The sequence below is a fragment of the Georgenia soli genome, from assembly GCF_002563695.1.
GTDB lineage: Bacteria > Actinomycetota > Actinomycetes > Actinomycetales > Actinomycetaceae > Georgenia > Georgenia soli.
This window is the reverse complement of record NZ_PDJI01000004.1, coordinates 1714568-1825204: the sequence shown is the minus strand read 5'-3', so window position 1 is coordinate 1825204 and position 110637 is coordinate 1714568. Positions and strand designations below refer to the sequence as shown.

109 protein-coding genes and 3 tRNA genes (2 of these 112 only partly in view) are annotated in these 110637 nt (G+C 72.9%); 66 read left to right on the top strand and 46 right to left on the bottom strand.

What is annotated here, in order from left to right; all coding sequences use genetic code 11:
- Nucleotides 1-1001 carry the 3' portion of a gamma-glutamyltransferase gene (ggt, locus tag ATJ97_RS09550; RefSeq protein ID WP_211287135.1) on the top strand. It extends 838 nt beyond the left edge of the window, so the window shows 1001 of its 1839 coding nt (coding positions 839-1839); the start codon falls outside the window, past its left edge; the stop codon is at nt 999-1001.
- Nucleotides 1002-1313: 312 nt separating this feature from the next.
- Here ggt and ATJ97_RS09545 read toward each other — a convergent pair whose 3' ends face one another.
- The gene (locus ATJ97_RS09545) at nt 1314-1931 is read right to left on the bottom strand and encodes a response regulator transcription factor (RefSeq protein ID WP_098483556.1); all 618 of its coding nucleotides are present in this window, start codon (nt 1929-1931) and stop codon (nt 1314-1316) included.
- Nucleotides 1932-2103: 172 nt separating this feature from the next.
- On the opposite strand from ATJ97_RS09545, the gene ATJ97_RS09540 reads away from it, so the two are divergent.
- On the top strand, nt 2104-2934 hold the full coding sequence (locus ATJ97_RS09540) for a VOC family protein (protein ID WP_098483555.1): 831 nt from the start codon (nt 2104-2106) through the stop codon (nt 2932-2934).
- 6 nt (nt 2935-2940) lie between these two features.
- Here ATJ97_RS09540 and ATJ97_RS09535 read toward each other — a convergent pair whose 3' ends face one another.
- The 9 genes from ATJ97_RS09535 to ATJ97_RS09495 form a co-directional block, all read right to left on the bottom strand.
- Nucleotides 2941-3747: a VIT1/CCC1 transporter family protein gene (locus ATJ97_RS09535; protein ID WP_098483554.1), complete on the bottom strand. Its 807-nt coding sequence runs from the start codon at nt 3745-3747 to the stop codon at nt 2941-2943.
- 75 nt (nt 3748-3822) lie between these two features.
- The gene (locus tag ATJ97_RS09530) at nt 3823-4278 is read right to left on the bottom strand and encodes an iron chaperone (protein ID WP_098483553.1); all 456 of its coding nucleotides are present in this window, start codon (nt 4276-4278) and stop codon (nt 3823-3825) included.
- 110 nt (nt 4279-4388) lie between these two features.
- Nucleotides 4389-5549, bottom strand: coding sequence for a glycerophosphodiester phosphodiesterase (locus ATJ97_RS09525; protein ID WP_211287133.1), 1161 nt, complete (start codon nt 5547-5549; stop codon nt 4389-4391).
- Between the two features lie 83 nt (nt 5550-5632).
- On the bottom strand, nt 5633-7153 hold the full coding sequence (locus ATJ97_RS09520; RefSeq protein ID WP_098483552.1) for a P-loop NTPase family protein: 1521 nt from the start codon (nt 7151-7153) through the stop codon (nt 5633-5635).
- On the bottom strand, nt 7150-8580 hold the full coding sequence (locus tag ATJ97_RS09515; RefSeq protein ID WP_098485350.1) for an SCO6880 family protein: 1431 nt from the start codon (nt 8578-8580) through the stop codon (nt 7150-7152). Before ATJ97_RS09515 ends, ATJ97_RS09520 begins: the two co-directional genes overlap by 4 nt.
- Before the next feature lie 58 nt (nt 8581-8638).
- Entirely contained in the window at nt 8639-10300 is a 1662-nt protein-coding gene (locus ATJ97_RS09510) for a TrbL/VirB6 family protein (RefSeq protein WP_098483551.1), read from the bottom strand.
- Entirely contained in the window at nt 10301-11068 is a 768-nt protein-coding gene (locus ATJ97_RS09505) for a DUF8175 domain-containg protein (RefSeq protein ID WP_098483550.1), read from the bottom strand.
- 9 nt (nt 11069-11077) lie between these two features.
- Nucleotides 11078-11371 (bottom strand): hypothetical protein, encoded by a 294-nt coding sequence (locus ATJ97_RS09500; protein WP_211287132.1) that lies wholly within the window; start codon nt 11369-11371, stop codon nt 11078-11080.
- 1 nt (nt 11372) lies between these two features.
- Entirely contained in the window at nt 11373-11939 is a 567-nt protein-coding gene (locus ATJ97_RS09495) for a DUF6668 family protein (protein WP_098483549.1), read from the bottom strand.
- Nucleotides 11940-12095: 156 nt separating this feature from the next.
- Between ATJ97_RS09495 and ATJ97_RS09490 the strand changes: the two genes are divergently transcribed.
- On the top strand, nt 12096-12659 hold the full coding sequence (locus ATJ97_RS09490; protein WP_143426969.1) for a hypothetical protein: 564 nt from the start codon (nt 12096-12098) through the stop codon (nt 12657-12659).
- A gap of 1 nt (nt 12660) precedes the next feature.
- The gene (locus tag ATJ97_RS09485) at nt 12661-13731 is read left to right on the top strand and encodes a M23 family metallopeptidase (protein ID WP_098483547.1); all 1071 of its coding nucleotides are present in this window, start codon (nt 12661-12663) and stop codon (nt 13729-13731) included.
- 185 nt (nt 13732-13916) lie between these two features.
- On the opposite strand, the gene ATJ97_RS09480 is transcribed toward ATJ97_RS09485, so the two are convergent.
- Together ATJ97_RS09480 and ATJ97_RS09475 are read right to left on the bottom strand one after the other, a co-directional pair.
- Entirely contained in the window at nt 13917-15017 is a 1101-nt protein-coding gene (locus ATJ97_RS09480; RefSeq protein WP_098483546.1) for an App1 family protein phosphatidate phosphatase, read from the bottom strand.
- 146 nt (nt 15018-15163) lie between these two features.
- On the bottom strand, nt 15164-15394 hold the full coding sequence (locus tag ATJ97_RS09475) for a DUF6458 family protein (protein WP_098483545.1): 231 nt from the start codon (nt 15392-15394) through the stop codon (nt 15164-15166).
- Nucleotides 15395-15583: 189 nt separating this feature from the next.
- On the opposite strand from ATJ97_RS09475, the gene ATJ97_RS09470 reads away from it, so the two are divergent.
- Nucleotides 15584-15904 carry a DMT family transporter gene (locus ATJ97_RS09470; RefSeq protein WP_098483544.1) on the top strand — a complete coding sequence of 107 codons (321 nt, stop codon included), beginning with the start codon at nt 15584-15586 and terminating at the stop codon, nt 15902-15904.
- Nucleotides 15901-17379, top strand: a complete 1479-nt coding sequence (locus ATJ97_RS09465) for a sugar porter family MFS transporter (RefSeq protein WP_245862319.1) — start codon at nt 15901-15903, stop codon at nt 17377-17379. The genes ATJ97_RS09470 and ATJ97_RS09465 overlap by 4 nt, the downstream gene beginning before the upstream one ends.
- A 315-nt stretch (nt 17380-17694) precedes the next feature.
- Here ATJ97_RS09465 and ATJ97_RS09460 read toward each other — a convergent pair whose 3' ends face one another.
- From ATJ97_RS09460 to ATJ97_RS09420, 9 genes are all read right to left on the bottom strand, one after another.
- Nucleotides 17695-18459: an amino acid ABC transporter ATP-binding protein gene (locus ATJ97_RS09460; protein ID WP_098483543.1), complete on the bottom strand. Its 765-nt coding sequence runs from the start codon at nt 18457-18459 to the stop codon at nt 17695-17697.
- Nucleotides 18456-19241, bottom strand: coding sequence for an amino acid ABC transporter permease (locus ATJ97_RS09455; protein ID WP_098483542.1), 786 nt, complete (start codon nt 19239-19241; stop codon nt 18456-18458). Before ATJ97_RS09455 ends, ATJ97_RS09460 begins: the two co-directional genes overlap by 4 nt.
- A 5-nt stretch (nt 19242-19246) precedes the next feature.
- The gene (locus tag ATJ97_RS09450; RefSeq protein WP_098483541.1) at nt 19247-20083 is read right to left on the bottom strand and encodes a transporter substrate-binding domain-containing protein; all 837 of its coding nucleotides are present in this window, start codon (nt 20081-20083) and stop codon (nt 19247-19249) included.
- Nucleotides 20084-20209: 126 nt separating this feature from the next.
- Nucleotides 20210-21157 carry a sugar kinase gene (locus ATJ97_RS09445; protein ID WP_098483540.1) on the bottom strand — a complete coding sequence of 316 codons (948 nt, stop codon included), beginning with the start codon at nt 21155-21157 and terminating at the stop codon, nt 20210-20212.
- Complete coding sequence (locus ATJ97_RS09440) at nt 21154-21852, bottom strand: bifunctional 4-hydroxy-2-oxoglutarate aldolase/2-dehydro-3-deoxy-phosphogluconate aldolase (protein ID WP_098483539.1); 699 nt, start codon at nt 21850-21852, stop codon at nt 21154-21156. The genes ATJ97_RS09445 and ATJ97_RS09440 overlap by 4 nt, the downstream gene beginning before the upstream one ends.
- Nucleotides 21849-22820, bottom strand: coding sequence for a C-terminal binding protein (locus ATJ97_RS09435; protein ID WP_098483538.1), 972 nt, complete (start codon nt 22818-22820; stop codon nt 21849-21851). The genes ATJ97_RS09440 and ATJ97_RS09435 overlap by 4 nt, the downstream gene beginning before the upstream one ends.
- Entirely contained in the window at nt 22817-23833 is a 1017-nt protein-coding gene (locus tag ATJ97_RS09430) for an L-idonate 5-dehydrogenase (RefSeq protein ID WP_098483537.1), read from the bottom strand. The genes ATJ97_RS09435 and ATJ97_RS09430 overlap by 4 nt, the downstream gene beginning before the upstream one ends.
- Before the next feature lie 57 nt (nt 23834-23890).
- Nucleotides 23891-24661, bottom strand: coding sequence for a glucose 1-dehydrogenase (locus ATJ97_RS09425; RefSeq protein ID WP_098483536.1), 771 nt, complete (start codon nt 24659-24661; stop codon nt 23891-23893).
- A gap of 622 nt (nt 24662-25283) precedes the next feature.
- Nucleotides 25284-26660, bottom strand: coding sequence for a GntP family permease (locus ATJ97_RS09420; protein ID WP_098483535.1), 1377 nt, complete (start codon nt 26658-26660; stop codon nt 25284-25286).
- A gap of 112 nt (nt 26661-26772) precedes the next feature.
- On the opposite strand from ATJ97_RS09420, the gene ATJ97_RS09415 reads away from it, so the two are divergent.
- Nucleotides 26773-27576, top strand: a complete 804-nt coding sequence (locus ATJ97_RS09415; protein ID WP_098483534.1) for a FadR/GntR family transcriptional regulator — start codon at nt 26773-26775, stop codon at nt 27574-27576.
- A gap of 21 nt (nt 27577-27597) precedes the next feature.
- On the opposite strand, the gene ATJ97_RS09410 is transcribed toward ATJ97_RS09415, so the two are convergent.
- The 5 genes from ATJ97_RS09410 to ATJ97_RS09390 form a co-directional block, all read right to left on the bottom strand.
- Nucleotides 27598-28974 (bottom strand): GntP family permease, encoded by a 1377-nt coding sequence (locus tag ATJ97_RS09410; protein ID WP_098485347.1) that lies wholly within the window; start codon nt 28972-28974, stop codon nt 27598-27600.
- 248 nt (nt 28975-29222) lie between these two features.
- Complete coding sequence (locus ATJ97_RS09405) at nt 29223-29708, bottom strand: gluconokinase (RefSeq protein ID WP_098483533.1); 486 nt, start codon at nt 29706-29708, stop codon at nt 29223-29225.
- Between the two features lie 225 nt (nt 29709-29933).
- Nucleotides 29934-32216 (bottom strand): LLM class flavin-dependent oxidoreductase, encoded by a 2283-nt coding sequence (locus ATJ97_RS09400; protein WP_098483532.1) that lies wholly within the window; start codon nt 32214-32216, stop codon nt 29934-29936.
- A complete protein-coding gene (locus ATJ97_RS09395; protein ID WP_098483531.1) occupies nt 32213-33163 on the bottom strand; it encodes an LLM class flavin-dependent oxidoreductase in 951 nt (316 codons plus the stop codon). The genes ATJ97_RS09400 and ATJ97_RS09395 overlap by 4 nt, the downstream gene beginning before the upstream one ends.
- A gap of 167 nt (nt 33164-33330) precedes the next feature.
- The gene (locus tag ATJ97_RS09390; protein WP_098483530.1) at nt 33331-35073 is read right to left on the bottom strand and encodes a pyruvate dehydrogenase; all 1743 of its coding nucleotides are present in this window, start codon (nt 35071-35073) and stop codon (nt 33331-33333) included.
- 181 nt (nt 35074-35254) lie between these two features.
- On the opposite strand from ATJ97_RS09390, the gene ATJ97_RS09385 reads away from it, so the two are divergent.
- From ATJ97_RS09385 to ATJ97_RS09340, 10 genes are read left to right on the top strand one after another with little or no spacing between them, the layout of a single operon-like run.
- A complete protein-coding gene (locus ATJ97_RS09385; protein ID WP_098483529.1) occupies nt 35255-36319 on the top strand; it encodes an Ldh family oxidoreductase in 1065 nt (354 codons plus the stop codon).
- Nucleotides 36320-36360: 41 nt separating this feature from the next.
- A complete protein-coding gene (locus ATJ97_RS09380; protein WP_098483528.1) occupies nt 36361-37401 on the top strand; it encodes a DctP family TRAP transporter solute-binding subunit in 1041 nt (346 codons plus the stop codon).
- Entirely contained in the window at nt 37398-37994 is a 597-nt protein-coding gene (locus ATJ97_RS09375) for a TRAP transporter small permease (RefSeq protein WP_098483527.1), read from the top strand. Before ATJ97_RS09380 ends, ATJ97_RS09375 begins: the two co-directional genes overlap by 4 nt.
- 3 nt (nt 37995-37997) lie before the next feature.
- Nucleotides 37998-39278, top strand: coding sequence for a TRAP transporter large permease (locus ATJ97_RS09370; protein ID WP_098483526.1), 1281 nt, complete (start codon nt 37998-38000; stop codon nt 39276-39278).
- 21 nt (nt 39279-39299) lie between these two features.
- Nucleotides 39300-40637 (top strand): enolase C-terminal domain-like protein, encoded by a 1338-nt coding sequence (locus ATJ97_RS09365; RefSeq protein WP_098483525.1) that lies wholly within the window; start codon nt 39300-39302, stop codon nt 40635-40637.
- Complete coding sequence (locus ATJ97_RS09360) at nt 40634-42133, top strand: aldehyde dehydrogenase (NADP(+)) (RefSeq protein ID WP_211287130.1); 1500 nt, start codon at nt 40634-40636, stop codon at nt 42131-42133. The genes ATJ97_RS09365 and ATJ97_RS09360 overlap by 4 nt, the downstream gene beginning before the upstream one ends.
- The gene (locus ATJ97_RS09355; protein ID WP_098483523.1) at nt 42130-43329 is read left to right on the top strand and encodes a fumarylacetoacetate hydrolase family protein; all 1200 of its coding nucleotides are present in this window, start codon (nt 42130-42132) and stop codon (nt 43327-43329) included. The genes ATJ97_RS09360 and ATJ97_RS09355 overlap by 4 nt, the downstream gene beginning before the upstream one ends.
- Nucleotides 43326-44189 (top strand): fumarylacetoacetate hydrolase family protein, encoded by an 864-nt coding sequence (locus ATJ97_RS09350; protein ID WP_098483522.1) that lies wholly within the window; start codon nt 43326-43328, stop codon nt 44187-44189. The genes ATJ97_RS09355 and ATJ97_RS09350 overlap by 4 nt, the downstream gene beginning before the upstream one ends.
- Before the next feature lie 26 nt (nt 44190-44215).
- On the top strand, nt 44216-44974 hold the full coding sequence (locus ATJ97_RS09345) for an SDR family NAD(P)-dependent oxidoreductase (protein WP_098483521.1): 759 nt from the start codon (nt 44216-44218) through the stop codon (nt 44972-44974).
- Nucleotides 44975-45006: 32 nt separating this feature from the next.
- The gene (locus ATJ97_RS09340; RefSeq protein ID WP_098483520.1) at nt 45007-45717 is read left to right on the top strand and encodes a GntR family transcriptional regulator; all 711 of its coding nucleotides are present in this window, start codon (nt 45007-45009) and stop codon (nt 45715-45717) included.
- Between the two features lie 81 nt (nt 45718-45798).
- On the opposite strand, the gene ATJ97_RS09335 is transcribed toward ATJ97_RS09340, so the two are convergent.
- Nucleotides 45799-47019: an MFS transporter gene (locus tag ATJ97_RS09335; protein WP_098483519.1), complete on the bottom strand. Its 1221-nt coding sequence runs from the start codon at nt 47017-47019 to the stop codon at nt 45799-45801.
- Between the two features lie 90 nt (nt 47020-47109).
- On the opposite strand from ATJ97_RS09335, the gene ATJ97_RS09330 reads away from it, so the two are divergent.
- Entirely contained in the window at nt 47110-47577 is a 468-nt protein-coding gene (locus ATJ97_RS09330; protein WP_098485346.1) for a nucleoside deaminase, read from the top strand.
- Nucleotides 47578-47756: 179 nt separating this feature from the next.
- Nucleotides 47757-48047: a WXG100 family type VII secretion target gene (locus ATJ97_RS09325; RefSeq protein ID WP_098483518.1), complete on the top strand. Its 291-nt coding sequence runs from the start codon at nt 47757-47759 to the stop codon at nt 48045-48047.
- A 135-nt stretch (nt 48048-48182) separates the two neighbouring features.
- On the opposite strand, the gene ATJ97_RS09320 is transcribed toward ATJ97_RS09325, so the two are convergent.
- Both ATJ97_RS09320 and ATJ97_RS09315 read right to left on the bottom strand, forming a co-directional pair.
- The gene (locus ATJ97_RS09320; RefSeq protein ID WP_098483517.1) at nt 48183-48605 is read right to left on the bottom strand and encodes a PPOX class F420-dependent oxidoreductase; all 423 of its coding nucleotides are present in this window, start codon (nt 48603-48605) and stop codon (nt 48183-48185) included.
- 72 nt (nt 48606-48677) lie between these two features.
- Nucleotides 48678-49223, bottom strand: coding sequence for a TetR/AcrR family transcriptional regulator (locus tag ATJ97_RS09315; RefSeq protein WP_098483516.1), 546 nt, complete (start codon nt 49221-49223; stop codon nt 48678-48680).
- 54 nt (nt 49224-49277) lie between these two features.
- Between ATJ97_RS09315 and ATJ97_RS09310 the strand changes: the two genes are divergently transcribed.
- From ATJ97_RS09310 to ATJ97_RS09300, 3 genes are all read left to right on the top strand, one after another.
- Nucleotides 49278-50222, top strand: a complete 945-nt coding sequence (locus ATJ97_RS09310) for an alpha/beta fold hydrolase (protein WP_098483515.1) — start codon at nt 49278-49280, stop codon at nt 50220-50222.
- 67 nt (nt 50223-50289) lie between these two features.
- A complete protein-coding gene (locus tag ATJ97_RS09305; RefSeq protein WP_098483514.1) occupies nt 50290-50862 on the top strand; it encodes a sugar O-acetyltransferase in 573 nt (190 codons plus the stop codon).
- A 110-nt stretch (nt 50863-50972) separates the two neighbouring features.
- Entirely contained in the window at nt 50973-52004 is a 1032-nt protein-coding gene (locus tag ATJ97_RS09300) for an LLM class flavin-dependent oxidoreductase (RefSeq protein WP_098483513.1), read from the top strand.
- A gap of 6 nt (nt 52005-52010) precedes the next feature.
- Here the strand turns inward: ATJ97_RS09300 and ATJ97_RS09295 are convergent, their stop codons facing one another.
- Nucleotides 52011-52343, bottom strand: a complete 333-nt coding sequence (locus ATJ97_RS09295) for a YnfA family protein (RefSeq protein ID WP_098483512.1) — start codon at nt 52341-52343, stop codon at nt 52011-52013.
- Between the two features lie 157 nt (nt 52344-52500).
- Here ATJ97_RS09295 and ATJ97_RS09290 point away from each other — a divergent pair, with 157 nt between their 5' ends.
- From ATJ97_RS09290 to ATJ97_RS09280, 3 genes are all read left to right on the top strand, one after another.
- The gene (locus ATJ97_RS09290; protein ID WP_098483511.1) at nt 52501-52707 is read left to right on the top strand and encodes a PspC domain-containing protein; all 207 of its coding nucleotides are present in this window, start codon (nt 52501-52503) and stop codon (nt 52705-52707) included.
- Nucleotides 52708-52775: 68 nt separating this feature from the next.
- The gene (locus ATJ97_RS09285) at nt 52776-53123 is read left to right on the top strand and encodes an ArsR/SmtB family transcription factor (RefSeq protein ID WP_098483510.1); all 348 of its coding nucleotides are present in this window, start codon (nt 52776-52778) and stop codon (nt 53121-53123) included.
- Between the two features lie 22 nt (nt 53124-53145).
- Nucleotides 53146-54123, top strand: coding sequence for an SRPBCC family protein (locus tag ATJ97_RS09280; protein ID WP_098483509.1), 978 nt, complete (start codon nt 53146-53148; stop codon nt 54121-54123).
- A 67-nt stretch (nt 54124-54190) separates the two neighbouring features.
- On the opposite strand, the gene pgm is transcribed toward ATJ97_RS09280, so the two are convergent.
- Nucleotides 54191-55870 (bottom strand): phosphoglucomutase (alpha-D-glucose-1,6-bisphosphate-dependent), encoded by a 1680-nt coding sequence (pgm, locus tag ATJ97_RS09275; RefSeq protein ID WP_098483508.1) that lies wholly within the window; start codon nt 55868-55870, stop codon nt 54191-54193.
- Nucleotides 55871-56003: 133 nt separating this feature from the next.
- Between pgm and ATJ97_RS09270 the strand changes: the two genes are divergently transcribed.
- From ATJ97_RS09270 to ATJ97_RS09255, 4 genes are all read left to right on the top strand, one after another.
- A complete protein-coding gene (locus tag ATJ97_RS09270; protein WP_098483507.1) occupies nt 56004-56357 on the top strand; it encodes a rhodanese-like domain-containing protein in 354 nt (117 codons plus the stop codon).
- A 308-nt stretch (nt 56358-56665) separates the two neighbouring features.
- A complete protein-coding gene (locus ATJ97_RS09265; protein ID WP_098483506.1) occupies nt 56666-57544 on the top strand; it encodes a DUF5926 family protein in 879 nt (292 codons plus the stop codon).
- A gap of 258 nt (nt 57545-57802) precedes the next feature.
- A complete protein-coding gene (locus tag ATJ97_RS09260; protein WP_211287126.1) occupies nt 57803-58819 on the top strand; it encodes an MIP/aquaporin family protein in 1017 nt (338 codons plus the stop codon).
- A 271-nt stretch (nt 58820-59090) separates the two neighbouring features.
- Nucleotides 59091-59954 (top strand): glycosyltransferase family 2 protein, encoded by an 864-nt coding sequence (locus ATJ97_RS09255; protein ID WP_098483505.1) that lies wholly within the window; start codon nt 59091-59093, stop codon nt 59952-59954.
- Here the strand turns inward: ATJ97_RS09255 and ATJ97_RS09250 are convergent.
- Nucleotides 59861-62407 (bottom strand): hypothetical protein, encoded by a 2547-nt coding sequence (locus ATJ97_RS09250; protein ID WP_143426968.1) that lies wholly within the window; start codon nt 62405-62407, stop codon nt 59861-59863. The two genes, ATJ97_RS09255 and ATJ97_RS09250, sit on opposite strands and share 94 nt — an antisense overlap.
- Before the next feature lie 69 nt (nt 62408-62476).
- Between ATJ97_RS09250 and pheA the strand changes: the two genes are divergently transcribed.
- Nucleotides 62477-63478 (top strand): prephenate dehydratase, encoded by a 1002-nt coding sequence (gene pheA / locus ATJ97_RS09245; RefSeq protein WP_098483503.1) that lies wholly within the window; start codon nt 62477-62479, stop codon nt 63476-63478.
- A gap of 357 nt (nt 63479-63835) precedes the next feature.
- Here pheA and ATJ97_RS09240 read toward each other — a convergent pair whose 3' ends face one another.
- Entirely contained in the window at nt 63836-65107 is a 1272-nt protein-coding gene (locus ATJ97_RS09240; RefSeq protein ID WP_098483502.1) for a diacylglycerol/lipid kinase family protein, read from the bottom strand.
- A gap of 244 nt (nt 65108-65351) precedes the next feature.
- On the opposite strand from ATJ97_RS09240, the gene serS reads away from it, so the two are divergent.
- Nucleotides 65352-66620, top strand: a complete 1269-nt coding sequence (gene serS / locus ATJ97_RS09235; protein ID WP_098483501.1) for a serine--tRNA ligase — start codon at nt 65352-65354, stop codon at nt 66618-66620.
- Nucleotides 66617-67498, top strand: coding sequence for an HAD family hydrolase (locus ATJ97_RS09230; RefSeq protein ID WP_342746883.1), 882 nt, complete (start codon nt 66617-66619; stop codon nt 67496-67498). Before serS ends, ATJ97_RS09230 begins: the two co-directional genes overlap by 4 nt.
- A gap of 112 nt (nt 67499-67610) precedes the next feature.
- On the opposite strand, the gene ATJ97_RS09225 is transcribed toward ATJ97_RS09230, so the two are convergent.
- From ATJ97_RS09225 to ATJ97_RS09205, 5 genes are all read right to left on the bottom strand, one after another.
- Nucleotides 67611-68639 carry a LacI family DNA-binding transcriptional regulator gene (locus ATJ97_RS09225; protein WP_098483500.1) on the bottom strand — a complete coding sequence of 343 codons (1029 nt, stop codon included), beginning with the start codon at nt 68637-68639 and terminating at the stop codon, nt 67611-67613.
- 52 nt (nt 68640-68691) lie between these two features.
- The gene (locus ATJ97_RS09220; RefSeq protein WP_098483499.1) at nt 68692-69657 is read right to left on the bottom strand and encodes a glycoside hydrolase family protein; all 966 of its coding nucleotides are present in this window, start codon (nt 69655-69657) and stop codon (nt 68692-68694) included.
- A 3-nt stretch (nt 69658-69660) separates the two neighbouring features.
- Nucleotides 69661-70491, bottom strand: a complete 831-nt coding sequence (locus ATJ97_RS09215) for a carbohydrate ABC transporter permease (RefSeq protein WP_098483498.1) — start codon at nt 70489-70491, stop codon at nt 69661-69663.
- Nucleotides 70488-71453, bottom strand: a complete 966-nt coding sequence (locus tag ATJ97_RS09210) for a carbohydrate ABC transporter permease (RefSeq protein WP_245862312.1) — start codon at nt 71451-71453, stop codon at nt 70488-70490. The genes ATJ97_RS09215 and ATJ97_RS09210 overlap by 4 nt, the downstream gene beginning before the upstream one ends.
- 68 nt (nt 71454-71521) lie before the next feature.
- The gene (locus ATJ97_RS09205; RefSeq protein ID WP_098483496.1) at nt 71522-72838 is read right to left on the bottom strand and encodes a sugar ABC transporter substrate-binding protein; all 1317 of its coding nucleotides are present in this window, start codon (nt 72836-72838) and stop codon (nt 71522-71524) included.
- A 448-nt stretch (nt 72839-73286) separates the two neighbouring features.
- Between ATJ97_RS09205 and ATJ97_RS09200 the strand changes: the two genes are divergently transcribed.
- From ATJ97_RS09200 to ATJ97_RS09190, 3 genes are all read left to right on the top strand, one after another.
- Nucleotides 73287-74669 carry an ABC transporter substrate-binding protein gene (locus ATJ97_RS09200; protein WP_098485343.1) on the top strand — a complete coding sequence of 461 codons (1383 nt, stop codon included), beginning with the start codon at nt 73287-73289 and terminating at the stop codon, nt 74667-74669.
- Nucleotides 74670-74768: 99 nt separating this feature from the next.
- Nucleotides 74769-75722 carry a carbohydrate ABC transporter permease gene (locus tag ATJ97_RS09195; RefSeq protein ID WP_098485342.1) on the top strand — a complete coding sequence of 318 codons (954 nt, stop codon included), beginning with the start codon at nt 74769-74771 and terminating at the stop codon, nt 75720-75722.
- On the top strand, nt 75719-76681 hold the full coding sequence (locus tag ATJ97_RS09190; protein WP_098483495.1) for a carbohydrate ABC transporter permease: 963 nt from the start codon (nt 75719-75721) through the stop codon (nt 76679-76681). Before ATJ97_RS09195 ends, ATJ97_RS09190 begins: the two co-directional genes overlap by 4 nt.
- 258 nt (nt 76682-76939) lie before the next feature.
- Here the strand turns inward: ATJ97_RS09190 and ATJ97_RS09185 are convergent, their stop codons facing one another.
- On the bottom strand, nt 76940-77908 hold the full coding sequence (locus ATJ97_RS09185; RefSeq protein ID WP_098483494.1) for an NAD(P)H-quinone oxidoreductase: 969 nt from the start codon (nt 77906-77908) through the stop codon (nt 76940-76942).
- Between the two features lie 121 nt (nt 77909-78029).
- On the opposite strand from ATJ97_RS09185, the gene ATJ97_RS09180 reads away from it, so the two are divergent.
- Nucleotides 78030-78114 (top strand) — tRNA-Ser (locus ATJ97_RS09180).
- A 67-nt stretch (nt 78115-78181) separates the two neighbouring features.
- Nucleotides 78182-78270: transfer RNA gene (locus ATJ97_RS09175), tRNA-Ser, on the top strand.
- Between the two features lie 69 nt (nt 78271-78339).
- On the opposite strand, the gene ATJ97_RS09170 is transcribed toward ATJ97_RS09175, so the two are convergent.
- A complete protein-coding gene (locus ATJ97_RS09170) occupies nt 78340-78720 on the bottom strand; it encodes a VOC family protein (RefSeq protein ID WP_098483493.1) in 381 nt (126 codons plus the stop codon).
- Between the two features lie 244 nt (nt 78721-78964).
- Here ATJ97_RS09170 and ATJ97_RS09165 point away from each other — a divergent pair, with 244 nt between their 5' ends.
- The 12 genes from ATJ97_RS09165 to ATJ97_RS09110 all read left to right on the top strand — a co-directional run bounded on the left by ATJ97_RS09165 (nt 78965) and on the right by ATJ97_RS09110 (nt 86857).
- The gene (locus tag ATJ97_RS09165) at nt 78965-80143 is read left to right on the top strand and encodes a hypothetical protein (RefSeq protein ID WP_098483492.1); all 1179 of its coding nucleotides are present in this window, start codon (nt 78965-78967) and stop codon (nt 80141-80143) included.
- A gap of 42 nt (nt 80144-80185) precedes the next feature.
- A complete protein-coding gene (locus ATJ97_RS09160; protein WP_098483491.1) occupies nt 80186-81373 on the top strand; it encodes an SRPBCC family protein in 1188 nt (395 codons plus the stop codon).
- A gap of 8 nt (nt 81374-81381) precedes the next feature.
- On the top strand, nt 81382-81783 hold the full coding sequence (gene gvpJ, locus ATJ97_RS20760; protein ID WP_098483490.1) for a gas vesicle protein GvpJ: 402 nt from the start codon (nt 81382-81384) through the stop codon (nt 81781-81783).
- On the top strand, nt 81780-82538 hold the full coding sequence (locus ATJ97_RS09150) for a GvpL/GvpF family gas vesicle protein (protein ID WP_098483489.1): 759 nt from the start codon (nt 81780-81782) through the stop codon (nt 82536-82538). Before gvpJ ends, ATJ97_RS09150 begins: the two co-directional genes overlap by 4 nt.
- A gap of 2 nt (nt 82539-82540) precedes the next feature.
- The gene (locus ATJ97_RS09145) at nt 82541-82789 is read left to right on the top strand and encodes a gas vesicle protein GvpG (protein ID WP_098483488.1); all 249 of its coding nucleotides are present in this window, start codon (nt 82541-82543) and stop codon (nt 82787-82789) included.
- Nucleotides 82786-83646 (top strand): gas vesicle protein GvpO, encoded by an 861-nt coding sequence (gvpO, locus tag ATJ97_RS09140; RefSeq protein WP_098483487.1) that lies wholly within the window; start codon nt 82786-82788, stop codon nt 83644-83646. The genes ATJ97_RS09145 and gvpO overlap by 4 nt, the downstream gene beginning before the upstream one ends.
- A gap of 40 nt (nt 83647-83686) precedes the next feature.
- Nucleotides 83687-84262 carry a gas vesicle protein gene (locus tag ATJ97_RS20755; RefSeq protein ID WP_098483486.1) on the top strand — a complete coding sequence of 192 codons (576 nt, stop codon included), beginning with the start codon at nt 83687-83689 and terminating at the stop codon, nt 84260-84262.
- Complete coding sequence (locus tag ATJ97_RS09130) at nt 84255-85208, top strand: gas vesicle protein (protein WP_211287125.1); 954 nt, start codon at nt 84255-84257, stop codon at nt 85206-85208. Before ATJ97_RS20755 ends, ATJ97_RS09130 begins: the two co-directional genes overlap by 8 nt.
- Nucleotides 85205-85528 carry a gas vesicle protein K gene (locus ATJ97_RS09125; RefSeq protein WP_098483485.1) on the top strand — a complete coding sequence of 108 codons (324 nt, stop codon included), beginning with the start codon at nt 85205-85207 and terminating at the stop codon, nt 85526-85528. Before ATJ97_RS09130 ends, ATJ97_RS09125 begins: the two co-directional genes overlap by 4 nt.
- Nucleotides 85525-86307, top strand: coding sequence for a GvpL/GvpF family gas vesicle protein (locus ATJ97_RS09120; protein ID WP_170037330.1), 783 nt, complete (start codon nt 85525-85527; stop codon nt 86305-86307). Before ATJ97_RS09125 ends, ATJ97_RS09120 begins: the two co-directional genes overlap by 4 nt.
- Before the next feature lie 95 nt (nt 86308-86402).
- Nucleotides 86403-86475, top strand: a tRNA-Arg gene (locus tag ATJ97_RS09115).
- 154 nt (nt 86476-86629) lie between these two features.
- The gene (locus tag ATJ97_RS09110) at nt 86630-86857 is read left to right on the top strand and encodes a hypothetical protein (protein ID WP_098483483.1); all 228 of its coding nucleotides are present in this window, start codon (nt 86630-86632) and stop codon (nt 86855-86857) included.
- Between the two features lie 54 nt (nt 86858-86911).
- Here the strand turns inward: ATJ97_RS09110 and ATJ97_RS09105 are convergent, their stop codons facing one another.
- Nucleotides 86912-87550 carry a hypothetical protein gene (locus ATJ97_RS09105; RefSeq protein WP_098483482.1) on the bottom strand — a complete coding sequence of 213 codons (639 nt, stop codon included), beginning with the start codon at nt 87548-87550 and terminating at the stop codon, nt 86912-86914.
- Between the two features lie 183 nt (nt 87551-87733).
- The gene (locus ATJ97_RS09100) at nt 87734-88063 is read right to left on the bottom strand and encodes a hypothetical protein (protein ID WP_170037327.1); all 330 of its coding nucleotides are present in this window, start codon (nt 88061-88063) and stop codon (nt 87734-87736) included.
- A gap of 207 nt (nt 88064-88270) precedes the next feature.
- Between ATJ97_RS09100 and ATJ97_RS09095 the strand changes: the two genes are divergently transcribed.
- The 16 genes from ATJ97_RS09095 (at nt 88271) to ATJ97_RS09015 (ending at nt 106415) form a co-directional block, all read left to right on the top strand.
- Nucleotides 88271-89269, top strand: coding sequence for a zinc-dependent alcohol dehydrogenase family protein (locus tag ATJ97_RS09095; RefSeq protein ID WP_098483481.1), 999 nt, complete (start codon nt 88271-88273; stop codon nt 89267-89269).
- Between the two features lie 115 nt (nt 89270-89384).
- Entirely contained in the window at nt 89385-89903 is a 519-nt protein-coding gene (locus ATJ97_RS09090; RefSeq protein WP_098483480.1) for a flavodoxin family protein, read from the top strand.
- Nucleotides 89900-90916 carry a magnesium transporter gene (locus ATJ97_RS09085; protein ID WP_098483479.1) on the top strand — a complete coding sequence of 339 codons (1017 nt, stop codon included), beginning with the start codon at nt 89900-89902 and terminating at the stop codon, nt 90914-90916. Before ATJ97_RS09090 ends, ATJ97_RS09085 begins: the two co-directional genes overlap by 4 nt.
- Nucleotides 90917-91279: 363 nt before the next feature.
- Nucleotides 91280-92053, top strand: coding sequence for a hypothetical protein (locus tag ATJ97_RS09075; protein WP_098483477.1), 774 nt, complete (start codon nt 91280-91282; stop codon nt 92051-92053).
- A gap of 105 nt (nt 92054-92158) precedes the next feature.
- Nucleotides 92159-93244, top strand: a complete 1086-nt coding sequence (locus ATJ97_RS09070) for an alpha/beta hydrolase (protein WP_098483476.1) — start codon at nt 92159-92161, stop codon at nt 93242-93244.
- The gene (locus ATJ97_RS09065; RefSeq protein WP_098483475.1) at nt 93241-94887 is read left to right on the top strand and encodes a bifunctional lysylphosphatidylglycerol flippase/synthetase MprF; all 1647 of its coding nucleotides are present in this window, start codon (nt 93241-93243) and stop codon (nt 94885-94887) included. Before ATJ97_RS09070 ends, ATJ97_RS09065 begins: the two co-directional genes overlap by 4 nt.
- Nucleotides 94888-94896: 9 nt before the next feature.
- Nucleotides 94897-95544 carry a DUF1345 domain-containing protein gene (locus ATJ97_RS09060; RefSeq protein WP_098483474.1) on the top strand — a complete coding sequence of 216 codons (648 nt, stop codon included), beginning with the start codon at nt 94897-94899 and terminating at the stop codon, nt 95542-95544.
- A gap of 100 nt (nt 95545-95644) precedes the next feature.
- A complete protein-coding gene (locus ATJ97_RS20550; RefSeq protein ID WP_170037324.1) occupies nt 95645-97093 on the top strand; it encodes an FAD-binding oxidoreductase in 1449 nt (482 codons plus the stop codon).
- Nucleotides 97087-97902, top strand: coding sequence for a decaprenylphospho-beta-D-erythro-pentofuranosid-2-ulose 2-reductase (gene dprE2, locus ATJ97_RS09050; RefSeq protein ID WP_098483472.1), 816 nt, complete (start codon nt 97087-97089; stop codon nt 97900-97902). The genes ATJ97_RS20550 and dprE2 overlap by 7 nt, the downstream gene beginning before the upstream one ends.
- Nucleotides 97899-99170 (top strand): hypothetical protein, encoded by a 1272-nt coding sequence (locus tag ATJ97_RS09045; RefSeq protein WP_143426966.1) that lies wholly within the window; start codon nt 97899-97901, stop codon nt 99168-99170. Before dprE2 ends, ATJ97_RS09045 begins: the two co-directional genes overlap by 4 nt.
- Complete coding sequence (locus ATJ97_RS09040) at nt 99167-100072, top strand: decaprenyl-phosphate phosphoribosyltransferase (protein ID WP_098483470.1); 906 nt, start codon at nt 99167-99169, stop codon at nt 100070-100072. The genes ATJ97_RS09045 and ATJ97_RS09040 overlap by 4 nt, the downstream gene beginning before the upstream one ends.
- Before the next feature lie 104 nt (nt 100073-100176).
- On the top strand, nt 100177-100854 hold the full coding sequence (locus ATJ97_RS09035) for a GntR family transcriptional regulator (protein WP_098483469.1): 678 nt from the start codon (nt 100177-100179) through the stop codon (nt 100852-100854).
- Nucleotides 100851-102377: an MmgE/PrpD family protein gene (locus ATJ97_RS09030; protein ID WP_098483468.1), complete on the top strand. Its 1527-nt coding sequence runs from the start codon at nt 100851-100853 to the stop codon at nt 102375-102377. Before ATJ97_RS09035 ends, ATJ97_RS09030 begins: the two co-directional genes overlap by 4 nt.
- Complete coding sequence (prpB, locus tag ATJ97_RS09025) at nt 102377-103279, top strand: methylisocitrate lyase (RefSeq protein ID WP_098483467.1); 903 nt, start codon at nt 102377-102379, stop codon at nt 103277-103279. Before ATJ97_RS09030 ends, prpB begins: the two co-directional genes overlap by 1 nt.
- A 44-nt stretch (nt 103280-103323) precedes the next feature.
- Nucleotides 103324-104445 (top strand): bifunctional 2-methylcitrate synthase/citrate synthase, encoded by a 1122-nt coding sequence (locus ATJ97_RS09020; RefSeq protein WP_098483466.1) that lies wholly within the window; start codon nt 103324-103326, stop codon nt 104443-104445.
- A 104-nt stretch (nt 104446-104549) separates the two neighbouring features.
- On the top strand, nt 104550-106415 hold the full coding sequence (locus tag ATJ97_RS09015) for a DUF429 domain-containing protein (RefSeq protein WP_098483465.1): 1866 nt from the start codon (nt 104550-104552) through the stop codon (nt 106413-106415).
- A 3-nt stretch (nt 106416-106418) separates the two neighbouring features.
- Here the strand turns inward: ATJ97_RS09015 and ATJ97_RS19470 are convergent, their stop codons facing one another.
- From ATJ97_RS19470 to ATJ97_RS09005, 3 genes are all read right to left on the bottom strand, one after another.
- Nucleotides 106419-106649, bottom strand: coding sequence for a hypothetical protein (locus ATJ97_RS19470; RefSeq protein WP_143426964.1), 231 nt, complete (start codon nt 106647-106649; stop codon nt 106419-106421).
- A 139-nt stretch (nt 106650-106788) separates the two neighbouring features.
- Nucleotides 106789-108111 (bottom strand): FtsX-like permease family protein, encoded by a 1323-nt coding sequence (locus tag ATJ97_RS09010; protein WP_098483464.1) that lies wholly within the window; start codon nt 108109-108111, stop codon nt 106789-106791.
- Complete coding sequence (locus tag ATJ97_RS09005; protein WP_098483463.1) at nt 108108-108857, bottom strand: ABC transporter ATP-binding protein; 750 nt, start codon at nt 108855-108857, stop codon at nt 108108-108110. The genes ATJ97_RS09010 and ATJ97_RS09005 overlap by 4 nt, the downstream gene beginning before the upstream one ends.
- A gap of 171 nt (nt 108858-109028) precedes the next feature.
- Between ATJ97_RS09005 and ATJ97_RS09000 the strand changes: the two genes are divergently transcribed.
- Nucleotides 109029-110159, top strand: coding sequence for an NYN domain-containing protein (locus ATJ97_RS09000; RefSeq protein ID WP_098483462.1), 1131 nt, complete (start codon nt 109029-109031; stop codon nt 110157-110159).
- Nucleotides 110160-110199: 40 nt separating this feature from the next.
- Here ATJ97_RS09000 and ATJ97_RS08995 read toward each other — a convergent pair whose 3' ends face one another.
- Nucleotides 110200-110637: the 3' portion of an OsmC family protein gene (locus tag ATJ97_RS08995; RefSeq protein WP_098483461.1), read on the bottom strand. 48 nt of this gene lie beyond the right edge of the window; the window shows 438 of its 486 coding nt (coding positions 49-486); its start codon lies off the right edge, out of view; its stop codon occupies nt 110200-110202.

Sequence of the window (110637 nt, the reverse complement as noted above, 5' to 3'; positions counted from 1 at the left end):
ACGTCAGGCCGGGGCTGATGGAGCTCGGCGACCTCGACGACTACGAGGCGAAGTGGCGCGACCCCACGATGGTCGACTACCGCGACCACACCGTGTTCGGGATGGGTCCGCCGTCGTCCGGCGGCACCACCGTGGGGGAGGCGCTGAACATCCTCGAGGGCTACGAGCTCTCCGAGCTGCCGGAGAACGACGTGCTGCACCTGCTCATCGAGGCCGAGGCGCTCGCGTTCGCCGACCGCGGCAAGTACCTCGGCGACCCCGACTTCGTCGACGTGCCCGTCGAGGGCCTGCTCTCCCAGGACTTCGCCGACGAGCGCCGCGAGCTGATCCGCGAGCCGTTCGCCGCCACGAAGAAGCCCCTGCCCGCCGGCACGCCGGACGGCGCCGCGGACGACGGCGTCGTCCTCGCCTCGGCGCCCATGAGCACCGGTTCCACCACCCACCTGACGACGACGGACCGGTGGGGCAACATCGTCGCTCTCACCTTCACCATCGAGCAGATCGGCGGCAGCGGGATCGCCGTCGACGGGTACGGCTTCCTGCTCAACAACGAGCTGACCGACTTCGCCACGGACCCGAACGTGGCCAACTCGCCCGACGGCGGGAAGCGCCCGCGCAGCAGCATCAGCCCGACGATCATGTTCGGCCCTGACGGCGAGCCGTTCGTCGCGTACGGGACCCCGGGCGGGGCCACCATCATCACCACGGTGCTGCAGGTGGCGGTCAACCTCGTCGACCTGGACATGGACCTGCCCGACGCGATCGCGGCGCCACGCCTGGGCAACGGGAACAGCGAGAACACCAACTTCGAGGCGACCCTGCCCGTGGCGACGCAGGAGGCGCTGAAGGCGTACGGGCACAAGCTGCCGACCCCGGCCGCCGAGCCGATCGGCAACGTCAACGGTGTGCAGTTCCTCGGCGACGACGGGCTGCTGGCCGCCGCCGAACCGACCCGCTTCCACGGCGGGAGCGCCGCGGTGCTCGAGCCCTGGCCGCACTGACCCCTGCAGGGGCACCGACCCGGCCGGGCGGTGGTCTCGGCGCGGCCACCGCTCGGCCGCTCCCCGGAACCGCGCACCCACCGTCCGGCCGTGCACGCGGTCCGCCGGCGCCGCCGGTGCCTGCCCGTGCGCGTCCCCGCCCGTGCGCGCCCCTGCCTCGCCCGCCCGCCCGTCCGTGCCGAGAACGCCCTAACTACCCGTCCGTGGGCGTGAACGGGCACTTAGGGCGTTCTCGGCGCGTGGCTGCGTGGCTGCGTGCCTGCGTGCCTGCGTGCCTGCGTGGCCGCGAGACCTGCCAGGCCGCGAGACCGGTCAGGACTCGTCGTGGAAGAGATCGAGCCGCCGCGTGAGGCCGAGCTTGCGCAGCACGGCGCTCACGTGCGTCTTCACGGTGGGCATGCCGAGGTGCAGCTCGGCAGCGATCTCGGCGTTCGTCAGGCGTTGCAGGAGCAGGCCGAGCACCTCGCGCTCACGCGGAGTGAGGTGCTCTGGTGGGTCGGGGTGCGGCACCGGCGGGCCGTGCGCGCCGTTCACGGGCAGGGGGTGGGGAGCCCACACGCGCCGGCCGCCGAGGGTGGCGCGGACGCTGGCCACGATCTCGCCGGTCGTTGAGGTCTGGTCCACGAAGCTGTCGGCCCCCGCGAGGTACATAGCGGTCATCTCCGTGGCCGCAGCCCTGGCCGCGAGCACCAGGACCGCGGGCCCGTCCGGGGCGGTCTTGAGCGTGCGGCACAGCTCCGGCCCGAGCGGCCGGCCCTCGAGGCGGACGTCGAGCACCACCAGGTCCGGACGGTGGTTGCTGACGGCACGGACGGCGCCAGGGGCCGACGTCGCCTCGCCCACGACGGCCAGGTCCGGCTCCCCGGCGAGCACGGTGCGCAGGCCGAGCCGGACCACCGGATGGTCATGGACGAGCACGATCTGCGCCATCGCAGCCTCCGCCCCCCAGGCACGGTGAGGCCCAGCGTGCCGGTGCACGGCGCCCCCGGCAAGGGTGGTGGCGAGTGATCGGCACCTGACGGGGGTGAGGGCGGCCGGTGAGGACGGCGCGTGATCGGCGGATACATAGCGCGCTGACCACGCCCGGACCTACCGTGGGGGCATGGCCTCCGCCTCTTCGGACGTCCCGCGTTATCCCGACGGCGTACCCGCCTGGATCGATCTGCTCACCCCCGACCCCGGGCCCGCGAGCGAGTTCTACGCAGACCTTTTCGGCTGGCAGATCCGCGACGTCGACGAGACGCCCCGGCCGTACCGGGTGGCAAGCCTCGCCGGTGCGGACGTGGCGGGCGTCGGCGCCCTCGACATCGGCAACCCCGGCTGGACCATGTACGTCCGCGTGCCGGACCTGGAGGAGATCGAGCGGCGGGTGCTCGCCGCCGGCGGGCAGGTGCGCGAGCCCGCGCACGAGGTGTTCGGCGGCGGGCGCCGCAGCCGGTTCGAGGACCCGGCCGGCGCGGTCTTCGGCGCGTGGACCGGCGGCGAGCACGAGGGCGCCGAGGTGGTCAACGTGGCCAACTCCTGGAACTTCAACGAGCTGCACACACCAGACATCGCCGCCGCGGCCGAGTTCTACAACGCGGTGTTCGGCTGGGAGACCACCGAGTTCGTCCCCGGCACGTGGATGGTGAGGCGCCCGGGCTACGGGGACCACCTCGAGCAGCGGGATCCCGGGACCCGGGCCCGCCACGAGGAGGCCGGTGCCCCGCCCGGGTTCACCGACGCGGTGGGATGGATGGTCGAGGAGTTCGAGGGGACGCCCCGCTGGACCGTCACGTTCGCCGTCGACGACCCGGACGGCGTCGCCGCCCGGGCCTTCGAGCTCGGTGGGTCGGTGACGACGGAGCCGTTCGACGCGGAGGGCTCACGCGTCGCCGAGCTCGCCGACCCGCAGGGCTTCCAGTTCAGCGTCAGCCGCTACGGGGTCGCCTGACCTGGGTCAGACGATGCCGGTCGTGCCGAGCAGGAACCCGATGAGGTAGGTCGCCGCGAGGGCCAGCCCGCCGCCGACGACCACCCGCGTCGCGGCACGCGACCGTGACCCGCCGCCGATGCCCGCCGCCACCGCGCCGGTGAGGGCGAGGCCGACCAGCGTGCCCACGAACGTGACCGGTACCCGCAGCTCCGGCGGGGGCAGCAGGATCGCCAGGAGCGGGAGGAGCGCGCCGCCGGCGAAGGCGAGGAACGAGGCCAGCGCCGCGTGCCACGGGCTGGCGACGTCGGTGGCGTCGATGTTGTGCCGCGCCCGTAGGTGGGCGTCGAGGGCGTCGCGCGCCGAGAGTTCCTGCGCCACCGTGCGCGACGTCTCCGGCGACAGGCCGCGTTCCTCGTACAGCCGCGCGAGCGACTCCAGGCCCACGGCCGGGTCCGCCTCCAGGGCCCGTCGCTCCTCCTCGATGATGTTCTTCTCGCTGTCCCGCTGGCTGCTGACCGAGACGTACTCGCCGAGCGCCATGGACACCGCGCCGCCGATGGCCGCCGCGACACCGGCCGTGGCGATCGCTCCCGTGGACGTGGTGGCACCCGCGACGCCGACCACGACGGCCGCCGTGGAGACGATCCCGTCGTTGGCCCCGAGCACCCCGGCGCGCAGGGCGTTGAGCCGTTGCTCGAGACCGCCCCGTCGACGTTCCTCTTCGCGTCGCGCGGGCCGGTCGCCCTCCACGCCAACGACCGACCCGGCCGGAACGGCGTCCGGGGTCGCGGCACCGGACGTCTGGTCCTGAAGCGCGTGCAACTCATTCATGATCGTCAATGTAGGGCGGGGCGGTCCGGTCCACAACGAAGGAAAGGCAGGCCTTCCCACGCGGATCGGCGTCCCCTACCGCGCCTGGACGCGCTCGTAGGTCTCCAGGAACCGTTCGACGGACATGCCGGCGACCGTGCGTGCGAGGAGCTCGTGGTCGACGTCGGCGGGCTTCCTGAGCCGGAGGCACGACTTCCCCATGTCGACCCGGCCGGTGCCGGCCCGCCACGCCTCCCGGAACGCCTCGACCTCCTCGGGCACCGAGTACACGCCCATCAGGTACACGGAGACGTGGTTCTTCTGCGCCCCGACGCTGACGTACGCCAGCGGCTTGCCGTTGTAGGTCCGTGGGAACCGGGCGAGCGGGACCACCCAGGTGGGCATGCCCCAGTGCATGCCGAGCTCGTAGCCGTCCGGCATCGCCGCGGCGAGGGTGCCGAGGACGTCCCGGAGCAGCTCGGCCCACGGCTCCGGGGCGGCGTCGAGGTAGGCGGCGACGTCGTCGGGGACCGTCCGTGAGGTAGGCGTCATGGGAGTACCTCACCACGAGACTCGGACACGGACCCGCCGGTCGGCGCCAGGAGGCGTCGACCGGCGGGACGGCAGGCCGTGGGCCGACTGTGCCCGGTCAGGGGCGCGGGTCAGCGACGGCCGGGGTGCTGCTCCTGCTCGAACGCCGACGCGGCGGCGACCGCGATGTCCGGGTGGTCGGAGAACAGCCCGTCCATGCCCAGCTCGAGGAAGCGCTCGATCTCGCCGGCAAGGTCGCCGTGCGCGGCAGGGTCGGCGCTCGAGCGGAAGTCCAGCGGCAGGAACTGGTTCTCCGCCCGGAAGGTCCAGCCGTGGACCTCGAGGCCGGCCTTGTGGGCGTCGTCGACCAGCGTCGTCGGCGCCGCGAGCGAGCCGTCGGCGTTCCGCGGGATCATGCGGTCCTTGCAGGCGCCCAGGATGTCGGCGTACCGGGAGATCTCCTTCAGGCCCGCCGGCGTGACGAGGTCGGCGTAGGTGCGCGGGTCACCCGCGGCGACGAGGTCGTAGGGCGCGCCGGAGCAGTCGACCAGCTGCGCGAGGTCGACCTTGATCATGCGGTCGAGCTCGCGCAGGTTGGAGGTCTCGAAGCTCTGGATGACCACCGGGGCCCGCCGGCCCGCGTAGCCGTACTCCTCGAGGATCGCGACGACACCCTCCTCCATCGACAGCCCGATGGAGTCGAAGTAGCTCGGGTGCTTGATCTCGGGGGCGATCCCCATCGGCCTGCCGTCGCACGTCTTCGACTGCGTGGCGAGCTCGACGACCTCCTCGAAGGTGGGGATCTGGTAGAGCCCGTTGTAGGCGGTGTTCTCCGGCCGGAGGTTCGGGATGCGCTCCTCGGCGCGCAGCGTGCGCAGCTCGGCGAGGGTGAAGTCCTCGGTGAACCAGCCCTCCACCTGGCGGCCGTCGATCGCCTTCGTCGTCCTCCGGTCGGCGAACTCGGGATGGTTCTCGACGTCGGTCGTGCCGCCGATCTCGTTCTCGTGGCGGGCGACGAGCACGCCGTCCTTGGTGGAGACGAGGTCGGGCTCGATGAAGTCGACGCACTGCTCGATGGCGAGCTCGTACGACGCGAGGGTGTGCTCGGGGCGGTAGCCGGACGCCCCGCGGTGGCCGATGACGACGACGTCGTCGACGGGGCGGGTGTGGGTCGGCCCGCCGCGGTCGCGGCGGTCGGGGCTGTCCGCGACGGAGCCGCCCGCGAGGGCGGCGGTGGACATGGTCAGGACGAGGGCCGCGGCCGTTGCGGCGCTTGCGATCACTGTACGCATGGCCCTGAGGCTAGGGGCGCGGCTTCCGTCCGGGAATGCGTAGGACGCCCGAAAAAGCGGCCATGGCGCCTTCTTGCCGCCCGTCACCCTCCGGGTGGTCCCACCTGCTCCGCAGGGCGCTCCACCCGGCCCACGCGGGAGAGCTCGCGCCACCGCTTGTTGGTGTCGTGGATGCCGAGCTCGACGGCGGTCAGCTGCACCTGCACGGGGATGCCGGGCCGGCCGCCGACCTTGACGAGGAACTTCCCGCGCCCGGGCGGCTCGGTCTCCCGGTGGTGCACCGGGTCCCAGGCGGGCGGGTCCTGCCAGCCGATGAGCAGCTCCTGCTCGGCGCGGGAGAGCGGCACCGCCTGGGTGAGCATCGGCATCTCCGCGCCGGGGAGCCCGCCCGCCACCACCATCCCGGAGCGCTCGACGAACCCGCGCGCCTTCATGCGGTCCTCCTCGGCGGGCAGGGCCAGCAGGTCGGACATCGTGTGGGAGACCATCACCGTGCCCACGCCGCGGGTGCGGTTGAGCCGCGTGAGGGCGTCGACCCGGTCGACGATGCCGCGGCCGGCGCGCAGGACCCGCCACAGCTCGTCGAGGACCACGAAGTAGTGGCGGCGCGGCTCCACGCCGGCGTCGGCGAGGGCGTTGGCCACGTTGACCGTGCCGAACCCGGCCGACCAGCACGCCAGCATGACCGCGGCCTGCAGGTCGGTCTGGGCGTCGTCGATGTGGCTGACGTCGTAGACCACCGGCCGGTCCCGGCGCATCGGGTTCGTGGTGGGGCGGGAGAACGTGCGGCCGAGCCGACCGCCGTCGACCAGGCCGATCAGCGAGGCCTCGAGGTTCTCCGTCACCTCCTGGTAGCGCTCCAGCGAGCCGCGGTCGAGCGCCACCTGCCGCACGTCCTCGGGCGCGGAGCGGATGACCTCGAGCAGGTCGGGAAGTACCGGCACGCCGTCGTGGCGCTCGTCGAGCACCCGCAAGGCCCGGTCGAGGATCGTCTCCTCCCGGTCGGTCGGGGGCTGGGCGCGCAGGATCGTCAGCAGCGAGGACACCATCGTCAGCCGCCGCTCGTGCGCGTCGGTGAGCACCATCGCGCGGGCGCTGCCGGTGAGGCGCTCGGCCGCCGACGTCGCCTCCCCGGGGTCGAGGACGTTGATGTGCCCGCGGTCCCCGCCCAGGGCGATCACCTGCCCGCCGAGCGCCTCGATGAGGTCGACGTAGTCGGGCTTGAGGTCGCCGAGCACGAGCGGCATGACGCCGTACCCGGCGAGGCCGGCCGCCATGCGTCGCACGAGCGTGGACTTGCCCAGGCCCGGCAGGCCCAGCACGAACGCCGACGGGTTGGAGATGAGGTTCGCCCGCTGGAACCACGACACCGGGTCGCAGCACACCGTGGCGCCGGTGACCATGTTGCGCCCCAGCGGGACCCCGACCATCGGGGTCCCCGAGCCGACGGCGAAGGGCCAGAGCCCGCACACCTGCCGGGTCGAGCCGCGCCACTCCGGCACCGGCTGGATGGAGCCGGCCCGGCCACGCCCGCGCCCCGGCCAGCCGCGCGGCCCCGGGCGGGCGGGGGCCGCCGTCGTCCCCTCCTGCTTCTTCCGGCTCACAGCCGGCTCCGGACCTGGGAGGGCAGGTCGAGGTGCCGCGGCAGCACCAGGCCGAGGGGCAGCGCGGCGGCGAACGCCGTGTCCTGGGAGCCGTACGCGGGCCGCACGCGCAGCCGGGCGGTGGCGGCCAGGTTCTCGACGGCGGCACGGGCGTCGGCCTCGCGCGCCTCGTCGAGGACCGTGGCCGTCACGAGCATGCCGAAGTTGACGAGCCCGGCGCCCGCGGCCTCCTCCTGCGCGGTCAGGGCCGCGGCGCGCGTGGCGAGCACGTCGCGGGCGGTGGGCTTGTCCGAGGAGGACTGCCGGAACTGGGCGGCGCGCAGGTCCGACTCCACGATCGCGGCGGCGGACGCCGCGTCGATGGGCCGGTAGAGCAGCGTCACGCGCTTGCGGGCGACGTCGCGGTGCGGGGCCACCAGCCGCGAGAGGATCGAGGCCTGCACGTTCCCGCGCGGAGCACCCGTCATCGCCCAGGTCACCGACACCCCGGAGTCGTGCCGGTAGTCGTCCCACGAGGCCTCCGCGGCGGAGGGGCCGACGTCGGACCAGGTCAGGCTGGTGGTCAGCCCCTCGGCGTGCGCCTCGTCGATCGCGACGGCGGCCGCCGGGTCGTACGCCACCCGCACGAGCTCGCACAGCTCCAGGGCGTCCACCGGGTGCGCCGGGCCGGCGCCGGTGGCCTGCAGCTCCCCGGTGAGCCCGGGCAGGCGTGCGCCCAGCTCGCGGGCGAACTCGGCCGGCTTGCGTCGTCTGCCGTTGTGCGTGGCGTTGAAGGTCAGGGCCACGTACGCGCGCACGGTGGAGGAGCCGTGCGGGTAGTCGGCCACCGTCTCGGCGAGCAGCGCCCTGGCGAACTCGGGGGCGTCGGGGTCGAGGTTCGTGCCCACCTCGCGGCGCAGGCGGGTACCCGTGTCCGGCGCTGTCTCGATCGTCACCGACGCCGCGACGATGCCCGGCTCGTCGCCCAGGTTCGCCAGCCACAGCCCCCAGTCGGCGACCCAGGAGTCCACCTGCTCCTCGTCCACCAGGGCTGCGCCGTCGGGCTCGGTGCCGATGACGAGGGTGTAGGTGGAGGTGGTGGGCACGCGGATGAGGGCGAAGCGCCGCCCGTACGAGTCGGAGTGCTCGGTGAGCTTCGACGACGCGGCCAGCCCGGGCAGCTGGCACGTGCCCCACGGCACCTGCCCCAGCGGGCCGGAGCGGTAGAGGTGCTCGCCGGCGGAGCGCTGGCGCCACCAGGACCAGCGGGCGGCGCCCTTGTCGAGGGCGTTGAGGCCGTGCTTGTCGCGCACGCCGATCGCCAGGAGCACGACGGCGAGCCCGGCGGCGAAGACGAGCCCGGTGAGCAGGTCCGTGAGCATGACGACGAGCACCACCAGCACGAGCCCGGCCATGAGGATGAGGGTCCCGGCGGTGCCCAGGCCCATCAGGCCCGGCGTGGTGGGACGGCGCCAGTTGCCGTAGGTGCGTGGCACGTGGGGGCTGTCAGCGGTTGCCGGCACGTGAACCGTCTCCTTCGTGGATCGCCGCGCGGGGGCGGGGCTGGTCGGGGTTCCCCCTGCGGGGATGGTGCTGGTCGTCGGCGGGCGGCTCGCCGGGCGGCGTGTCACCGGCGGGCTCGAGGTCGCCCGGCTCGACGCCCGCGCCCGCGTCCGCGCCGACGACTGCGTCGGTGCCCGTGCCCCGGCCGGTCAGGTCGTCCTCGGTGGCGCCCCCCGGCACGCCCGCGCCCGAGCCCTGCCCGCCGGAGCCGGGCGCGCCGGAACCCGGGCCGGAACCGGGGCCGTTGCCGGACCCGCCGGGGCCGACGGTGGTGTCGCCGGCCCGCAGACCGCGCAGCTCGCTCGAGCCGCGGGGCCCCACCAGGCCCACGCCCGCGGCGGCACCTGCCGGTGCGGGCGGCGCCGCCGCGGGTCGCACGCGGTGCACCGCCGCCGCCCCGCTGGGCAGCGCCGCGGACGTGCCCGGCGGCAGCGCGGCGGCCGCCGGCGTGCCTCCCGGGGCCACCGTGCCCACCAGCGGTGCCGCCACGGACATCAGCGCGGGCAGCGCCAGCAGTGCCAGGACCATGAGGATGATGCCGGCGAGGAGCGGGACGAGGCCGGTGCCGTCGTCCGTGACGAGGCCGGTGTCGGTGAGCTGGAACGCGGTCGCGTAGACGATGGCCACCGCCGGCTTGTACAGCACGAACGCGACGATCCACGCGACCACCCGCGAGAACCAGGCACGGCCGACCGCGGTGTTCGTGAACGCCGCCGAGAGCGGGAAGATGCCGGCGAGGATCACGAGCATCGCGCCGCGCAGCACCAGCAGCATGATCTGGACGAACGCCACCACCACGGCGAGCAGCCCGAGGACGATCACCAGCAGCACGCCGAGGGAGTCCGACAGCACCACGAGGTCGCGGACCCGGGTGCCGAAGTCCTCGCCGCCGGTGACCCGCTCGAGCAGCCAGGCGGCGAAGCCGTCCGCGGCGACGACGGCGAGCCCGATCACGGTCAGCCCGGCGCCGGCCACGACCACGAGCGTGAGCAGGGACCGAACCAGGTCGCGCCCGGCGGCGGCGCGCTGCTCCCACGCCATCTTCGCGCCGGCCACGATCACCGAGAGCACGGCCATCGCCGCGGTGAACCACCACAGGGCGTTCTGCGTCGTGGCGACCGGTGCCGACCCGCCGGCGAACCGCTCCGGCGGCACCAGCGCACCCACCACCGCGGACGCCCCCGAGATCAGAAGCACCCCGCCCAGGACGATCCCGACCCGGCCCAGCTGCCGGCCGCCGTCGCCTCGGCGCCCGGCCAGGGCGAGCCAGGCGCCGAGGGCGAGCAGGGACATGACGGCGACGCCGAGGGAGATCCACACGACCCAGCCGAGGACCGTCTCCACCGCGGCGACCGACCCCGGGGCCACGGAGCCGGCCGTGACGGCCCCCTCGCCGTCGCCCGTCAGCGCCGGCGTGGCGACGTTCTCCCACATCTTGCCCAGGGACGACAGCGTGGTGTCGAGGGCCTCGGACACCGCCCCGGCCAGCTGGTCCAGGGCGGTGGAGCTGCCGTCGTCGGCGGTCCAGGTCGAGGTGGCACAGGTGACGTCGAGCGGGCTGCAGCCGCCCGGCGGCACGGGCGTCGTGGGGTCGGCGCTCGACATCTACGCCCCCGACCACAGGGTGTAGCCGGTCAGGTCCGGCACGGGTGCGGGCAGGCTGCCGAGGCCGCCGTCGTCGGTGAGGACGACCTTCCAGTCGCCGTCCTCCCAGCGCAGGTCCAGCACGAAGCTGCCCGTCAGGCCGCCGTCGACGCCCAGCGCCAGGTCCACCGACGCCTCGGTGCCGGTGTAGTCGAGGAGCCGGAAGCCGCGGATCTGGTAACGCACCCCGGTGGGGATCTCGGGGGCGGCGCCGGCCTCGAGGTACTTCAGGGCGGCGTCGCGGCCGGGTCCCTCGGCGGTCATCTCCTCGGTCATCCGGCCGATCAGCTGGGGGGAGGAGCCCATGGCGGCCACGTTCGCGGCGGCCAGCAGCGCCCCGGTGGGGGTGCGCGCGTAGCAGGTGCGGAGGCCGTCGTCGTCCTCGCCCGGGCCCTGGCCCTCGACCGAGGGCGCGGCCACCGTGCCCACGAGCTGCCACGTCGCCGCCGGCGCCCGGGTGAGCGTGCCGGAGTCGGCCTCCTCGGTCAGCCCGCAGACCGACCGCCCCGGGGCTGCCCGGGCGGTCCCGGTGGGTCCGGTGGTGGGGCTCTCTCGGCCTGCCGACGGCGCAGCCGTGGCCGACCCGGGCGCGGCGGTGCCCGGGTCGGCCGGGGCGCCGTCGCCGCGCGCGAGCAGCCAGACGACGAGGATCAGCAGGGCCAGGAGCAGCACGGCGGAGCCCACGAACGCGGGGCGCGTCCACGCGCTGCGCCCCTCGTCCGCCGGCACGTCCGCTCCCTACGCCAGCGCGCCGACGACGAAGTAGGCACCGGAGATGACGACCACCCCCGCGAGCGCCATGCCGATGCGGCCCAGGTGCTCGCCGCCCTCGCCGCGCCGGGCGTTGATCGCCATGAGGGCGCCGGCGACCATGAGGCCGAGCACGCAGATGCCCAGGGCGATCCACTTGGTCCACGACAGCAGCTGGAGGAACCCCTCCATGCCGGGGGGCGCCTCGCCCTGGCCCGGGTCGGGCACGTTGGTGAGGGTGAGCGTGGCGGTGCTGAGTGCGCCGACGACGGGACCGAGCACGTCAGGCCTCCCCGTCGGGCAGGAGCGTGGTGAGGTCGCGGCGCAGCACGCCGACCGCGTGCGGCACGACGTCGTCGCCGGACCGCCACGCCTCGACCCACGGCACCGTCCACACCCGGGGCACCCCGCCGCCAACGAGCTGGGCGAGGTCGCGCAGGGCCCGGGGGAGCCGGCCGGGGGCGTCCGCCATGAGCACGAGGCCGAGCAGGTCGACGCCGAGCACGTCACCGGCGGCCCACTGCGTGGCGGCGACGCGGGCGCTCTCCAGGCCCCGTGCGCTGGTGCGGGCCACGAGGACCACGGGCTGGGGGTCGTTGACGTCGCGCGGGAGCGGCCACGCGTGGCCCGCCGCCCGCGAACCGGTCACCAGCGCCGCGAGGGTGGACTCGCCCGCGCCGCCGTGCGTGCCGAACCACCAGGGCGCCGCCCGCTCGGTGCGGACACGCGCCGGCAGCGCGTTCTCGGGCACCGGCACGCCACGCTGCGGCGTCGCCGGGCCGGTGGGCACGAGGAAGCGGTCGCCGGCGACGACGTCGTCGCGGCTCTTCAGCCGTGGATGGTTGCCCATCTGAGCGCCCCTTCGGGGGTTTGCGTCCGAGGACGGTCCTGATCGGACCACCATCATGCAGTCCCTACGTGATCATGGTGACCTAGTTGACACCACCAATACAGGGTGTGCGAGCCCCGCGCCCGTCGGGCGCCGTGGAGCCGGGACGGAGGTCTCATGCGCGCAGGTCCTGCCGGTGCGGTCCGGCGCGGGGCCGCAGCACTGGTGCTGGGCTGCGTGCTGGCCGCGTGCACGGGCCCCGGACCTGGGCCCTCGCCCGAGCCGCGGCCCGGGCCGACGGCGACGAGCGGGGCGCCCTCGCCGTCGTCCGTCCCGGTGCCGCCCACCCCCACGGGCGAGCCGATGGACGAGCCGGACGCGCCGGTCACCGCGGCGCCGGCCCCGGTGTGGGACGACGCGTCCCGGGCGCAGGCGCGCCGGGTGGCCCAGGACGCCGTGCGGGCGTGGGCCCGACCCGACCTCCCGGCGGCCCGGTGGTTCGACGAGCTGTCCGTGTACCTCACGCCGACGGCGCGGCAGGACTACCAGTGGCTGCAGCCGGCCTCGATCGTCGCGCGCAAGGTGACGGGCGAGCCGAAGGTGGTCGAGGAGCCGAGCGTCTACCTCGCCCGCGTGGACGTCGGCACCGACGCGGGCACGGTGCAGGTGCTGCTCTCGCGCCAGGACGGCCCGACGCCGTGGCTGGTGGAGCGGATCGTGCCGCCCGAGGGGCAGGCCTGACGTGCGCCGCCTTGTGATCGCGCTGGTCCTCGTGCTCGCCTCGGTCGTCGGCGGTGCGCTGACGCTCGTCCTGCTCATCGACGCCGAGGACCGGCTGGACACGTGCAACGTGGACGGCCCGGGGGTGCGGGTCGCGCTCGCCGGGGAGCCAGACGCAGAGGTGAACGGCTACAGCGGCGTGCAGCTGGCGAACGCCGCCGCGATCATCAACGCCGGCGCGGACCTCGGGCTGTCCGTGCGCGACCAGACCATCGGGGTCATGACCGCGATGGGGGAGTCCGGGCTGGAGGTGCTCGACCACGGCGACGAGGCGGGGCCGGACTCGCGCGGCCTGTTCCAGCAGCGGGACAACGGTGCCTGGGGCACCCTCGAGCAGCGCATGGACCCCACCGCCTCGGCGACGATGTTCTTCCGCAGGCTCGCCACGCTCACGGACCGCACCACGCAGCCGCCGACCATCGTGGCGCACCGCGTGCAGGGCAACGCGGACCCGTACCACTACGAGAAGTACTGGCGGGACGCGGTGACGGTCGTGGACGCGCTGGCCGGGGAGAACCTCGACGCGATCGCCGCCGCGGCCGGGCCCAGCCCGTGCAGCGCCCTCAGTGCCGGCGCGGTCACCGCCGAGGGCTGGACCTCCCCGATCCTCGGCAACGTCCGGTACACCTCGGCGTTCGGGTACCGGGTGCACCCCATCAGCGGGGTCCGCACCCTGCACGCGGGGGCCGACCTGGCCGCCGTGGACGGGCACCCGATCTACGCGGCGGCCGACGGCGTCGTCGTCATCGCGGGGCCGTCCTCGGGCGGGAACTCCGGGTACATGGTGGCGGTCGACCACGGCGGCGGGGTGCAGACCCGGTACGTCCACCCCTGGCCGAACGGCATCCTCGTGCGGGTGGGGGACACGGTCACCGCCGGGCAGCAGATCGCGCGGGTGGGCTCGTCCGGCAACTCCACCGGGCCGCACCTGCACTTCGAGGTGCGCGTCAACGGCACCCCGGTGGACCCGATCGCCTTTCTCGCGGCGCGGGGCGTCGCGCTGCCCGGCACGCGGGTGGTCTCGCCGGCGTGACGTCCGACGTCGGTCGGTGGCCCGACGCGGCTGGGCCCGGCCCGGCATGGCCTCGCAGTCCTCATTCCCGACGACGAGGTTGTCGTTCTGGCGAGTTCAGAGGCGATTTCTGACCAGAACGGCCATCTCGTCAGAGGCGCAGCCTGGCGACGGCGGTCGGGGCGGCCTTGAGGGCGTGGCAGCGCTCAGTCGCCGAGCGCCACCAGCGCCTCGTCCCGCTCCGCGACCACCTCGGGCAGCACGGTGGCCAGGGCGTGACCGTCGCGGCCCTGCACGGTCGGCACCCCGTGCTCGGCGGTGGCGTTGCGCAGGGCGGGCGGTTCCTCAATGGCCTCGGGCGTGCCGTGCGCCAGCACCTGCTCGGCCGGGGAGAGCTGCCGGATCGCGATGGCGGCGACGTGCCGCGGGTGCTCCCGGGCCAGCTCGTCGTAGATCATCGGGTCGTGCTGACCGTCGTCGCCGACGAGCAGCCAGTTGATCTCCGGGAACGTGATCAGCAGGTTCCGCAGCTGGGTGCGCTTGTGCTCGATGCCGGAGCGGAAGAAGCCCGTCGGCGTCGGCCCCCAGTCGGTCATGAGCATCGGCCCCTCGGGGTAGCCGTGCTGGTGCATGAACCGCCGCAGCGTCGGCACCGTGTTCCACGCGCCGGTGGAGAGGTAGAAGATCGGCGCGTTCGGGTGCTTGGCGAGGAGATCCTTGTACAGCTCCGCCATGCCTGGCACGGGCTTGCGGGTGGAGGTGTGGCGCACGAACGTGTTCCACGCGGCGATGAGGGCGCGCGGCAGCATCGTGACCATGATCGTGTCGTCGATGTCGGAGACGATGCCGGCGCGCACGCTCGGGTCGACGACCAGCACCCTGGCCCTCACCGGCTCGGCGGCCTTGGCCTCGATGGTCACCTCGTGCCAGCCGGGCTCGAGCCCGTGGTCGCGCACCATCACGTCGATGTAGCCGCCGCGGTCCGTCATGCTCTGGATGGACTGGCCGTTGGCGTGCACCGTCACGGGCAGGAAGCCCACCTGGGCGGTGAAGAAGGACCGCCACCCGCGCTGGGCCTCGGCCGCCACGTTGATCGGCCCGACCGGCGCCACCTCCTCGAGCGCGTCCGGGTCCTCCGCCGTCTCCGGGTCGGCCATGATCACGCGCCCGAGCACGTGCAGGCTCTGGACGGAGCCGTAGCCGATCAGCCCGATCGTGCGCGGGCGCCAGCCCCGGTTCTTCAGGTAGACGACGCTGCGGCGGTTGATGACGTCCTCGACGGAGGCGGCGATGCGGGACAGTCCCATGAGTCACACGCTAGCCGGAGGGCGCGGCGACGGCGACGCGGCCCTGCTGGTGCAGCAACAGACTGCGCGGGCTCTCCTACGCGTTGCAGCCGGCGACCCGGAGGTCGCCGGCTGCACGTGTGCCAGCTGCGGAGGAGCCGCTGAGGTCAGACGCCGTCACCGTGGATGTGGCGCTCGTCCCGGCGCTCGACGCGCTCGGTGTGGGTGGTGTTCGTGCGCTGGCTGTGCATGATCAGCGCGATCACGAGCGCGATCACTCCCGCACCCATGCAGATGTACCCGATCATCGACAGGTCGACGCCCTCGATCACGTCGGACACCGCGAAGGCCAGGATCGCCCCGATCACGATGAGGAAGATTCCTCCACCGATCCCCATGCCGGCTCCTCTCGTCACGACCCGACGGTGCGGGTCTGGTGGGCACAGTGTGTCCGTAGTTGTGACCCACCGCACCCGGTGAGCAGGCGGAGACGGCCGGAAAGCCGCTGCCGCGCCCCGGAAGTTGCGGCGACCGGCGCAGGCCGGTTCGAATGACCGGGACCCTCTCACCCCAGAAAGGCTGCCGCCTTGGCCTACCTCCTCCTTTTCCTCGCCATCGCGGCAGAGGTCGTCGGCACCTCGCTGATCAAGTTCACCGAGGGGTTCACGCGCCTGTGGCCGACCGTCGCGACGCTCGGCTGCTACGGCGTCGCCTTCCTCTTCCTCGCCCAGACCGTGAAGTCCGTCCCCGTCTCCGTGGCCTACGCGATGTGGTCCGGGCTCGGCACCGCCGCGGTCGCCGCGGTCGGTGCGGCCTTCCTCGGGGAGCCGCTGACACTGACCAAGGTGGCCGGCATCGGGCTCATCGTCGCCGGTGTGGTGATCCTCAACCTCGGCGGTGCCCATTGAGCGCGCCGACGTCCGCGACCACCCGCGACCGGCTCGCCGCCCTCCCGGAGGCGGACGCCCCCGTCCGGCCGCTCCGGATGCGGCTCACGGCCTTCGCGATCACGATCGGCGGTCTGCTCTTCGGGTACGACACCGGCGTCATCGCCGGCGCCCTGCCCTACATGACCCGCCCCGCCGACCAGGGCGGCCTGGACCTCACCGTCCAGGCGGAGGGCCTGGTCACCTCCTCCCTCCTCGTCGGCGCCGCCCTCGGCGCTCTGCTCGCCGGTCGGCTCGCGGACCGGCACGGACGACGGCGGACCGTCCTGGGTCTCGCCGTCGTCTTCCTCGTGGGTGCCCTGGGCACGGCCCTGGCCCCCGGGCTGACCGCCATGGTGGTGGCGCGGGTGGTGCTGGGGCTCGCCGTCGGCGGGGCGTCGTCCACGGTCCCGGTGTTCCTCGCCGAGCTCGCGCCGAAGGAGAAGCGCGGCACGTACGTGGCGGTCGACCAGCTGATGATCGTCACCGGCCAGCTGCTGGCGTACACGACGAACGCCGTGCTGGCGAACACCGTGGACAGCCCGCACACCTGGCGCTACATGCTCGCCGCCGCGTCCGTGCCCGCGGTGGCCCTGTGGATCGGCGTGCACTTCGTGCCCGAGACGTCCCGCTGGTACGCCGCCCGGGCCCGGTACGGCGAGGCGCTGACCACCCTGCGGCGCTCGCGGCCGGCCGGGCACGACAGCCTCGGCGAGCTGATGGAGATCGTCGCGGTGACCCGCGCGGAGGAGGGCCGGGAACGGTACGGGTGGCGCGAGCTCCGCCTGCCGTGGGTGCGCCGCCTGCTGGTGGTCGGGATCGGCATCGCCGTGATCCAGCAGGTCAGCGGCGTCAACACGATCATGTACTACGCGCCGCTCCTGCTGGAGCTCACGGGCCTCGCCACCGACGCAGCCCTGACGGCGACCATCGCGAACGGCGTCGTCTCCGTCGTCGGCGCGCTGATCGGGCTGCGCATCGTGCGGCGGCTGCCGCGCCGGACCATGCTGCTCGTGGGCCAGGCCGGCATCCTCGTCGCGCTCCTCGCCCTCAGCGGGGTGTTCGCACTCGCCGTCGAGCCGGCGCTCACCGCGGACGGGGTGCCGCCGGTCGGTGCCAGCTACGCGGTGCTGGCGTTCATGCTGGTGTTCCTGCTGTTCCAGCAGGCCGCGCTGTCCCCGGTCACCTGGGTGATGCTGTCCGAGGTGTTCCCGCTGCAGCTGCGCGGTCTCGGCATGGGGGTCGCTGTCTTCCTGCACTGGTGCGTCAACGCCGCCATCTCTTTCGCCTTCCCCGTCCTCGTGGCGGCGGTCGGCGGGGCGACGACGTTCCTGGCCTTCGCCGTCGTCAACGTCGGTGCCATCGTCTTCGCACGGCGGATGATCCCGGAGACGTCGGGGCGGTCGCTCGAGGAGCTCGAGGCCGACTTCCGTCTCCGCTTCGCCCCCGCCCGGTGAGCCCCCCGCCAGCCCGGTGAGACGTCAACTTCTCCGTGAGGCGTCAACTTCTCCGTGAGAAGTCTTCTTCTCCTCAGAGGTTTCCCCACGGGCGGCCGCTCAGTTCGTGAGGGAGTTGGCGAACGCCTCCGGCGATCGCTCGAGGAGTTCGTGACACCTCGAGGAGGAGTTGACCTCTCGGGGAGGAGTTGACCTCTCGGGGAGGACTTGACCTCTCGGGGAGGAGTTGACCTCTCGGGGAGGAGTTGACAGATCGTGGAGGAGTTGACAGATCGGGGAGGAGTTGACGTCTCGCGCCCCCCAATAAGTCGGGCCTCAGAGGACCTTCGAGAGGAACGCCTGCGTGCGCCCGTGCTGCGGGTTCGCGAGGATCTCGGCGGGGACGCCCTCCTCGACGATGACGCCGTCGTCCATGAAGATCAGGCGGTCGCCGACCTCCCGCGCGAACCCCATCTCGTGGGTGACGACCATCATCGTCATGCCCGTGGAGGCGAGCCGCCGCATGACCTCCAGCACCTCACCGACGAGCTCGGGGTCGAGGGCAGAGGTGGGCTCGTCGAACAGCATCATGTCCGGGTTCATGCACAGCGACCGCGCGATGGCCACGCGCTGCTGCTGGCCGCCGGAGAGGTGACCGGGGTGGGCGTCCGCCTTCTCGGCGAGACCGACCCTCTCGAGCATGTCGCGCGCGACCTTCTGCGCCTCCGTGCGGGAGCGGCGCAGCACCCGCTCCTGGGCGATCGTGAGGTTGCGCATCACGGTCATGTGCGGGAAGAGGTTGAACTGCTGGAACACCATGCCGATCCGGGTCCGGACGCGGTCGATGTCCACGTCGGGGTCGAGGACATCGACCCCCTCGATGAGGATCTCCCCGCCCGAGGGGGTCTCGAGCATGTTCACCGAGCGCAGGAGCGTGGACTTGCCGGACCCGGACGGGCCGACGACGCAGACCACCTCCCCGTGCCGGACGGTCAGGTCGATGCCCTTCAGGACCTCGTTGTCGCCGAAGCTCTTGCGCAGCTTCCGGATCTCGATCGCGGGGGCACCGGGCGCCGTCGTGGTGCGGGCGGCGTCGTTCATCGGGTCTTCGCCATCTTTCGCTCGAGCCACGCGACCAGCCGGGTCAACGGGATGGTGACGAGGAGGTAGAGCATCGCCGCCATGATCAGCGGGGTGCCGTTCGCGTACGTCGTCAGGCCGTCGCGCGCGAAGGTGGTCAGCTCCTTCGTGAGCACGGTCGACCCGGCGATGAACAGCAGCGAGGTGTCCTTGAGCAGGAGCACGAACTCGTTGGTCATCGGCGGGATGACGATGCGGAAACCCTGCGGGAGCACCACCCAGAACATCGTCCGGGCCGGAGACATCCCCAGCGAGCGCGCCGCCTCCGTCTGGCCCTTGGGCACGGCCTGGATGCCCGAGCGGATCACCTCCGCCATGTACGCGGACGCCACCAGGATGAGACCGACCAGGCCGGCGCCGACCTGCCCGCCCGGCACCCGGAGCCCGAGCGCGATGGGGAGCATGTACGCCATCGCGAAGATCGTCAGCAGGGCCGGCACGCCGCGGAAGAGCTCGATGTAGGCGGTCGCGAACCACCGGTACGGCCCCACCGAGGAGAGCTTCAGCAGCGCCATCACCACGCCCAGCACCACGCCGCCGACGAAGGAGATCACGGTGAACAGCACGGTGTTCTTCAGGGCGATCGTGATGATCTGGGGCAGCTGCTCCCGCGCGATGTCGATGCGGAAGAACTGGTTGGTGATGCGCTCCCAGTCCGTGGCGACGACGACGATCACCACCACCGCGGCGAAGATCGCGTAGTTGACGCCCCGGTACAGGCGCTGACGCGTGGTCCTGCGCATGGGGGTCAGGAGCCGCTGGCGGCGAAGTAGGAGTCGTAGATCTTCTGGTAGGTGCCGTTGTCGCGCAGGTCCTTCAGCTGGGTGTTGATCGCCTTGAGCAGCTCGGGGTTCTTGCCCTTGGCGAGGGCGTACCCGTACTGCTCGCCGGTGTCGAACTCCTGGACGATGACGTAGTTCTTGTCCGCCTTCGCGTGCTCGACGTTGACGGGCAGGTCCTGCAGGATCGCGTCGACCTGGCCGGCCTGCAGCGCGGGCCACATCTCGCCGTCGCCGGGGAAGGCGGAGAGGTTCGCCTCCGGGGCGTGCTCGGTGGCGTAGGCCTGGCCCGTGGTGCCCTGCTGGACCGCCACGTTCTTGCCCGCGAGGTCGTCGATGCTCTTGATGTCCGAGTCGGCCGGGACGAGCAGCGACTGGAGGGAGTCGTAGTACGGGTCCGTGAAGTCGAGGTTGGCCTTGCGCTTGTCCGTGATCGTGATGGCGGAGGCGCCGACGTCGCACTGGCCGGCCACGAGGGTGGTGCCGGACTGCAGCGCGTCGAAGCTGACGTCGGCGACGGCGAGCTTGAGCCCGAGGTTGTCGGCGATCGCCTGCAGCAGGTCGATGTCGAAGCCGCCGTAGCCGCTGGGCTTGCTGGGGTCCTCGACCTCGAACGGCGGGTACGGCACCTCGGAGCAGGCGGTGAGGGTGCCTTCCTTGACGAGGTCGAAGCTCGCGGCGGCGCCGGTGGCGCCGGTGCCACCGCCCGCCGGGGTCTCGCTGCCGCCACCGCCACCGCCGCAGGCGGCGAGGAAGAGGGCGGCACCGGCCGCCAGGGCTGCGGCGCGTATGGTTCGAGCGGTCATCTCGGCCTCCGGAGGTCGCGCAGGTGGTAACAGTGTGAGGCATACCACCATGAGTTCGTCACCCGATCGTCAGCTGTCCACTCCATGGGCAGTCGCGCAAGCCGGGCGTGGCGCGGACCCGCCGCTCTAAAGGTGCACGTGCGGGCCGTGGCCGGAGCGGTAGTCGGCCGGTGAGCCGAGCACCCAGGCGGCGAGGGAGTGGCCCAGCGCCAGGCGGCCCTCGGCGCCGTCCCCGCGCAGCAGCGCCGCGAGGTAGCCGCCGCCGAACGCGTCGCCGGCGCCCACCGGCTCCACCACGTCCACGGCCCGGGCGGGGACCCGGGTGACCACCTCGGTCCCGTCCGTGCGGTCGAGCTCGACGGCCTCGACGGCGCCGTCCTTGACGACGACGCGGCCCGCGTTCGGGAAGAGCGCCGCGATCTCCTCGGCGGTGGGCGTGCCCCAGAGCGTCTCGGCCTCGTCGCGGCCGACCAGGACGACGTCGGAGCGGTCCGCGAGCGGGCGGAGCACCTCGGCGGCCTCTGCCGTCGACCACAGCGCGGGCCGGTAGTTGACGTCGAAGGACACCCCGGCACCGGCGTCCCGGGCGGCGTCCAGCACCGTCGGGAGCAGTGCGCGGCACGTCTCGGACAGGGCCGGGGTGATCCCGGAGACGTGCACCCAGCGGGCCGTCGCCACCGGCCACCCGGACACGTGCATGGGCCCGAGCCGGGAGGCCGCGGAACCCCTGCGGTAGTAGTAGACCTTCGCGCCCGGGTCCTTCACGTACACGCCGGTGTTCGCGCACGGGTCGCGGACCACCCACCGGGTGTCGACGCCGGAGGATTCGATCGCCGCGAGCACCCGGTCGCCGAGGGGGTCGTCCCCGAGCGCGGAGACCCACGCCGTCGGCACGCCGAGCTCGGCGAGGTGCTGGGCCAGGTTCGACTCGGCCCCGCCCGGGGAGATCGTGAAGGTCTCCGCCGTCGCGACCGGGCCCGCGTCGGCCGAGGTCACCATCGCCATCGTCTCGCCGATGCAGAGCACCTCGGGAAGGGGCGTCGCGTCCGTCGTGGCCGGCTGCGCCGTCGTCATGACGCCGCCGTCCGGGTGGCCGCCACCGCGGCCGCGGTGAGCCGCTCGACCTCGGCGAAGTTCCCGGCGGCGACGGCGGAGGCCGGCACCATCCAGGACCCGCCGGCCGCCAGGACGGCGGGCAGGGCCAGGTACTCGCCGACGTCCGCCGCGGTGATGCCCCCGGTGGGGACGAACCGCATCTGCGGGAACGGGGCGGCGAGGGCCCTGATGGCGGCGGGGCCGCCGGAGGTCGCGGCGGGGAAGAACTTCACCGCGCGCAGCCCCATGGTCAGGGCCGCCTGGACCTCCGTAGCCGTCGCCGTGCCGGGCAGCACCAGCACCCCGTGCTCCGCGCAGCGCTCGACGACGGCGCGGCTCAGGCCGGGGGAGACGACGAACCGTGCCCCGGCGGCCACGGCGTCGTCCACCTGGCCCGGCGTGACGACGGTGCCGGCCCCGACCAGGAGGCCGGCGCCGTCGGGGTCCGTGAGGCCGGAGTCGGCCATCGCGCGGATCGCGTCCGCCGCCGCGGGGGTCCGGAAGGTCACCTCCGCGACCGGCAGGCCGCCCGCGACCAGCGCGGACGCCAGCGGCACCGCGGCGGCGGCGTCCTCCAGGACGACGACGGGCAGCAGCCGCAGGCCGGCGAGCCGGCCCAGCAGCGCGGCGTGGTCGGCGGGAACCTGCCCCGGGCCGAGGACGTCGTCGGTCATCGGGTCCCTCCGAGGACGGACGGGTTGAGGATGTTCCGCGGACGTCGCCCGGCGACGACGTCCACCACGTTCTGGATCGTGCGCCGCTTCAGCTCCGCGTAGGACTCCTCGGTGTAGAAGCCTGCGTGCGGCGTGAGCACCACGCGGTCGAGCTCGGTGAGCGGGTGGTCGGCGGGCAGCGGCTCGGTCTCGAAGACGTCCAGGCCCGCCCCCAGCAGGTGGCCGGACCGCAGGGCGTCGACCAGCGCGTCGGTGTCGACGACCCCGCCGCGGGAGGTGTTGACGACGACCGCGTGCTCCGGGAGGAGGGCGAGCCTGGTGGCGTCCAGGAGGTGGTGGGTGGCCGGGACGAGCGGCACGTGGACCGAGAGCACCTGGGAGCGGCGCAGCAGCTCCTCCAGCGACACGGCCTCGTAGCCCTCCTCGGTCAGGGTGCCGGGCTCCACGGCGGTGTCGTGGACGACCACCTCGTACCCGACGCCGGCGGCCTTGCGGGCCGTGGCCCGCCCGATCGCGCCGAAACCGAGGACGCCGAACGTGCGGCCGCGGACCTGGAAGATGGGGTTCACCTCGGCCAGGTTCGGGCGCCCGGCGCGGGTGCCGCGGTCCAGCGCCACGAGCCCGCGGCTCACGGCGAGGGCGAGGGCGATCGCGTGGTCCGAGACCGCCTCGGTGCCGTAGTCGGGCACGTTGCACACCGCGACGCCGCGGGCCGTGGCGGCCTCGACGTCGACGGTGTCGACCCCGACGCCGTAGCGGCCGACCGCCTTCAGGTTCGGCAGGGCGTCCATCACCGCGGCGGTGATCTGCGCGTACTGGACGACGAGCCCGTCGGCGCCCTCGGCGTTCGCGATGACCTCGGCGGGCGAGATGCCCTGGGCGACGACCAGCTCGGCCCCCGCCTCGCCGGCCACGGCCCGCTCGATGTCCACCGAGGCGTGGTCGCAGTCGGTGATGACGATCCTCATGCGTCCTGCCACAGGGAGACGACGACCTTGCCGGAGGACTGGGAGTCCTTGGCGGCGGCGAAGGCCTCGACGGCCCGGTCGGCGGGGAGCTCGTGGGTGATGACGTCCTCGATGCCGGGGGTGGCGTCGAGCATCCGCACGGCCTCGTCGATCTCGTCGTTGAAGCGGAAGGACCCGTGGAGCGTGACCTCCTTGGAGATCAGGGGCGCGAGGTTGATGCCCTTCGGCTCGTTGGGGACCATGCCGACCTGGACGTAGGTGCCGGCCCGGCGCGTGGCCACGATCGCGGCGTTGATGGCCGCGGGGGCGCCGGAGCACTCGAGGACAACGTCGAAGGCGGACTCCGGGATCTCCTCCTCGGTGACCTGGATGGTCCGGTGGACGCCGAGCGCGCGGGCACGCTCGAGCGGACCGGGCAGGACGTCGGTGGCGACGACCTCGGCGGCGCCCTTCGCGAGCGCGCCGGCAGCGGCGAGCAGCCCGATGGGGCCGGAGCCGGAGACGAGGACCGTCCTGCCCTCGACGCCGCCGGCGAGCTTGATGCCGTGCAGGCCGACGGCGAGGGGCTCGGCCAGGGCCGCGCGGCGCAGCGGCAGGCTGTCCGGCAGCACCCGCACCATGTCCTTGGTGACGAGGAGGTACTCGCTCATCCCGCCCTGGGTGTGCGGCCAGGTGGACGCGCTGCCGAGGTAGGCGCCGTTCGGCCACAGGTGGCGGTGGTTCTCCAGGCCGGGCTCGGGGGTGCCGAAGGTGGCCGGGTGCACGGTGACCGGGGTGCCGGGGGCGAGCTCGCCCGAGGGGTCGAGGTCGACGGTGCCCGAGACCTCGTGGCCGGGCACCAGCGGCTCGCGGACCACGAACGCGCCGTTGGCGCCCTCGTAGTAGTAGTGCAGGTCGGAGCCGCAGATGCCGCCGAACGCCATGCGCAGGCGCACCTGCCCCTCGCCGGGCTCGGGGGTCGGGACCTCCTCCTCGCGCAGGTCCTGCTTGCCGTGGATGACGATCGCTCTCATGTCGCTTCTCTCGGGTGTCTCGGTGTCTGGGGGACGGTGCGGGCGGGACGGGTCGGGTCAGACGACCGAGGTCATGCCGCCGTCGACGAAGATGTTCTGGCCGGAGACGAAGCTCGAGGCGTCCGAGGCCAGGTAGACCAGCGTGCCGACGAGCTCCTCGAACCTGCCCCAGCGCTGGGCGGGGGTTCGGTTGATCACCCAGCTGTTGAACGCCTCGTCCTCGACCAGCGCCTTGTTCATCTCGGTGGCGAAGTACCCGGGGGAGATGGCGTTGACCTGGATGTTGAAGCGGGCGAGGTCGGCGGCCATGCCCTTGGTCAGCATGACGACGCCGCCCTTGGTGGCCGAGTAGGGCGCGATGGTCTGGCGGGCGAGCATCGACTGCACGGACCCGATGTTGATGACCTTGCCGGAGCCGCGCTCGGCCATGCCGCGCGTGACCTGCTGCGAGACGTAGAAGGCGCTGGAGAGGTTCGCGGCGACGATGTCGTCCCAGTCGTCCGCGTCGAAGTCGTTGAACGGGGCGCGGCGCTGGATGCCGGCGTTGTTGACGAGGACGTCCGGGACGCCGTGCTCGGCGACCAGCGCGGCGACGCCGTCGCGGACGGCGGCCTGGTCGGTGACGTCGAAGGAGACGGCCGGCGTCGGCGTGCCGGTGATGGCCGTGATGTGCTCCTGCGCCTTCTTCAGGGCGTCCGCGTCGCGGCCGTGCAGCACGACCCGGGCGCCCGCCTGGGCCAGGCCGACGGCGAGGGCGTTGCCGAGCCCGCGGGAGGAGCCGGTGACGAACGCCAGCTTGCCGGTGATGTCGAAGAGGGAGTTGACCATCGTTCTTCCTTGCCGATCCGGGGAGTGTGGTGGCTCGTGCGCGCCGGGCGGCGTCGGTCCGGGCGGGACCTGGTCGGCGGGTGCCAGCGGGGGCGCCGTCGTCCGTGACGTCATGCCTGACTCTTCCGTGCCTCAGTTCACAGGCTCGCACAAAGATCATACCTTTGGCAATCCGCGTGCGCCGCGCTCTCTGGTGCCGACCGCGCGCTTTGGTGCCGACCGCGCTCTTTGCGCCGGCTGCGCCCTTTCGCGCCGACCGCGCCCCTTTACGCCGACCGCGCGCCTTTGCGCCGAGCGCGCCCTTTCGCGCCGACCGCGCCCTTTCGCGCCGACCACGCATGGTTCTCCACCCGCGCTCGGCGATTCGACCCGCGGTGGGCGGCTGCCTGGTGGCCGGGTCGCTGGCGTAGCCGTGACGGGGCAGGCGTAGCACGTGAGGGTTGCGGCGGTCGCGGGTAGCGGAGCAGGCGGAGGGCGTGAGGGGCTGGCGGTCGCGAGTAGTGGAGCCAGGCGTAGCGGGCGGTCGGGGCGTGAAAGACGAGGACGGTCGCCGGGCGTGTGCCCGGCGACCGTCCCTGTGGTGGTCGTGGTCCCAGGGCGCGTGCGCCGCGGGACGTGGCGACTAGAAGATCGCGAAGACCAGCAGCGCCAGGAGGAAGCCCAGCACCGACTCGATGGTCTGCTGCACGGTCCAGGTCTTCAGGGTGGTCTTGACGTCCATGCCCATGAGGCGGCCGACCAGCCAGAAGCCCGAGTCGTTGACGTGCCCGGCGAAGACGGAGCCGGCAGCGGTCGCGATGGTGATGGCGACGACCTGCATGGCGCTGTAGTCGCCCGCGGCGACCGCCGGAGCCATGAGACCCGCCGCAGTGACCAGCGCGACCGTGGCCGAACCCTGCGCCACGCGCATGACGACGGCGATCACGTAGGCCGCGAAGATGACCGGCAGGCCGATCGCGTCGAGCGAGTCGGACAGGGCGTCGCCGATGCCCGAGGCGCGAAGGATGCCGCCGAACATGCCACCGGCACCCGTGATGAGGATGACGGAGCAGACCGGCCCGAGGGAGGAGTCGAGAACTTTCTCCAGCGCCGTGCCGTGCTCGCCGCGTCGCGTGCCGAGCACCCAGGTGGCCACCAGCACGGAGATCAGCAGCGCCACGGGCGACTCGCCGAGGGCGGACAGCACCTGGAACCAGGTGGCGTCCGCGGAGACGACGCCCAGGGACCGGAGGAAGTCCAGCCCGGTGTTGAGGAAGATCAGCCCGAGCGGCAGCAGCAGCATCGCGACGACGGTGCCGACCCTGGGCAGGTTCTTGGGCTGGTCGGCGTCGATCTCGCCGAAGAAGCCGGGGATGGGCAGGACGTACTTCTTGCCCACGCGAAGGCCCCACAGGTAGCCGGAGACGTACCAGAGCGGGAAGGCGATGATGATGCCGACGAGCAGCACGAGGCCGAGGTTGGCGCCGTAGAGCTCGGTGGCGGTCACCGGTCCGGGGTGCGGCGGCGTGAACACGTGCATGACCGAGAAGGCGGCGGCCGCCGGGATGCCGAAAAGCAGCACGTTGTTCCCGAGGCGGCGGGCGACGGCGAAGATGATCGGCAGCATGACCACGAGGCCGGCGTCGAAGAAGATGGGGAAGCCCATGATCAACGACGCGATGCCGAGTGCGAACGGCGCCCGCTTCTCGCCGAAGACGTCGACCAGCTTGTCGGCCAGCACCTTCGCGCCGCCGCTGTGCTCGACGAGCTTGCCGAGCATGGCGCCGAGCCCGACGAGCAGGGCCACGGAGCCGAGGGTCCCGCCGAAGCTGGACACCATCGTGTCCACGATGGCGTTGGTGGGGATGCCCGTGGCGAACGCGGTGAGCAAGCTCACGAGGATGAGTACGAGGAACGCGTGCATCTTGAACCTGATGACCAGGATCAGGATCAGCGCGATCGCACCCGCGGCGATCCCCAGGAGCGGGCCTGCTCCCAGGGTCTGAGTCCAATCTTCCATGAAAGTCTCCATCGATAGGTATGCGCCCGCGCGGAAGGAGGGGTATCGGCACGGGGACTGTCCGGTACCCTTACAGAAAGATCACACCTTTGCCAAACCACCCGGAGGCGGCATGGCGGCAGCACCGGTGCTGCACAGCGACCTGCTCGACCGGCTAGGTCGGGAGATCGCTGCGGGCGTTCACCCGGCGGGAACGGTCCTCACGCTCGCGCGGCTCGAGGCGCGCTTCGGCGTCTCCAGGACGGTCGTCCGCGAGGCGGTGCGCGTGCTGGAGTCACTCGGCATGGTGGAGCCCCGGCGCCGTGTCGGCGTCGTCGTCCAGGACGTCAGCACCTGGACGGTCCTCGACCCGCGGGTCATCGGCTGGCGCCTCGCCGGCCCGGGACGGGACGCGCAGCTGCGCAGCCTGACTCAGCTGCGTCATGCGGTGGAGCCGACGGCGGCCAGGCTCGCCGCGCAGGCGCGAGGCGCGGGGCAGGGGCCCGAGCTGGTCCGGCTGGCACGACGGCTGCGCGAGCTCGGCGAGCAGGGCCTGGGGGACACGGAGGAGTACCTGCAGGCGGACGTCGACTTCCACCTGCTGCTCATCCGGCTGAGCGGCAACGAGATGTTCCTCGGGCTGCAGCGCACCATCGCGGAGGTCCTCATCGGGCGCACACGCGTCGGCCTCACCCCGGCCTGGCCCGCGCCGCACTCGCTGGACGACCACGAGGCCGTCGCCCGGGCGGTGGCGGCCGGGCAGGAGGAGGCCGCGGAGGCGGCCTCGCGGGCCGTGGTGGCCGAGGTGTGGCTCGAGCTGGACGACCCGGGTCGGCGCGACGTGGCGCCGTCGCGAAGCACCGCCGGCAGAGGTGATGCCGCGGAACAGGCCAGGCCCGGCGACGCCCCGGGTGAGGTCAGCGACGCCCCGGAGTGACGTGCCGCGCGGCCGGCTGCGTCACCCGATCCAGAAGATGACGAGGCACAGGGCGAACCCCAGGACCGACTCCAGCGTCTGCTGCACCGTCCACGTCTTCAGGGTGGTCTTGACGTCCATGCCCATGAGGCGGCCGACCAGCCAGAAGCCGGAGTCGTTGACGTGGCTGGCGAAGACCGATCCCGCCGCGGTGGCCAGGGTGATGGCCACGATCTGCAGGCTGCTGAAGTTGCCGGCCGTCACGGCCGGCGCCATGAGACCGGCCGCGGTCACGAGCGCGACGGTCGCCGAGCCCTGGGCGACGCGCAGCACCACGGCGATGATGTAGGCGGCGACGATGATCGGCAGCCCGAGGTTGCCGAGCGAGGTGGACAGGGCGTCGCCGATGCCGGACGTGCGGAGCACCCCGCCGAACATGCCGCCGGCGCCGGTGATGAGGATGACGGAGCAGACGGGACCCAGCGCCGAGTCCACGATCTTCTCGAGTGCGGTGCCGTGCTCGCCGCGCCGGTTGCCGAGCACGAAGATCGCCACGAGCACGGAGATCAGGAGCGCCACGGGGGCGGAGCCGATCGCGGAGAGGACGTGGACCCAGGTCTGCGTGTCGTCGACGACGCCGGCGCTGCCGAGGAAGTCCAGGCCGGTGTTCATGAAGATCAGCACCAGCGGAAGCAGCAGGATCGCGATGACGGTGCCGACGCTCGGCGGGTTCTCCTGGACGTCGTCGTCGACGCTGCCGAAGAGGGCCGGCACTGGCAGGACGTACCGGCGGCCGACGTAGGTGCCCCAGAGGTAACCGCTGACGTACCAGAGCGGGAAGGCCATGATGACGCCGGTGAGCAGCACGATGCCCAGGTTCGCGCCGTAGAGCTCGGTGGCCGCCACCGGGCCGGGGTGCGGGGGCACGAAGACGTGCATGACCGAGAACGCGGCCGCGGCCGGCATGCCGTAGAGCAGGACGTTGTTCCCGAGCCGGCGGGCCACGGCGAAGATGATCGGCAGCATGACGACCAGGCCGGCGTCGAAGAAGATCGGGAAGCCCATGATCAGCGAGGCCAGGCCCAGGCCGAACGGGGCCCGTCTCTCGCCGAAGACCGACACCATCTTCTCGGCCAGCACCCGTGCCCCGCCGCTGTGCTCGACCATCTTGCCCAGCATGGCGCCCAGCCCGATGAGCAGGGCGACAGAACCCAACGTGTTCCCGAAGCTGGTCACCAGCGTCGGCACGATCTGGTCGGCGGGGATGCCCGTCGCGAACGCGGTGAGCAGCGAGACCAGGATCAGCGTGAGGAACGCGTGCATCTTGAAGACGATGACCAGCACCAGGATGAGTGCGATGGCCGCCGCCGCGATGCCGAGGAGCGCCCCGGCTCCGAGGGTCTGGGTCCAGCCTTCGATCTCCATGACGGTCTCCGTCCGTGCCGGGCCGGTCGCCCGCCGTCAGGAAACCGGCTGCCCTCTCGGTCGTCGTCGACCCTGCCGGGACATCCCTGTCCGGTCGGGCCTGTGACCCTGCATGTGACCGAGACCCTAGGGCACGACGCGCCGGACGGCTCGCGGAGAGAAACGGCGCACGGGCCCGACGTGCATCGAGCCGTGCACGGAACGCGGTGCAGCGCGGTGGAGGGGGTGAGGCGACGGCGCCGCTACGCGGTGAGCTCGAGCCGCTCGATGATGTCGGCGGTGATCTCGTCCGGCGTGCCGGAGATGTCGACGGCGATGCCCGGCTCGTCCTCGGCCAGCGGCTCGAGCGTCTCGAACTGGGAGTCCAGGAGCGAGGTGGGCATGAAGTGCCCCTTGCGGTGCGCCATCCGCCCGGCGATGAGGTCCTTGGGGCCGCCCAGGTGGACGAAGCAGACGTCGTGGTTCTCGCCCTCGAGGACGTCCCGGTAGACGCGCTTGAGCGCCGAGCACGTCACGACGGCCTTGCGCCCGGCCGCCGACTGCTCGTCCAGCCAGCTGCGGATCGACGCGAGCCACGGCCAGCGGTCCTCGTCCGTCAGGGGAGTGCCGGAGGCCATCTTGTCGATGTTGGCCTGCGGGTGGAACTCGTCGGCCTCGGCGCTGACCCACCCCAGCCGCTCCACGAGCTCCTCGGCGATCGTCGTCTTGCCGGACCCGGCGACGCCCATGAGTACCAGGTGCTTCCGTTGGTCAGTGGTCACGATGTCTCCGTGGTCGGGCGTCGGGCAGGTACCTCAACACCGTGCCACCCGTGACCGGCCGGGGCTGAGTCCTTGCCGTCTGTTGCCGGAGTGACACGCCCCACGCTCGCCGCCCCTGGACGGGGCCGCGGACGACGGCGCAGCCCATGAGTGGAGGGCGACGACGGCGGCGCGACGACGGCGGACGTCCGGCTATCCCTGCGTCACGGGTACCGGCTGCGGAGCCACGTTGAAGTTGTCCCGGAAGACGTTGTCGGGGTCGTAGCGCCGCTTGAGCGCGCGCAGCCGCTCCAGCGTCGGTGCCGGGTAGGCGTCGAGCAGCCGCTCGGGCCGCGGGTCGGTCTCGAAGCTGGGGTAGATGCCCGTGAAGTGGTGCTGCATCGAGTCCCAGATCCGGTCCAGCCGGGTGCGGGAGGCGCCGAAGGCGACCACGGAGAAGTTCGCCGAGCGGTGGGCGAACGCGGTCGCGCCAGGGTCGACGTCGGAGATCGCCCCGCCCATGGCCCGGATCTGGAAGAAGAACGTCTCCCCGCTCCTGACGAGCCGTTTCGCGTCAGCGGCGAACTCGGGCGTGAGGTGCTCGAGCAGCCCGGACCGGGTGACCGGCTCGCCCTGGGCCTGGTGGGCGGCGTCGGGCAGGCTGACCACGGCCGGGTAGGGGACGATCTGGGCCGACTGGCCCAGCAGCGGACCGAGCTCCGCGAGGGGGCGGAGGCGGGCGAGGACCGTGGCGGGGTCGTCGGAGTTCACGGCGGTCATGAGCTGGGCGACCACCTGCCCCTCGCGCGGGCGGCCCATGATGAGGAAGCTCGTCGTGTCGCGCGGCGCGGCCTCGACGGCGGCGCCCCAGCGCTGCAGGAAGCCGGCGGTGTCGGTGGCGTCGAGGACGAGCTGGGCGAAGCCGATGTCGCCCACCTCGTCGGCCTCGAACTCGAAGGCCGTGACGACGCCGAAGTTGAACCCCGCGCCACGCACGGCCCAGAACAGGTCCGCGTGCTCGGTCTCGTCCGCGCGCACGTGCGTGCCGTCGGCCAGCACCAGCTCGACGGCGCGCAGGTGGTCGATCGTGAGGCCGTGGTCGCGCCCCAGGAAGCCGATGCCGCCGGTGGTGGCCAGCCCGCCGACGCCGACGCCGCCGTAGTCGCCGGAGGTGAGCGCCCAGCCGTACGGGTGCAGCGCGGCGGCGACCTCGCCCCAGCGCGCGCCGGGGCCGATCCGCACGCGGCGGGTCGCCTCGTCGAGGACCTCGATCGTGCTCAGCGCGGAGACGTCGACGACGATGCCGCCGTCGTTGGTGGAGCGGCCCGAGATGCCGTGGCCGGCGCTGCGCACGGACAGCGGCACGGGCTGCGTGCGTGCGAACGTGACGGCCGCGGCGACCTCGCCGGCGTCGCGGGGCCGCAGCACGAGCCCGGGGGACCCGCCGCGCATGTAGTTCGAGCGGACGGCGGGGTAGAGCGCGTCGCCGGGCTCGACCGCGCGCTCGGCGAGGGGCGCGGGGAGCTGGTCGTAGGCGATGAGCTCGCGGCGGCGGGCGCGTACGCGGGCCGGCCGGACGGTGCCCTCGGCCACCCCGCGGCCGGCGCGCTCGCGGGTGACGGCCTCCCGCAGGGCGGGGGCGACGTCGCCCGCGAAGCGGCGCATCGTCTCCGGGTCGTCGGTGGCGAGGACGATCGTGCCGACGCCGTCCTCGACCACCAGGGGCAGGAGGTCCTCGACCCACTGCGCGGCCGGCCCGGTCAGGAACCCACCGCCAGGGGCGTCGGTGAACCGGCCGGCGACGTTGACGATGCGGCGGATCTCCCGCGGGTCGCGGCCGGCCGTGGCTGCGGCGTCGTCGATCCGGGCGTTCCCCGCGCGGAGGGACGGCAGGCCGGAGACCCCGCCCGGCACCACCCAGCCGTCGGCGCTCGTGCCGACGAGACGGAGCATGCGCGGCCGGCCGCCGCCGATCCAGACGGGGATGTCGTGCGCGGGTGCGGGTCCGCCCTGGGCGCCGTCGAGGCGGTGGTGCTCGCCGGGCACGTGGAGCGGCGCCGGCGCGGACCAGATCGCGCGCACGACCTCGACGGCCTCGGCGAGCGCGTCGACCGACTCGCCGGGTGTCAGGCGGCCCGTCCCCATGGCCTCCATCGCGTCCCAGAAGTGTCCGGCGCCGAGCGCCAGGGTGACGCGGCCGCCGGTCATCAGGTCCAGGCTGGCCGCGGCGCGGGCGACGACGGCGGGCGGCCGCACCGGGACGTTGAGGACGTTCGGGGCGAGATGGATGCGCTCCGTGCGGGCCGCCACCCAGCTCAGCAGCGTCCACGTGTCGTGGAACCGCGGCTGGTAGGGGTGGTCCTGGAACGTGACGAGGTCGTAGCCGAGGTCCTCGCTCAGGCGGGCGAGCTCGACGGGCGCCTGCGGATCGTCGTTGCTCGGGGTGATGAAGATGCCGAGCTGGAGGGGGTGACCGTAGTCCACGGGTCTCCTCATGCCTTCGGGCCCGCCGTCGCGGCCGCGACCGCGCCGGGCGGGGTGCCTGGACCGCCGCGCTCGGCCGCCACCAGCTCGCGGACCGCGGGCGCGACCTCCTGGCCGAGCAGCGCGAGGGTGCCCTCGTCGTCGCCCATGAGGATGTAGCCGGAGACGCCGTGCTGCAGGGTGAGGGCCGCGAGCTGCTCGGCCCACTGCCGCGGCGGGCCGACGAGGAGCCGGTCGGACTCCTGGGTGGTGAACTGGCCGCCGACGTTGAGCAGCCGGCGCACGGCCCGCGGGTCGCGGCCGGCCTTCGCGGCCGCCTCGTCGATGGTGGCGTTGCCGTCGGCGAGGGCGGTCAGCGACCTCAGGTAGGGCAGCGAGGGGAGCCACCCGTCGGCCTTGCGACCGATGAGGCGGAGCATCCGTGGCTTCAGCGCACCGAGCCAGATGGGGATGTCGTGGGCCGGGGCGGGGCCGCGCTTGGCGCCGTCGAGCCGGTGGTAGGTGCCGTTCACGACGAGGCGCTCGCGGGTGCTGGTGTCCCAGATGCCGCGGATGACGTCGATCGCCTCGCTGGTGGCGTCGACGGCCTGCCCGGCGCTGAGCCGCCTGCCGCCCATGGCCTCGACGGCGTCCCAGAACGAGCCTGCGCCCAGCGCGAGCTCGAGGCGGCCGCCGCTGAGGAGGTCGAGGCTGGCGGCGGCGCGGGCGAGGACGGCGGGCGGGCGCAGCGGCAGGTTGACGACGTTGGCCGAGAGGTGGATGCGTTCCGTGCGTGCCGCCGCATAGCTGAGCAGCGTCCAGGTGTCCAGGAACGCGGGCTGGTACGGGTGGTCCTGGAAGGTGACGAGGTCCAGCCCGGCCGCCTCCGACGCCTGTGCCAGCGCGACCGGGCGCTGGGGTGCCGCGCTGGTGGGGGTGATGAACGACCCGAAGATGAGGTCGTGCCCGTAGTCCGTCATACCTGGCTCAATGCCCGGACGGCCGACCGATATTCCGCCCGCCCACCCTGCGGCGAGATGTCATCTTCTCCTTGAGACGTCACGTCTTCCGGAAGGGTGCGAGGACGTGACCTCGCGGAGGAGTTGACCACTCGCGGAGGAGTTGACGACTCGCGGGGGAGGAGGGGTCAGGGGCGGGGGACGTTGCGCAGGTTCGACCGGGCCATCGACATGACCTCGCCCATGCCGCCGCCGAGGATCTGCTTGGTCATCGCCGTCGCGAAGCCACGGATCATGCCGGAGGTGATGGACGGCGGGATCGACAGTGCGTTGGGGTCGGTGATGACCTCGACGAGGGCCGGCCCGGGGCGGCGCAGCCCGTCGCGCAACGCCTTGCGCAGGTCCTTCGGGTCCTCCACCCGGACCGCCGGGATGCCCAGCGCGAGCGCGACCTTGCGGTAGTCGACCGCAGGGGAGTCGGTGCCGTACGAGGGCAGCCCCTCCACCAGCATCTCCAGCTTGACCATGCCGAGCGTGTCGTTGTTGAAGACCACGACCTTGACCGGCAGGTCGTAGTTGCGCACCGTGATGAGCTCGCCGAGGAGCATGGACAGGCCTCCGTCGCCGGCGAGCGCCACCACCTGCCGGGACGGCTCCGCCATCGCCGCGCCGATCGCGTGCGGCAGGGCGTTGGCCATCGAGCCGTGGAGGAAGGAACCGATCACGCGCCGCCGGCCGTTCGGCGTGATGTACCGGGCGGCCCACACGTTGTTCATGCCGGTGTCGACGGTGAAGACGGCGTCCTCCGCGGCGGCCTCGTCCAGGACGACGGCGGCGTACTCGGGGTGGATCGGCCGCGTCTTCTCGACGTTGCGCGTGTAGGCGCCGACCACCTTGCCCATGAGGTCGGCGTGCTTCTTCGTCATCTGCCGGACGAACTTGCGGTCCGTCTTGCGCCGGATCATCGGGTTGAGCAGGCGCAGCGTCTCCCCGACGTCGCCGTGGACGGGCAGGTCCAGCCGGGTGCGCCGGCCCAGGTGCGAGGCGTCGATGTCGATCTGGGCGGTGGGCACGTCTGCCGGCAGGAACGAGTCGTACGGGAAGTCGGTGCCCACGAGGACCAGCAGGTCGGCGTCGTCCATCGCGCTCTGGCAGGCGCCGTAGCCGAGGAGGCCGGACATGCCGACGTCGAAGGGGTTGTCGTACTGGATGATCTCCTTGCCGCGCAGCGAGTGCCCCACCGGAGCGGCGGCGAGGTCGGCGAGCTCGAGGACCTCCGTGCGGGCGTCGCGGGCGCCGGCCCCGACGAACAGGGTCACCTTCCTCGACCGGTTGATCGCCTCGGCCAGCGCCCTGACGTCCTGGAGATTCGGGACCACGCGGGCGGGGCAGGCGCCGGGGATGAGGATGGGGGCGTCGTCGTCGGGCACCTCCTCGTCCGCGACGTCGCCCGGCAGGGTGAGCACGGCGACCCCCGGGGCGGTGAGCGCGTGCTGGATGGCGGTGCGCGTCACGCGTGGGACCTGCCTGGACGTGGAGATCATCTCGGAGAACACCGACGCCTCGGTGAACAGCCGGTCCGGGTGGGTCTCCTGGAAGAACTTCGTGCCGATCTGCGCGCTCGGGATGTGCGAGGCGATCGCCACCACGGGCACGCGGGAGCGGTTGGCGTCGTACAGCCCGTTGATGAGGTGGAGGTTGCCGGGCCCGCAGGAGCCTGCACAGGCCGTCAGCTTGCCGGTGACCTCGGCCTCGGCCGCCGCGGCGAACGCCGCCGCCTCCTCGTGGCGCACGTGGACCCAGTCGATCCCCGGGGTGCGGCGGACGGCGTCGACCACGGGGTTGAGCGAGTCCCCGACGATGCCGTAGATCCGTTCGACGCCGGCGGCGACGAGCTGGTTGACGAGGAACTCGGCGACGGAGCGGGCCACGGCAGCCTCCTTCTTGGGGTGGCGGACGCTCCCGATCCTCCCCCGGGACGGGTTGGGCCGCAGGTTGAGGGGTCGAAGCACGGTCGGACGGCGGGCAGAAAGTCCTTTGCGTCGGGTCTTGCCGGATTCTTCGGATGCCGTATACGCTTGCGCCAATTCCTATAGGACACGAGGAGGTGTCATGCGCTCCGTCGACTTTGCGCCGGCCGACCTCATTGGCTTCGGTTCCGCGGCGCTCGCGGCGGTCGGTGTGCCTCAGGCGCACGCGCAGCTGACCAGCAGATCGCTCGTGGCGGCCGATTCACGCGGGATCAGCTCGCACGGGCTGCTACGCCTCCCGCTGTACATCGAGGCGATCCGCGCTGGCGGCATCAACGCCACACCCACTCTCACCTGGTCCGCGGGGTCGGCTGCGGTCGCCGTCCTGGATGCCGACGGCGCCCTCGGGCAGGTGGCGATGTCGGCCGCCGTCGACCGTGTCGCGGCCCTGGCCAGTCAGAGTGGCGTGGGGGCCGTTGCCGTTCAGAACAGCACCCACTACGGGGCCGGGGCGTACTGGTCAGACCGGCTCGTGGCTGAGGGCATGATCGGCATCGTCACGTCGACCACCGGCCCGACGGTCACTCCGTTCGGCGGCTCGCAGAAGCTCTTGGGGACCAACCCGCTCACCGTGGCGGCGCCGAGCGTCGGTGCGGTGCCGCTCACCCTCGACATGGCCACCAGCAACGGCGCTTACGGGAAGGTCGTCGCCGCCCGGAACGAGGGCACGGAGATCCCGGCCGGCTGGGCCGTCGACAAGGACGGCCGTCCCACTGTCGACCCGGCCGCCGCGCTGGCCGGTGCGCTCCTGCCTTTCGGTGGCGTCAAGGGCTCGGGACTGGCGGTCCTCCTGGAGGCGCTGTCGGCGTCGCTGACCGAAGCGGCGTTCGCCTTCGAGACGGAGGACATCTGGGTGAACCGGTCGTCCCGGATGAACACCGGGCACCTCGTCCTCGCACTCGACACTGCCGCCTTCACGGGGCGGGACCACACCGAGCGTCGGGTGGCGCACCTGCAGCAGCGCATACGTGGCTCCGCCGGGCCCGGCCAGTCGGCTCTCGCGCCCGGCGACGCCGAGCGGGCCACCGCCGCACGTCACGAGGGCCACGTCCCGCTGGCGCCGACCACCGTCGAACTGCTCGACGAGCTCGCCCAGTCCCTCGGGCTCACCCTGCCCGCCCCCCGACCACCGTCCGACCCGACCTGAACCACTAGTCCAGCTCCACGACGTTCAAGGGAGAACCAGTCATGGCCATTCGACGCACCTCGGGAACCGCCCGCCGCACCGCACTCGCAGGCGGCCTCGGGCTCACCCTTGCCGCAGTCCTCGCCGCCTGCGTCAGCGGGGAGAAGGTGGACACCGGTGACGTCGCCGCAACGGGCGGCGCCGACGACGTCATTTTCCGATTCGCGCACGTCTATGACGCGCAGCACCCTGTGGAGACGTGTGGTGTCGCTGCCATCCAGGAGTCACTGGCGGGCAGCGGCATCAACATCGAGAGCTATCCCTCGGCGCAGCTCGGCAGCGAGGCAGAGTCGCTGGAGCAGATCGCCAGCGGTGGCCTCGACATCGCGGTGGCCGGGCCATCCTTCCTCGGCGTCTGGTACGAGGACGCGGCGGTGCTCGACGGCGCGTACCTCTTCAAGGATGTCGACCACTTCGCAGAGACGGTCCAGGGCGACGTCATCGCTGACATCCACGACAAGCTCTACGAAAAATCCGGGATCAAGGTCATGTCGACCTGGTACTACGGCACCCGGCACGTGACCTCCAACACCCCGATCAGCTCCCCGGAGGACCTCCAGGGCGTCAAGCTACGTACCCCTGACGCGCCGCTGTACCTCAAGAACATCGGCGCCATGGGCGGCACCGCCACCCCGATGGCCCTCGACGAGGTCTACACGGCCCTCCAGCAGGGCACGCTCGACGCGCAGGAGAACCCCGTCCCGACCATCGAGTCCTCGAAGTTCTTCGAGGTCCAGGACTACATCAACCTCACCGGACACATGGTGCAGGCGGTGCACGTCCTTACCCACGACGGGATTCTCGACTCCCTCACCGAGGACCAGCGGACGCGGTTCGACGAGGCGATGCAGGCGGGCGCCGACGCCACTCGTGAGTGCATCGAGACGCAGGAGAAGGAGACCGTCGACCAGTGGAAGCAGGACGGCACCATCACGGTCAACGAGGACGTCGACCGGGAGGCCTTCGCCGAGCAGGTCAGCGAGCAGCTGCCGGGCCAGGTGCCGTGGGGTGACCTCTACCTCGAGATCCAGGGCGAACGGTGACCGGGGGCGGCACGCCACCCGCGGCGCCCGAACCGGCGGACGCCGTCCACGAGCCGGCCGACAGCCCTGACTACCTGGAGCGGCGCAGCCGCGTCTACCGGGCGATAGTCAACCTGGAGCGATACCTGACCACCGGAATCCTCGTCGGGACGTTCGTGGTGATCATGCTGCAGGTGGTGACGAGGTACGCGTTCTCGAGCCCGCTCAGCTGGACGGAGGAGCTGGCGAGGTTCCTGCTGGTCTGGCTCACCTTCCTGGGCGCCGGGTACGTGATGTCCCGCCGGCTGCACATCTCCGTCGACCTGCTTGTCGCCCGGCTGAGCAAGCGAGGCGCCGTCGTGGTCGACACGTTCGCCACGCTCGTGGTGCTAGTCGCGTCCGCGGCGATGGCGATCGCCGGCGTCAGCATCGCGGCGGACGCCGCTGACCTTCTCGCGCCAGCCACGCGGCTGCCGATGTCGGTGGTGTACACCGCCGGGGTCGTCGGGTTCGGTCTGATCTTCCTCCATGGCCTCGCCAACCTCTTCGTCAACCTGCGTCACCCGGAAGAAGTGCCGGGAGCCATGGAGAACATCGAGAAGGAAGGTTTCTGACCGATGACGCTCCTCATCATGCTTATTGGCCTCCTGGTGCTGCTGTTCCTGCGCGTGCCCGTGGCGTTCGCGCTCCTGGTGCCCGCCCTGGTCTACGTGGTCACCGATCCCACCGCCTCGCTCGGCATCGGTGTCCAGCAGACACTGTCCGGGGTCAACAACTTCCCGATGCTCGCCGTGCCGATGTTCATCCTGCTGGGGAACCTCGCGAACGTCTCGGGCATCACCGACCGCGTCTACAGCGCCGCCATAGCTTTCCTCGGTCACATCCGCGGCAGCCTCGGATACGTCAACATCGCGACCAGCTTCGGCTTCTCGTGGATGAGCGGTGCCGCCATCGCGGACGCGGCAGCGATGGGGCGCGTCCAGGTGCCCCAGATGATCAAGCGGGGATACCCGGCGGGCTTCAGCGTGGGTATCACCGGCGCCTCCTCGCTGATCGCCCCGATGATCCCGCCGAGCATCCCGGCCATCATCTACGCCGTCACGGCAGGGCTGTCCGTCGGGGCGCTCTTCATCGTCGGGATTGTGCCGGCGCTGCTGCTCGTGACCGCGCTGGCGGCCATGGTGTGGTGGCAGACCCGCAAGAAGGACCACCTCCGCGAGTACAAGGTGGGGTGGGGGGCCCGCGGCCGAGCCGCGCTGGCATCCCTGCCTGCGGTCGGGGCCGCCGTCGTGATCCTCGGCGGCATCCTCGGCGGCGTGGCCACCCCCACGGAGGCCTCGGCAGCCGGGGTGCTGTACATCTTCATCCTCGCGCTCGCGTACCGAGAGATGACCTGGCGCAAGCTCTACGACGTGCTTCTCCAGACGGTCGAGACGGCAGGCTCAGTCCTGCTGATCGTCGCGGCGGCCGCCCTCTTCGGTTGGGTGCTTGCCCGGGAGCGGGCACCTCAGCTGGCCGCCGACTTCATGCTCGGGCTCACCAACGACCCGGTGATGTTCCTCATCCTGGTGAACCTCTTCCTGTTCGTCGTCGGGTGCCTGCTCGAGCCGACGGCCGCCATCCTCATCATCGTCCCCGTGCTCTCGCCCGTGGCCGAGACCTTCGGCATCCATCCCATGCACTTCGCCGCCATCGTCATCTTCAACCTGCTCATCGGGCTTCTGACGCCGCCGGTGGGACTGGTGCTGTTCGTGCTCTCGAGCGTCACCAAGATGCCCGTGGCCGACGTGATCAGGGGTGTCCTGCCGTTCTTCGTCCCGATGGTCGCGGTGCTGCTGCTCGTGACCTTCATCCCCGCCTTCAGCCTCTGGCTCCCTGGCCTGCTCGGCTTCCTCTAGATCAATCGAGAGAGTGCTCTGATGTCACGTATCGAATCGGTCCATGTCCGCGACATTCGCTTCCCGACCTCGCTGGAGCTGGACGGATCTGACGCGGTCAACGTCGACCCCGACTACTCGGCCGCCTACGTCACCGTCACAACCTCCGACGGCGAGACCGGCCACGGGATGGTCTTCACCTGCGGCCGGGGCAACGAGATCGTCGTCGCCGCGATCGAGAGCTACGGGCGCCTCCTCGTGGGTCGTGAGACCGACGAGCTGATCCACGACCTGGGGGCCGCGTCGAGACTCCTCGTCCACGACTCCCAGCTGCGCTGGCTCGGGCCCGAGAAGGGCGTGTCCCACATGGCGTGCGGAGCGCTCGTCAACGCGCTGTGGGACCTGCGTGCCCGGCGTGAGGGCAAGCCGCTGTGGCTGATGCTCAGCGAGATGTCGCCCGAGGAGCTCGTCAGCGTCGTCGACTTCACCCATATCCGTAACGCCCTCACGCCCGAGGAGGCCCTCGAGATTCTCCGCCGGGCCCAGCCGGGCAAGGCGGAGCGGGTCGCCGAGCTCCGTCGGACCGGCTACCCGGCCTACACCACCACCCCGGGATGGCTCGGGTACAGCGACGAGAAGCTCGTCCGGCTGAGCAAGGCGGCGGTCGAGGCAGGCTTCGGCATGATCAAGCTGAAGGTGGGTGGCGACCTGGACGACGACCGCCGCCGCATGCGCCTCGCCCGCGAGGCGGTGGGTGAGCATGTGCGTATCGCCATCGACGCGAACCAGCGCTGGGAGGTCCAGGAGGCGATCGACTGGGTCCGCGAGCTTGCCGACTACGCCCCCTGGTGGATCGAGGAGCCCACCAGCACCGACGACGTGCTCGGGCACGCAGCGATCCGCCGCGGCATCGCCCCGGTCAAGGTGGCGACCGGCGAGGCCGTCGCCAACCGGATCGTGTTCAAGCAGCTGCTCCAGGCGGAGGCGATCGACGTCATGCAGATCGACGCCACCCGGGTCGCGGGCATCAACGAGAACATCGCGAACATCCTGCTCGCGGCCAAGTTCGGCGTCCCGGTGTGCCCGCACGCCGGCGGGGTCGGCCTGTGCGAGCTCGTCCAGCACTTCTCCTTCTTCGACTACGCCGCGGTGAGCGGCTCGCAGGAGGACCGCGCCGTCGAGTTCGTCGACCACCTCCACGAGCACTTCGTCGAGCCGGCCGCGCTAGAGGCGGGACGTTACGTCGCCCCGTCCCGCCCCGGCACGGGGGCGCAGATGCACGAGGAGTCCCTCGAGCGCTGGGAGTACCCCCGCGGCGGCGGGTGGCTCGAGGTCGGCGACCGCGCCGCCGTCAACGAGATGGCGGGTCGGCAGAGTTGACCACGTTGACCACCACCGTCCAGCTCGGCGAGGCCGTGCGCGGGGCGCACGGTGCCTACGAGGCTGCCCGCGGCGCCCCTCCCACGGAGCGTGCCGGGTGGCTCGAGGCCGTCGCGCTCGCGCTCGACGCCCACGGGGACGAGCTCGTTCAGCTCGCCGGGGAGGAGACGCACCTGCCTGAGGGGCGCCTCAGGACCGAGCTGCTCAGGACCACCTTCCAACTGCGCCTCCTCGCCGAAGAGGTGCGCAGCGGGCAGGTCCTCGACGCGACGATCGACCACGCCGACCCGTCGTGGGGCATGGGGCCGCGCCCCGACATCCGCCGCGTCAACGTCCCGCTCGGTGCCGTCGGCGTGTTCGGTGCGTCCAACTTCCCGTTCGCCTTCAGCGTCCTCGGCGGGGACACGGCGTCCGCGCTCGCCGCAGGCTGCGCCGTCGTCCACAAGGTGCACGAGGCGCACGAGCGGCTCGGCCGCCGCACCGCCGAGATCGCTATCGCCGCGCTCACGCAGGCCTCCGCACCCGCCGGCCTCCTCGCGATCGTGACCGGCCGCAGCGCAGGCGAGTCGCTGGTGGACCACCCGCTGATCAAGGCCGTCGGGTTCACCGGCTCGACCCGTGTGGGCCGGCTCCTCCTCGAGCGCACCGTCGCACGCCCGGAACCCATCCCCTTCTACGGGGAGCTGGGCAGCGTGAACCCCGCGTTCGTCACCGAGCGCGCCTGGGCGGAGCGTCGCGAGGAGGTGCTCACCGGCTTCGCCGCCTCCTTCACCCTCGGCATGGGGCAGTTCTGCACCAAGCCGGGTCTCCTCTTCGTCCCGGAGCTCGACGCCGGGGCGCGGAGGACACTGGAGCAAGCGGTCGCCGCTGCACCACGTTTCCCGATGCTGACCGAGGGGCTGGCGGAGGGCTACCAGCACGCCCTCGAGCACGTCGCCGGCGGCGCCGAGACGGTCGTCCCCGGTGAGCCTGGGGTCGCCCCGGCGCCCACAGTCCTCGCCGTCAAGGCCGAAGAGGCGCGCCGACGCCCCGAGCTCCTCGCGGAGGAGATGTTCGGGCCGGCCAGCGTCGTCGTGGCCTACGGCTCCGAGGACAACCTCGCCGAGCTGGCCGAGCTTCTCCCCGGCCAGCTGACCGCGACGGTGCACGGTCAGCCCGGCGAGGCGCCGGACGAGCTCGTCCAGGTCATCGAGGAGCGCGCCGGGCGGGTCATCTGGAACGACTGGCCGACCGGGGTGACTGTCAGCCACGCCCAGCACCACGGCGGTCCCTTCCCCGCGACCACCGCCCCCGGCACGACGTCCGTCGGCACGGCGGCCGTGCAGCGGTTCATGCGCCCCGTCGCCTACCAGTCGTTCCCCGACGCCCAGCTGCCCCCGGCGCTCCAGGAGGCCAACCCTTGGCGTATCCAGCGCCGGGTGGACGGCCGGTGGACAGAGCACGACGCCGGCGACCGGGCCGGCGCGGCAGCCGAACGAACCCAAGGACCACGATGAGCACAACGACGCAGATCCTGCCCCAGGACGCCGCAGCGGCGGTCCTCGTCGGACGGGTGTGGGATCCCGAGACCCAGGGCCCGCGGCCGGTGGTGGTGCGCGGGGAGGAGCTCCACGACCTGTTCGACGTCGCGCCCACCGTTTCCGAGCTTCTCGAGCACGACGACGTCGTGGCCAGGGTCCGGGACGCCCGCGGTACGCGAAGCTGGCGCCTGACCGACCTGATGGAAGCCCCTGACGACGGCGACCTCTCGCACGCCCGCCTTCTCGCTCCCGTCGACCTGCAGGTCGTCAAGGCGTGCGGGGTGACGTTCGTCGACAGCATGGTCGAGCGGGTCATCGAGGAACGCTGCGCCGGCGACCCCACGCGGGCCGAGGGCGTCCGGGCGGCGATCGCCGCCGCGATCGGCGGCGCGGTCGGGGACGTCGAGCCGGGGTCCGACGAGGCGCGCCGCACCAAGGAGGTCTTGCTCGCCCAGGGGCTGTGGTCACAGTATCTCGAGGTCGGGCTCGGGCCCGACCCTGAGGTCTTCACCAAGGCGCCCGTGCTCGCGTCCGTCGGGTACGGCGCACACGTCGGCATCCCTGAGTTCTCCGCCTGGAACAATCCCGAGCCGGAGCTCGTGCTCGTCATCGACTCCGCAGGACGGGTGCGGGGCTGCACGCTTGGCAACGACGTCAACCTCAGGGACGTGGAGGGACGCAGCGCCCTGCTGCTCGGCATGGCCAAGGACAACAACGCCTCGAGCGCGCTGGGCCCCTTCGTGCGACTCTTCGACGACTCCTTCACCCTCGACACCGTCCGGGACGAACGGATCCGGCTTCGGGTGGAGGGCGAGGACGATTACCTCCTTGAGGGCGAGAACCACGTCGGTCGCCTGAGCAGGTCCTTCGAGCGGCTCGTCGCGGCGGCCACGGGCCCGCACCACCAGTACCCGGACGGGTTCGTGCTCTATACCGGCACGTTGTTCGCTCCCACTCAGGACCGGGACACCCCCGGGCAGGGGTTCACGCACAAGCCGGGCGACCGCGTGTCGATCAGCAGCCCGCACCTCGGGACGCTGACCAACGTGGTTGCGCGCACCGAGACGCTGCCGCCGTGGCGGTTCGGGGTGCGTTCCCTGATGACGTACGTGCGTGCCCGGTCCGCCGACACCGCGCTGGCGGCTTCGGGCACCGCCGGAGGTGCCGCGTGAAGCTCCTGAGGGTCGGTGTCCCGGGCGCCGAGACCCCGGCCGTGCTCGTCGACGATGACCGGGCCGGGCCGGGCCGGGCCTATGACCTGTCCGCGCTCACGGCGGACATCGACGGCGCGTTCCTGGCCACTGACGGCATCGGTCGGACGAGACAGGCGCTGGCCGACGGCGAGCTCCCGGTGATCCAGCTCGACGGCCTGCGGGTGGGCCCCCCTGTGGCACGACCGTCCGCCATCGTGTGCATCGGGATGAACTATGCCGCTCACGCCCGAGAGTCGGGGGCAGAGCCGCCATCGTCCCCGGTGGTCTTCCTCAAGACGCCGAACACGCTGGCGGGGCCGGACGATGTCGCCAGCATCCCCCGCAACAGCACGCGCACCGACTGGGAGGTCGAGCTCGGTGTCGTCATAGGCCGGCGGGCCAGCTACCTCGCCGACCGGGAGGAGGCGCTCGCCCACGTCGCCGGTTATGTCGCGGCGAACGACTTGTCCGAGCGCACTTTCCAGCTCGACGACTCCGGCGGGCAGTGGTCCAAGGGCAAGTGCGCCCCCGGCTTCTCGCCGCTTGGCCCCTGGCTGGTGCCCGCGGACGAGGTCGACCCCTCCCGGCTGCGGCTGCGCAGCTGGGTGAACGGGGAGATCCGGCAGGACTCGACGACGGCGGACATGATCTTCGGCGTCGGCCACATCGTCCACCACCTCAGCCAGTACATGGTGCTCGAGCCGGGCGACGTGGTGCTGACAGGGACCCCGGAGGGTGTTGCCCTGTCCGGGCGGTACCCGTACCTGCGTGACGGCGACGTCGTCGAGATCGAGATCGAGGGACTGGGCAGACAGCGACAGGCTTTCGTCCAGGCGTGAGGGACCGAGAAGAGGAGCAGAACGGAATGAGCAAGGACCTCGACGGACTGGTTGCGCTCGTGACAGGGGGTGCGTCGGGCATCGGGTCGGCCACGGCCGATCTGCTCGGCGAGCGGGGGGCGAAGGTCGCGATCCTCGACCTCAACCCCGACGGAGGGCACTCCGGCCACCTCTCGCTGCGCTGTGACGTCGCCGACGACGCGTCTGTCCGGGCCGCTGTGGCCGACGTCGTGCGCGAGCTCGGTGGCATCGACATCGTCGTCAACAACGCGGGCATCGGCGCACAGGGGACGGTCGAGGACAACGACGACGACGAGTGGCGCCGTGTCCTCGAGGTGAACCTCCTCGGCACCGTCAGGGTGAGCAGGGCGGCCCTGCCCCACCTGCGGCTGTCGAGGGCCGCGGCGATCGTCAACACGTGCTCGATCGCCGCTACCGCAGGACTGCCGGCCCGCGCTCTCTACGGGGCGACCAAGGGGGCCATCCTCTCGCTGACGCTGAGCATGGCCGCGGACCACCTGCCCGAGGGCATCAGGGTGAACTGCGTCAACCCGGGCACTGCGGACACCCCGTGGGTCGGCCGCCTGCTCGAGCGGGCCGCCGACCCGGTCGCGGAGCGTGCGGCACTGGAGGCTCGGCAGCCGCACGGGCGCCTGGTCAGGCCGCAGGAGGTCGCGGCCGCCATCGCCTACCTCGCTTCCCCACTCTCCGGATCCACCACCGGGACGTCGCTGGCGGTCGATGGCGGCATGCAGGGGCTGCGGCTTCGGCCGGGAAATAATTGAGCCATGATCGCAACTCCGCCCGGGGTCACTCTGTGACCGCCAGGCCAGACGACGTGCCGCGGATCCGTCGCACGACCGAAGACGTGTACGACGCGCTCCGAGCCCGGATCCTCGAGAACGAGATCGAACCGGGCGAACGCGTGAACATCGACGCACTCGCGCGAGACCTCGGCGTCTCGCAGACACCGGTGCGTGAGGCGGTCCGCCAGCTCGAGGGGGACAACCTCATCGTCAAGGTTCCAGGAAAGGGCTATCGGACCACCCCGCTGCTTGATCTGGAGCGACTGCGGCAGCTGTTCGAGTTCCGCCTGCTCGTCGATGTGTGGGCTGTCGAGGTAGTGACGACGAACAGGCTTGGTAACCCGGCACGCGTGATAGGGCAGGAGATCGACAGGTTCGAACTGTCCATCGCGGGCAAGACAGACATCCGGCGTGAGCTGGTCCTTCACGACACCCGGTTCCACGGCTACATCTTGCGTGCGCTCAGCAACGAGGTCGTCCGCGAGGCCTACGAGCAGACCCACAGCCACCTGCACACCTTCCGGCTCTACGCTGCCGACATCGATGGAAGCATCACGATCGCGGAGCATCGCAGGATCTGGGCGGCAGTGGAGAGTTGCGACGGGAGCGCCGCAGCCGCAGCGATGCACGAGCACCTGACTGCCGCGTTCTACCGGTTCGCTGCGGCGTTCGACGAGGCCCCAGGGACACTCCGGGGGCCCGCGACGCACCGGCTGTACTGACGCTCTCGGCCGCTCGGAAGGCTGCCGCTGCAGGCTCCACCGCTCGCGGGCTCCCAGTCGGCGGAGTCGCCTCTTGCCGGCTCAGTGCCCGGGAAGGTGCGCCGGGTCGCCCTGGTCGCGGCGCCGCAGCAGCGGGGCGACGCCGACGGCCGTGAGCACGGCGACGCCGCCGCTCGCGGCCACCATGACGAAGCCGCCCGTCGAGCCGTGGCCGTCGATGAGCACCCCGGCCACCGACGAGCCGACCGAGACACCGACGTTGATGCCCGTGCTCAGCCACGTCAGTCCCTCGGTGAGGCGCTGGCGGGCCACGAGGTGCTGGACCATCGAGTTGCCGTTGATGATCGTCGGCGAGATCGCGAAGCCGGTCACGAACATCACCGCGGCCATGACCGCGATGCTCCCCACCAGCAGGAACAGCCCGGTGCCGGCCGCCAAGACCGCGACGCCGACCACGAACCGGCGCCAGGCCGGGCCGGTCCAGGTGTGGGCGCCGTAGAGCAGGCCCGCCACCACGGACCCGAGCGAGAAGATGCCGAGCAGCACGCCGGCCAGGCTCGGGCGGCCGTGCTCGGCGGTGAACGCGACGATCGAGACGTCCGTCGCGCCGAAGATGCCGCCCACGAAGAGAAAGACGACGACGATCCCCACCAGGGCGCCGGACCGCATGACCGATCCGCGGTGCGCGCCGCCCTCGAGACGAGGCTGGGCGGGCGGCTCGGTGCCGCGCTGGGCGAGGAAGGCGTAGCCGCCCACCACGATGACGACGGCGGCCACGGCGGTGCCGGCCCAGGGGGTCACCGAGGTGGCCAGGATCGTGGCGATGACGGGGCCGAGCACGAACGTCGACTCGTCGAGCGCCGACTCCCACGAGTACGCCCGGTGCAGCTCCTTCGGGGTGCGCACCGCCTGGGTCCAGCGGGCGCGGACCAGGGCGCCGAGCGACCCGACGCTCGCGCCCGAGACGACGGCGCACGCGTAGACGGTCCACAGCGGTGCGCCCGTGACGGCCGCGACGACGAGCCCCCCGAGCGCCAGACCGGAGATGGTGACGGCCGGCGTCATGACCCGCGCCTGGCCGAACCGGTCCACGAGCCGGGCGAGCTGCGGCGCGCAGACGGCCTGCGCGATGACGAACGTGGCCGAGACCGTGCCGGCGGTGGCGTAGGAGCCGGTGATGCTCGAGAGCATCAGGACGATGGCGATGCCCACCATCGAGACGGGGAAGCGGGCCAGCAGGCCCGCCGCCGAGAACGCGAGAGTCCCGGGCAGGCCGAGGATCTCGCGGTAGGGGTTGGGCACCGAAGAATTCTTCCACCGACGACGCCCGTCCGGGACGGCGGACGGTGGTGAGGTCGGACACCAGCCCGGCCACCTGGCACCATGACGGCCATGGCGACGGACGACGGCGTGAGGACGGATCGCGGGGCGCTCGCCGTCGCGCTCGCGGAGGCCAGGGCGGGACGTGCGGAGGGTGGCATCCCCATCGGGGCTGCGCTCGTCGTCGACGGCGAGGTGCTCGCCGTCGGACGCAACCGCCGGGTGCAGGACGCCAGCCCGATCCTGCACGGCGAGACGGACTGCCTCGCCAACGCCGGGCGGCTGCCGGCGAGCGTCTACGCCCGCGCGACCATGGTCACCACGCTCTCCCCGTGCGACATGTGCACCGGCGCGATCCTGCTCTACGGCATCCCCCGCGTGGTGATCGGCGAGAATCGCACGTTCCTCGGCGGGGAGGAACTGCTGCGCTCCCGCGGGGTGGAGGTGGTCGTGCTCGACGACCCCGCCTGCGTGGAGCTCATGCGCGACTTCGTCGCCGCGGAGCCCGCGTTGTGGAACGAGGACATCGGCGAGGACTGACGCCGGGTCACGGCGCGGGGTGCCGCACGGAAGTTGTCGTCCCGGGGAGTTGTCCCCCGGGGGACTTGTCCCCATGGCTGGTGGGGGACACGGGCGGTTTCGGACCGGTAGGAATGGTCCCAGCGGATCTCGCCGGCAGGCGGCGGGTCCTCGATCCCACGAGGGGGAGTGACGCCAAGATGTCGAACATCAACGTCTCCTATGACGAGATGCAGCGTGAGGCCAACAACCTGGTCACCGCCAAGGACCAGATCGTCGCGGACCTGAACCGGTTGCAGGCGCAGATCCAGGGGCTGGTGGAGTCCGGGTTCGTCACGGACCAGGCCTCGGTGCGGTTCAACGAGTCCTACCAGCAGTTCACCACGGGTGCGCAGTCGACGATCGAGGGGCTGCAGGACCTCTCGCAGTACCTCGTCAACGCGGCCCAGGCGCTGGCCGACACCGACTCCCAGCTCGCCGCCGGCATCTGACAGACCGGCCGGGACCGCCCTGGCCACCCGCGCGGTGAGGTCGGTCCCCGCCCGGTCGTCCCCGCCCGGTCGGCGGCGTCCCCGCCCGGTCGCCGGCGCGGGAGCATGGCGGCGTCGTGGGTGCGACAGAGCTCGTCAGTCGAACCAGGGGCCCATCCCGCCGACGCGCGTCACGGCGACGTGCAGGACGAACCCGGGCGGCGGGTCCGGCATCGGCGGGAACGTCGTCCCGGGGCCGACGTACGTCTGGGCGAGGCGGTGGAGCAGCTTGGGGGCGCCGCCCTCGACGACCCGCGCCCGGCCGTGGACGACGAGATGGTCGCGCATCCCGACCGGGTTCGTGGCAGTGCCCTCGAACGACAGGGCCACGCGCGGATCGCGCCGGACGTTGGCCAGCTTGCGCTGCCCGGCCATGAGGTGGGCGGTGACCAGCTCGTCACCCTCGACGCCGACCCACACCACGCTCACCTGGGGCGAGCCGTCGGCGTTGACGGTCACCAGATGTCCGAGCGCCCCGGACTCGATCAGCTGCCGGGCCGCGTCGTTGAGCCGTGCCATGAGCCACTGTCCCACCGGTGCCGACGGCGTGGTGAGGCTTTCCGGAGGGCGTTCCCTCCGGTGCGCCGGACGTCAGGCCAACGCCCCTCGGACGACCAGCTCGAGGACCGGCCGTGGGTCGGCGTCGTCGTGCCGGGCGATGCTGTGGAGAAGCAGGCCCTCGAAGCAGGCGGCGATGCCGGCCGCCGCCACCTCGGGGTCCCTCGCACCGAGCGACGCCATCGCGACGACGGCGGAGCTGACCATGCCTCGTCGGGCCGCGGACAGCGCGTCCCTGAGGTCGACGTCGTGGCTGGCTTCCATGAACAGCACGAGCCGGGCGGTCGTCTGGGTGCGTCGCGTGCGGCTGAGGTAGTCGAACAGGTCGCACAGTCCGTCGACGAACTCGGCGGCGGAGGCGGGCTGCGCGAACGCGGCACCGACCTCCGCCTGCTCCAGCTCGAGGATGCGCTCGGCCACGCCCGTGACGAGCGCCCTGCGGGTGCGGAAGTAGTTGGACGTGGACCCGTTCGGCAGGCCGGCCTGCCGGTCGACGCGGGCGTGGGTCAGCGACCGGAGCCCCTCGGTGCTGAGGAGCTCGACCGCAGCGTCCACGGCACGTGCTTTCGTCGGGGTCATGTCGGTAACTATAGGAGTAGTGACACGGCACTACGCAAGTAGTAGCGTCACGTTATGGAGCGCACCAGGCGCCCGAGAGGCGTCGCAGCCAGGACCGGACCGGAGGGCCCCGGGCTCCCGGAGCTGGAAGGCGTGGAGCACCGCTTCGTCGACCTGCCCGGGCTCCGCATGCACGTCGCCGAGGCGGGCGCCGGCGACCCACTCCTCCTGCTCCACGGCTACCCGCAGCACTGGTGGTCGTGGCGCAAGGTGCTGCCCAGTCTCGCCGCGCACTATCGCGTCCTCTGCCCCGACCTCCGGGGAGCGGGGTGGACTGACGCCCCGGCCGACGGGTACGAGGCCGACCAGCTCCTGGCCGACGTCGTCGCCCTGCTCGACGCGCTCGGGGTGGACACGCTCCACCTGGTGGGGCACGACCTGGGCGGCATCCTGGGCTACCGCCTGTGCCTGGCCCACCCCGAGCGGGTACGGAAGTACGTGGCCGTCGCGGCGCCGCACCCCTTCCCGGACCTGTCGCCCCGGATGCTGCTGTACGTGTGGAAGGTGTGGCCCATGTTCCTCAGTGCCGCGCCGGTGCTGGGGCCCTGGCTCCTGCGCGCAGGCGGGCAGTGGTTCCCGCGTCACCTGATGACCGGCGACACCTCCGATCCCGACGTCTGGTCGGAGCAGGATCTCGACATGTTCCTCGGCCGGCTCCGTGACCCGGTTCGTGCCCGCGGGACCGCAGCGCTGTACCGCAGCCTCGCGGTGGACGAGGCGCGTCGCAGCGTCGCGGGCGACTATCGCGGCGCCCGGCTCCGCACGCCGACTCTGGGCATCTACGGAAAGGTTCTCTACGTCGGTCACCAGCCCAGCGGGATCCCCGAGATCTTCGCCGGGTACGAGGACCACGTCGACGAGATCTCGTGGGCGCACATCCCCGGCACCGGCTACTACCTCCCCGAGGAGAAGCCGGAAGCCTTCCTCGAGCGTGTGCTCGAGTTCTTCGAGGGAAGCTGAGCCGACGACGGCGAGAGTCACCGGGCCGCCGCGCGGTGCGCCGACGCCCGCCGGTACGTTGCCAGCTATGACGGAAGACACCAGGACCATGCGCGAGCGGATGCTCGCCGGAGACCTCTACATCGCCGACGACCCCGTGCTGGCCGAGGAGAACCAGCGTGCCCTGGACCTGATGGACGCCTACAACGCGACCTCCGTGCGGCAGGGGCCGCTCCGCCGTCGGCTGCTGGAGGAGCTGCTCGGCTCGGTCGGCAAGGGCACGGAGATCCGTCCGCCGTTCTACGTCGACTACGGCAGGCAGATCAGCGTCGGGGCGCGGACCTTCGCCAACTTCGGGCTCGTGGCGCTCGACGTGGCACGGATCGTCATCGGCGACGACGTGCAGATCGGCCCGAACGTCCAGCTGCTCACGCCGACGCACCCGGTCGAGCCGGGCCCGCGGCGCGAGAAGTGGGAGGCGGCGGAGCCGATCACCATCGGGGACAACGTCTGGCTCGGCGGCGGCGTCATCGTGTGCCCGGGCGTCACCATCGGGGAGAACACGGTGGTCGGGGCGGGCGCCGTCGTCACCAAGGACCTGCCCGCGAACGTCGTCGCCGTGGGCAACCCGGCGCGGGTCGTCCGGGAGATCATCGACTGAGCTGACGCAGTGCCGCGGGCAAGGGCCTTGGTACCCAGGGACGGGCGCCCGGACGCTCCGATACTGGCTGAGGGGCAGGGGCCCCGGCCGCAGTGAGAACGGAGCCGTCCATGGAGCTCGGTGTCTTCTCCCTCGCCGACATCCACCCGGCCGTCGACGGCGGACCCCGTCCGACGCCGGGCGAGCGGCTGGACGAGGTGGTGTCTTACGGAACGCTCGCCGACCGGCTCGGGCTGGATGTCTTCGGTGTCGGCGAGCACCACAGCCACGACTTCGCCGTCTCGTCACCCGCCGTGGTGCTCGCGGCGGTGGCGCAGGCGACCGGGCGGGTGCGCCTGGCCTCGACGGCCACCGTGCTGACCGCGCTGGACCCGGTGCGCGTGTACCAGGACTTCGCCACGCTGGACCTGCTGAGCCAGGGCCGCTGCGAGATCGTCGCCGGGCGCAGCGCCTTCGCGGAGCCGCTCCGCCTCTTCGGGGTGGACCCGGACCGGCTCGACGAGGTCTACGCCGAGAAGCTCGACCTCCTGCTGCGGTGCCGGGACCAGGAGCGCGTCACGTGGGCGGGATCGTCTCGGCCGGACCTGCTGGAGGCCGAGGTGCCCCCGCGCCCCTGGGCCGACCGGCTCCCGGTATGGGTCGGTGTGGGTGGCTCGCCGACCAGCGCGCTGCGCGCGGGCGACCTCGGTCTGCCGATGATGCTGGGCTTCGTGGGCGGCACCCTCGACAACGCCCGGCGCCTGGTCGACACCTACCGTCTCGCCGGCGAGCAGGCCGGCCACGACCCGGCGACGCTCCGGGTGGCCCTCGCCGCGCAGCTGTACGTCGGGGCCGCCACGGCGCCGGCCCGCGAGGACGCCTACCCGTTCTACCGCCGCCACCTCTCCGCCGGGGCCGGACGCGCGGGCGGCTGGGACGTCAGCCGCGGCCAGATGGACGACCTGTCCGAGCGGGGCGGCTCGCTCATGCTGGGCGGGCCCGAGCATGTGGCCGCGAAGATCCTCGACCTGCACGAGCTGCTCGGCGTCGACCGCTTCCTCGGCCAGATCGACTTCGGCGGCATGCCTAGGCACATGGTCGAGGAGTCGCTGGAGCGGTTCGCCGGTGAGATCACGCCCCTCGTGCGGGCGGCCGTCGGCTGAGGGCTCTCACGCCGGCCGGGGCGCGTACATGATGACGGCGACGCCGGCCAGGCAGAGGAGCGCGCCGACGACGTCCCAGCGGTCGGGGCGGAAGCCGTCGACCAGCACGCCCCAGGCGAGCGAACCGGCGACGAACACGCCACCGTAGGCCGCGAGGATGCGGCCGAAGTGCGCCTCCGGCTGGAGGGTGGCCACGAACCCGTAGAGGCCGAGCGCGATGGCTCCGGCGCCGACCCAGATCCAGCCTCTGTTCTCGCGCACGCCCTGCCAGACGAGCCAGGCACCGCCGATCTCGAAGAGGGCGGCGATCGCGAAGAGCAGGACGGAACGTAGCGGCATGGGTCTCCCTCTCGGTGTCGGATCGACGCTACCGGCCGCGTCGGAGCCCGGAGGTCACCCTGTCTGAATCAGGGGCGGGGCAAGGGTCATCCCCGATGTGCGCAGCCGGAGGTTCGGGCACCGTGGTGGATGAAGCACTCCGACCGGAAGGACCACCATGAACGTGCACGACTCGCTCCGCTCCCAGGGCCTCGTCCGCCCGAGGAACGATCGGATTCTCGGCGGCGTCTGCGCCGGCCTCGGCCGACGGTTCGGCCTGGACCCGTGGGTCGCGCGGGTGCTGTTCCTCGTGCTGCTGTTCGTCCTGCCGGGCAGCCCGCTCGTGGTCTACCCGATCCTGTGGATCCTCATGCCGAACGAGTGAGCGCGCCGCCGGCGCGAGGTGCGGCAGGCACTTGACGGCGGGGTGCGACGCGCCTAACGTACAACCAAATGGTTGTACGTGGCAGCGAGCGGCTCGCGCTCGACGACGACGAGATCGACCGGATCTTCCGGGCGCTCGCCGACGCGACCCGGCGCGACATCGTCCGCCGCACCCTCCGCGGGGAGGCGAGCGTGACGCAGCTCGCCGCCGCCTACGACATGTCGTTCGCGGCGGTGCAGAAGCACGTCGCGGTCCTGGAAGGGGCCGGCCTCGTGACCAAGCACCGGCAGGGACGCGAGAGATTCGTGCGCGGGAACCCCGACACCCTTCGCAGGGCGCAGACCCTGCTGGACCAGTACGAGCAGATCTGGCGCGGACGGGTCGACCGGCTCGACGCGCTCCTCACCGACGAGTGATCCGCTTCAGGAAGGCGCAGCCATGCCCATCAGCTCCGTCGAGAAGGACCTCGACGCCCTCACGATGACCATCGTCGCCGAGTTCCCGGTGCCCGTCCGCCGGCTCTGGGACGCCTACGCCGATCCCCGACAGCTGGAGAAGTTCTGGGGCCCGCCCGGGTGGCCGGCCACGTTCGCCCGCCACGACATGGCGCCCGGCGGCCGGTCGAGCTACTGGATGACCGGCCCGGGCGGTGAGCGTGCGGGCGGGTACTGGGAGTTCGTCGCCGTCGAGCCGGAGCGCTCCTTCGAGGTGATCGACGGGTTCGCCGGTCCCGACGGCGCACCGGACCCGGCGATGCCGACCATGCGGATGACCTGCACCTTCGACGAGACCGACGCCGGCGCGCGGGTGACCACGACCACCCGGTTCGGCTCCCTCGACGAGCTGCAGAAGCTGGTCGAGATGGGCATGCAGGAGGGCATGACGGCCGCCATGGGGCAGATGGACGCCGTCGTCGCCGACCTCGCGTCCTTCGCCGCCGGGCGCGCGGCCGAGGCGCAGTTCCTCGGCGATACGCAGGTCCGGGTCAGCCGCGTCATCCGTGGGCCGCTCCAGCTCGTGTGGGACGCCCACCACGACCCTGCCCTGCTGCAGCGTTGGATGCTCGGGCCCGACGGCTGGACGATGCCCGTGTGCGAGGTCGCGACCAAGGTCGGCGACGTCTACCGCTTCGAGTGGGAGCAGGCGGACGGCGGGGGCCGGTTCGGGTTCACCGGTGAGCTGCTGGAGTCCATGCCGCCGCACCGCGCCGTGACGACCGAGCGGATGACCGGTGTCGAGGGACAGGGGGCCGTCAACGAGCTGACGCTCACCCCGGTCGAGGGCGGCACGCTGCTCACCGTGGTCATCACCTACCCGGACGCGAAGACGCGCGACGAGGTGCTGGCCACCGGCATGGTCGACGGCCAGGAGGCGAGCTACGCCCGCCTGGAGTCCGAGGTCCTCGCCCTGGCCTGACCCGGGCTCGCCGCGGCCCGGTGCAACTCCGGGCGTGCACCGGGCGTGCACCGGGCCGGCCGGCGCCCTACTCGGCCAGCGCCTCGTCGACGACCTTCTTCGCCTCGGCCTGCACCTGCGCGAGGTGGTCGTCGCCCTGGAAGGACTCGGCGTAGATCTTGTAAACGTCCTCCGTGCCGGAGGGGCGGGCGGCGAACCACGCGCTGGAGGTGGTGACCTTCAGGCCGCCGATCGCGGCGCCGTTGCCGGGCGCGTCCACGAGCCGGTCCACGATGGGCTCGCCCGCGATCTCCGTGGCGGCGACGTCGGCGGGCTGGAGCTTGCCGAGCTTCGCCTTCTGCGCCTTGGTGGCGGCGGCGTCGATGCGGGCGTACGAGCTGGCGCCGTAGCGCTCCACCAGCTCGGCGTGCAGCTGGCTCGGCGACTTCCCGGTGACCGCGATGATCTCCGAGGCCAGCAGCGCGAGCAGGATCCCATCCTTGTCGGTGGTCCACACGGTGCCGTCCTTGCGCAGGAACGACGCACCGGCGGACTCCTCCCCGCCGAAGCCGACGGAGCCGTCGAGCAGCCCGGGCACGAAGTACTTGAAGCCCACCGGCACCTCGATCAGCCGGCGGCCCAGCCCGGCCGCCACCCGGTCGATCAGCGCGGAGGAGACCAGGGTCTTGCCGACGGCGGCCTCGGCCGACCAGTGCGGCCGGTGCGAGAAGAGGTACTCGATGGCGACGGCGAGGTAGTGGTTCGGGTTCATCAGCCCGCCGTCGGGGGTGACGATGCCGTGCCGGTCGGAGTCGGCGTCGTTGCCGGTGGCGACGTCGAAGGGGGCGGCTCCGCCGTCGCCGCGCATCTTCTCCCGCAGGGACGCCATCGCGTAGGGGGAGGAGCAGTCCATGCGGATCTTGCCGTCCCAGTCCAGCGTCATGAAGGACCAGCGGGGGTCGACCTCGGGGTTGACCACCGTCAGGTCCAGGCCGTGGCGCTCCCCGATCGCGGCCCAGTACTCCACCGAGGCGCCGCCGAGCGGGTCCGCGCCGATGCGCACGCCGGCCCGGCGGATCGCGTCCAGGTCCAGGACGTTGACGAGGTCGTCGACGTAGGCGGTGATGAAGTCGTTCTTCCGGGTGGTGTCGGCGGCGACGGCGCGCTCGAACGGGATGCGCCCGACCTCCTCCCAGCCCTCGCGCAGGATCTCGTTCGCCCGGGCGGCGATGGCCGACGTGGCGTCCGAGCCCGCGGGCCCGCCGTTGGGCGGGTTGTACTTGAAGCCGCCGTCGCGCGGCGGGTTGTGCGACGGCGTGACGACGATGCCGTCCGCCAGTCCCGGGCCCTCGGTGCGCACGCCGCCGGAGGTGCCGGCGCCGTTGTCCCGCAGGATCGCGTGCGAGATCGCCGGGGTGGGCGTGAAGGAGTCGCGGGCGTCGATCCGCGTATCCACGCCGGCCGCGGCGAGCACCTCGAGCGCGGTGCGCCAGGCCGGCTCGGACAGCGCGTGGGTGTCCCGGCCGAGGTAGAGGGCGCCGTCGTAGCCCTGCGCGCGGCGGTACTCGACGATCGCGGCCGTCGTGGCGACGATGTGGGCCTCGTTGAACGCGCCGTCGAGGCTGGAGCCCCGGTGCCCGGACGTGCCGAAGACCACCTGCTGGGCCGGGTCGTCGAGGTCGGGCGTGCGGTCGTAGTAGGCGGAGACGACCTCCCCGACGTCGATGAGGTCCTCGGGCAGGGCTGGGGTACCGGCGCGCTCGTGCATGGCCCGATCCTGCCACCGCCCGCCGACCTCGGCATGGACACGGAGTGTCCTCCCGGTGTCGGGCAGCCTCGTACGCCCCGGCAGGCGCCCGGCCGGCCCCGCGCGCGCTCCCGCCCCGGCCTACCCTTGCCCCATGACGATTCCTGACACTCCCGGCAGCAACGTGAGCGTGGACGACCTCGACGCCGCCGACCCGATCCCCGACGGCTACGTCCTCCTCGACGTGCGCGAGCACGACGAGTGGCAGGCGGGTCACGCGCCCGGTGCCGTCCACATCCCCATGGGTGAGCTGCCCGCACGGGTGGACGAGCTGCCCGAGGGCGAGCTCGTCGTCGTCTGCCGCTCCGGCGGCCGGTCGGCCCGCTCGGTCCAGTGGCTCAACCAGGTGGGCTACGACGCCCACAACCTGGCCAGCGGCATGAAGGGCTGGGAGGCCGCGGGTCTGCCGCTCGTCCGGGACGACGGCGCAGCCCCCACCGTGCTCTGACGGTCGCCGGCTCCCCGGCGGCCGTCTGCTGCCGCCGGTCGTCTCCCTTCCGCTTCCACCCCTCAGCCGCCTGCTGCCGTCGGTGTCCGGCCAGATGCGCCGCCCGCGTGCTTCCGTAAGTGACGCTCCGCAGATGAAGTCGGCCTGGGCCCACTGATCCTGCGCAAGCCCACTTACTGAGCGCGGAGTACCGGTCGGCGAGGCCGGCGCCGCAGGAAGGGCCGGTGCGCTCCGGCCCGCGAGCAGGGGCCGGTGCACTCGGGCCCGGGAGCAGGGGCGCCAGCCCGGTGCCCGTACTCTTGGGCGCCATGGGTAAGAAGAGCCGCAGCAAGCGTCAGTCCCGCCCCGAGGGCACCCCGAGGCCGAAGCGTCAGGAGGTGCCCTTCGTCGAGCGTCCGTTCGAGGGGCTGCCCGGCGAGACCGACCTGGTCGCGATGCGTGAGGTCGTCCCGGCCGCGTCGATGGCGGTGCGCACCACCGCCGAGCACGGTGCGCGCGACGTCCAGCTCGTCACCCTGCTCCCCGAGATGCTGCCCGCCCTGCATCGCGAGGACGGCACCGTGCTCGTGGCGCTGCAGACCGCGGCCCACTCGGGGGACGCCTCCCGCGACGTCGCCGCCGCCCTCCTCGCCGCGCTGGAGCTCGAGCCCGGCAGCGCCCTGACCGGCACCGGGCTGCCCGAGCCGGGGCCGCGGCTGCAGGACGTCCTCGATCTCGAGGGCCCCTTCGACCTGACCGTCCACGACACCTTCGCCTTCTGGCTGACGGACGACGCCGCGAGCGAGACCGAGGTCGCCGCCGCGCTCGAGCAGGCCAACAGCAACATCATCCCGACCGTGAAGATCGACGGCGTCGACTCGGCCTACTGGTGCCGCATGGGGCGGGAGTTCCTGCGCTGGGCCCGCCCGGAGGACCAGGAGAAGGTGCTCGACGCCGTCGCCCGCCTGCACGCCGCCCGCGAGTCCGCCGTCGACGACGGCGCGAAGTTCGTCGGGGCGTTCCGCTCCTGCGGCATCCTCATCCCGGTGTGGGAGCTCGCCCCCGGCACCGAGGCGGAGGAGCTGACCGGCCCGCTCGCCGCGTTCGAGAAGAAGCTCGACGACGCGCTCGCGAGCACCGAGCCGCTGACCGCCGACGAGCGCCGGGCGCGCGCAGGGATCGTCTCGCGCCAGGTGAGCCTGCGCTGACCGGCCCGCGGCCGCGGCTGACCGGCCGCGGCCGCGCCCACGGCGTACAATTTGTCCTGTTCTCGAACCCCGCAGGGGGGTGGGCGACGGCGCTCGCGGCGACCGGGCCGCCGTCCGCCCGACCGAGCAGATGCGGTCGCCTGGTGATGTGATTCCTGCGCCGACCACCGGTCGGCCGACCTCGTGAGTGGCACGGCAGCGATGCCTGCCCACCCGCCCCGCCGGTTGACGCCGTCGGCGCGTCGAGGTGTTTCTCAGATGTCTGACATCAGCCCGATGGCCGTCGGTAGCGGCCTGAAGATGCGTGCCGGGTTGTGGGGGGAGTGCCTGGCGGAGTTTCTCGGCACGTTCGTGCTCATAGCGTTCGGGTGCGGCTCGGTGGCCATGGCGGTCGCCGGCCTCCCCGGCTCCGGCCGCACGGAGGGGCCGACGACGTTCTTCCTCGGGACCGGGGACTGGATGCTCATCGCCTGGGGGTGGGCCTTCGCCGTGGTCTTCGGCGTCTACGTCGCCGGAGGCGTCAGCGGTGCCCACATCAACCCGGCGGTGACCCTGGCCTTCGCGGTCCGCCGGCACTTCTCCTGGGGCAAGGTCCTGCCCTACTGGATCTCCCAGCTGCTCGGCGCCTTCGCCGGCGCGGCCCTCGTCCTGCTCGTCTACCACGACGCGATCCGCGCCTTCGAGGCCGCCAGCAAGCCGGCCGGTCACAACCTGGCGTCGTTCTCGATCTTCGCGACCTTCCCGGCGCCGTACTTCAACGGCGGGGTCGCCGGCCCGCTGATCGACCAGATCGTCGGCACCGCGTTCCTGCTCATCCTCGTCGCGGCGGTCATCGACCTGCGCAACACCGGCGTCATGTCGAACCTGGGGCCGCTGGTGATCGGCCTCGCCGTCGGCGCCATCGGCCTGTCGTTCGGCGCCAACGCCGGTTACGCGATCAACCCGGCCCGCGACCTCGGTCCGCGGCTGCTGGCCTGGGTCGGCGGATGGGGGCAGCTGGCGATGCCCGGCAACGGCGGCTGGTTCAGCAACTACTTCTGGATCCCCATCGTCGGCCCGCTCATCGGGGGTGTCCTCGGCATCGTCGTCTACGACCTGTTCGTCGGTGACGTCCTGTACGCGCGGCTGCGGCTGGCCGAGCGCGGGGAGGGCGAGGCGGCCGCCAGGCCGGAGCCCGAGGCGGACCGGAGCGGCGCACCGCACACCGACGCGGCGACCACGCCGGAGCGCGAGGCGGACCGGAGCGGCGGACGGCACGCCGAGACGGGCGTGTAGCCGAGCCCAGGAGGTACCCAGGAGGTACGCGGGAGGGCGCCAGGGACCCGTCGGGGCGCCTGGCGCCCTTCCCGTGACCAGCTGCCCCCTTCCCGCGGCCAGCTGCCCTTTCCCGCGGCCAGCTGCCCCGCGACGTGCCGGCCTGCGCCAGGCGCGGACCGGCGCGCCGGCGCCCTTGAAGGGGGGTGGTCCCGGGTTCCGTCATGCCGAGGTCAAGGGTCGTCGCGGTCTGGGTACGCAGTTGGTCCGCAACGCGGATAGGCTTTGCCACGTGAGGCACGGAGCGAGGAGCCAGCGGGTCGCCGTCGTCATCCCCGCCAAGGACGAGGCCGACCGCATCGCCTCCACCATCCGCGCCGCACGCGCCATTCCCCACGTGGATCTCGTCCTCGTCGTCGACGACGGCTCGGAGGACGACACCCAGCACGTCGCGCGCCGCGCGGGCGCCGTCGTCGTGCGTCACTCGGTCAACCGCGGCAAGGCCTCCGCCATGGAGACCGGCGCGTCGGTCGCCGCCATGCGTGACGTCGAGGGCGCGCCGCGCCGGCTGCTGCTCTTCATCGACGCCGACCTCGGCGAGACCGCCGTCGCCACCGCCCCGCTCGTGCCCCCGGTGCTGGAGGGGCGGGCGGACTGCACCATCGCCGTCCTCCCCCCGCAGCCCGGCGCGGGCGGGCGCGGGATCGTCACGGGCCTGGCCCGCCGCGCGATCTCCCAGGCGACCGGCTGGTCCCCGACGCAGCCGCTGTCCGGCCAGCGCTGCCTCACCCGTGAGGCGTTCGACACCGCCACCCCGCTCTCGCGCGGCTGGGGCGTGGAGACGGGCATGACCATCGATCTGCTCGTCGCCGGCTTCACGGTGCAGGAGGTGCCGTGCGACCTGCGGCACCGGGCGTCCGCCAACGACCTGGCCGGGCAGATCCACCGCGGCAAGCAGTACCGCGACGTCGCGCTCGCCGTCAGCGCCCGCAAGGTGCGCGGGGTCCGTGTGCCGCCGACCCGCCGCGGCGACAACCCCGCCAAGCAGCGGCCCGGCCGCCCCTACCGCGCCTGGTCCGAGGCCTCCGTGACGTCCGCGGGCGAGGCGTCGGACTCGCCCGGCACCCGCACGGACGACGGCGGGACCGAGGTCTGAGCCGGCTCGCCCCGGGCGAGCAGCCATCCCGCCAGGACCGAGACGAGCAGCGGCACCGCGAGCGAGATGCCGATGGCCGGCAGGACGATCCCGGAGTCGTTGGCCAGGAACGCGATCGTGAACGTCACGGCCAGCGAGAGGACGGCCGGGCGCAGCATCGGCACGTCGGCGTCGATCCGTCCGACCGCCCCGCCGCCCACGAGCCAGCCGTAGCTGTCGTTCTGGCCGCGGCGGGCCGCGTTCCGCAGCGGCCGCGTCAGCAGCACCACCACGACGACGATCCCGCCGATCGCGAGGAACGTCAGGGTGGAGCCGAAGAGGTTCGTCAGGTTCTGCGCGACCTTGCGGCCCACGACCGACCACAGCCCGCCGTCGAGGACGGTCTCGACGAAGCGGCCGAGGTGGGAGCGCTCGGACGGCGGGCGTAGCCAGTCGATCACGGAGAAGCTCGCCGCGAGCACGCCGGTCACCCCGAGCACCACCACGATGCGCTGCCACGTCAGCCGGATCCCGGCGGCGAGCAGGGCGAGCACCAGGAAGCCCGGGACGAGCGCGGGAGGCCCGCCGAAGTCGGCGCCGATGGTCGGTGCGCCGTCCAGCACGACGGCGACCAGCCCGATCGCCCCCACCACGGCCGCGGCGAGGGCGCCGCGGCCCTTGCGCACGAGCGGGTCGGCGACGCAGGTGGCGACCAGGATCGTGGCGGCGGCGAACAGCGAGAAGGAGGAGTTGTTGAAGCCGTAGAACCGCCCGCCCACCTGCGGCTCGACCCCCATGAGCGAGGAGAGCTGCAGCGTGGCCCCGGTGAGCACGTCGACGGCGAGCACCACCGTCGTCAGCCCGGAGACCACCGCGACGGGGCCGAGGATGCTCCGGCGCCACGGTCCCAGCACGGCGACGGCGGAGATGGCCGCGGCGATCAGCGCGGTCGCGGACAGCACCACGACGCCCGGGCTGGGTGCCCGCCACCACGGCAGCATGTTGGCGAGGTAGGAGGCGACCGGGATGGCGCCGACGGCCACCGCCACCGCGCGGACGGCCCGCAGCGCGGTGGCCGGCCGGCGCGAGCGCAGAGCGGCCACCGCCCGCCTCGCGGTGTGGGACTCCCGCCGCCCGAGCCAGTCCGCCGCGCGGTCGAGGTTCTTCCGGTTGAGGCCCACGGTGACGGCGGCGTAGAGCAGCAGGTTGACGACCACGAGCGCCGAGTGGAACGGCCCCTTGACGGGGCGGACGGCCACGGCGTGGTCGCTGACGTCCTGCAGGTGGGCGGCGCGCGCGGCGCCGGAGAGCCCGTCGGGCTCCACGCGCAGCGGTGCCCCGACGAGGCCGGCCGGGCCGTCGATCCCGAGCCACGCCAGCATGGTCGGCGTCAGGTCGGTGGACTGGACCATGCCCGGCTGCCGGGTGGACCGGCTGTCCAGGAGCGCGCCCTCGGCGGGCACCTCACCCAGGGCGGGCCCGTCGGCGACGGCCAGCTGCATCATCGACCGGGTGCCGGAGTCCGCGAGGGAGACGACCAGCACGGTCGCGTCGGGGGTGGTCTCCCGCACGGCCGTGAGCACGGCCCCGATGCGCTGGTCGATGCCCGCCACCTGCTGGCTGCGCGCGGGCGAGCGCAGGAGCCACGCCTCGCCCGGGGAGGGGCTGGGCGTCTCGGACGGGTCGGGCTCCGGCATCGGCTCCCGGGCGAGCGACTCCGCGCCCACGAGCGGCCGGTTGCGGTCGCGCACGGAGCCCACGTCCACGACGGCCAGGGTGTGTCCCGGCAGGTTCGCGGCCACCTGGTGGCCGAGCCGCTCGGGGTTGGCGAACGCGAAGGCGTGGTCGCCGGCGACGGTTCCGTCCGTCGTGGCCAGCGCGACGGCCGCGCCGGGGCCGACGGCGAGCGACGGCGTGCCCGTGGACACCAGCAGGTCGCCGAGCAGACCGGGGGTGGCGTCGTAGGCGTCGTTCGCCGCGGCGTCGAGGTAGGTCTGCCACGCCGGGACGGTGCCGTCCTCGCCGACGTTCTGCAGGCGACGGCAGGTGCCGTAGTCCTCCATGGGGACGTCGGCCGCCCGGCGCCCGGCGGAGAGGGCGAGCCAGCCGTCGGCCGGGCAGGTGGTCGAGCGCACGGACCGCACCACGAGGTTGGCGGCCGCGCCGCCGCCGGTCAGCTCCCACAGGTTCGGGGTGGCGAGCGCGGAGAGGTCCTCCCAGCGCAGCCCGGTGGTGCCGATGACGACCAGCGGCGCGTCCGGGTCCGCCGGGTCGGCGGCGGTCGCGGCCGGCCGGCCTGCGGCGGTGCTCGCCGGCGCGGCGGTGGTGCTCGCCGGCGCGGCGGTGGTGCTCGCCGGCGCGGCGGCGGCCACGGCGGTGAACAGCGGCAGCACGAGGGGCAGGAACAGCCCGAGCACGACGGCGACGGCGAGCACCAGGACGATCCGTCGTTGCCTTCTGCTGCGCCTGGTCACGCCGGAAGCCTACGTGTCCGCCCGTGGACGGCGCCCGGGCGGCCGGACGCGCGCGGCTAGGCTGCGGGCGTGGAACGCGACACCGACACCGCGGGCACCCCGGCCGCGTCGGGCGCCCAGGAGCGCCGCCCCCGCTACGTCTACCTCGGGCCCGAGGGAACCTTCACCCAGGCCGCGCTGCTGCAGGTCACGAGCCCGCAGGAGGCCGACCTCCAGCCGTGCCCGGACGTGGTGACCGCGCTGGAGCGGGTGCGGGCGGGGGAGGCCGACTACGCCGTCGTCCCGATCGAGAACTCGGTCGAGGGTGGGGTGAACGTCACGCTCGACACCCTCTCCACCGGGACCCCCCTCGTGATCGTCGGCGAGATGCTCGTGCCGGTCACGTTCACGCTGTGCGCCAGGCCGGGCACCCGGCTCGAGGACGTCCGGCGCATCTCGACCCACCCGCACGCGTGGGCGCAGTGCCGCCGGTGGATCACCCAGCACCTCGACGGTGCGACGCACGTGCCCGCCACCTCCACCGCCGCCGCGGCCGCGCTGCTCGCGTCCGACGAGCCGAACCCGGGCTTCGACGCCGCGCTGTGCTCGGAGCTGTCGGCCCGCCAGTACGGCCTGGAGGTCCTGGCCGCGGGCGTGGCGGACAACCCCCACGCCGTCACCCGCTTCATCCGGGTCGCGCGCCCCGGCGCGCTGCCGGGCCCCACCGGCGCGGACAAGACGACCCTGATGGTCCACCTCGCCGACAACGAGGCCGGAGCCCTGCTGAGCATGCTCGAGCAGTTCGCGACCCGCGGGGTGAACCTCTCCCGCATCGAGTCCCGGCCCATCGGTGACTCGCTCGGCCGGTACTCCTTCTCCATCGACGCCGAGGGCCACCTGGCGGAGGAGCGGGTGCAGGCCACGCTCATCGGCCTGCACCGCGTGTGCCCGACCGTGCGCTTCCTCGGGTCCTACCCGCGGGCCGACGGCCGGCGCCCCCACGTGCGGCCCGGCACCTACGACGCGGACTTCCGCGCCGCCCGGGACTGGGTCAGCGGCCTGCTGGCCGGCTTGCGCGTCTCCGGGGACTGACCTGGTCCGCCGGGCACCCCACTGAGCTGGCCCGGCGGCCACACTGGCCGGTTCGCTGCCTCCACCTGCTCGCCGAGTGCTGCGATGCTCGCGCACTGCTGCCGTGCTCGCCGGTTCACCACATCCGCCCGCTCGCCGACTGCTGCCGTGCTCGCCCAGAGCTGGGATTTCCGCCCCGTGCGCCCGTCCAGCCGTGCGCGCTCGGCGGATTAGCCCGCAGTCGAGAGATTCAGTCGCACTGCTCGCCCCCAGTCGGCGCGCGCATACCCTGCGGACACGCGCGCACCCGGTGACTTCACCCCCATTTGCGGGTGCCGCAGCTGCCGCTGGTGGTCAGTGCGAACGCCAAGGGCAGCCTCACATGGTGCGGACGATCAGGCCGCCCTTCTCCACCCTGGCGTGGATCGTCGTCGCGTAGCCGACGAGGTCGCCGTCGACCTGGACGTGCTCGGGCTCGTCCGTGCGCACGACGACGGACCGGGCGCGCCGGAACTCGATGGTGCCGGAGGTGTAGGGCACGAGGTCCTTGCGGATGCCGATGCCCTGGAGGGTGACCTTCCGCAGCAGGTCCGCCCATCCGATCAGGCCGCCGCGGGTGTCGATGGCGGCGATGTCGAGCCAGCCGTCGTCGAGCTGGGCGTCGGGGAAGAGCACGATGTTGCCCGGCAGGCGCCCGCAGTTGGCGAACAGGATCGTGCGGGCGGTGAACGGCTCGCCGGGGTCGGAGTCGCCCAGCTCGGCGGTGGCGTGGATCTTGCGGCCGGTCAGGTGCTTGACCCCGGCGACGAAGTACGCCATCCAGCCGAGCTTGGCCTTGAGCTCGTCGTCGGCGGCGGAGACCATCGCGGCGTCGAAGCCGAGACCGCCGATGACGAGGAAGACGTGCTCCTTGTCCGGGTCGTCGTCGGGGATCTCACCGGCGTCGGGCGGCTCGACGCCCTTCGCGGCGGCACCCTCCTCGGGGATGGCGGCGTCGAGCTCCGGGCCGCGAGCGGCCTCGCCGGAGTCGGTCTTCTCGGCCGAGCGTGCGGTCGAGGCGTCCGCCCGGCCGCGGACCTTCTCCTCGTCCTCGGGTGAGAGGGGCTCGGTCCGAAGCCACCCGAGGTCCATCTGCCGGTTGCGGCCCGTCAGCGCCGTCGCCACCAGCTCGCGCTGGCTGCCCAGCGGCAGGTCGAGGTTGCGGGCCAGCAGGTTGCCCGTGCCGAGCGGGATCAGCCCCATGGGGACGCCCGTCCCGGCCAGCGCCTCCGCCACCGCGCGCACCGTGCCGTCGCCGCCGGCCGCGACGACGACGGACGCGCCGTTCTCGAGGGCCTCGCGGGCCTGGCCGAGGCCCGGGTCCTCCACGGAGGTCTCGAACCACATCGGCTCGCCCAGGCCGACCTCGGCGGCGGTGCGGTTGACCAGGTCCCGCAGGTAGTCCAGGTCCATGGACTTCGACGGGTTCACGACCACCGCCGGCGGGCCGGTGCGCGGTGGTGGCGGAAGCTTCTCGGCCTCCTCCTCCGCGGAGAAGGAGGGGGTGCGCTTCCGGACCGCCCGCCACGCCAGGATCCCGAGGATCACCGCGGCCAGTGCCAGCACGAGCGCCACCACTGCCACGACTGCGATCCACTGCTCCGACGTCATGGGCGAAACCTACCCGCGGCCGGGGGCACACCGCCCGCCCAGGAGGAACTGACGTCTCGCGGAGGAACTGACGTCTCGGGGAGGAACTGACCTCTCGCGGAGGAACTGACCTCTCGCGGAGGAACTGACGTCTCGGGGAGGAACTGACCTCTCGGGGAGAAGTTGACCTCTCGCTGCGAGGGTGGGGGTCCACCGGGCGGGCCCGGGGGCGGTGCGCCGACCGGCGGCCGATAGGCTCGGAGGCATGATCGACCTGCGAGCCCTGCGCGAGGACCCGGAGAAGGTGCGCGCCAGCCAGCGTGCCCGTGGCGCGGACGAGTCCCTGGTGGACGCCCTCCTGGAGGCCGACGCCCGCCGCCGCTCCACGCTGTCCCGCTTCGAGGAGGCCCGGGCTGAGCAGAAGCAGGTCTCGAAGTCGGTCGGCAAGGCGTCCCCGGAGGAGCGGCCGGCCGTCCTGGCCCGCGCCAAGGAACTCGCCGAGGGCGTCAAGGCCGCGGAGGCGGAGTCGAACGAGGCGGCGGCCGCGCTGGAGCGGCTGCTCTACCAGGTGCCGAACGTCGTCGCCGACGGCGTCCCGGCCGGCGGCGAGGACGACTACGTCGTGCTGCGCCACGAGGGCACCGTCCGCGACTTCTCCGCCGAGGGCTTCGAGCCGAAGGACCACCTGGACCTGGGTGAGGGCCTGAGGGCGATCGACGTCAGGCGAGGCACCAAGGTGGCCGGTGCCCGCTTCTACTACCTCACCGGCATCGGGGCCCGCCTCGAGCTCGCCCTGCTCAACGCGGCCATGGACCAGGCGATCGCCGCCGGGTTCACCCCGATGATCACGCCCACCCTGGTCAGCCCCCAGACGATGTCCGGCACCGGGTTCCTCGGCGCCCACGCCGACGAGATCTACCACCTGGCCACGGATGACCTGTACCTGACCGGCACCTCCGAGGTGGCGCTCGCGGGCTACCACACCGACGAGATCCTCGACCTCTCGGCCGGCCCGCTGCGCTACGCCGGCTGGTCCACCTGCTACCGCCGCGAGGCCGGCTCCTACGGCAAGGACACCCGCGGCATCATCCGCGTGCACCAGTTCAACAAGGTGGAGATGTTCACCTACACCACCGTCGAGGAGGCCGAGGCCGAGCACGCCCGCCTCCTCGCGTGGGAGGAGGAGATGCTCGCCAAGGTGGAGCTGCCCTACCGGGTGATCGACACCGCCGCCGGGGACCTCGGCGACTCTGCCGCCCGGAAGTTCGACTGCGAGGCGTGGCTGCCCACGCAGAACCGCTTCATGGAGGTCACGTCCACCTCCAACTGCACCACCTTCCAGGCGCGGCGCCTGGGCATCCGGGAGCGGGCCGAGGGCGGCACCCGCCCGGTGGCCACCCTCAACGGCACCCTCGCGACGACCCGGTGGATCGTCGCCATCCTGGAGAACCACCAGCAGCCGGACGGCTCCGTGCGTGTGCCCGCGGGCCTGCGTCCCTACCTCGGGGGGCTGGAGGTCATCGAGCCCGCATGACGGGGACCGACCGCCTCGCTCCCGTGACCGAGCGCGCCGCCCGCTGGCAGACCCTCGTGCCCGACGCTGTGCCGCCGGCCGGCCCGGACCTCATGGTCGCCCTGGACATCGACGGCACCCTCCTCACCCACGACGGCGGACTGGGGCCCGAGGTCCGCAGCGCCGTCGCGGACCTGCGGGACTCCGGCACCCACGTCGTCCTGGCCACCGGCCGCTCCGTCCAGGCCACCGTGCCGGTGGCGCGCGAGCTCGGCCTGACCGACGGGGCGATGGTCTGCTCCAACGGCGCCGTCTGCGTGCGCATCGACCCGGGGCACGAGCTCGGCTACGAGATCACGGACGTCGTCACCTTCGACCCCGGCCCCGCGCTGCGCCTGCTGCGCGAGGAGCTCCCCGACGGCCTGTTCGCCGTCGAGGATCTCGGCCGGGGCTACAAGGTCACCGCCCCGTTCCCGATGGGGGAGCTCACGGGCGAGGTCGAGGTGGTGCCCTTCGAGGAGCTGCTCGAGGCCCCCGCCACCCGCGTGACGCTGCGGGCGCCGCACCTCAGCTCCGCCGACTTCGACGCCCTGGTCGACAGGATCGGCCTGCACGGCGTGGGCTACGCCGTCGGCTGGACCGCGTGGCTCGACATCTCGCCCGAGGGCGTGAACAAGGCGAGCGCCCTGGAGATGCTCCGCGGCCGCCTCGACGTCGGCGACGGCGCGACCGTCGCGATGGGCGACGGCGGCAACGACCTGGAGATGCTGGCGTGGGCCGCGCACGGGGTCGCCATGGGCAACGCCGGGCAGCACGTGCAGGCGGTCGCCGACGCCGTGACCGGTGACGTCCACGAGGACGGCGCCGCCGTCGTCCTGCGGGCGCTGCTCGAGCGCTAGGGGGAGCCGGGCGCTGCTCGAGCGCTAGGGGGAGCCGGGCGCTGCTCGAGCGCTAGGCGGAGCCGTGCGCCGCTCGAGCGCCAGGGGGACGCGCGCCGGGTCCCGCGAGCAGTCAGGCGCTCGGTGCAGGGCCCACGGAGCCGCGCCGCACGACCCGGGTGCGGACGCGCTGGACGGCCGGCACCTCGGCGTGCGGGTCCTCGACCAGCCGCAGCAGGGTCGCCGCGGCGGTCTGCCCCATGGCGTAGTGCGGCAGCGCGATGCTGCTCAGGCCCGGCCGCAGCTCCTGGGCGAGGACCGCGAGGTCGTCGAACCCGACCACGGAGAGATCCTCGGGGATCCGCAGCCCCCGGGCGGCGGCGGCGTGGTAGACGCCCACCGCCATCTGGTCGGTGAACGCGAAGATCGCCGTCGGAGGGTGCGGCCGGTCCAGCAGGACTCCCGCCGCCTCCTCCCCGCCGGCCGAGCACGACCGGGCCCGCGCCACCAGCGCGTCCTCGACGGGCAGGCCCCGCTCCGCGAGCGCGGCGCGGTACCCGGCGGTGCGGCCGTCGGAGGCCGGGCTGTCCTCGCGGTCGAGGACGAAACCGATCCGCCGGTGCCCGTGGTCGGCCAGCTCGGCCACGGCGGCGCGCGCGCCGGCCTCCTCGTCGGGGATGACGGACGGCACCGCGCCCGTCCCGTCCTGCGCGTCGAGGAGGACGAGCGGGGTGCCGTGCGGCGGGACCGGGGCCGGGACCACGCGGTGGGACATCGTCGCCCACAGGACGCCGGCCACCTGCTGCTGACGCAGCACGGCGAGGGCGCGGCTCTCGATCGCCGGGTCGCCGCCGGTGTTGACCACCATGAGCACGTGGCCCGCCGCCCACGCCGTGTCCTGCGCCCCCTGGATCAGCTGCCCCGCGTACGGGGTGGTCGCGATGACGTCGCTGATGAAAGCGAGCGTGCCCGACCGACGGGTGCGCAGCCCGCGGGCGAGGGCGTTGGGGGCGTAACCGAGCTCGTCCGCCGCCTGCCGCACCCGCTCGCGGGTGCTGTCCTTCACCCGGGCGCCGCTCACCTCGTTCAGGACCGCCGAGACGGTGGACGGCGCCACGCCGGCGCGGCGGGCGACGTCGCTGATGCGGACCCGTGGACTCACGCTCTCCTGCTCGTCGGGGGGCCGGTCGGCCCGGTGGGGACGGTGAGGAGGCTCATCGTGCCGCAGCCGGGCTCAGGACCGCCAGACCGCCGTCGTCGGTGGGGACGACCGGCAGGGGATCGGCGAGCGCCCCCACGAAGGCGCCGTCGGGCCCGATGTTCTCCCAGGCGAAGAAGTGGTCCGCGCCGCCGTGCCGCAGGATCCGCCCCGCGTAGCGGCTGGCCACGTCGTCACCGACGAGGAACGGACCCTCGTCGAGCGTGTACGGGCCGGTCGGCGTCTCGGCCCGCAGGAAGTGGGTCCCGCCCACGGCCGGGACCCCGCGTGCGGTCCGCGCCGCGCTCTGGTCGCCCGCCGTGGCGCAGAACAGCACCTGCCAGGCGTCACCGACGCTGACGAGCTGCGGCACCTCGAGGTGGTAGAAGTCGCCCGGCTCGGACAGGGGCGGACGGGCCTCCCACGTGAGCAGGTCGGTGGAGGTGGCGTGGCCGACGACGCCGCGCCCGTCCACCGGCCCGTGCGGCACCCGGGCGGTCAGCAGCATGTGGAACAGGCCGGTGCTCTCGTCCCGGAAGACCCACGGGTCGCGCCAGGCCTGCTCGCGCACGCCGGGGTGGAGCAGCTCGTACCAGCGGGGGTCGGCCTCGAGCACCATGCCGTGCCGCTCCCAGTGGACCAGGTCCGCGGAGCTGGCGCGGCCGACCCGCTGCACCCGCCCCTCCTCGGCGCGGGAGACCCCCGTGTAGAACATCTGCCAGCGGTCCCCGTCGCGCACGACGCACCCGGTCCACGTGGCCAGGTCGTCGAACTCCCCGGCCGGCCCGGCGGTCAGCGCGTCGGGCAGCACGCGCCAGGACCGCAGGTCGCGGGAGACGGCGTGGCCCACCGTGGCGCGGTGGTGCCGCAGGTCCGGGTCGCCGAGCGAGCGGGGCGCCTGGAGGTAGAACACGTGCACGTCGGGTCCGTCGACGGCGAACCAGAAGTCCCAGATCCACCTGTCGTCGAGTTGCAGTCCCAAGGATCAGCCCTTCAGTCCGGAGGAGGCCAGCGACTGGACGAACCAGCGCTGGAAGGCGAGGAAGACCACGAGCACCGGCAGCACCATGAGCACGCCGAAGGCGAAGATCTGCCCCCAGTCGTACGGCGGTTGTCCCTGGAACACGGCGATCGCGAGCGGCAGCGGGCGCCGCTGCGGCTGGTCGACCATCATCACCGGCCACAGGAACGAGCCCCACGTGGTCAGGAACGTCAGGATCGTCACGGTCGCGAACACGGGCTTCGACATCGGCACCACGATCCGGAAGAACGTCCGCCACGTCCCCGCCCCGTCGATGCGGGCCGCCTCCTCCAGCTCGCGGGGCAGCCCGACGAAGAAGGAGTAGAAGAGGTAGATCGAGAAGGCGCTCGCCACGAACGGCAGGAACTGGATGTAGTAGGTGTTGCGGTGGTCGTTGAGCAGGTAGAACAGCGGCACCGCGATCGCCTCGAACGGCAGGATGGTCAGGGCGACGACGGTCAGCAGCGCCGCGTCGCGCCCGCGCCACCGCAGCCTCGCCAGGGCGTAGGCCGCCATGGAGTTCACCAGCAGGCCCCCGAGCACGACGACCGTCGTGACGAGCAGCGAGGTGAGGTAGAAGTCGCTGAAGTACCCCGTGGCGGGGCTGGAGAAGCGGTCGAGCATCCCGGTGTAGTTCGCCAGCGACGCGTCCTTCGGGACGAACCCGGCCAGGCCGTCGATGACGTCGCCGGAGGGCTTGAGGCTGCCGACGACGAGGTAGGCGACCGGCGCGACGAAGACGAGCGCCAGCAGGGTGAGGGCGAGGTAGGTCAGGGTGGTGCGCAGCTGTCTCATGAGATCTCCCGGTCCTCGCGCAGCAGGCGGCGCTGGACGAGCGTGATCGTCAGCACGATGAGGAAGAACAGGACGGTGATGGCGGACGCGCGGCCCACGTTGTTCGCGTCGAAGGCGGTGGTGACGGCCTGGTACATGACCGTCGTGGTCGCCTGCTGCGGGCCGCCCTGGGTCATGATGTAGATCTGGTCGAACAGCCGGAACGACAGGATCGTCGTCACCATCACGACGAAGATCAGCGTGTTGCGCAGGCCGGGGAGCGTCACGTGCCGGAACTGCAGCCAGCGGCCGGCGCGGTCGAGCGACGCCGCCTCGTACAGGTCCTTGGGGATGCCCTGGAGCCCGGCCAGGAGGATCACCATCTGCAGGCCCACGCCCTGCCAGACCGACATGATGATGATGGCCGGCAGCGCGGTGGCGGTGTCGCCGAGCCAGTCGTAGGGGCCGAGGTGCCCGAACGAGATGGTGTCGAGCACGGCGTTGAGCATGCCCAGCTCGCCGCGCGCGTAGATCACCTTCCACACCACTGCCACCAGGGCCATGGGGAAGACGACCGGCATGAAGAAGAACGTGCGGAACACCGGCATGCCGCGCAGGGGCCGGTTGAGCAGGAGCGCCAGGGTGAGCGCCAGGGCCGTCTGCAGGGGCACCACCACGACGGCGAAGATGACGTTGTTGAGAAGGCCCCGGTAGAACTCGCCGCGGAAGTCCGGGTCGAGAAGGATCCGCCGGTACTGCTCCAGCCCCATCCAGTTCGGCGGCGTCGGGGCGTCAAGCCTGACGTTGTGCAGCGAGAGCCAGCCGGCCATCACGAACGGGACGACGACGAACATCAGCAGGCCGGCCGCGGCCGGCAGGAACATCGCCCAGGCGGCGCGGTCGTCCCGGCGCAGCCTCCCGCGGCGTCGGCGCAGCGGTGTCAGCGGTGGTGCCTGTTGCGGTGTCTGGGTGGTGGTGGTCATGACTGGTCCCCTCGAGAGCGGTGCCCGGGGCGCGCCGGCGGCGCGCCCCGGGCTCGTGGGCGGTGCCGTCAGCTCTGGCCGTAACCGTCGTTGTCCTGGAAGTCGAGGTCGATCGTCCGCGCGGCCTGGTCGAGGAGCTTCTGCGCGTCCCCGCCCTCGTACGCGCCGAAGAACGCCTCGGAGAACTGCTGGCTGATCACCGGGTAGGCCGGGGTGATCGGTCGCGGCGTGGCCACGCAGTCGGTGGTCGGCGCGGCGTCACCGCAGGTGCGTGCGAGCGACTCGGCGAAGATCGCCAGCGGGCCGTCGGCGCCGTACAGGCTCGAGGACTCGGTGACCGTCCTGGTGGCCGGCGGGGCGGCGTTGGCGTCCGTCATGGCCGCGACGGCGTCGTCCGAGGTGAGGAAGTCGAGGAAGCGGCCGGCGAGCTCGGGGTTGTCGCTCTCAGGGCTGACTCCCCAGGCCCAGGAGCCCTGCCCGCTCTTGGGGCCGGACCCGAAGTCGGGGAGCGGCAGCACGACGAGGTCCTCGCCCAGGGCCTCGGAGTAGGGGTTGTAGACCCAGTGGCCCACCCAGCTCAGGGCGACCCGGCCGTCGACGAACGCGGCGTCGTCGGTGTTCGGGTCGGTGTACTCGCGCCAGCCGGCGAAGCGCTCGACCGCCTCGACCACGGCCGGGCTGTTGAGGTGCCCGTCGGCCGCGCCGTCGACGACGATCTGCTCGCCCGCGGACCACGCGACGGGAAGGAAGCCGTAGGTGGGCCACTCCGCGCCGTAGTTCTCCTTGATGTCGAGGACCTTGCCGTCGTCGTCCGTCGCCGCGAGCTTCTCGAGCGCGGCCTCGAACTCCTCGGCCGTCCAGGCGTCGTCGAGGCTCGTCGGGTACTCCACCCCGGCGGCGTCGAGCAGGGCCTTGTTGCCGTAGACGCCGAGGGAGGCGTCGAACTGGGAGACGCCGTAGAGCTCGCCGTCGGCCGGGTTGGTGTTCTGGGCGAGGACCGACTCGGTCTGGTTGTCGACGGTCTCGCCGGTGACGAGGTCGCCGAGCGGCGCCAGCTTCCCGGCGTAGACGAGGGAGGCCATCATCGGCCCGTCGAACTCGAGGACGTCCGGGAGGTCCTTCGGCGAGGTGGTCGTCACCGTCGAGGTGTAGTCGGCCTCGGGGACGAACTGCAGGGTCGCCGTCCCCTCGCCCTGGGCGTTGAAGTCGTCGATGGCCTGCTGCAGCGCCTTGACCTCGGACTCCTGGCCCTGGTGGGCCCAGACGGTGATCTCGTCGGCGGCCGCGGTGCCGCCGTCGCCGCCGCCACCTCCCTCGGCGTCGCTGCACGCCGCGAGGACGAGCAGGGGGACGGCCAGGGTCGCTGCGGCGAGTCGGGTACGCATAAGGTCCTCCACGTTGAGTTGCCGAATCGATTCGGCACGACTCTTGCAGTGGTGTCCGGCGAATGTCAACGGGGCGGTCCGGTAACGCCGGGAATCGGTGTCCGGATCGCCCCTGGCCGACGGGTACGAGAGCTCCCGCGCCGCCGGCGTCCGGGCCTTTCGTCCCGCCCGAGGCGCCCGAGGCGCCCGAGGCGGCCGATCCAGCTACCCCGAGGGGCCAGTTCGGCAAGTCGCCGGGCGGGCTCGAGCGGTGAGCGGCCGGGCGGCGATCCAGGGCCGTTCGTCCTGTGCCGGGTGCGGCGGACCGGGCCGTCACGGAGTGTTGCCGGATCGTTACCCGTGCGTCACCCCGTTGTGTTGCACATCACGGCCCCGAACGGCTTTGGTTGGGGCGTGGGCGCACTGCTGCGCCCATGACGCTGACGTGACGAGGAGTACCGCAGTGAAGATGATCAACCGACGTCGTACGACGGCGAGCCTGGCGGGTGCCGCTGCGCTCGCCCTGACCCTGGCCGCCTGCGGCGGCGCCGACGACCTCGGCGGTGGTGGCGGTGGCGGGGGCGGCGGGGCCACCGCCGGCGGCGGCGAGACCGACTGCTCCGCCTACGAGGAGTACGGCAGCTTCGAGGGGGAGAAGGTCACCCTCTTCTCCTCGATCCGCGAGGTCGAGGCCGACCAGCTCCAGGACACCTTCACCGACTTCACCGAGTGCACCGGGATCACGGTCGAGCACAACGGCTCCGGCGAGTTCGAGCAGCAGGTCGTCGTGCAGGCCGAGGGCGGCAACGCCCCCGACCTCGCGATCTTCCCGCAGCCCGGCCTGCTGCAGCGCATGGTCAAGGAGGGCCACGTCGTCGCGGCGCCGGACGCGGTGGAGAAGAAGGTCGACGAGGGCTGGTCCGAGGACTGGAAGAACTACGGGACCGTCGACGGCGAGTTCTACGCGGCCCCGCTGATGGCGTCCGTGAAGTCCTTCGTCTGGTACTCCCCGACCGCGTTCGAGGAGAACGGCTACGAGGTCCCGAAGACCTGGGACGAGCTGATGACCCTCACCCAGAAGATCGCCGACGAGAAGGGGTCCGACACCACCAAGCCGTGGTGCGCGGGCATCGAGTCCGGCGGGGCCACCGGCTGGCCGGCCACCGACTTCATCGAGGACATGGTCCTGCGCTCGGCGGGCGGTGACGTCTACGACCAGTGGATCAACCACGAGATCCCGTTCAACGACCCGCAGATCGTCGAGGCGGTCGACATGGCCGGGGCGATCCTCAAGAACCCCGACTACACCAACGGCGGGCTCGGCGACCCGCGCACCATCGCGACGACGTCGTTCAACGACGGCGGCCTGCCGATCCTGGACGGCGAGTGCTTCATGTACCGCATGGCGTCCTTCTACGAGGCGCAGTGGCCCGAGGGCACCGACGTAGGCCCCGACGGCGAGGTCTTCGCGTTCTACCTCCCGGGCATGACCGAGGACGAGTCGCCGCTGCTCACCGCGGGCGAGTTCGTCGGCGCCTTCAACGACCGTGAGGCCACGGCGGCCGTCCAGGCCTACATGGCGTCCGGCGACTGGGCTAACACCCGCGTGGAGATCGGCGGCGTGACCTCGGCCAACAAGGCCGTCGACCCCGAGCTCGCGTCCTCCGACGTGCTGCGGCTGGCGATCGAGCTGCTGCAGGACGAGAGCGCCGTCGCCCGCTTCGACGGGTCCGACCTCATGCCGTCCGAGGTCGGCGCCGGGTCCTTCTGGACCGGGATGGTCGACTGGGTCAACGGGTCCGAGACCAAGCCGGTCCTCGACCAGATCGAGGCCTCCTGGCCGGCCAGCTGACCTGACTGATCGACGGGGGCACGGCGCGAGCCGTGCCCCCGTCTCGGTATCGAAGGAGGTACCGGGGTGGACTTCTTCCTCTACTCCAAGTTCGGCCAGATGATCCTGGCCGTCATCGTCTTCGCCGCGGTCGTCGCGCTCCTCCTCGGCCTCGCCCAGCTGGCCGACAGGTACAGCGGCCGCAGCCGGACGTTCTGGATGGTGCTGCTCTTCGGTGGCCCCGCCGCGTTCCTGCTCGGCCTCGGGCTCATCTACCCGGCTATCCGCACGACGGTCATGTCGTTCATGGACCGCAACAGCCAGGAGTGGATCGGGTGGGCGAACTACGAGTGGGTGTTCACGAACCCCGACTCGCTGCAGTCGTTCATCAACACGTTCTGGTGGGTGGTCCTCGTCCCGACCGTCTCGACGACCGTCGGCCTGCTGTACGCGATCCTCGTGGACAAGTCCAGGTTCGAGAAGGTCGCGAAGTCGCTGCTCTTCGTCCCCATGGCGATCTCGTTCGTCGGCGCCGGCATCATCTGGAAGTTCGTCTACGAGTACCGCGGGGCCGCGCAGGAGCAGATCGGCCTGCTCAACGCCATCATCACCGGGATCGGCCTCGAGCCGGTGCGGTTCCTGCAGGACGCGCCCTGGAACACGTTCTTCCTCATCGTCGTGATGATCTGGATCCAGGCCGGGTTCGCCATGGTCCTGCTCTCCGCAGCGATCAAGGCGATCCCGGACGACATCGTCGAGGCGGCCCGGCTCGACGGCGTGAACGCCTGGCAGATGTTCCGCAACATCACCGTGCCGAGCATCCGGCCCACCCTGGTGGTCGTCGTCACGACGATCACCATCGCCACCCTGAAGATCTTCGACATCCCGCGCGCCATGACGGGCGCGAGGTTCGACACCCAGGTGCTGGCGAACATGATGTACGACCAGTCGTTCACCTTCGGCAACAACGGCACCGGGTCCGCGCTGGCCGTGATGATCTTCCTGCTCGTCATCCCGATCGTCGTCTTCAACGTCCGGCAGATGATCAAGAACCGGGAGGTGCGCGGAGCATGAGCGGAACCACGCCGGCCAACCCGGCCGTCGCCGTCGAGAGCCCCGTCCGGACCCTGCCCGACCCGATGGGCACGCCGGCGCCGCGCGTCGGCGCCTCCACCCGGGCCAAGCGCATGCTCACGTCCCGGGCCGGCTCAGCCGTCGCCGTCGTCATCGCCGTCCTGTGGACCGTGCCGATCGTCGGGCTGCTCGTCAGCTCCGTGCGCCCGGAGGCGGAGATCCGCACCTCGGGGTGGTGGACGTTCTTCTCCAACCCCGCGTTCACGCTGGCGAACTACCAGGAGGTGCTGTTCGGGCGGGCGTCGTCGGGGCAGCTGTCGAACTTCTTCGTCAACTCCCTCGTCATCACGGTGCCCGCGACGATCATCCCGCTCGTCGCCGCGACGATGGCCGCCTACTGCTTCTCGGTGCTGCAGTGGCGCGGCCGGGACACCGTCTTCGTCATCGTCTTCGCCCTGCAGATCGTCCCGCTGCAGATGGCGCTCATCCCGCTGCTGCGGATCTTCGCCGGCACGGAGGTCATCCAGAACTTCCCGTACCTGGCGGTATGGGTGGCGCACGCGTGCTTCGCCATGCCGCTCGCGACCTTCCTGCTGCACAACTTCATGGCGGAGATCCCCCGGGAGCTCATCGAGGCGGCCCGGGTCGACGGCGCCGGGCACGTGACCGTCTTCCTCCGGGTGATGCTGCCGCTGCAGATCCCGGCGATCGCCTCGTTCGCGATCTTCCAGTTCCTGTGGGTGTGGAACGACCTCCTCGTGGGCCTGACCTTCACCGGCGGGAACAACGCGGTGCAGCCGCTCACGGCGCGGCTGTCGGAGATGGCCGGCTCGCGCGGGCAGGACTGGCACCTGCTCACCTCGGGTGCGTTCGTCTCGATCATCGTGCCGCTGATCGTGTTCTTCGCCCTGCAGAAGTACTTCGTGCGCGGCCTGCTCGCGGGGTCCGTCAAGGGCTGAGTCGCTCCAGGCACGTGGCAGGGGCCCGTCCGACCATCACGGTCGGGCGGGCCCCTGTTGGCTGACCGCACGCGAGAAGCGCTGTCGTTCACCGCCCGCGAGAACGCCCGTCCCGTCCGCACGCGAGAACGCCCGTCCCGTCCGCACGCGAGAACGCCCTAATGTCCCGTCCGCGCCCGCATACCAACCTTTAGGGCGTTGTCGGCAGCCGGCGTCCGCAGCTGGCGTCGGCCGTCGGCCGTCGGCAGTCGTTGCGAGTCAGGGGACCAGCAGCACCTTGCCGAAGACGTTGCCGGAGTCGAGGAGCTCGTGGGCGCGAGCCGCCTCGGCGAGCGGAAGCCGGTCTGCGACGACGGGACGGAGCCGACCGTCGTCGAGCATCGGCCAGACGCGCTCACGGACGTCGGCGACGATCGCGGCCTTCTCCTCGAGCGGGCGGGCCCGGAGGGTGGTGGCGTGCAGGCTGGCGCGCCTGGTCATCAGCCGGCCGAGGTCGATCTCGCCCTTGCGGCCCTTCTGGGTGCCGATCACCACGAGGCGGCCGCCGGTGGCGAGCGACCGCACGTTCTGATCGAGCCCGCCGGCTCCGAGGACGTCGAGGATCACGTCGGCACCGCGCCCGTCCGTCGCCTCCTGCACCGCCGCCGCGACGTCCTCGCTGCGGTGGTCGATGGCGACGTCGGCGCCGAGCTCGCGGCACCGCGCCGTCCGCTCCGGCCCGCCCGCCGTCGTGAGGACCCGGGCCCCGACGGCGGAGGCGAGCTGGATCGCCACGGACCCCACCCCGCCGCTCCCGCCGTGGATCAGCACCGTCTCGCCTGCCCGCAGCCCGGCCACACCGACCAGGTTCGACCACGCCGTGCACGCGGCCTCGGGCAGGGCGGCGGCGTCGACCAGGTCCAGGCCTGCCGGCACGGGCAGCAGCTGGCCCGCGGGGACGGCCACCAGCTCGGCGTAGCCACCGCCGGCGAGCAGGGCGCAGGCCTGCTCGCCGAGCTTCCAGCCAGTCACGCCCTCGCCGACGGCGGCGACCGTGCCGGAGACCTCGAGGCCGAGGATGTCGCTGGCACCGGGCGGGGGCGGATAGTGCCCGGCCCGCTGAAGGATGTCCGCGCGGTTCAGGCCAGCGGCGGCCACCTTCAGGAGGACCTCGCCGGGGCCGGGCCGGGGATCGGTGACGTCGGTGAGCTCGAGGGCGGAGTCGTCGGTCACGGTGATGGCGCGCATGCGGCCATCGTGCCCAGCCGCCGACGGGTGCGGCGAATCGGACGGCGCGGCGGGTGCGCCGTCGGGCCGTTGCCCCGGCTCGCCTACACTTGGGGCCGCCGCCGGCTCAGCGCTGCGGCAGGGAGGGCTGACAGAGCGGCCGAATGTGACGGTCTTGAAAACCGTTGTGGGGCAACCCACCAAGGGTTCGAATCCCTTGCCCTCCGCGCTCGGCCCTCGGGGCCCGTCGTTTTTGCCCAGGGCTCCGCGGCAGGTAGCCTGTCCGATGGACTTGGAGACGTCGCATAGTCAGGTCTAGTGCGCGGCCCTGCTAAGGCCGTGACGGGGCAACCCGTCCGTGGGTTCAAATCCCACCGTCTCCGCTCTTGTGACGTTCCCGGACGTCACGGAAAGCCCGGACCCTCGGCACGAGGTTCCGGGCTTTCTTGTCCTCACATCATCGCGGTGCCGAGGCTGAGGATGTTGCCGTCGGGGTCGTTGAACCAGACGGCCCGGCCTTCGTCGAAGGTGGCCACGTCACCGTCCCACTGGACCCCTTCCATCTCGAAGGTCTGGAACTCGACACCCTTGTCGCGGAGGTTCTGGACCTCCGTGTCGAAGTCGCCGTCCGGTGCCTCGAACGCCATGGCGGTGGCCTTGTTGCTGCCGGCGTAGGAGGACTCGTAGACGAGGAACTGGCCGGACCCGGCGGTGTAGACGATGCCGCCGGTCTCCTCCCTCCCTTCGAAGCCGAGCGTCTCCTCGTAGAAGGACCGGGCCGCGGCGAGGTCCTTCACAGCGAGGGTGGGCACCGGGCTGTAGGTGGAGAGCATGACGACCTCCCGTGCGGGTCGGCCGACCGTCGACCGACCGGCGCACCTGACGCTAGAACCGGCTCACGGGGTAGTCAACGGGTCCCGGTTCGCGCTGATCGGCGGGTCACTGGAGAGTCGTCCGCACGCGGATTTCCGGACGATCGGGCGCTCGTTTTCATAGCAGGCGGGGCGGTGGGGTCTGTGTCATCGTGTTGGTCCGGACCACGTGCCGCTGGTCACACGACCCGAACGAGGAGTCGCCATGGATGACAAGCTCAAGTTCGCCGGGCTCTTGCTCGGTGGATATCTGCTCGGCCGTACGAAGAAGATGAAGACGGCGCTGATGCTCGCGACCACGCTGGGCGCGAAGCAGCTGCAGAGCAACCCGGAGATGCTCGCCAAGGCCGGCAGTTCGCTGCTGTCATCGCCGGAGGTCAAGAAGCTCACCGAGGAGCTGACCGGGCGGCTGGCTGAGGCGAGCAAGGCTGCCGCCATGGCGGCCGCGACCCGGGGCGTGGAGTCGGTCACCGCGAACCTGCAGGAGCGCACCGAGAAGCTGGCCAGCCACGCCACCGAGCAGGTGCAGAAGGCCGCGGACGAGGCCACCGGTCAGGTCAAGAAGGCTACCGAGGATCTGCAGAAGAGCACCGACGAGGTGCAGAAGACCGCAGGCAAGGTGACGAAGGCAGCCGGCAAGCTCAGGCCGACCAAGCTCGCGGGTCGGGGCGAGGAGGAGCCCGCCGAGGACGAGGGTGCCGAGGAGGAGCCGCAGGCGGAGGCCGAGGAGCCGACCGAGGAGGAAGGCACCGAGGAGCCGGAGGCTGAGGGTGAGGAGCCGGCCGAGGACGGTGGCGAGGAGGAGCCGCAGGCGGAGGCCGAGGAGCCGACCGAGGAGGAAGGCACCGAGGAACAGGAGGCTGAGGGCGAGGAGCCGGCCGAGGACGAGGGCGCTGAGGAGGAGCCTGAGGCTGAGGCTGAGGAGCCTGCCGGGGACGAGGGCGAGGAGCCGGCCGAGGACGAGGCGGCTGAGGAGGAGCCCGAGGCTGAGGCTGAGGAGCCTGCCGGGGACGAGGGCGAGGAGCCGGCCGGGGACGAGGCGGCTGAGGAGGAGCCTGAGGCCGAGGCTGAGGAGCCTGCCGGGGACGAGGCCGCAGAGGAGGAGCCCGAGGCAGAGGCTGAGGAGCCTGCCGGGGATGAGGGCGGCGAGGAGCCTGAGGCGGAGGAGCCCGCCGAGGAGCCACAGCCCCGTGCAGGTCGAGGCCAGGCGACGGGTCAGTCGCAGCGCCGCCCGCAGCAGTCCGGTCAGCGCAGCGCGTCACAGGGAACGAAGCAGAAGGCAGATGCCAAGCAGTCAGGCGGCACGCAGCGGAAGGCGTCGACCGGAACGGCGCGGAAGAGGCCGGCGAAGAAGCCGCTCCCGCCGACCCGCCCCCAGCCCTAGTCAACCGACCCGCCGCGAAGATCACGGTGAAGGAGCAGCCCCATGAACGATGAGACATCCCGCGACTCAGGAGCGGGTACGGCCACGTCAAGCCTGCCGCTCGCCGCCTTGAAGCAGTCGGCAGGTGGCTACGCACGGGCGCTCGGCGGACGTGCCGTCGACAAGCTGACCGGCAGGGTCAGCGGCCTGTCCGACCGCCTCACCGCGTACGCGAGCGGGGAGAGCCACGATGACGACGACGGTGACGACGACAGGCCCAGCGCCAAGGCCGCGGCCGCGTCCAAGGCCGCCGAGAAGCTCGCTGAGGGGAAGTCGCCGCTGACGGCCGGGCTCTCGGCCGCGGCCTCGGGCGTCACGGAGAAGGTCAAGGGCATCTTCGGCGGCGGAGGCGGTGGGGGCCGCGGCGGCAAGAAGAAGTTCAAGTTCAACAACATCGTCGAGAGCATCGACGTCGGGGCGCCGGTCAGCGTCGTCTACAACGCCTGGACCGAGTACGACAACTGGCCCAACTTCATGAAGAAGGTCGAGAAGGCCGAGCTCGACGACGAACAGGGCAAGGTGGCGTTCAAGGGCCAGGTGTTCTGGTCCCACCGCGAGTGGAACACCACCATCAAGGAGCAGGTGCCCGACAAGCGGATCGTCTGGGACTCCAGCGGCCCGAAGGGTCACCTTAGCGGCGCGGTCACGTTCCACCCGCTGGGTGACGAGCTCACCCGCCTCGTCATCATCGTCGAGTACTACCCCCAGGGCTTCTTCGAGAAGACGGCCAACATCTGGCGGGCGGTCAACCGGCGCCTGCGGCTCGAGCTGAAGTTCTTCGTCCGCCATGTCATGACTGACACGATCCTTCACCCCGACGACGTCGAGGGCTATCGCGCGGAGATCCACGACAAGGAGATCGCGCGCACCCACGACGAGGTGATGGAGGAGGAGCAGGCCGCAAGGGAGGCCGAGGAGTCGGAGCAGTCCGAGGAGCCCGCCGGCGAGAGCTACGAGGAGGAGCCCGAGGGCGAGGCGGCCGAGGAGTACACGGACGAGGAGGAGTACGAGCCCGCCGAGGGCGAGGGCTCCGAGGACGAGTACGAGGAGGCTCCCGAGGAAGGTGCCGAGGGCGAGTACGAGGAGGGGGACGAGTACGCCGAGGAGGCTCCCGAGGAGGGCACGGAGGACGAGTACGAGGAGGCGCCCGAGGAGGGTGCTGAGGACGAGTACGCCGAGGAAACTAGGTAGGAGGCACCATGAGTGCGGTTACCACGAGGTCCCGGGGCGGGTACGTCGACCGTCCTTCGTCCGCGTCGCTCGCGGACGTCGTCAACATCATTCTCGACAAGGGCTTGGTCATCGACGCCTTTGTACGGGTGTCACTCGTCGGGATCGAGCTGATCACGATCGACGCCCGTATCGTCATCGCGAGCGTCGACACCTATCTCCGGTTCGCCGAGGCGACCGGGCGGCTCAACCTCGCGGAGACAGGGGGACGCGATCTGCCCGAGCTCATGGAGGGACTGACGGAGAGCGGGGCCCGCGGTAAGACCAAGGGAGTGCTGTCGAGCGCCAAGGAAGCCCTGACCGGGGGCGACGACGACAAGGGCTCCGGCGAGGAGCGACGGCGCCGCGCCCCCGCGAAGGAGTCCTCGTGACGGCACCCGCACCGGAGGAGGTCGACACGCTGCTGTACGTCTACGGGCTCGTGCTCGCCGACAGCGACGTCCCCGAGGACCTCGAGGGCGTCGCCGGCGAGCGCGTGCAGGTGGTCGGGCTCGGTGACGTCGCCGCCCTGGTCTCCGAGCTGCCGGGAGGAGAGCTCGTGGGCCTGCCCGCCGAGGTACGTGCTCACGCGAACGTCCTCGACACCGTCGCCTCGACCGTCGCCGTGCTGCCGATGAGGTTCGGTACCGCGGTGCCGGACGTCGACGCCATCGAGGACGCCGTGCCCGCCGAACGGCTGGACGGCTACGCCGAGCACCTCCGCCGTCTGGCCGACGCGGTGCAGTTCACCGTCCGTGCCCAGTACGTCGAGCAGGCCGTGCTCGCCGAGCTGGTGAACGAGGAGCCGGAGATCCGCCAGCTGCGCGAGGCGACCCGTGACCAGCCGGAGGACGCGACGTACTACGCCCGCATCCGGCTCGGCGAGCTGGTGGTGAAGGGCTTCGACCGCAAGCGTGAGGCGGACGCCGCCCGGCTCGTCGAGGAGATCACCCCGTTCGCCCTCGAGCTCCGCCAGCGGGAGACCGGCCAGGTCGAGGACGTCCTCGAGGCGGCCGCCCTCGTCGGCCGCGCACAGCAGAAGGCGTTCGAGGACGCGCTCGAGGCGCTGGCGGAACGGACCGCGGACCGGATCGTCTTCCGTCTGGTCGGGCCCCAGGCCCCGTACGACTACGTGCCTGAGGAGTGAGCGTGGGGCTCCTCAGCGGTCTGTTCACGCTTCCCCTCGCGCCCGTGCGCGGGACGATCTGGGTCGCCGAGCAGGTGCTCAACGAGGCGGAGCGCGAGTACTACGACGTCGGGAAGATCCGGCGGCAGCTGGATGACGTCGGACAGGCACGCGAGAGGGGCGAGATCAGTGACGACGAGGCGGACGCACTCGAGGAGTCGTTGGTCGCACGGCTGATCGAGGCGAACCGCCGGCAGAGAGAGGGACGATGAGCGAGTCCGACACCGAGACGTCGACCAGGGAGGCCCCGCGCCGACAGGCGGGGGAGGGGGCCGCGCGGACGCAGAAGCAGCCCCGGAAGCAGTCGGACGCGCCGCGGCGCAGCTCCGGGAGCCCGGCGAAGCAGGAGTCGTCGGGCGACCAGAGCGCGGACTCCCGTCCGGCGCGGTCCGCGCAGGAGTCCGACACCGAGACACGTGGCAACGACGACGGTGGGAAAGCCCGTGCGTCGTCGGGCGGGAGCGAGAACCGTCGGGACGAGACCGAGCGTCCGCGCCGGCGCCCCCAGGGAGACGACGGCGAAGGTGGCGGCGAGCAGGAGCGCACGCGTCGACGGCCCGAGGGAGACGACGGTGACGGCGGCGGCGACCAGGAGCGCACGCGTCGACGGCCCGAGGGAGACGACGGCGAAGGTGGCGGCGAGCAGGAGCGCCCGCGCCGCCGCCCTGAGTCGGACGACGGCGGAGCGGACGAGGAGCGTCCGCGTCGTCGAGCCCAGGGGCACGACCAGGATGACCGGGACGCTGACGACCGCCCGCGCCGTCGGCGCGACGATGACGAGGACGAGGACGGCGACGGCCGGCGAGGTCGCCCGCGCCTCGGGGCAGGCCGTGCCGCACGGCTCGCCGTCCACCAGCTCGCCGAGCTGACCAGCCGCACCATCGAGGGCGTGGTCGGCGTGCGTCGCGACGGCGAGAGCTGGATCGTGCTCATCGAGGTGGTCGAGGACCCGCGCGTCCCGAGCACCGCAGACATCATGGCGGAGTACGAGGTCGAGCTCGACGGCGACGGCGAGCTCATGGGCTACCGTCGGCGTGCGCGGTACGCGCGCGGTCACACCGAGGAGTGATGGGCTTCTTGCGGCTTGACCCGGAGGAAGGGGGCCGGGCATGAGCGTGGTCGCAGGGCGGAGCGGTGGCCTCGAGCCGCAGCGCGACAGGGACGGGTCGCTCGTGCACGTCATCGAGACGCTGCTCGACAAGGGGCTCGTGCTCAACGCGGACATCATGGTGTCCGTGGCCGGGGTGGAGCTCCTGGGCATCCGCATCCGTGCCGCTCTGGCCTCCTTCGAGACGGCCGCGAAGTACGGGCTCGAGTTCCCCGCCGGGACCAACACCGAGACGCTGGCGTGGCGCCGGGCGATCGAGCAGAAGGACACGTGCCCCAGCTGCGGCAAGACGTCGCCGACCGCGCAGCTGCTGGAGGAGTTCTGCCCGTGGTGCGGGTGGCGCAGCGCCCAGGCGCAGCGTGCCGCCGAGCGGACGGAGGTCGAGGGGACAGGCCGCGGCGAGGTCGAGGGGTCGGACCGCAGCGACGACGAGCCGGATCAGGACGAGACGGCGGATCGCGACGACGAGCCGGATCAGGACGAGACGGCGGATCGCGACGACGAGCGCGATCAGGACGACACGGCGGACCAGGACGAGGCGGCCGACCGCGCAGAGGTGCCGGACCGCGATGGCTGAGCCCGCCGCCCAGGCGGTCGCCCCGCGGGCGATGGAGCCCACGCGCGACCTGGGTGCCACGCTGCCCGACCTGCTGGAGGTGCTGCTCAACAAGGGCGTCTACCTCGACCTCGACCTCATCATCACCGTGGCCGACATCCCGCTCATCGGGGTGAACCTGCGGGCCACGATCGCCGGCATCGAGACGATGCTCGAGTACGGGATGATGCGATCCTGGGACGAGCAGACCCGCGAGTGGGTCAGGCGCTCCGTCTCGCGTCACCTCCCGCTCGCCGAGGACGAGGAGATCGTCATGCGGATGGCCGGCGGGCACCGTGACGACGAGCGGCACGGCACCTGGCGCCCGGGCACGGTGTACCTGACGTCGCGCCGGCTGATCGTGTGGCGGGCGGACCCCAAGGAGGTGCTGTGGCAGGCGCGCCTGGAGGACGTCACAGGCGTCGACCTCCGCACGGAGCGCAGCATCGGCGGCGAGGACCGCGTCCGGCTCGCCGTCACGACCACCGACGGCACGGCCACCCTGTCCGCCGCTGCACCGGAGCGCCTCCACGGCATGCTCCGCGAGCAGGGGATCGGTCCGGCCGCGCCGGCGCGGAACCCGCGGCCGGAGTCGGCCGCGCACGAGGGCAGCCTCTGGTACCAGGAGCAGCTCGCGAGCGGGCCGGTGTGGCGCGGCGGGACCGCCGTCGTCGACCGTGCCGGGGGAGTGACCTGGAAGGGGGCCCTCGACCAGCGGCCGGCCGTGCGGCTGCGGGCGGAGCAGCTGCTGTCCGTCGACGTCGAGAGCGGCCGGACCCCGGCGGGCTCCGCCGTCGTCGTCGTCCGCACGCCCACGGGCGGCGTGCGGTTCGCCGCCCAGGACCCCGGGCCCTGGGTGCGAGCGCTCCGGCGCGCCTCGCGAGCGGCGCGTCCGGAGCTGTCCGCGGGGGCAGGAGGGAAGCCATGACGCTGAAGATCGACGAGAAGAGCCTGAAGAACGGGGTGCTCACGCTCGTGATCACGCTGGTGGAGGTGATCGAGGAGGCCCTGGAGAGCCAGGCGATCCGCAGGATCGAGGGCGGCGAGCTGACCGAGGAGGAGCAGGAGCGACTCGGCCAGGCGCTCCTCGACCTCGACGACGCACTCGAGCAGATCAAGCAGGACCACGGGCTGACCACCTCGGTCGCGGACCTGCGGCGCGGTCTCGACGACGTCGTCGACGAGGTCGTCGACAAGCTCATCAACCCGGCGAGGTGGGTCGAGGAGGCCCGGAAGGAGGGCGCGTGACCACGGGCCTGTACGTCTACGCGGTGGTGGCCGGTGAGCCTGCCGATCTCGGCACGGGCATCGACGGCGCCGCCCTGGAGGTGGTGACCGGGCCCGACGACGTGGCCGCCGTCGTCCACCGGCACGCGGCCGGCCCGTACGAGGGGGCCGACGACGACGTCAGGCGGTGGGTCGTCGAGCACAGCGACGTCGTGGAGCGGGTGTGGGAGCGCACGGGGACGGTGCTGCCCATGAGCTTCAACGTCATCGTCGCCGAGGGCGAGGAGACCCCGGCCCGCGCGCGGCTCCAGGAGTGGCTCGGCGCAGGTGCGCAGCAGCTGCGGGAGCGGCTCGACGCCCTGAAGGACCGGGTGGAGCTGCGGGTCGAGATCGGGCTGGACCAGCACCAGGTGGGCGGGCGGAACCCGGACGTGGTGGCCATGCAGGCCGAGCTCGAGACCCGTCCGCAGGGGGTCCGCCGTCTGATGCGCAAGCGCCTGGACCAGCTCGAGCGAGAGGTCACCGACGCGCTCGCGGACGAGAGGTACCAGCAGTACCGGCGCCGGCTCGCCGCGGTGTCCGAGGAGCTGAGCGAGAACCGCAGCGCCCGCCCCGGCGAGGGGGTCGTCTCCGTGCTCACCGTCTCGCTGCTCGTGCCCCGGGACGCGGTTCCCGGGGTGGGGCGCGAGCTCGCTGCCATCCAGGACGAGGAGCCGGCCGCCGTGATCCGCTACCTCGGCCCGTGGCCGCCGTACTCCTTCGCCGACGTCCCCGGGCTGACGGCCCCGACGATGGCGTGAGCACACCTCGCCGACGACGTGACCACCCTCACCCACCCCGCGGTTTGGTCCGGGTCCGCAGGCACGATAGAGTCTTCTTCGGCCCAAGCGGCCACGCGCCCGTAGCTCAATGGATAGAGCATCTGACTACGGATCAGAAGGTTGGGGGTTCGAGTCCCTCCGGGCGCACAGCAGGGAAAGCGGCGCGATCCTCAGGATCGCGCCGCTTCTGTCTTTCCAACCTTGTGCTGCTCGCGGTCTTCCCAGCGGTCGCCGGTGGTGCCGTCACGACCTAGCCTGGTGGCTCCCTGCAGTACCCACCCACCGTGCGAGGGAGCGAACGATGGCGGACCAGGAGACCCAGAGGTACGACGCCCGCAAGGAGCTGCTCCGTGCCCTGCTCGACAAGGTGCAGGCCGACCAGTACCCCTCCGCGACCATGCTCGACACCATCGAGTCGCTGCTCGAGCCGCGAGAGGTGCCCTGGTACGCGGAGGAGCTGCTCTCGCGCATCCGCGAGGACCAGTTCCCGAGCATCGACATGATCCGCCGGGTCGAGAACCTCATCTGACGCCCGCCCGAGACCCCGCCCGTGCCGTCGCACCGGCGGGGTCTCGTGTGCGGCTCAGACGCCGGGCTGGTGCGGTCGCCGCGGACCGATCGCGCGCCAGATGAGGTAGCCGCCCACCCCCATGAGCACCACGAAGTTCGCCATGGTGATCGCGTCGTCGGCGCCCAGCGCGGTCAGGATGCCGATGACGGCGAGCCCGGCCGCCACGATCCCCGGCCACCTCATCCGGGCGCCGGGCAGCACGGTCAGCAGCGCGAACGTCACGGCGAGCCCGAAGAACAGCATCGAGCCCATGGTGTTGTCGCCCGCCGAGCCGTCCACCATGCCCATGACGGACAGCGTCACGAGCGCGCCGCCCGGGATGACCGCCCACCAGCTCTCGTGCGAGCGGGCGTACACGGCCCAGAAGCCCAGACCGCCGAGACCGAGCAGGAGCGCCCCGCCGCGGTCGTCACCGGCGCCGGCGATCTGCTCCCAGACCATCACGCCGGTGAGGCCGAACAGCCAGCCCGCCGGGATGGCTGCCCACCACTGCTCGCGCTGGGTGAGGAAGACGTACAGGAACGCCGCCCCGGCCACGCCGAACGCCACCGCCCACACCGCCCAGGCGCCCGGCAGGACGTCCAGGTAGTCGAGCATGAGCAGCAGGCCCCCGAGGAGCAGCAGCACCCCCCAGAGGACGTTCGAGGGCATCCGCCGTCGGGCGGTCCCGGACCCTCGCTCCGTTTCTTGCAGCCCCATCGCCACCACTTCCTCTCGACCGGCCCGGGCGTCCCGGGCTCGCCTGCGAGGGCTGCTTCCATCGTCGGGGCGCGCGCGGCGGCGCGACAGGGGCCAACGTCCCGTACCCGCCCGGGCCGAACGTCCCGGCCAGCCCTAGCGCCGCCGGTTCGCCGCGCCGGCGGCCGGGCCGGCGGAGAAGAACATCGACAGCCCGACGCAGTAGCCGAAGTCGTACCAGTTGCCGTTGTTGGCGACCTCGTAGATGGACACGTCGTCGTTGAACAAGGAGACGATGAACGTGACCGGCAGGATCAGCCCGTGCCACAGACCCAGCCAGAAGCCCGCGCCGGCCGGTCCGGCGTCGGGGTTGGGGCCGGCCGCGCAGCCGGTGACCAGGAGGGCGGCGACGGCGAGGAGGCCGACGGCGGACACCCACCGCCGTCGCGTGCGTCGGGGGGCGGTGCCGGCGACCCGGGGACCCATTGCGCTCCTTCCGTGCGGCGCGGCAGCGCTGCCGGTCGAGGCCCCCGGGGAACGTGTCGAGCATACGGCGGGGCGGCCACGCCGACGTGCCGGACGGGCGCCTCGCGTCCTGCACACCCGCCCCGCGCCGAGGGCCGCACGCGTTGCCGCGCGCGAACTCCTGGTGGCCCGCGCCGGGCGGTGCGACGCTGGGGGCGGGAGGTAGCCATGCGGGCGTGGGTGGTAGAACGTCCGGGGCCGGTCGCGGGCGGGCCGCTGCGGTGGACCGAGATCCCGGAGCCAGTGCCCGGGCCCGGGGAGGTACGGCTGACGGTCGAGGCGTGCGGCGTCTGCCGCACCGACCTCCACCTCGCCGAGGGCGACCTCGCGCCCCGGCGCCCGCGCACGGTGCCCGGCCACGAGGTGGTCGGCCGGGTGGACGCCGTCGGGCCGGGGTGCGAGCGGCTCTCCGTGGGGGACCGGGTGGGCGTGGCGTGGCTGCGCGGCACCTGTGGCGCCTGCCGCTGGTGCCGGACGGGGCGGGAGAACCTCTGCCCGCGGGCCCGGTTCACCGGCTGGGACGCCGACGGCGGGTTCGCCGGCGCCACGCTCGTCGACGAGCGCTTCGCCTACCGCCTCCCCGAGACGCTGCCTGCGACCGCTGCCGCACCGCTGCTGTGCTCCGGCATCGTCGGGTACCGCGCGCTCCGGCGGGCGACGCTGCCGCCCGGCGGTCGCCTGGGCATCTACGGGTTCGGGGCCTCCGCCCACCTCGTGGCCCAGGTCGCGGTCCGGCAGGGGGCCACCGTCCACGTGCTCACCCGGTCCGAACGCGCCCGGGAGCTCGCGCTCGCCCTCGGGGCCGCCTCCGCCGGACCGGCCGACGCCGTGCCGCCCGAGCCGCTCGACGCCGCGATCCTCTTCGCCCCGGTCGGGCACCTCGTCCCCACCGCGCTGCGCGCCCTCGACCGCGGCGGCGTGCTCGTCATCGCCGGCATCCACCTCAGCGACGTGCCGCCGCTGGTGTACGAGCGGGAGCTCTTCTACGAGAAGGAGGTCCGCAGCGTCACGGCGAACACGCGGGCGGACGGCGAGGAGTTCCTGCGGATCGCCGCCCGGATGGACCTGCGCCCCACCGTCCTGGCCCGGCCGCTGGCCGAGGCGGCCGCCACGCTCGCCGACCTGGCGGCGGACGCCTACGAGGGCGCGGCGGTGCTCGTGCCGTGACCGGGTGAGCGGGTGTTCACCCGACGGCGGGCCCTTGGCCCCTGGTGCGCCGGCGGTCGACCGCGCACCATGGGAACGTCGGGACGACGGCGTCCCGCTCGGAGGTGGAGAAGCCATGGATGTCGTTGTGGTGTACGAGACGCACTACGGCCAGACCCGGGAGATCGCCTCGGCCGTCGCCGACGGCGCCCGTGAGGCCGGCGCGGACGCGACCGTCGTCGGGGTCGAGGAGGCGACGGCGCAGCAGGTGGACGGCGCCGATCTCCTCGTCGTCGGCGCGCCCACCCACATGCTCGGCATGAGCCGGCCCTGGTCGCGCGGCCGGGCGCACCCCCAGGAGGTCGGCACGGGCGGCGAGATCGACGACGGCGTGCGCGAGTGGCTCGTCGGCCTGCCCGCCGCGGGCACCGGGCAGCGCGCGGCGGCGTTCGACACCCGCCTGCCGTCCGCGCTGGCCGGCGGTGCCTCGCACGGGGTGGCCCGCGCCCTGGGCAAGCACGGGTTCGAGATGGTCGCCGATCCTGAGGGGTTCGTCGTCGAGGAGGCGGAAGGTCCCCTGCGTGACGGCGAGCGGGACCGGGCCCGCGAGTGGGGCGCCGCGCTGACGCGGAAGGTGGCCGCGACGGTCGGATGAGCGGGGTCCGCGAGGTGCGCGAGACTCCCCGGACGGCCGACGCCGGGACCGAGCTCACGGACGAGCTGCGGACCGCCGCCCGGCACGCCTCGCGCAACGTCCCGGTCGCGGCGCCCGAGGACGCCGCCGGGGCGGTGCTGGAGGCGATGCGCGGGCGCCGCTACGACAGCGCCGCCGTCGTCGCCGTCCTGGACGGCGACCGGCTCCGCGGGCTGGTCACCCTCGAACGGCTGCTCGGCGCGCCGGCCACGACGCCGGTGGGGGAGATCATGGACGACGCCCCGCCCGTCGTCGCGCCCTCGACCGCCCAGGAGAGGGCCGCCTGGCTCGCCGTCCAGCACGCGGAGCCGACCCTCGCCGTCGTCGACGAGGCCGGCCGGTTCGCCGGGCTCGTGCCCGCCCCCACGCTTCTCGGGGTCCTCCTCGAGGAGCACGACGAGGACATGGCGCGCCTCGGCGGCTTCACCGGCTCGTCGGCGTCCGCGCGCTCTGCCACGGTCGAGCCGGTGCTGCGCCGCCTCTACCACCGCCTGCCGTGGCTGCTGCTGGGCCTGGCGGGGGCGCTGCTGGCCGCGGTGATCGTCGGACGGTTCGAGGAGCATCTCGCGGCCGAGGTGCTGATCGCCTACTTCGTCCCGGGCGTGGTCTACATGGCCGATGCCGTGGGCACCCAGACCGAGGCGCTGGTGATCCGGGGCCTCTCCCTGGGCATCGGGGTGCGCCGCATCGCGGTGCGCGAGGTGATCACCGGCGTGCTGCTCGGTGCGCTCCTCGGCGGGCTGGCGCTGCCGATGGTGTGGGCGTTGTGGGGCCGCGCCGACGTGGCGGTGGCCGTCGCGCTGGCCCTGCTGGCAGCGTCCTCGATCGCGTCGGTCATCGCTCTCGCGCTGCCCTGGCTCATCCACCGGCTGGGGAAGGACCCCGCCTTCGGGTCGGGGCCGCTCGCCACGGTGATCCAGGACGTCCTGACCGTGGCGATCTACCTCGTCGTGGCCACCGCCGTCGTCCTGTGACCGCCCCCGGGCTCGCCGAGTCGTCACAAGCTCGCCGAGTCGTCACGAGCTCCCCGAGTGGTCACAAGCTCGCCGAGTCGTCACGAGCTCCTCGAGTCGTCACGAGCTCACGAGCGCGGGTCCTCGGTCCCTTGTCAGCGTGCCCGCCCGGGCGCACGATGAAGACTCCGGCAACGACGCCGGAGCGAGGGGCCGAGGAGGAACCATGCCTCGCACGCCGGAGCTGCAGGGGGGCCCCGATCCAGCGCCCGGGAGCCCGGGTGGTCCTGCGCCCAGGGGGCCGGGTGGTCCAGCGCCCGGGAGTCCTGGTGGTCCAGCACCAGGGAGCCCGGGGACGGCCTGGGGCGGCGGCGCGACGTCGCCGTGCTGCTCGGGGTCCTGCTGGCCATGCTCGGGCTCGGCGCCCTCGGCACCGGCCTGACCCTGGGGTTCCTCCACGTCGTCGCCCGCGACGACGGCTACGTCACCAGCCCCGGCCAGCACGTGAGCAGCGCGGGGTACGCCGTGCTGCTCGGCGACGCCGAGGTCAACACCGTCGGCATGCCGGTCGACTGGCCGAGCCGCTTCATCGGCGACGTGCGGGTGCGGGCCGAGTCCCTCGACGGTGGGGAGATCTTCGTCGGCGTCGCGCCGGCCTTCGAGGCACGCCGCTACCTCGAGGGGGTGCACTACCACGAGGTCGGTGACTCCCCGCGGTGGAGCGTCGAGCACGACGGCGGAGCCCCCGCGCAGCCGCCCACGCAGCAGGACTTCTGGCGCGAGGAGGCGGCCGGGCCCGGGACGCAGAACGTCGAGCTGGACGAGCTGACCAGCGGACGCTGGGCGCTCGTGGTCATGTCGCCCGACGCCGCCCCGGGCATCGACGCCCGGGTCGACATCGGCGCCACGCTGCCGTGGCTGCCCTGGGCGGCGGTGGCGGCCCTGGTCATCGGCCTGGTGGCCCTCGCGGGGGCGGGGGCGCTCATCGTCGCCGCCGCGCGCGGCGCCGCCCGCGACCGGCCCGTCCCGGCGCCGTACGTCTCTGCTGCCCCTTCGCCGAGGCCCGGTCCCGGTCCGGGCCCAGCAGCAGCCGGCGGCCGGCCGAGGCCGCAGGATCCAACGCCGCCGCGGCGCCCGCCGGGCCCCCCGGAACGCTGAGCAGCGGCAGCGGGCACCGTCCGCCAGATCGATCGGGTGGCTCCCAGCCTCCTCCCAGCACGGTTGCGCATCCTGACGGGGTAGGGAGCCGACGCGGGAGGGCTGATGAAGGCGTCGTCAGGACTGCTCGACCGGCTGGCGCACCAGCACGGGCTGCTGACGACGCCGCTCGTCGGCACCGTGCTGGTGCTGCTCGCCGTCGCGCTGGCAGGGGCGCTCTACCTCCGGACGCGCCGGGCCGGTGGCATCCGGCCGCTCGGGACGGGGCGCTTCACCGTGCGGGCCGCCGCGGTGCTCGCCGTCCTTGTCCTCGCCGCGGCCGGGTACGTCAACGCCTACGCCGGGTACCTGCCGACGGCGCAGGCGCTCGCGCAGGCTGTCACGCTGACGCCGGGCGCGACGGCCGGCGGGCAGCTGACCTCGGTGCAGATCGACGCGCCGGCCCTGCGCATGGGGCACGGCGAGACGGACATCTGGACCCCGGCGGGATACAGCTCCTCGCCGCACCGGCGCTACCCCGTCCTGTACCTCATCACCGGGTCACCCGGAGCTCCCGCGGACTGGTTCCGTGCGGGCCGTCTCGCCGAGACGCTCGACGCCCTGACGAAGGCCGGGCGCATGCCTCCCGCGATCGTCGTCGCCATGAACACCGGTGCCGGGCTGGTCGGGGACACGGAGAGCCTCGACGTCGTCGGCGGGCCGCAGGTCGAGACGTACTACACCCACGTCGTCGTCCCGTACGTCGACAGCCACTACCGGACGCTGCCGGACCGGGCGGACAGGGTGCTCGGCGGCATCTCCTCGGGCGGGTACGGGGCCCTGAACGTCGGCCTGCACCACACGGACCTCTTCGCGACGATCCTCGCGTTCGAGCCCTACGGCGACCCCGGCCCCGGCACCGCGTACACCCTCCTCGGTGGCGACCAGGCCCGCTTCCGGGCCAACAGCCCCTCGGTGTACATCCCGACGATGCGCTTCACCGTGCCCGTCAGCGTGTTCCTCGACGTCGGTGGGGCGACGGGCCCGGACGTGGCCCAGGTGCGCGCGCTGGCCGACGCGCTGCGCGCCCGGGGGCAGGACGTGCTCTTCCGGGTGGAGCCGGGCCAGCACCACACGTGGAGCGAGACCGCCGCCGGCCTGCCCTACGGCCTCGCTTTCGCCGGCCAGCACCTCGGGCACGGGCCGCGATGACGGCGCCGGCGCTCCTGCGCACACGCCGCGACGCGCAGCCGTGGGCCGGGTGGGCGCGGCGCGAGCGGGCCCGGCGCTGGGCGGCGCGCGCGGCCGCCGGCCTCGGACTGCTCGGCCTCGTCTCGGCGCTGTCCCCGCCGTTGCGGGGGCGCCTGGAGATGCTGCTCGAGGTGCTCCCGGTCGCCGTGCCGGGGACGGCGGTGCTCACGCTCGTGTTCGTCTCGGTCGGGCTCGTCCTCACCGCTCGTGGGCTGCGGCGCGGTCACCGGCTCGCGTGGGTGAGCGCGGAGCTGCTGCTGGTCGCCTCCGTCGTCCTGCACCTGTTCAAGGGCATCGACGTCGAGGAGGCGCTCGCGGCCGGGGCGGGCGCGGCGTGGCTGGCCAGGCAGCACGGCGCGTTCACCGTGCTGCCCCCACGCGCGGCGGCCAGCCGGGCGGCGGTCCTGGGGACGGTCGGGGCGCTCGTGGTCGTCGCCGCCTCGCTCGCCGTCGTGGAGGGGCCCGGCGAGGGCACCCTGCTGCTGCCCCGGTCCTTCGCGCAGGTGCTCGCGGCGGTCGCCGTCGCCCTCCTCGCTGCGACGGCGTGGATCCTGCTGACGCCGCGGGAGCCGGAGAAGCTGACCGGAGCGGCGCACCGGCGCGAGCGCGAGCGGGCGCGGGACGTCGTCACCAGGTACGGGGGCGGCAGCCTGGACTACTTCGCCCTGCGGGACGACAAGCAGTGGTTCTTCACCGGCCGCAGCATCGTCGCCCACGCCGTGCGGGGCGGGGTGTGCCTGGTCTCGCCGGACCCCATCGGCCCCGTCGAGGAGCGGGCGGAGTGCTGGGCGGAGTTCGTCGCCCACACCGAGCGCCAGGGCTGGTCCGTCGCCGTGCTGGGGGCCGCCGAGGACTGGTTGCCCCTGTACGAGTCGGCCGGCCTGCGGCCCGTGTACCTGGGGGACGAGGCGGTGGTGGACTGCGCCACGTTCACCCTCGAGGGGCACGGGATGAAGAGCGTGCGCCGCGCGCACCGGCGGGTGGCCTCCGCCGGCTTCACCGCCACCTTCCACCACCCGGGGGAGGTCGACGCCGCCACGCGGGAGCAGCTGGAGGTGATCGCCCGGCAGGGGCGGATGGGCGACGCGGAGCGCGGCTTCTCGATGACCTTGTCGCGGCTGCTCGACCCCGACGACGCGGACGTGCTCGTCAGCGTGGTCCGCGACCCGCACGGGCTGCCGGTGGCGTTCGCCCAGTGGGTGCCCGCCCCGCACCTGCCGGGCTGGTCCCTCGACGTCATGCGGCGCAGCCGCGCGGACGGGTTGCCGAACGGCGTCATGGACTTCCTCGTCGTCGAGACGATCCTTCATGCGCGGGACCACGGCGCCGGGGCGGTCGGCCTCAACTTCGTCGTGCTCCGGCGCGGGCTGGAGGAGCGACCCGGCGGCGCGGTCGACCGGGCGGGGCACCGGGGCCTGCTCTGGATGTCCGGCCGGGCGCAGATCGAGTCGCTGCGGCAGTTCGACGAGAAGTACGCACCGCGCTGGGTCCCGCGGTACGCCGCGCTCGGCGCGATCGACCTCGTGGCGGCGCAGGGCGTCGCCATGGCCGGGGCGGAGGGACTGGCCGAGATCCCGCTGCTCGGCCGGCTGGTGACCCGATGAGGAGGAGCGATGCGGACCACTGAGCGGGAGAGGCTCGGCCCCTCGGCGGCCACCCGCGTCGTCGTCGCCGGGGGCCTCGGTGCCGCAGGCGGCGTCGTCGCCGGCGCGCTCGCCGGCTGGCGGGTGGGGCCGCTCGCCGGCTGGATCGTCGCCGCCGCCGTCCACACGCTCTGGATGTGGCTCACGCTCGCGCCGCTGGACGGCCCGGCGACGGCCGCCCACGCCGCCCGGGAGGACGCCGGCCGGACGGTCGCGCACGTCGTCGTGCTCACAGCGGCCGTGGCCAGCCTGGGTGCGGTCGCCCTTCTCCTGGCACGCGGTCCCGGTGCCGGCTCGGCGAGCGCACAGGCCGCGTTCAGCGTGCTCGCCGTCGCGCTGTCGTGGGCGGTGGTCCACACGTCCTACACCACGCGCTACGCGCACCTGTACTGGGCGGGGGGCGGGCGTCCCGTGGACTTCGGCGACACCGAGCAGCCCCGCTACACCGACTTCGCGTACCTGGCGTTCACCGTGGGGATGACGTTCCAGGTGAGCGACACCCAGCTGCGCTCGGGACGGATGCGCGCCGTGGTGCTCACGCATGCGCTGCTCTCGTACCTGCTCGGTGTCGTCGTCATCGCCGCGACCATCAACCTCGTCGCCGGGCTCGGCGGCTGACGGCGCGGCGCTCCCGGCCGGGGCTCGCGCTCCTCCCAGGTCGCTCCCAGCACCCGGGCACACACTGGGCGCAGCGTCGCACCGCACCCAGGAGGCCGACATGGCCGTCGCGCTCAGCAACTTCACCCGTTCCCTCGCCGCGCCGTCCGAGGTGGTGCGCCCGGCCGGCGAGGCGGAGTGGCTGAGGCTGCTCGAGCGGGCGGACGGGCGCGGGGTCACGGTGCGCGGCGCGGGGGCCAGCTACGGCGACGCGGCGCTGAACAGCGGCGGGACGGTGGCCCTGACAGGTGCCCTCCGTGACGTCGGCGAGGTCGACGGCGGGAGCGGGACCGTGGACGTCGGTGCCGGGGCCACGCTCGCCGACGTCCTGGCGGTGACCCTCCCCGCCGGCTGGACGCTGCCCGTGCTCCCGGGCACGGGCCGGGTGACGGTCGGCGGCGCCGTGGCCGCCGACGTCCACGGCAAGAACCACCCCGCCCGGTCCTCGATCGGCGCGCACATCGAGTCCCTCGTGCTGGTCTCCCCGGCGGGCGGGGTCCGCACACTCACCCCCGACGGGAGCCCGGGACCCTTCTGGGCGACCGTGGGCGGTCTCGGGCTCACGGGGGTGGTCCTCCGCGTCCGGCTCCGTCTGGAGCGGACCGGTGGCTGGGTGCGCTCGGCCGACCGTGCGGAGCCGACCCTCGACCGGGTCGTCGAAGAGCTCGGCAGGAACGACGCCGGGTCCGCCGTCGCCTGGCTCGACGGTCACTCGGGCGGCCCGGCGCTGGGGCGCGGCGTGGTCACCACCGCCGTCCCCGTGGGCGGGCCGACCGGGGAAGCGAGTGCGACCGGTCGCGCGGGGGCGCGGGCGGTGGGCCGCGCGGCGGCCCGGGCCCGCCGCCCCGCGCCGCGGGCGGCGACGGCTCCGGGAACCGGGCGCCCCGCACGGCGGCGGCCGCGATCCCCGCTGCTCCTGTCCGCGTCGGCCGTGCGGGTCGCCAACGCCGCCCGGTTCGCCGCGGCCCGCGCCCACGGCGGCAGACCGCGGCTCGTCGAGCTGCGACGCTCCCTCTTCCCGCTCGACGCACTCCCCGGCTGGCCGGCCCTGTACGGCCGGCGGGGGTTCCTCCAGCACCAGCTCGCCGTGCCGCCCGGGCAGGAGGGGGTGCTCGCCCTGGCGCTGCGCGCCCTCCAGGACGCCGGGCACCCTCCCGCTCTGGCCGTCCTCAAACGGCTCGGCGCACCTCCTGCCGGGCATGAGGCCGGGACGCTCTCCTTCCCGCTGCCCGGCTGGACGCTCGCCCTGGACGTCGCCGTGCCGCCCGCCGGTCCCGGGGCCGTGCGGCTGGCCCGCACCCTCGACGACCTCGACCAGGCCGTCGCCGCGGCGGGCGGGCGGACCTCCCTCGTCAAGGACTCGCGGCTGCGGCCGGACCTGCTGCGCCGGATGTACCCCGGCCTCGACCGCTGGCGCGCCGAGGCGGCCCGGCTGGACCCCGACGGAGTCATGACCTCGGACCTGGACCGCCGGCTCGGGCTGCGCGGAGCGGGGGCCGGGCCGTGCTGAACGTTCTCGGCCAGCCCGGCACCGTCCTGGCGCTCGGCGGCAGCTCCGAGATCGCCCAGGCCTTCCTCGGGAGGCTGCTGGAGAGCCGCGCGTGCGACGTCGTCCTCGCCGCCCGCCCCAGCGCCCGACGGGACGCCGCCGTGCGCCGGCTGGAGGGGTACGGGGCCCGGGTGGAGCCGGTCGACGTGGACGCCGCGGACAGCGAGGGCCTCGTCGCGGCTCTCCGGACGGCGCTGGCCGGCCATGAGGTCGACCTCGCCGTGATCGCCCACGGCGTGCTGCCGGACGAGGGCGCGCTCGGGCGCAGGCCCGCGGACGCGGCGGACGTCGTCGCCGTCAACCTGGGCTCGGCGGTGGCCGCCGGACTTCTCCTCGCCGACCTCATGCGCCGGCAGGGCCACGGCGTGCTCGTGGTGCTCTCCTCCGTCGCGGCGGTGCGCCCGCGGGCCTCCAACGCCGTGTACGGCGCGACCAAGGCGGGCCTCGACGCCTTCTTCACCGCCCTGCGGGACAGGTTGCGCGGCAGCGGGGTCCGCGTGGTCGTCGTCCGGCCCGGCTTCGTCCGCACGCGGATGACCGCCGGCCGGGCCCCGGCCCCGTTCGCCGTCGACGCCGACGACGTCGCCCGGGCCGTCCTGGCCGGTCTCGACCGTGACGTCGTCTGGGTCCCGGCGGTGCTCGGGCCCCTCACGGCCGCGCTCCGGCTCGTGCCGGGGCCGGTGTGGCGCCGGCTCGACCGGCGGAGCGTGCGTGACGGGGGGACGGTGCGACCAGGCGCCGCGCCCAGGAGGGGAGGAGACCGGCGATGACCACGAGCACGGACCGGCGGACGACAGCGCGCCCAGCACGGCGGCGACACCTTCTCAGGTGGGTGGTTCTCGTCCTCGCACTCCTCATGATCGTGCCCGGCGTCTCCTACGCCCGGGCCCTGACGTACCCGGGCAGTGCCACGGTCGAGGTGCGCACGATCGAGTGGCTGGCGGACCACGGCGGCCGGGGCGCCGTCAACGCGATCGAGAACTGGGTCTACAGCCGTCACGCCCCGCCGCGGGTGATCGGCCCGGGCGGGACGCCGCCGCTGCCGTCCGTCACGGGGGCGGCGCCGTCGGCACCGCTGAACCGCGCCCCCTTCGGCCCGCTCACCCCGGACGGGCAGTTCTCCCCGTCGGTGCCCCTGTCCCCCCACGCGCCCCTGGTCCCGACCGGGCCGTCGGCGGTGCCGCCGCCCCCGACGTCGACGCCGGCCGGGGCGCCGGCCCCGCTGCCGGTGCTCGCGGGGCACCCGGCCCTGCCGGGCGAGGGAGCGTGGCAGGCCGGTCGCACGGACCGCACCGGGCGGCCCGCCCTGTTCACCACCTTCATCAGGCCCGACGCGCAGCATCCCGGAGTCGTCGCCGGCGTGGCCCGGTTCGTCCCCGGGCGCACCGCGGTCCACCTCGTCGCCGGGACCAGGGAGCCGCAGGGGGCCCGGGTGGGCGCCGCCGCGGTGCCGTCCTCCGACGTCCCCGACCTGGTCGCGACCTTCAACTCCGGCTGGCGCACCATGGACGCCCCCGGCGGGTTCTACATCGACGGCGCGGGTGCCCCGACGCTCACCCCCGGCCTCGCGTCCGCCGTCATCGACGACCACGGCCGGGTCACGGTCGGGCAGTGGGGGCGCGACGTCACCATGACCCCCCACGTGCGCGCCGTCCGGCAGAACCTGCGCCTCATCGTCGACGGCGGAGCCCCGGTGCCGGGTCTCGCCCGCAACTACCAGGGTTCGTGGGGCTCGCCGAACAACCAGTTCCAGTACACGTGGCGCTCGGGTCTGGGCAACGACGCGCACGGTGACCTGATCTACGTCGCCGGCAACGACCTGACGCTGCAGACGCTCGCCCAGGCGCTGGTCGAGGCGGGGGTCCAGCGCGGCATGGAGCTGGACATCCACTCGCCCCACGTCAGCTTCACGGGCTGGTACGGCACCGGCGCCGCCGCGCGGCCGCGGATGCTCCTGCCGGACCTGCCCTCCAGCACGTCGAAGTACCTCGTCCCCGACCAGCGCGACTTCTTCTACGTGACGCAGGTGCCGCGATGACCGCTCTCGCCAAGGTCACGGCCGGCGCGGCGCCGGCCCGCGTCCGACTGCCCGCGGCGCTGCTGCGCACGGCCCGGCCCCGGCAGTGGGTGAAGAACGCCGTCGTCCTCGCCGCTCCTGCCGCGGCGGGGCGGCTGACGGACCCTGCGGTCCTGCTCCCTGCCGCGGCGATCGCCGCGGTGCTGGTCCTCGCCTCCGCCGCCACCTACCTCGTCAACGACGCCCTCGACGTCGAGATCGACCGGACGCACCCGACGAAGTCGCTCCGCCCCGTCGCGTCGGGGGCCCTGCGGCCCGTCACGGCCCTGCGGGCCGGCCTGGCGGCGGGCGTGGTCTCGGTCCTGCTCGCCGTGCCGCTCGGCGCCGGACCGGCCGCGACCGTCGCCCTCTACCTCGCGCTCAGCCTGGCCTACAGCAGGTGGCTCAAGCGCGTGCCCGTGGTCGACGTCCTCGTGGTCACGGCGGGCTTCATCGTGCGCGCGCTCGCCGGCGCCGTGGCGGCGGGGCTGGCGGTGTCGGACTGGTTCCTGCTCGTCGTGCTGTTCGGGTCGCTCTTCCTCGTCGCGGCCAAGAGGTCGGCCGAGCAGCGTCGCGCCGGCGCGGCCGGGCGCGCCGTCCTGGCCAGCTATCCCGACAGCTGGCTCACACAGATCACCACTATGGCGCTGACCGGGACGGTCATGGCCTACGCCGCCTGGGCCTTCCAGCACGCCGGCACGGACATCTTCGAACCGCTGATCGCCGTCTCGCTCGTCCCGTTCCTCGCGGCGCTCCTGCGCTACAGCCTGCTGGCCTCCGCGGGGGCGGGGGAGGCGCCGGAGGTCGCGCTCGCGGACCGGTTCGTGCTCGGGTGCGTCCTGGTGTGGGCGGTGCTCGTGGGGGCGGGCCTCTATCTCCCGTGACGCCCGCACCGGGATGTGCACAACCAGGCACGATCCCGCCTGCTCGGGGCAAAACCGCCCGGAGTTTGTATACAAGGAGCAGGTCTGCGGGGTAGGCTGCCGACGTGCGCGCCAGCGAGAGGGTCTACGCCTCCCTGCGGGAGGAGATCGTCTCCTGGCGCCTGCAGCCGGGCGCCGTGCTCAGCGAGGTCGAGCAGGCCGAGCGTCTCGGGGTCTCCCGGACGCCGCTGCGCGAGGCCTTCGGCCGGCTTGTCTCGGACGGGCTCGCCGTCGTCGGCAAGGGCCGTACGCTCGTCGTCTCGGCCCTCAGCGCCCCCGACCTCGTCCATCTCTTCGAGCTGCGTGAGGCCCTCGAGGTGCAGCAGGCGCGGCTCGCGGCCCGCCGCGGCACCCGGGAGGTCTTCGGCGCCCTCGCCGAGCGCTTCGCCCGCGCCGGGGGGCTCGTGGGGGAGCGGGAGGCCTACTACGCGCTCGTCGCCGAGCTCGACGCGGCCCTCGACGAGGCCGCCGCCAGCCCGTACCTCCTGCGCGCGCTGACCACCCTGCGCACCCACACCGCCCGCGCCCGGCGGCTCTCCCACGACAACCCCGAGCGCCTCGCCCGTGCCGCGGCCGAGCACGCGCTCATCGCGCGCGCCGTCGCCGAGCGGGACGAGACCCTCGCCGCCCACGCCACCGCCGTGCACCTGCGCACGTCCCTGGACACCATCCTCACCAGCCTGGCCGACGACGGCCGGGCGTCCGACCCCGCACCCACCCACACTCCTGGAGCCACCCGGTGAACACCCACCATCTCCGCGTCCACCCCAGCGCCGACAACCTGCCCCGCGAGGAGCAGCTCGCCTGGAAGCTCGCCGAGCTCGCCACCGACCCGGTGGAGGTCACCGAGGCGGTCACCGACATGGTGGTCAACCGCGTCATCGACAACGCGGCCGTGGCCACCGCGTCGCTGGTGCGCACCCCGCCGGCGGCGGCCCGCGCCCAGGCGCTGGCGCACCCGTACAGCCCGGGCGCCACGGTCTTCGGCACCCCGCTCACCACCCGGGTCAGCCCCGAGTGGGCGGCCTGGGCCAACGGGGTGGCGGTGCGCGAGCTGGACTACCACGACACCTTCCTCGCCGCGGACTACTCCCACCCGGCCGACAACATCCCACCGATACTCGCCGTCGCGCAGCACCTCGCCGAGCGGCGCGGCCTGACCGGGAAGGAGCTGGTGCGCGGCATCGTCACCGGCTACGAGATCCAGGTCGACCTCGTCAGGGCGATCAGCCTGCACAAGCACAAGATCGACCACGTCGCCCATCTCGGCCCTTCGGCGGCCGCGGGCATCGGGACGCTCCTGGGCCTGGACGCCGAGACGATCTTCCACGCGATCGGGCAGGCCCTGCACACCACGACCGCCACCCGGCAGTCCCGCAAGGGCGAGATCTCCACCTGGAAGGCCTACGCCCCGGCCTTCGCCGGCAAGGTCGCGGTCGAGGCCGTGGACCGCGCCATGCGGGGCCAGACCTCCCCGACGCCGATCTACGAGGGCGAGGACGGCGTCGTCGCGTGGCTGCTCGACGGCCCGGACGCCGCCTACGACGTCGTCCTGCCCGGCCCCGGCGAGCCCCGCACGGCGATCCTGGACACCTACACCAAGGAGCACTCCGCGGAGTACCAGGCGCAGGCGCTCATCGACCTGGCCCGCCGGATCGGGACCCAGTACCCGTTCCTGCGCGACCCGGACAACGTCACCTCGATCGTGCTGCACACCTCCCACCACACCCACTACGTCATCGGCTCGGGCGCCAACGACCCGCAGAAGTACGACCCCACCGCCTCGCGCGAGACGCTCGACCACTCGATCCCGTACATCGTCGCCGTCGCGCTGCAGGACGGGGCCTGGCACCACGTGCGCTCGTACGCCCCGGAGCGGGCCGGGCGCCCCGACACGGTCGAGCTGTGGCGCAAGGTCACGACGGCGGAGGACCCGGAGTGGACCCGGCGGTACCACTCGAGCGACCCGGCCGAGAAGGCCTTCGGCGGCCGGCTCGAGATCACCATGGCCGACGGCGGACGCATCGTGGAGGAGATCGCCGTCGCCGACGCCCACCCCCTGGGGGCCCGGCCCTTCGCCCGCGAGCAGTACGTGGCGAAGTTCCGCACCCTGGCCGAGGGCGTCCTGGACGAGGCCGAGGTCGAGCGGTTCCTCGACGTCGCCCAGCGCCTGCCCGAGCTCTCCGCCGCGGAGCTGGGCGAGCTGACCGTGACCGCCCCCGACGGCTACCTCGACGCCGTCACCGTCCCGGAGGGGATCTTCTGATGCTGTACTGCACGACGAACGCGGCCGAGAAGCGGGCGCGGCTGCGCGAGCGGCTCGCCACCGACGAGACGCTGCTCTTCCCCGGCGCGTTCAACCCCCTCTCGGCGAAGCTGATCCAGGAGAAGGGCTTCGACGGCGTCTACATCTCCGGCGCGGTGCTCTCCGCCGACCTGGGGCTGCCCGACATCGGGCTGACGACCCTGACCGAGGTGGCGGGCCGGTCCCAGCAGATCGCCCGCATGACCGACCTGCCGGCGCTGGTGGACGCGGACACCGGGTTCGGCGAGCCGATGAACGTCGCCCGTACCGTCCAGTCCCTCGAGGACGCCGGCGTCGCGGGCCTGCACATCGAGGACCAGGTCAACCCCAAGCGGTGCGGTCACCTCGACGGCAAGCAGGTGGTCGACGTCGACACCGCCGCCAAGCGCGTCCGCGCCGCCGTCGACGCCCGCCGCGACCCCAACCTGCTCGTCATGGCCCGCACCGACGTCCGCGGCGTCGACGGTTTCGACGCCGCCGCCGACCGGGCCAGGGCCCTGGTGGACGCCGGTGCGGACGCGATCTTCCCCGAGGCCATGCGCGACCTCGCCGAGTTCGAGGCGATCGCCAGCGCCGTCGAGGTCCCCGTGCTGGCGAACATGACCGAGTTCGGCAAGTCCGAGCTGTTCACCACCGACCAGCTGAGGGATGCCGGCGTCTCGATCGTCATCTTCCCGGTCTCGCTGCTGCGCCTGGCGATGGGCGCCGCCGAACGCGGCCTGGACACCATCCGGCGCGAGGGGACGCTGACCTCGGAGCTGGCCAGCATGCAGCACCGCTCCCGCCTGTACGAGCTTCTCGACTACGAGGCCTACAACCACTTCGACACCGGCATCTACAACTTCACCGTCCGCACCGACTGACCCAGCCCCAGATCTGCCGCCAGATGTTCGCGAAGGAGCGAGACATGAGCCAGACCCAGACCGAGCCCGAGATCCGCAAGGGCCTCGTCGGCGTCGTCGCCGACACCACCGCCATCTCCAAGGTCAACCCCGAGACCAACTCCCTGCTGTACCGCGGCTACCCCGTCCAGGAGCTCGCCGCCCGGTGCACCTTCGAGGAGGTCGCCTACCTGCTGTGGCACGGCGAGCTGCCCACGCCGGAGCAGCTGAGCGAGATGGAGGAGGCGGGCCGCTCCCAGCGGGCGCTCGCCCCGGAGGTCCGGGCCGCCGTCGACCTCGTCCCCACCACCGCGCACCCGATGGACGTGCTGCGCACCGCCGTCTCGGTCATCGGGGCCACCGACCCCGCCGCCGACGACGCCTCGCCGGAGTCCAGCTACGCCAAGTCGGTACGGCTGCTCTCCCAGATCCCCGCGGTCGTGGCCTACGACCAGCGGCGCCGGCGCGGGCAGGAGCTCGTCGAGCCCCGGAACGACCTGGGCTACGTCGAGAACTTCCTGTACATGACGTTCGGGGAGGTGCCCGCGGACGTCGTCGTCGACGCCTTCCGGGTCTCGCTCATCCTCTACGCCGAGCACTCCTTCAACGCCTCCACCTTCACCGCCCGGGTGATCACCTCGACGCTCTCGGACCTCTACTCCGCCGTCGTCGGCGCGATCGGGGCGCTCAAGGGCCCGCTGCACGGCGGCGCGAACGAGGCCGTCATGCACGTCTTCGAGGAGATCGGCACCGCCGAGAACGCGGAGGGGTGGCTCGAGCAGGCGCTGGCCGAGAAGCGCAAGATCATGGGCTTCGGGCACCGCGTCTACAAGCGCGGCGACTCGCGGGTGCCCACGATGAAGGCGGCGCTGGACACCCTCGTCGCGCACTACGACCGCCCCGACCTGGCCGAGCTCTACGACCGACTCGAGGCCGCAATGGTCGAGCGGAAGAACATCCGGCCCAACCTGGACTACCCCTCCGGTCCCGCGTACCACCTCATGGGCTTCGACACGGCGACGTTCACGCCGCTGTTCGTCGCCGCCCGCATCACCGGCTGGACCGCGCACATCATGGAGCAGCTCGCGTCCAACGCGCTGATCCGCCCGCTCAGCGCCTACAACGGCCCCGACGAGCGGCACCTGTAGGGACGACGGCGGCCCCTCCTTCCGGCTCGGGCGTGCCTGCCCGGCGCGCCGGGCCGGGGAGGGCGCCGCGGTCGTCCGTGGGCGCGGCAGGGCAGAGTGTCCCCATGCACTACGTCGGCATCGACCTCGCCTGGGGCGAGGTCCGCCCCACCGGCCTCGCCGTCCTTGACGACGGCGGACGCCTGGTCCACCTCTCGGCGCAGGACACCGACGAGTCCATCCTCGCCGCGCTCTCGCCCTACCGGCAGGGGCCGGTCCTGGTGGCGATCGACGCCCCGCTCGTCGTCGTCAACGAGACGGGCAACCGGCCGTGCGAGGCGGCGCTCAACCGGGACTTCGCCCGCTTCGACGCCGGCGCTCACCCGGCCAACACGGGCAGGCCGGAGTTCGCGGGCACGCCGCGCGGCGCACGCCTGGCCAAGGCGCTTGGCCTGGACATCAACCCCGCCTCCCGCCGCCCCCGCAGGGCGATCGAGGTCTACCCCCACCCGGCGACGATCGCGCTGTTCCGTCTCGGCCGGACCCTGAAGTACAAGCAGAAGCCGGGGCGGACCCTGCCGGAGCTGCGCGAGGCGCTCCTGGAGCTCGTCGGACACCTCGAGGGCCTCGCCGAGGCGGAGACGCCCATGGTCGTCACCGGCCACGACGGCTGGCGCAGGCTCGTCGCCGACGTCCGGGAGGCGGGCCGCAAGAGCGACCTGCGCCGGGCCGAGGACCAGATCGACGCCGTGGTGTGCGCGTACGTCGCCCGGTTCGCCGAGGCCCACCCGGAGCGCACCACCACCTACGGCGACCTGGCCACCGGCTACATCGTCACGCCCACCCTGCCCGAGGGGCACGTGCCGGCCCCACGGGCGCAACGGCCGTCCGAGGCCGGCGCCGCACCGGACGCCGCTCCACCGCCGGCCGCGACGCCGGGGGCCGTGACGCCGGGGGCCGCGACGCCGGAGGCCGCCGCTCCGGAGGCGGCGCCGGTGCCAGCGGCCGACCCCGTCCGCGAGGCGGTGCAGACGTACGCGGCCCAGCGCCCGGCTCTCGAGCGGACCACCGAGCGGTACGTCGCCCTCGTCACGTCCCTGCTGGACGAGGCGGGCATCAACTACCTCACCGTCTCGGGGCGCGCCAAGTCCGTCGAGTCCTTCGCCGAGAAGGCCTCACGCACGGCCGGCGGACGGCCCGTCTACAGCGACCCGCTGCACCAGATCACGGACCAGGTGGGGGTGCGGGTGATCGCGTACCTGGTCAGCGACGTCCAGGCGGTCGTCGAGCTGCTCGCCGACCAGCTCACCGTGCTCGTGGACCGTGACATGGGACTGGAGACGGCGCAGGAGGGGCGGTTCGGCTACGCCAGCCGGCACGTGCTCGTCCAGCTCGACGACGCGCACGCGCGCGACACCGGGTACGGCGACCTCGCGGGGCGCATCGCGTCGGTGCAGGTGCGCACGGTGCTGCAGCACGCCTGGGCGGAGTTCGAGCACGACATCCGCTACAAAGGCACGGTGCCGGCGGAGTACGCCCCCGACCTCGACCGGCGGTTCACGCTCGCGGCCGGGCTGCTCGACCTCGCGGACCGGGAGTTCTCCGCGATCCGGGACCGCCTGCAGGAGAGCATGACGGGCCACGAGCCCGGGAGCGACGCGGCCGACCCGCGGATCAGCGCCCAGGACCTCGCGGCGTTCCTGGCCGGTCGCTTCCCGGGCGCCGGGTGGTCGCGCACCGACCACTACGCCTGGGTCTCCGGGCTCCTCCTCGAGCTGGGCGTGGCGTCGCTGCAGGAGCTGGGCGAGGTGCTCGGCGACGTCGACAGCGAGGACCTCAGCGAACGCATGGGCTACCGGTACCCGCCCGGTGCGGTCCGCCGGCTCGACGACGCGCTGCTCGAGGTGTTCGGCGACCGGTACGTCTCCTTGCACGGCAACGCCCGGCGCGCCGAGGCGCTCCGGGCGAGGCTCGAGAAGCTGCGGGGCTGAGCGTCAGAGGCGCTCGATGCGGGGGCTGTCGATGGAGACACGGCGGCGCTCGCCGTTGCCGAAGTCCACGATGACCGACGCGGCGCCGTCCAGCGCGATCACGCGGCCGAGGCCGTGCCGGTCGTGGCAGAGCTGGGCTCCCACGGGGATCGGTTCGGCGTCAGGGGTACGGCGGGATGCGTTGAACGGGCTGTTGGGAAGGTGCGGGCGGGATCCGGCGCGGGTAGAGGCCATACCCCCATCATGCGCCCCGGTGACGGATAAGTGAACAGCGGACCACGAGCCTCCGAACCTCGGCGGGTCGGTCCGGTGCCGTTTCTCCGCGCCAGCTGGCGCCGGTCCGGGGTCACGTGGCGCCCGTGGGTGCCCGCCGTCACGCGAGCACGGTGAGTGCGACCCGCCGGCTCGTCGACGTCCCCAGCACCACCAGCGCCGCCGCGCCGGCGACTCCGACGAGGAAGCGCACCACCAGCGGGACGGCGGTGAACAGGTACGTCCCGACGACCGGCAGCATGAAGACCCCGGCCGCCCCGGCGGCGAGGACGACGGCGGCCGTGAGCGGGATCGTCGTCTCGCGTCTCCTGGCCGCGTCCAGGACGCGCAGGTCCGTGCCGGCCAGGTGCAGGGCCCGGTACTGCCCGCGCTGGTCGATCACCCGCCCGGACTGCGTCACCGCCGCCGAGACGGCGGCGAGCAGCCCCGCGATCCCGAGGGTGAGGGAGCCACCCGTCGCCAGGTCCGCAAAGAGCATCGCGTCCTCGGCGGAGCTCGGGCCGGCGGCCTCGAACATCGCGACGGTCGAGGTGAGTCCCGCGACGAACACCGCGAGCGAGACGCCGCCGACGCTGCGCCAGGCGGTGCGGGGGGAGTCGAGCACCCGGCGGGCGGCGATGAGCGTGGCGGGACTCCGCGCCGCCCTGAGCGCCGCGCGGCCGACGACGGACATGACCCAGGGGCCCACGAGGTTGAGCGTCGCGAAGCCGAGCACGAGCACACCCGCCAGCACCGCGATCCCGGCGAGACCCAGCGTGAACATCGCCGCGAAGGCCGCCGCGACGACGACGAGCGGCACCACCCGCGCCCAGTGCAGACCCTTCGGGGTGACGCGGGCGGCCACCCCCAGCGGGCTGATCGCCACGCCGCGCAGGCTCGTCACCGCGGAGACCAGCGCGACAGCGACGATCACGAGCACCGCCGCGGGGAACGCCCACCACGGCAGAAGCAGCTCGCCCAGCTCGAACGTGCGCCCCTGGAACCGCAGCAGCCTGACCGCCGGGAGGAGCAGCAGGTGTCCCAGGACGCCGAGCACCGCACCGGCCACCGCCTGCGCCGCGGCGTCCAGGACCGTGAGCAGCCCGACCTGCGTGGTCGTCGCACCGGCCAGGCGCAGCGCGGCCAGCCGGGCGTCCCGCCGGGCGACCGCCAGCCGGGCCGCCGCACCGCCCAGCGTCACGAGCGGCACCGCGAGCAGCCCGGCGGCGATGCAGGCGAGCGTGGCGTACAGGCCCTCGACGTCACCCGCCGCAGCCTGCTCCGCCCGGGCGAGGAACGCGTCGACACCGCCGAGGACGACGAGCAGGACCGCCGTCGTCACGGCGAACGCGACGACCGCGAGCACGGTGGTGAGGCGCTGCGGGTCCGAGCGTCCGGCGTCTCGCCGCCGCAGGAGCCACCACAGGCGTGCGGCCGCGATCATCGGGCGGTCGCCGGGGGCGCGCCGGCGACCGAGGCCTGGCCGTGGCCGCGCTCGTCGGGGCGGTGCTCGCTGACGATCCGGCCGTCCCGCATCCCGATCACCCGGCCGCACCACGCGGCGACCTGCTCGTCGTGGGTGACGACGACGAGGCTCGCCCCGGTGGACCGGGCCGCGCCGGTGAGGACCTCGAGCACCTCCCGGCCGGAGGTCTGGTCCAGGGCGCCGGTCGGCTCGTCGGCGAAGATGACGCCGGGGGAGGCGACCATCGCCCGGGCGATCGCCACACGCTGCGCCTGACCGCCGGAGAGCTCGCCGGGCCGGCGCGACTCCATGCCCTGCAGGCCGAGCCGCCCGAGCCACCCGCGGGCGGCGGTGACCGCCTCGGCGCGGCCCACGCCACGCAGCATCAGGGGCAGGGCCGCGTTCTCCTCGGCGGGCAGCTCCGGCAGCAGCTGGCCCGACTGGAAGACGAAGCCGAAGTCCGTCCGGCGCAGTGCGGTGCGGGCGGCGTCCGGCAGGGAGCCGATCGGGCGTCCCCGCCAGACCACCTCGCCGGAGGTCGGCCGCACGACGCCGGCCAAGCAGTGCAGCAGCGTCGACTTCCCCGAACCCGAGGGGCCCATGACGGCGACCGACTCGCCGGCTCGGACGGTGAGGTCGACCCCGGCGAGCGCCGTCGTCGTGGAGGAGGCGGAGCCGTAGGTCTTCGTCACGGCGTGGGCGACGAGGTCGCGGGTGGGTGGCATGCGACCAGGCTCGCGCCGGAGGGCCCGCCCCGTCGTCGGACCGTGGGACCGAGCTGGTGGCCCGCGGTCCGACGACGGTCGTGGTCGCCCCTCCGCCGCCGGTCGCTGCCCCTGTCCACCCACGGGCTGACGTCGGCTGCCGTGCCGCTGGCCTGGCCATACGCTGGCCGGATGGAACCCGAAGAACGTCTGGCCGTCTTCCTCGACTACGAGAACCTCGCGCTCGGCGCACGCGACCACCTCGGCGGGATGGCTTTCGACTTCGGGCCCATCGCCGACGCTCTCGCGCTGCGGGGCCGGGTGGTCGTGCGACGGGCGTACGCGGACTGGTCGTACTTCGACGAGGACCGGCGCTCCCTGACGCGCCACCAGGTCGAGCTCATCGAGATGCCGCAGCGGATGGGGACCTCCAGGAAGAACGCGGCGGACATCAAGATGGTGGTCGACGCCATCGAGATGGCCTTCGAGCGCGACTACATCTCGACCTTCGTGATGTGCACCGGTGACAGCGACTTCTCCCCGCTCGTCCACAAGCTCAGGGAGCTGAACAAGCGGGTCATCGGCGTCGGTGTCGAGAACTCGACCTCCCGGCTGCTGCCGCCGGCCTGCGACGAGTTCCTCTTCTACGACGAGCTCGAGGGGGTCGAGGTGCCCGAGGAGCCCGCCCCGCGGGAGCGACAGCCGCGGGGGCGTCGGAGCGCCGCCACGAGCGGGCGTGACACCACCTCCACGGCAGCGCCGGCTGCCGCGCCCGCGCCGGAGGGAGAACCCGCGCCCGCCGGCGTGGCCGGCGGCGCCGCACCGGACGACGGCGGGACCGAGGCGCCCGAGACGGAGCAGCGGCCCCTCGAGGTGCTCGTCGCGCAGACGCTGGCCGGGCTCGCGTCGGCCTCCGGGGCGGTGACCGCCTCGGTGCTCAAGCGGACGCTGCTGCGCAAGGACCCGACGTTCAGCGAGGCGAACCACGGTTTCCGGTCGTTCGGCGAGGTGCTGAAGAACCTCGCCGAGCGCGGCATCGTCGAGCTGTCGCCCGGCCCCGCGGCGGGCGACCCGGAGGTGTCGCTGCCGGAGCGCGGCGAGCGCGACAGCGCCTTCGCGCTGCTCCGCGAGGTCGTCGCCGGCGCCGACCGGCCGGTGCTGCTCTCGAGCCTGAAGGACGGCCTGCGCAAGCACCGGCCGGACTTCAGCGAGAAGGCGCTCGGCTACCGCAACTTCCTGCAGTTCTGCCGGGCCGCGCAGGCCGACGGGATCGTCGACCTGCGGTGGGACGACGCCGCGGAGGGCTACGTCCTCACCGTGTGAGGCGCCGGCCAGGTGCCGTGACCGGCGCCGGCGGCTCACGTCACGAGGCCGGGATGGTCTCCCACACCTCGCGCACGTCCACGCCCGCGTCCTTGACGAGGTTGAGGACGGGGCAGCGGTTCAGCACCTGGGTCCGCAGCTCGGCCAGGTCGGTCTCGGTCGCGTCGGTGGTCAGGGTCAGCGTGAGCGTGAGCTGCTGGAAGTGCGGCGAGACGTCGGCGGTGCCCTGGAAGCCGCGCAGGTCGATCGAGCCGGTGGCGTGCGTGGAGAGCGCCTCGATCGTGATGCCCAGCTCCCTGGCGACCGTCTCGACGACCACGCTCACGCAGCCGTTCAGCGAGCCGAGGAGGTACTCGATCGGGTTGGGCGCCTCGTCCGTGCCGCCGATCGACTCCGGCTCGGCGACGGTGAAGCCGAAGCCGCGGGCGGCGACGTCGGTGGAGAAGCTGCCCCGCCACGCGCCGGTGGCGGTGAAGTC

Excerpts from the sequence above, each read along its gene's own strand:
- ATJ97_RS09290 (WP_098483511.1), top strand. The coding sequence starts at position 52,501 with ATGAACGTGCACGACTCGCTCCGCTCCCAGGGCCTCGTCCGCCCGAGG.
- ATJ97_RS09495 (WP_098483549.1), bottom strand. The coding sequence starts at position 11,939 with ATGGGCAACCATCCACGGCTGAAGAGCCGCGACGACGTCGTCGCCGGC.
- ATJ97_RS09530 (WP_098483553.1), bottom strand. The coding sequence starts at position 4,278 with ATGACGCCTACCTCACGGACGGTCCCCGACGACGTCGCCGCCTACCTC.
- ATJ97_RS09450 (WP_098483541.1), bottom strand. The coding sequence starts at position 20,083 with ATGACCGCTCGAACCATACGCGCCGCAGCCCTGGCGGCCGGTGCCGCC.
- ATJ97_RS09330 (WP_098485346.1), top strand. The coding sequence starts at position 47,110 with ATGGCGACGGACGACGGCGTGAGGACGGATCGCGGGGCGCTCGCCGTC.
- ATJ97_RS09160 (WP_098483491.1), top strand. The coding sequence starts at position 80,186 with ATGAACGATGAGACATCCCGCGACTCAGGAGCGGGTACGGCCACGTCA.
- ATJ97_RS09380 (WP_098483528.1), top strand. The coding sequence starts at position 36,361 with ATGGCCATTCGACGCACCTCGGGAACCGCCCGCCGCACCGCACTCGCA.
- ATJ97_RS09205 (WP_098483496.1), bottom strand. The coding sequence starts at position 72,838 with ATGCGTACCCGACTCGCCGCAGCGACCCTGGCCGTCCCCCTGCTCGTC.
- ATJ97_RS09000 (WP_098483462.1), top strand. The coding sequence starts at position 109,029 with ATGGAACCCGAAGAACGTCTGGCCGTCTTCCTCGACTACGAGAACCTC.
- ATJ97_RS09200 (WP_098485343.1), top strand. The coding sequence starts at position 73,287 with ATGATCAACCGACGTCGTACGACGGCGAGCCTGGCGGGTGCCGCTGCG.
- ATJ97_RS09430 (WP_098483537.1), bottom strand. The coding sequence starts at position 23,833 with ATGAGAGCGATCGTCATCCACGGCAAGCAGGACCTGCGCGAGGAGGAG.
- gvpJ (WP_098483490.1), top strand. The coding sequence starts at position 81,382 with ATGAGTGCGGTTACCACGAGGTCCCGGGGCGGGTACGTCGACCGTCCT.
- ATJ97_RS09095 (WP_098483481.1), top strand. The coding sequence starts at position 88,271 with ATGCGGGCGTGGGTGGTAGAACGTCCGGGGCCGGTCGCGGGCGGGCCG.
- ATJ97_RS09385 (WP_098483529.1), top strand. The coding sequence starts at position 35,255 with ATGCGCTCCGTCGACTTTGCGCCGGCCGACCTCATTGGCTTCGGTTCC.
- ATJ97_RS09300 (WP_098483513.1), top strand. The coding sequence starts at position 50,973 with ATGGAGCTCGGTGTCTTCTCCCTCGCCGACATCCACCCGGCCGTCGAC.
- ATJ97_RS09415 (WP_098483534.1), top strand. The coding sequence starts at position 26,773 with ATGGCGGCAGCACCGGTGCTGCACAGCGACCTGCTCGACCGGCTAGGT.
- ATJ97_RS09420 (WP_098483535.1), bottom strand. The coding sequence starts at position 26,660 with ATGGAAGATTGGACTCAGACCCTGGGAGCAGGCCCGCTCCTGGGGATC.
- ATJ97_RS09405 (WP_098483533.1), bottom strand. The coding sequence starts at position 29,708 with ATGGGCGTCGCCGGGTCCGGCAAGACGACGATCGCCGAGGAGCTCGTG.
- ATJ97_RS09210 (WP_245862312.1), bottom strand. The coding sequence starts at position 71,453 with ATGACCACCACCACCCAGACACCGCAACAGGCACCACCGCTGACACCG.
- ATJ97_RS09125 (WP_098483485.1), top strand. The coding sequence starts at position 85,205 with ATGACGCTGAAGATCGACGAGAAGAGCCTGAAGAACGGGGTGCTCACG.
- ATJ97_RS09165 (WP_098483492.1), top strand. The coding sequence starts at position 78,965 with ATGGATGACAAGCTCAAGTTCGCCGGGCTCTTGCTCGGTGGATATCTG.
- ATJ97_RS09440 (WP_098483539.1), bottom strand. The coding sequence starts at position 21,852 with ATGACCGACGACGTCCTCGGCCCGGGGCAGGTTCCCGCCGACCACGCC.
- ATJ97_RS09320 (WP_098483517.1), bottom strand. The coding sequence starts at position 48,605 with ATGGCACGGCTCAACGACGCGGCCCGGCAGCTGATCGAGTCCGGGGCG.
- ATJ97_RS09540 (WP_098483555.1), top strand. The coding sequence starts at position 2,104 with ATGGCCTCCGCCTCTTCGGACGTCCCGCGTTATCCCGACGGCGTACCC.
- ATJ97_RS09020 (WP_098483466.1), top strand. The coding sequence starts at position 103,324 with ATGAGCCAGACCCAGACCGAGCCCGAGATCCGCAAGGGCCTCGTCGGC.
- ATJ97_RS09535 (WP_098483554.1), bottom strand. The coding sequence starts at position 3,747 with ATGAATGAGTTGCACGCGCTTCAGGACCAGACGTCCGGTGCCGCGACC.
- ATJ97_RS09015 (WP_098483465.1), top strand. The coding sequence starts at position 104,550 with ATGCACTACGTCGGCATCGACCTCGCCTGGGGCGAGGTCCGCCCCACC.
- ATJ97_RS09065 (WP_098483475.1), top strand. The coding sequence starts at position 93,241 with ATGACGGCGCCGGCGCTCCTGCGCACACGCCGCGACGCGCAGCCGTGG.
- ATJ97_RS09045 (WP_143426966.1), top strand. The coding sequence starts at position 97,899 with ATGACCACGAGCACGGACCGGCGGACGACAGCGCGCCCAGCACGGCGG.
- ATJ97_RS09400 (WP_098483532.1), bottom strand. The coding sequence starts at position 32,216 with ATGAGGAGACCCGTGGACTACGGTCACCCCCTCCAGCTCGGCATCTTC.
- ATJ97_RS09010 (WP_098483464.1), bottom strand. The coding sequence starts at position 108,111 with ATGATCGCGGCCGCACGCCTGTGGTGGCTCCTGCGGCGGCGAGACGCC.
- ATJ97_RS09285 (WP_098483510.1), top strand. The coding sequence starts at position 52,776 with ATGGTTGTACGTGGCAGCGAGCGGCTCGCGCTCGACGACGACGAGATC.
- ATJ97_RS09395 (WP_098483531.1), bottom strand. The coding sequence starts at position 33,163 with ATGACGGACTACGGGCACGACCTCATCTTCGGGTCGTTCATCACCCCC.
- ATJ97_RS09365 (WP_098483525.1), top strand. The coding sequence starts at position 39,300 with ATGTCACGTATCGAATCGGTCCATGTCCGCGACATTCGCTTCCCGACC.
- ATJ97_RS09280 (WP_098483509.1), top strand. The coding sequence starts at position 53,146 with ATGCCCATCAGCTCCGTCGAGAAGGACCTCGACGCCCTCACGATGACC.
- ATJ97_RS09110 (WP_098483483.1), top strand. The coding sequence starts at position 86,630 with ATGGCGGACCAGGAGACCCAGAGGTACGACGCCCGCAAGGAGCTGCTC.
- ATJ97_RS09195 (WP_098485342.1), top strand. The coding sequence starts at position 74,769 with ATGATCCTGGCCGTCATCGTCTTCGCCGCGGTCGTCGCGCTCCTCCTC.
- ATJ97_RS09185 (WP_098483494.1), bottom strand. The coding sequence starts at position 77,908 with ATGCGCGCCATCACCGTGACCGACGACTCCGCCCTCGAGCTCACCGAC.
- ATJ97_RS09515 (WP_098485350.1), bottom strand. The coding sequence starts at position 8,580 with ATGGGCCTGGGCACCGCCGGGACCCTCATCCTCATGGCCGGGCTCGTG.
- ATJ97_RS19470 (WP_143426964.1), bottom strand. The coding sequence starts at position 106,649 with ATGGCCTCTACCCGCGCCGGATCCCGCCCGCACCTTCCCAACAGCCCG.
- ATJ97_RS09270 (WP_098483507.1), top strand. The coding sequence starts at position 56,004 with ATGACGATTCCTGACACTCCCGGCAGCAACGTGAGCGTGGACGACCTC.
- ATJ97_RS09455 (WP_098483542.1), bottom strand. The coding sequence starts at position 19,241 with ATGCGCAGGACCACGCGTCAGCGCCTGTACCGGGGCGTCAACTACGCG.
- gvpO (WP_098483487.1), top strand. The coding sequence starts at position 82,786 with ATGAGCGAGTCCGACACCGAGACGTCGACCAGGGAGGCCCCGCGCCGA.
- ATJ97_RS09170 (WP_098483493.1), bottom strand. The coding sequence starts at position 78,720 with ATGCTCTCCACCTACAGCCCGGTGCCCACCCTCGCTGTGAAGGACCTC.
- ATJ97_RS09060 (WP_098483474.1), top strand. The coding sequence starts at position 94,897 with ATGCGGACCACTGAGCGGGAGAGGCTCGGCCCCTCGGCGGCCACCCGC.
- ATJ97_RS20755 (WP_098483486.1), top strand. The coding sequence starts at position 83,687 with ATGAGCGTGGTCGCAGGGCGGAGCGGTGGCCTCGAGCCGCAGCGCGAC.
- ATJ97_RS09480 (WP_098483546.1), bottom strand. The coding sequence starts at position 15,017 with ATGGGACTGTCCCGCATCGCCGCCTCCGTCGAGGACGTCATCAACCGC.
- ATJ97_RS09425 (WP_098483536.1), bottom strand. The coding sequence starts at position 24,661 with ATGGTCAACTCCCTCTTCGACATCACCGGCAAGCTGGCGTTCGTCACC.
- ATJ97_RS09105 (WP_098483482.1), bottom strand. The coding sequence starts at position 87,550 with ATGCCCTCGAACGTCCTCTGGGGGGTGCTGCTGCTCCTCGGGGGCCTG.
- ATJ97_RS09310 (WP_098483515.1), top strand. The coding sequence starts at position 49,278 with ATGGAGCGCACCAGGCGCCCGAGAGGCGTCGCAGCCAGGACCGGACCG.
- ATJ97_RS09260 (WP_211287126.1), top strand. The coding sequence starts at position 57,803 with ATGTCTGACATCAGCCCGATGGCCGTCGGTAGCGGCCTGAAGATGCGT.
- ATJ97_RS09435 (WP_098483538.1), bottom strand. The coding sequence starts at position 22,820 with ATGAGGATCGTCATCACCGACTGCGACCACGCCTCGGTGGACATCGAG.
- pgm (WP_098483508.1), bottom strand. The coding sequence starts at position 55,870 with ATGCACGAGCGCGCCGGTACCCCAGCCCTGCCCGAGGACCTCATCGAC.
- ATJ97_RS09130 (WP_211287125.1), top strand. The coding sequence starts at position 84,255 with ATGGCTGAGCCCGCCGCCCAGGCGGTCGCCCCGCGGGCGATGGAGCCC.
- ATJ97_RS09445 (WP_098483540.1), bottom strand. The coding sequence starts at position 21,157 with ATGACGACGGCGCAGCCGGCCACGACGGACGCGACGCCCCTTCCCGAG.
- ATJ97_RS09230 (WP_342746883.1), top strand. The coding sequence starts at position 66,617 with ATGACGGGGACCGACCGCCTCGCTCCCGTGACCGAGCGCGCCGCCCGC.
- ATJ97_RS09005 (WP_098483463.1), bottom strand. The coding sequence starts at position 108,857 with ATGCCACCCACCCGCGACCTCGTCGCCCACGCCGTGACGAAGACCTAC.
- ATJ97_RS09355 (WP_098483523.1), top strand. The coding sequence starts at position 42,130 with ATGAGCACAACGACGCAGATCCTGCCCCAGGACGCCGCAGCGGCGGTC.
- ATJ97_RS09070 (WP_098483476.1), top strand. The coding sequence starts at position 92,159 with ATGAAGGCGTCGTCAGGACTGCTCGACCGGCTGGCGCACCAGCACGGG.
- ATJ97_RS09295 (WP_098483512.1), bottom strand. The coding sequence starts at position 52,343 with ATGCCGCTACGTTCCGTCCTGCTCTTCGCGATCGCCGCCCTCTTCGAG.
- ATJ97_RS09510 (WP_098483551.1), bottom strand. The coding sequence starts at position 10,300 with ATGTCGAGCGCCGACCCCACGACGCCCGTGCCGCCGGGCGGCTGCAGC.
- ATJ97_RS09490 (WP_143426969.1), top strand. The coding sequence starts at position 12,096 with ATGCGCGCAGGTCCTGCCGGTGCGGTCCGGCGCGGGGCCGCAGCACTG.
- prpB (WP_098483467.1), top strand. The coding sequence starts at position 102,377 with ATGCTGTACTGCACGACGAACGCGGCCGAGAAGCGGGCGCGGCTGCGC.
- ATJ97_RS09325 (WP_098483518.1), top strand. The coding sequence starts at position 47,757 with ATGTCGAACATCAACGTCTCCTATGACGAGATGCAGCGTGAGGCCAAC.
- ATJ97_RS09085 (WP_098483479.1), top strand. The coding sequence starts at position 89,900 with ATGAGCGGGGTCCGCGAGGTGCGCGAGACTCCCCGGACGGCCGACGCC.
- ATJ97_RS09265 (WP_098483506.1), top strand. The coding sequence starts at position 56,666 with ATGGGTAAGAAGAGCCGCAGCAAGCGTCAGTCCCGCCCCGAGGGCACC.
- ATJ97_RS09215 (WP_098483498.1), bottom strand. The coding sequence starts at position 70,491 with ATGAGACAGCTGCGCACCACCCTGACCTACCTCGCCCTCACCCTGCTG.
- ATJ97_RS09100 (WP_170037327.1), bottom strand. The coding sequence starts at position 88,063 with ATGGGTCCCCGGGTCGCCGGCACCGCCCCCCGACGCACGCGACGGCGG.
- ATJ97_RS09315 (WP_098483516.1), bottom strand. The coding sequence starts at position 49,223 with ATGACCCCGACGAAAGCACGTGCCGTGGACGCTGCGGTCGAGCTCCTC.
- ATJ97_RS09475 (WP_098483545.1), bottom strand. The coding sequence starts at position 15,394 with ATGGGGATCGGTGGAGGAATCTTCCTCATCGTGATCGGGGCGATCCTG.
- ATJ97_RS09460 (WP_098483543.1), bottom strand. The coding sequence starts at position 18,459 with ATGAACGACGCCGCCCGCACCACGACGGCGCCCGGTGCCCCCGCGATC.
- ATJ97_RS09040 (WP_098483470.1), top strand. The coding sequence starts at position 99,167 with ATGACCGCTCTCGCCAAGGTCACGGCCGGCGCGGCGCCGGCCCGCGTC.
- serS (WP_098483501.1), top strand. The coding sequence starts at position 65,352 with ATGATCGACCTGCGAGCCCTGCGCGAGGACCCGGAGAAGGTGCGCGCC.
- ATJ97_RS09370 (WP_098483526.1), top strand. The coding sequence starts at position 37,998 with ATGACGCTCCTCATCATGCTTATTGGCCTCCTGGTGCTGCTGTTCCTG.
- ATJ97_RS09525 (WP_211287133.1), bottom strand. The coding sequence starts at position 5,549 with ATGCGTACAGTGATCGCAAGCGCCGCAACGGCCGCGGCCCTCGTCCTG.
- ATJ97_RS09090 (WP_098483480.1), top strand. The coding sequence starts at position 89,385 with ATGGATGTCGTTGTGGTGTACGAGACGCACTACGGCCAGACCCGGGAG.
- ATJ97_RS09190 (WP_098483495.1), top strand. The coding sequence starts at position 75,719 with ATGAGCGGAACCACGCCGGCCAACCCGGCCGTCGCCGTCGAGAGCCCC.
- ATJ97_RS20550 (WP_170037324.1), top strand. The coding sequence starts at position 95,645 with ATGGCCGTCGCGCTCAGCAACTTCACCCGTTCCCTCGCCGCGCCGTCC.
- ATJ97_RS09545 (WP_098483556.1), bottom strand. The coding sequence starts at position 1,931 with ATGGCGCAGATCGTGCTCGTCCATGACCATCCGGTGGTCCGGCTCGGC.
- ATJ97_RS09240 (WP_098483502.1), bottom strand. The coding sequence starts at position 65,107 with ATGACGTCGGAGCAGTGGATCGCAGTCGTGGCAGTGGTGGCGCTCGTG.
- ATJ97_RS09305 (WP_098483514.1), top strand. The coding sequence starts at position 50,290 with ATGACGGAAGACACCAGGACCATGCGCGAGCGGATGCTCGCCGGAGAC.
- ATJ97_RS09345 (WP_098483521.1), top strand. The coding sequence starts at position 44,216 with ATGAGCAAGGACCTCGACGGACTGGTTGCGCTCGTGACAGGGGGTGCG.